Annotated in this window: 82 protein-coding genes and 3 pseudogenes (2 of these 85 cut by a window edge); 58 read left to right on the forward strand and 27 right to left on the reverse strand. The window is 44.9% G+C overall.

What is annotated here, in order from left to right:
- A protein-coding gene (locus RIG66_RS28355; protein WP_446382602.1) for an NACHT domain-containing protein crosses the window boundary here: on the forward strand, window positions 1-255 show its end. Its footprint begins 2,634 nt before the window's first position; the window shows 255 of its 2,889 coding nt (coding positions 2,635-2,889); the start codon falls outside the window, past its left edge; the stop codon is at window positions 253-255.
- A gap of 64 nt (window positions 256-319) precedes the next feature.
- Here RIG66_RS28355 and RIG66_RS28360 read toward each other — a convergent pair whose 3' ends face one another.
- Window positions 320-2,761 carry an NACHT domain-containing protein gene (locus RIG66_RS28360; RefSeq protein WP_446382604.1) on the reverse strand — a complete coding sequence of 814 codons (2,442 nt, stop codon included), beginning with the start codon at window positions 2,759-2,761 and terminating at the stop codon, window positions 320-322.
- A 114-nt stretch (window positions 2,762-2,875) separates the two neighbouring features.
- Here RIG66_RS28360 and RIG66_RS28365 point away from each other — a divergent pair, with 114 nt between their 5' ends.
- Complete coding sequence (locus RIG66_RS28365) at window positions 2,876-3,277, forward strand: hypothetical protein (RefSeq protein ID WP_446382606.1); 402 nt, start codon at window positions 2,876-2,878, stop codon at window positions 3,275-3,277.
- Window positions 3,267-3,701, forward strand: a complete 435-nt coding sequence (locus tag RIG66_RS28370) for an HNH endonuclease (protein WP_446382608.1) — start codon at window positions 3,267-3,269, stop codon at window positions 3,699-3,701. The genes RIG66_RS28365 and RIG66_RS28370 overlap by 11 nt, the downstream gene beginning before the upstream one ends.
- A 33-nt stretch (window positions 3,702-3,734) precedes the next feature.
- On the opposite strand, the gene RIG66_RS28375 is transcribed toward RIG66_RS28370, so the two are convergent.
- The 5 genes from RIG66_RS28375 to RIG66_RS28395 form a co-directional block, all read right to left on the reverse strand.
- A complete protein-coding gene (locus tag RIG66_RS28375; RefSeq protein WP_446382610.1) occupies window positions 3,735-5,951 on the reverse strand; it encodes a tetratricopeptide repeat protein in 2,217 nt (738 codons plus the stop codon).
- A 173-nt stretch (window positions 5,952-6,124) separates the two neighbouring features.
- Window positions 6,125-6,466 carry a DUF5615 family PIN-like protein gene (locus RIG66_RS28380; protein WP_446382612.1) on the reverse strand — a complete coding sequence of 114 codons (342 nt, stop codon included), beginning with the start codon at window positions 6,464-6,466 and terminating at the stop codon, window positions 6,125-6,127.
- A 3-nt stretch (window positions 6,467-6,469) separates the two neighbouring features.
- A complete protein-coding gene (locus RIG66_RS28385) occupies window positions 6,470-6,796 on the reverse strand; it encodes a DUF433 domain-containing protein (protein WP_446382765.1) in 327 nt (108 codons plus the stop codon).
- Window positions 6,797-7,038: 242 nt separating this feature from the next.
- Window positions 7,039-7,230, reverse strand: coding sequence for a hypothetical protein (locus RIG66_RS28390; protein ID WP_446382614.1), 192 nt, complete (start codon window positions 7,228-7,230; stop codon window positions 7,039-7,041).
- Window positions 7,231-7,275: 45 nt separating this feature from the next.
- Entirely contained in the window at window positions 7,276-8,217 is a 942-nt protein-coding gene (locus RIG66_RS28395) for a GUN4 domain-containing protein (protein WP_446382616.1), read from the reverse strand.
- Window positions 8,218-8,353: 136 nt separating this feature from the next.
- Here RIG66_RS28395 and RIG66_RS28400 point away from each other — a divergent pair.
- Window positions 8,354-8,524 (forward strand): annotated as a pseudogene (locus tag RIG66_RS28400) (hypothetical protein); the annotation flags it as partial.
- Between the two features lie 68 nt (window positions 8,525-8,592).
- Entirely contained in the window at window positions 8,593-9,438 is an 846-nt protein-coding gene (locus RIG66_RS28405) for a hypothetical protein (RefSeq protein ID WP_446382618.1), read from the forward strand.
- Here RIG66_RS28405 and RIG66_RS28410 read toward each other — a convergent pair.
- Window positions 9,435-10,124, reverse strand: a complete 690-nt coding sequence (locus tag RIG66_RS28410) for a WD40 repeat domain-containing protein (protein ID WP_446382620.1) — start codon at window positions 10,122-10,124, stop codon at window positions 9,435-9,437. The genes RIG66_RS28405 and RIG66_RS28410 overlap by 4 nt on opposite strands.
- 318 nt (window positions 10,125-10,442) lie before the next feature.
- Here RIG66_RS28410 and RIG66_RS28415 point away from each other — a divergent pair, with 318 nt between their 5' ends.
- Window positions 10,443-11,576, forward strand: coding sequence for an ISAs1 family transposase (locus RIG66_RS28415; RefSeq protein ID WP_446382622.1), 1,134 nt, complete (start codon window positions 10,443-10,445; stop codon window positions 11,574-11,576).
- Window positions 11,577-11,912: 336 nt separating this feature from the next.
- Here the strand turns inward: RIG66_RS28415 and RIG66_RS28420 are convergent, their stop codons facing one another.
- Window positions 11,913-13,355, reverse strand: coding sequence for a CHAT domain-containing protein (locus RIG66_RS28420; protein WP_446382624.1), 1,443 nt, complete (start codon window positions 13,353-13,355; stop codon window positions 11,913-11,915).
- A gap of 43 nt (window positions 13,356-13,398) precedes the next feature.
- Entirely contained in the window at window positions 13,399-14,319 is a 921-nt protein-coding gene (locus tag RIG66_RS28425) for a hypothetical protein (RefSeq protein WP_446382626.1), read from the reverse strand.
- Window positions 14,320-14,348: 29 nt separating this feature from the next.
- Here RIG66_RS28425 and RIG66_RS28430 point away from each other — a divergent pair, with 29 nt between their 5' ends.
- The 26 genes from RIG66_RS28430 to RIG66_RS28555 all read left to right on the forward strand — a co-directional run bounded on the left by RIG66_RS28430 (window position 14,349) and on the right by RIG66_RS28555 (window position 43,274).
- Window positions 14,349-14,528, forward strand: a complete 180-nt coding sequence (locus tag RIG66_RS28430; protein ID WP_446382628.1) for a hypothetical protein — start codon at window positions 14,349-14,351, stop codon at window positions 14,526-14,528.
- Window positions 14,529-14,643: 115 nt separating this feature from the next.
- Window positions 14,644-15,405, forward strand: coding sequence for a hypothetical protein (locus RIG66_RS28435; RefSeq protein ID WP_446382630.1), 762 nt, complete (start codon window positions 14,644-14,646; stop codon window positions 15,403-15,405).
- Between the two features lie 75 nt (window positions 15,406-15,480).
- Window positions 15,481-16,188: a hypothetical protein gene (locus RIG66_RS28440; RefSeq protein ID WP_446382632.1), complete on the forward strand. Its 708-nt coding sequence runs from the start codon at window positions 15,481-15,483 to the stop codon at window positions 16,186-16,188.
- A gap of 53 nt (window positions 16,189-16,241) precedes the next feature.
- Window positions 16,242-17,330, forward strand: coding sequence for a hypothetical protein (locus tag RIG66_RS28445; protein ID WP_446382634.1), 1,089 nt, complete (start codon window positions 16,242-16,244; stop codon window positions 17,328-17,330).
- Window positions 17,331-17,415: 85 nt separating this feature from the next.
- Window positions 17,416-17,931, forward strand: a complete 516-nt coding sequence (locus RIG66_RS28450) for a crossover junction endodeoxyribonuclease RuvC (RefSeq protein ID WP_446382636.1) — start codon at window positions 17,416-17,418, stop codon at window positions 17,929-17,931.
- A 352-nt stretch (window positions 17,932-18,283) separates the two neighbouring features.
- A complete protein-coding gene (locus tag RIG66_RS28455) occupies window positions 18,284-19,474 on the forward strand; it encodes a hypothetical protein (RefSeq protein ID WP_446382638.1) in 1,191 nt (396 codons plus the stop codon).
- Window positions 19,475-19,619: 145 nt separating this feature from the next.
- The gene (locus RIG66_RS28460) at window positions 19,620-20,705 is read left to right on the forward strand and encodes a hypothetical protein (protein WP_446382640.1); all 1,086 of its coding nucleotides are present in this window, start codon (window positions 19,620-19,622) and stop codon (window positions 20,703-20,705) included.
- Between the two features lie 64 nt (window positions 20,706-20,769).
- Window positions 20,770-21,291 carry a hypothetical protein gene (locus RIG66_RS28465; protein WP_446382642.1) on the forward strand — a complete coding sequence of 174 codons (522 nt, stop codon included), beginning with the start codon at window positions 20,770-20,772 and terminating at the stop codon, window positions 21,289-21,291.
- 73 nt (window positions 21,292-21,364) lie between these two features.
- Window positions 21,365-21,568, forward strand: coding sequence for a DUF2997 domain-containing protein (locus RIG66_RS28470; protein ID WP_446382644.1), 204 nt, complete (start codon window positions 21,365-21,367; stop codon window positions 21,566-21,568).
- Between the two features lie 2 nt (window positions 21,569-21,570).
- A complete protein-coding gene (locus RIG66_RS28475; RefSeq protein ID WP_446382646.1) occupies window positions 21,571-23,247 on the forward strand; it encodes an AAA family ATPase in 1,677 nt (558 codons plus the stop codon).
- A gap of 47 nt (window positions 23,248-23,294) precedes the next feature.
- Entirely contained in the window at window positions 23,295-24,182 is an 888-nt protein-coding gene (locus tag RIG66_RS28480) for a WGR domain-containing protein (RefSeq protein ID WP_446382648.1), read from the forward strand.
- 128 nt (window positions 24,183-24,310) lie between these two features.
- Window positions 24,311-24,880, forward strand: a complete 570-nt coding sequence (locus RIG66_RS28485) for a hypothetical protein (protein ID WP_446382650.1) — start codon at window positions 24,311-24,313, stop codon at window positions 24,878-24,880.
- Window positions 24,881-24,883: 3 nt separating this feature from the next.
- Entirely contained in the window at window positions 24,884-25,768 is an 885-nt protein-coding gene (locus tag RIG66_RS28490; protein ID WP_446382652.1) for a DUF6884 domain-containing protein, read from the forward strand.
- A gap of 48 nt (window positions 25,769-25,816) precedes the next feature.
- The gene (locus RIG66_RS28495; protein ID WP_446382654.1) at window positions 25,817-26,203 is read left to right on the forward strand and encodes a hypothetical protein; all 387 of its coding nucleotides are present in this window, start codon (window positions 25,817-25,819) and stop codon (window positions 26,201-26,203) included.
- 11 nt (window positions 26,204-26,214) lie between these two features.
- Window positions 26,215-26,697, forward strand: a complete 483-nt coding sequence (locus tag RIG66_RS28500) for a hypothetical protein (RefSeq protein WP_446382656.1) — start codon at window positions 26,215-26,217, stop codon at window positions 26,695-26,697.
- A gap of 13 nt (window positions 26,698-26,710) precedes the next feature.
- Window positions 26,711-27,145 (forward strand): hypothetical protein, encoded by a 435-nt coding sequence (locus RIG66_RS28505; RefSeq protein WP_446382658.1) that lies wholly within the window; start codon window positions 26,711-26,713, stop codon window positions 27,143-27,145.
- A 9-nt stretch (window positions 27,146-27,154) separates the two neighbouring features.
- Window positions 27,155-27,919: a hypothetical protein gene (locus tag RIG66_RS28510; RefSeq protein ID WP_446382660.1), complete on the forward strand. Its 765-nt coding sequence runs from the start codon at window positions 27,155-27,157 to the stop codon at window positions 27,917-27,919.
- Window positions 27,916-28,665 carry a hypothetical protein gene (locus RIG66_RS28515; RefSeq protein ID WP_446382662.1) on the forward strand — a complete coding sequence of 250 codons (750 nt, stop codon included), beginning with the start codon at window positions 27,916-27,918 and terminating at the stop codon, window positions 28,663-28,665. The genes RIG66_RS28510 and RIG66_RS28515 overlap by 4 nt, the downstream gene beginning before the upstream one ends.
- Window positions 28,662-29,270 carry a Mov34/MPN/PAD-1 family protein gene (locus tag RIG66_RS28520; protein ID WP_446382663.1) on the forward strand — a complete coding sequence of 203 codons (609 nt, stop codon included), beginning with the start codon at window positions 28,662-28,664 and terminating at the stop codon, window positions 29,268-29,270. Before RIG66_RS28515 ends, RIG66_RS28520 begins: the two co-directional genes overlap by 4 nt.
- On the forward strand, window positions 29,270-30,112 hold the full coding sequence (locus RIG66_RS28525) for a ThiF family adenylyltransferase (protein ID WP_446382665.1): 843 nt from the start codon (window positions 29,270-29,272) through the stop codon (window positions 30,110-30,112). The genes RIG66_RS28520 and RIG66_RS28525 overlap by 1 nt, the downstream gene beginning before the upstream one ends.
- A gap of 33 nt (window positions 30,113-30,145) precedes the next feature.
- Window positions 30,146-30,436 carry a hypothetical protein gene (locus tag RIG66_RS28530; RefSeq protein WP_446382666.1) on the forward strand — a complete coding sequence of 97 codons (291 nt, stop codon included), beginning with the start codon at window positions 30,146-30,148 and terminating at the stop codon, window positions 30,434-30,436.
- A gap of 399 nt (window positions 30,437-30,835) precedes the next feature.
- Window positions 30,836-32,278: a lipase/acyltransferase domain-containing protein gene (locus RIG66_RS28535; protein ID WP_446382667.1), complete on the forward strand. Its 1,443-nt coding sequence runs from the start codon at window positions 30,836-30,838 to the stop codon at window positions 32,276-32,278.
- Window positions 32,279-32,304: 26 nt separating this feature from the next.
- On the forward strand, window positions 32,305-33,198 hold the full coding sequence (locus tag RIG66_RS28540) for a hypothetical protein (RefSeq protein ID WP_446382668.1): 894 nt from the start codon (window positions 32,305-32,307) through the stop codon (window positions 33,196-33,198).
- A gap of 132 nt (window positions 33,199-33,330) precedes the next feature.
- Window positions 33,331-37,428 (forward strand): hypothetical protein, encoded by a 4,098-nt coding sequence (locus tag RIG66_RS28545; protein ID WP_446382669.1) that lies wholly within the window; start codon window positions 33,331-33,333, stop codon window positions 37,426-37,428.
- A 152-nt stretch (window positions 37,429-37,580) separates the two neighbouring features.
- Window positions 37,581-42,983, forward strand: a complete 5,403-nt coding sequence (locus RIG66_RS28550) for a helicase-related protein (protein WP_446382670.1) — start codon at window positions 37,581-37,583, stop codon at window positions 42,981-42,983.
- Between the two features lie 135 nt (window positions 42,984-43,118).
- Window positions 43,119-43,274, forward strand: a complete 156-nt coding sequence (locus RIG66_RS28555; RefSeq protein ID WP_446382671.1) for a hypothetical protein — start codon at window positions 43,119-43,121, stop codon at window positions 43,272-43,274.
- A gap of 182 nt (window positions 43,275-43,456) precedes the next feature.
- Here the strand turns inward: RIG66_RS28555 and RIG66_RS28560 are convergent, their stop codons facing one another.
- Entirely contained in the window at window positions 43,457-44,239 is a 783-nt protein-coding gene (locus RIG66_RS28560; RefSeq protein WP_446382672.1) for a response regulator transcription factor, read from the reverse strand.
- Between the two features lie 296 nt (window positions 44,240-44,535).
- Here RIG66_RS28560 and RIG66_RS28565 point away from each other — a divergent pair, with 296 nt between their 5' ends.
- From RIG66_RS28565 to RIG66_RS28600, 8 genes are all read left to right on the forward strand, one after another.
- The gene (locus RIG66_RS28565) at window positions 44,536-45,069 is read left to right on the forward strand and encodes a hypothetical protein (RefSeq protein WP_446382673.1); all 534 of its coding nucleotides are present in this window, start codon (window positions 44,536-44,538) and stop codon (window positions 45,067-45,069) included.
- A gap of 50 nt (window positions 45,070-45,119) precedes the next feature.
- Entirely contained in the window at window positions 45,120-45,425 is a 306-nt protein-coding gene (locus RIG66_RS28570) for a helix-turn-helix domain-containing protein (protein WP_446382675.1), read from the forward strand.
- 301 nt (window positions 45,426-45,726) lie between these two features.
- The gene (locus RIG66_RS28575; protein ID WP_446382677.1) at window positions 45,727-46,203 is read left to right on the forward strand and encodes a hypothetical protein; all 477 of its coding nucleotides are present in this window, start codon (window positions 45,727-45,729) and stop codon (window positions 46,201-46,203) included.
- 168 nt (window positions 46,204-46,371) lie between these two features.
- Window positions 46,372-54,138, forward strand: a complete 7,767-nt coding sequence (locus tag RIG66_RS28580; RefSeq protein ID WP_446382679.1) for a SpvB/TcaC N-terminal domain-containing protein — start codon at window positions 46,372-46,374, stop codon at window positions 54,136-54,138.
- A 41-nt stretch (window positions 54,139-54,179) separates the two neighbouring features.
- Window positions 54,180-54,560 carry a peptidoglycan-binding domain-containing protein gene (locus RIG66_RS28585; protein ID WP_446382681.1) on the forward strand — a complete coding sequence of 127 codons (381 nt, stop codon included), beginning with the start codon at window positions 54,180-54,182 and terminating at the stop codon, window positions 54,558-54,560.
- A 220-nt stretch (window positions 54,561-54,780) separates the two neighbouring features.
- Window positions 54,781-55,197 (forward strand): element excision factor XisH family protein, encoded by a 417-nt coding sequence (locus RIG66_RS28590; RefSeq protein ID WP_446382683.1) that lies wholly within the window; start codon window positions 54,781-54,783, stop codon window positions 55,195-55,197.
- Window positions 55,185-55,517 (forward strand): element excision factor XisI family protein, encoded by a 333-nt coding sequence (locus RIG66_RS28595; protein WP_446382685.1) that lies wholly within the window; start codon window positions 55,185-55,187, stop codon window positions 55,515-55,517. The genes RIG66_RS28590 and RIG66_RS28595 overlap by 13 nt, the downstream gene beginning before the upstream one ends.
- Before the next feature lie 147 nt (window positions 55,518-55,664).
- Window positions 55,665-65,597 carry a Tc toxin subunit A-related protein gene (locus RIG66_RS28600; RefSeq protein ID WP_446382687.1) on the forward strand — a complete coding sequence of 3,311 codons (9,933 nt, stop codon included), beginning with the start codon at window positions 55,665-55,667 and terminating at the stop codon, window positions 65,595-65,597.
- Between the two features lie 149 nt (window positions 65,598-65,746).
- Here the strand turns inward: RIG66_RS28600 and RIG66_RS28605 are convergent, their stop codons facing one another.
- A complete protein-coding gene (locus RIG66_RS28605) occupies window positions 65,747-66,163 on the reverse strand; it encodes a helix-turn-helix domain-containing protein (RefSeq protein WP_446382689.1) in 417 nt (138 codons plus the stop codon).
- 443 nt (window positions 66,164-66,606) lie between these two features.
- Between RIG66_RS28605 and RIG66_RS28610 the strand changes: the two genes are divergently transcribed.
- Window positions 66,607-67,587 carry a hypothetical protein gene (locus tag RIG66_RS28610; protein WP_446382691.1) on the forward strand — a complete coding sequence of 327 codons (981 nt, stop codon included), beginning with the start codon at window positions 66,607-66,609 and terminating at the stop codon, window positions 67,585-67,587.
- 84 nt (window positions 67,588-67,671) lie between these two features.
- Here the strand turns inward: RIG66_RS28610 and RIG66_RS28615 are convergent, their stop codons facing one another.
- Entirely contained in the window at window positions 67,672-68,049 is a 378-nt protein-coding gene (locus tag RIG66_RS28615; RefSeq protein WP_446382693.1) for a helix-turn-helix domain-containing protein, read from the reverse strand.
- Between the two features lie 336 nt (window positions 68,050-68,385).
- Between RIG66_RS28615 and RIG66_RS28620 the strand changes: the two genes are divergently transcribed.
- Window positions 68,386-69,207 carry a ParB/RepB/Spo0J family partition protein gene (locus RIG66_RS28620; RefSeq protein WP_446382695.1) on the forward strand — a complete coding sequence of 274 codons (822 nt, stop codon included), beginning with the start codon at window positions 68,386-68,388 and terminating at the stop codon, window positions 69,205-69,207.
- 171 nt (window positions 69,208-69,378) lie between these two features.
- The gene (locus RIG66_RS28625) at window positions 69,379-70,911 is read left to right on the forward strand and encodes a helix-turn-helix domain-containing protein (RefSeq protein ID WP_446382697.1); all 1,533 of its coding nucleotides are present in this window, start codon (window positions 69,379-69,381) and stop codon (window positions 70,909-70,911) included.
- A gap of 104 nt (window positions 70,912-71,015) precedes the next feature.
- Here RIG66_RS28625 and RIG66_RS28630 read toward each other — a convergent pair whose 3' ends face one another.
- On the reverse strand, window positions 71,016-71,516 hold the full coding sequence (locus RIG66_RS28630; RefSeq protein WP_446382699.1) for a hypothetical protein: 501 nt from the start codon (window positions 71,514-71,516) through the stop codon (window positions 71,016-71,018).
- A gap of 172 nt (window positions 71,517-71,688) precedes the next feature.
- Here RIG66_RS28630 and RIG66_RS28635 point away from each other — a divergent pair, with 172 nt between their 5' ends.
- The 4 genes from RIG66_RS28635 (at window position 71,689) to RIG66_RS28650 (ending at window position 78,583) form a co-directional block, all read left to right on the forward strand.
- Window positions 71,689-75,546, forward strand: a complete 3,858-nt coding sequence (locus RIG66_RS28635) for a WD40 domain-containing protein (protein WP_446382701.1) — start codon at window positions 71,689-71,691, stop codon at window positions 75,544-75,546.
- A 27-nt stretch (window positions 75,547-75,573) separates the two neighbouring features.
- Window positions 75,574-76,572: a phosphotransferase gene (locus RIG66_RS28640; protein ID WP_446382767.1), complete on the forward strand. Its 999-nt coding sequence runs from the start codon at window positions 75,574-75,576 to the stop codon at window positions 76,570-76,572.
- A 211-nt stretch (window positions 76,573-76,783) separates the two neighbouring features.
- Window positions 76,784-77,623 carry a phytanoyl-CoA dioxygenase family protein gene (locus tag RIG66_RS28645; RefSeq protein ID WP_446382703.1) on the forward strand — a complete coding sequence of 280 codons (840 nt, stop codon included), beginning with the start codon at window positions 76,784-76,786 and terminating at the stop codon, window positions 77,621-77,623.
- Window positions 77,624-77,689: 66 nt separating this feature from the next.
- Window positions 77,690-78,583, forward strand: a complete 894-nt coding sequence (locus RIG66_RS28650; RefSeq protein ID WP_446382705.1) for a phytanoyl-CoA dioxygenase family protein — start codon at window positions 77,690-77,692, stop codon at window positions 78,581-78,583.
- Between the two features lie 20 nt (window positions 78,584-78,603).
- On the opposite strand, the gene RIG66_RS28655 is transcribed toward RIG66_RS28650, so the two are convergent.
- Entirely contained in the window at window positions 78,604-79,866 is a 1,263-nt protein-coding gene (locus tag RIG66_RS28655) for a phthiocerol/phthiodiolone dimycocerosyl transferase family protein (protein WP_446382707.1), read from the reverse strand.
- Between the two features lie 414 nt (window positions 79,867-80,280).
- Here RIG66_RS28655 and RIG66_RS28660 point away from each other — a divergent pair, with 414 nt between their 5' ends.
- Window positions 80,281-83,778 (forward strand): hypothetical protein, encoded by a 3,498-nt coding sequence (locus RIG66_RS28660; protein WP_446382709.1) that lies wholly within the window; start codon window positions 80,281-80,283, stop codon window positions 83,776-83,778.
- Between the two features lie 411 nt (window positions 83,779-84,189).
- Complete coding sequence (locus RIG66_RS28665; protein WP_446382711.1) at window positions 84,190-84,777, forward strand: response regulator; 588 nt, start codon at window positions 84,190-84,192, stop codon at window positions 84,775-84,777.
- Window positions 84,778-85,134: 357 nt separating this feature from the next.
- Here the strand turns inward: RIG66_RS28665 and RIG66_RS28670 are convergent, their stop codons facing one another.
- The 4 genes from RIG66_RS28670 to RIG66_RS28685 form a co-directional block, all read right to left on the reverse strand.
- Window positions 85,135-85,434: a hypothetical protein gene (locus tag RIG66_RS28670; protein WP_446382713.1), complete on the reverse strand. Its 300-nt coding sequence runs from the start codon at window positions 85,432-85,434 to the stop codon at window positions 85,135-85,137.
- 137 nt (window positions 85,435-85,571) lie between these two features.
- A complete protein-coding gene (locus RIG66_RS28675; RefSeq protein ID WP_446382715.1) occupies window positions 85,572-87,773 on the reverse strand; it encodes an AAA family ATPase in 2,202 nt (733 codons plus the stop codon).
- A gap of 123 nt (window positions 87,774-87,896) precedes the next feature.
- On the reverse strand, window positions 87,897-89,033 hold the full coding sequence (locus RIG66_RS28680; protein WP_446382717.1) for a ParB/RepB/Spo0J family partition protein: 1,137 nt from the start codon (window positions 89,031-89,033) through the stop codon (window positions 87,897-87,899).
- Window positions 89,034-89,050: 17 nt separating this feature from the next.
- On the reverse strand, window positions 89,051-89,833 hold the full coding sequence (locus RIG66_RS28685; protein ID WP_446382719.1) for a ParA family protein: 783 nt from the start codon (window positions 89,831-89,833) through the stop codon (window positions 89,051-89,053).
- Between the two features lie 656 nt (window positions 89,834-90,489).
- Here RIG66_RS28685 and RIG66_RS28690 point away from each other — a divergent pair.
- From RIG66_RS28690 to RIG66_RS28705, 4 genes are all read left to right on the forward strand, one after another.
- Window positions 90,490-90,639: a hypothetical protein gene (locus RIG66_RS28690; protein ID WP_446382720.1), complete on the forward strand. Its 150-nt coding sequence runs from the start codon at window positions 90,490-90,492 to the stop codon at window positions 90,637-90,639.
- Between the two features lie 31 nt (window positions 90,640-90,670).
- Entirely contained in the window at window positions 90,671-92,146 is a 1,476-nt protein-coding gene (locus RIG66_RS28695; RefSeq protein ID WP_446382722.1) for a carotenoid oxygenase family protein, read from the forward strand.
- A gap of 16 nt (window positions 92,147-92,162) precedes the next feature.
- Entirely contained in the window at window positions 92,163-93,464 is a 1,302-nt protein-coding gene (locus RIG66_RS28700) for a plasmid pRiA4b ORF-3 family protein (protein WP_446382724.1), read from the forward strand.
- A 74-nt stretch (window positions 93,465-93,538) separates the two neighbouring features.
- Window positions 93,539-94,360 carry a DUF928 domain-containing protein gene (locus RIG66_RS28705; protein WP_446382726.1) on the forward strand — a complete coding sequence of 274 codons (822 nt, stop codon included), beginning with the start codon at window positions 93,539-93,541 and terminating at the stop codon, window positions 94,358-94,360.
- Window positions 94,361-94,655: 295 nt separating this feature from the next.
- On the opposite strand, the pseudogene RIG66_RS28710 reads toward RIG66_RS28705, so the two are convergent.
- The 5 genes and pseudogenes from RIG66_RS28710 to RIG66_RS28730 form a co-directional block, all read right to left on the reverse strand.
- Window positions 94,656-95,707: pseudogene (locus RIG66_RS28710) on the reverse strand (class I SAM-dependent methyltransferase).
- A gap of 18 nt (window positions 95,708-95,725) precedes the next feature.
- Complete coding sequence (locus tag RIG66_RS28715) at window positions 95,726-96,193, reverse strand: HNH endonuclease (protein ID WP_446382728.1); 468 nt, start codon at window positions 96,191-96,193, stop codon at window positions 95,726-95,728.
- Window positions 96,194-96,715: 522 nt separating this feature from the next.
- On the reverse strand, window positions 96,716-97,243 hold the full coding sequence (locus RIG66_RS28720; RefSeq protein WP_446382730.1) for a cyclic GMP-AMP synthase DncV-like nucleotidyltransferase: 528 nt from the start codon (window positions 97,241-97,243) through the stop codon (window positions 96,716-96,718).
- Between the two features lie 238 nt (window positions 97,244-97,481).
- Entirely contained in the window at window positions 97,482-99,710 is a 2,229-nt protein-coding gene (recD2, locus tag RIG66_RS28725) for an SF1B family DNA helicase RecD2 (protein WP_446382732.1), read from the reverse strand.
- A 238-nt stretch (window positions 99,711-99,948) separates the two neighbouring features.
- Window positions 99,949-100,892 (reverse strand): annotated as a pseudogene (locus RIG66_RS28730) (FAD-dependent oxidoreductase).
- A 444-nt stretch (window positions 100,893-101,336) separates the two neighbouring features.
- Here RIG66_RS28730 and RIG66_RS28735 point away from each other — a divergent pair.
- Complete coding sequence (locus tag RIG66_RS28735) at window positions 101,337-101,693, forward strand: alpha/beta fold hydrolase (protein WP_446382733.1); 357 nt, start codon at window positions 101,337-101,339, stop codon at window positions 101,691-101,693.
- Window positions 101,638-102,276 (forward strand): alpha/beta fold hydrolase, encoded by a 639-nt coding sequence (locus RIG66_RS28740; RefSeq protein WP_446382735.1) that lies wholly within the window; start codon window positions 101,638-101,640, stop codon window positions 102,274-102,276. Before RIG66_RS28735 ends, RIG66_RS28740 begins: the two co-directional genes overlap by 56 nt.
- Window positions 102,277-102,509: 233 nt before the next feature.
- On the opposite strand, the gene RIG66_RS28745 is transcribed toward RIG66_RS28740, so the two are convergent.
- Both RIG66_RS28745 and RIG66_RS28750 read right to left on the reverse strand, forming a co-directional pair.
- Entirely contained in the window at window positions 102,510-103,064 is a 555-nt protein-coding gene (locus RIG66_RS28745) for a hypothetical protein (protein WP_446382737.1), read from the reverse strand.
- A 342-nt stretch (window positions 103,065-103,406) separates the two neighbouring features.
- Window positions 103,407-103,745 (reverse strand): hypothetical protein, encoded by a 339-nt coding sequence (locus RIG66_RS28750; RefSeq protein ID WP_446382739.1) that lies wholly within the window; start codon window positions 103,743-103,745, stop codon window positions 103,407-103,409.
- 15 nt (window positions 103,746-103,760) lie between these two features.
- On the opposite strand from RIG66_RS28750, the gene RIG66_RS28755 reads away from it, so the two are divergent.
- The 3 genes from RIG66_RS28755 (at window position 103,761) to RIG66_RS28765 (ending at window position 110,431) form a co-directional block, all read left to right on the forward strand.
- Window positions 103,761-108,638, forward strand: coding sequence for an RNase H family protein (locus RIG66_RS28755; protein WP_446382741.1), 4,878 nt, complete (start codon window positions 103,761-103,763; stop codon window positions 108,636-108,638).
- 257 nt (window positions 108,639-108,895) lie between these two features.
- Window positions 108,896-109,891 (forward strand): hypothetical protein, encoded by a 996-nt coding sequence (locus tag RIG66_RS28760; RefSeq protein WP_446382743.1) that lies wholly within the window; start codon window positions 108,896-108,898, stop codon window positions 109,889-109,891.
- A 99-nt stretch (window positions 109,892-109,990) separates the two neighbouring features.
- Window positions 109,991-110,431, forward strand: a complete 441-nt coding sequence (locus tag RIG66_RS28765) for a DUF4326 domain-containing protein (protein WP_446382745.1) — start codon at window positions 109,991-109,993, stop codon at window positions 110,429-110,431.
- Between the two features lie 44 nt (window positions 110,432-110,475).
- On the opposite strand, the gene RIG66_RS28770 is transcribed toward RIG66_RS28765, so the two are convergent.
- On the reverse strand, window positions 110,476-113,199 hold the full coding sequence (locus tag RIG66_RS28770; RefSeq protein ID WP_446382747.1) for a GUN4 domain-containing protein: 2,724 nt from the start codon (window positions 113,197-113,199) through the stop codon (window positions 110,476-110,478).
- 266 nt (window positions 113,200-113,465) lie between these two features.
- Window positions 113,466-115,343 carry the 3' portion of a CHASE2 domain-containing protein gene (locus RIG66_RS28775; RefSeq protein WP_446382749.1) on the reverse strand. The gene runs 354 nt beyond the window's last position, so the window shows 1,878 of its 2,232 coding nt (coding positions 355-2,232); the start codon falls outside the window, past its right edge; the stop codon is at window positions 113,466-113,468.

Raw genomic sequence — 115,343 nt, forward strand, 5'->3', positions numbered from 1 at the left:
CAAAAAGTTATTCACTACTTAATTGAAGTTGCAAATCAAGGAGAGAATTTAGAACGTTTTTGGGCTGTTAGAGCTTTAAGACAAAGCCTGCGAGGAGTTCTACTTACTACAATAGTACAAGGATTGAAAAGATATCTTCAAAATCCACTCGAAGAAAACATTTCCTCTCAATTCCCGCTTATTTGCTATGAAGTAATTTGGCTCTCCTCTAAAAAAATACCATACCCAAACTTCTATAAGGCTTGGCATACTTAAGTTAAGCACAGTTATGGATACTCTCAGTATTTTGAGTGTGTTCTGTCTACTCTACTTTTTCACGTTAGTACTTTTTGATTTCAGTGATAGGCAGTAAAAATGTGTTTTCTATGTGTTGTCTTACATCACTACTTACTTTACAACTATTATTTAAACAGTCTGCCAGTAATTTATTGGCAACATAATATTGATGAATCAATTCCTGCTGTTTATCGCTGAAATCCCAAATATGACCAATATTTCGATATTTAATTAATATATTTTTTAGTTGTTTTATCCATTGTTTTCTGTTCTTTTCAAACCAGAGTTCAAACTGTTCAACACAATATTCATAATTATTGTTCAAGAATTTTGGATTTCTGTGGCTAGGTAGTTTAACCCTAAGCTGTTGCAATTCCTGCAATAAGACTGAATCAAAATCATCAATATCAAAGCTTTCTATGAATTCAATAACTTCTTTGAATGCATAGGGACCACTACTAAGAGTAGAGCCAATTAAAATAGCCACGTTATCCTCTAAATCAGCGTCAAAAGCCAACGTAAGATCAAACCACAGGTCTTGAGTCATAAAATCATAATCTAATCCATGAGTAAAACAGATAAAATCTATGATAAAATCCAGGACAAAAAGAAGGAGCTTATCATGTGCAGGCTCAAGAGCAATGTCGATAGATAATATATGGAGAAGATTAAGACTGTATCTTTTATCCCAAGTTATGTCAGTAGATATTTCATTATTAAAAACAGATATGATATCCATGTAAAAGCATCTGAGAGATGATTGTTTATATCCACCGCTGCTCAATTGAGATTTGATTTTGATCCAATCAAGGCAATCTTGTATCTCTTCTTCAAGTGCCACACTTCCATCAATATTAATCTTCATTAACTGTATTATTTCACTGGCATCAGCAGCCATCTCTGTTGACATTAAAAAAACTTCCCGCCAACGTTGAAGAGTAACGTGTTTAACTAAACTTGCCCAAGCAGTTCTATCGACAAACCACTTCGCAACTAAATACTCTTGAAACGTCAGGTGTGAAAACGACCAAACCTTCTGACTTCGCTCAATCAACAACCCATGCTGAGATTCGATCGCCCTCAACACCACTCGACTATCCCGCTTCCCAATCCCCAAAAACTCTGCAATATACCCTTCAATCTCAGCCTGCTCAAACAACACATACTGCTCTTGCTCAAACTTCTTCACCGCCAGATAGCTCAATAGCTCCAGCTTCCGCTCCACTGACAAATCCCGATAAATCTCATCCCGCTCAATCTCCCGCGACTTGTCCCACTGCTCTAGCAGTAACTCCAACCCCTCTTCATAGAGTTTGGAACGCTTCGAGTAAAACTTCCCCGTCTGGTGAAACACAGCACAAGTCAAACTCAGCAAAATCGGCGTAATTGCTAACTCCCGAATCGACTTATTCTCCTCCAAAAAGAGCAGTCCCAGAAACTCCCGCGCCTTCGCCAGTCCCCCTGAGTCATCCCCCATCACCGTCTTAAACCAATGCTGGGCAAACGCCCGCACCTGGGCTTCATTAAAATCCGCCACCTCCACATAATCAAACCGCTCAAACCGCGACTCCTGGCTCTGCGTTCGACACGTCACAATTACCTGCACCTGCGGATAAGCACGAGCAAACCGCTTGATTTGCTTGGTGATGTTCTTCCCATCCTCCCCCGTCACCTCATCCAACCCATCCAGCAGCACCAGCACCCGACCTCGATCGAACACCAACTGAGTTTCTGCATCCAATAACCGCCAGCACTGCTCTAGATAACGCTCCAGCGAATAGGCAACTTCACGCCCATCCTCGACAAACTCTCGCAGTTTAATCAACACTGGAATCCGGTGCGCTTGTAAGTTTCCTGCATTGCACTCGGTCACCACTCGCTGCAAATACGTAGTCTTCCCCGAACCCGGTTTACCCACTACCATCAGGTTCGTATTCTTCGCCAGCACCTCCAACCCAGACACCCGTTGCCGCTCTTTGCCCAAGCCAATGCGATCTAAACTGCGATAGCCGGGATTCTGGCTGAAATCCTGCCACAAGTCATCCAGTTCCGACCGACGACTGCTGCTCAACTCCTCCAAAATATTGACATCCACAAACAACTCACCCAACGGCACCCAACGATCCACGCCCCAAAGCGGCATCGTGCCATGCAAAGATTGGATGTCATCGTGGAGGCGCGATCGCGCCTGCTGCACCAGTTCATCAACTGACGCTAATTGAGGTGTAGGAGTTTGAGTCGTGGATTGAAGCTTTTGCACAACCTCAATCAGGGCTTGAATCGCTTCATCATTCCAAGTCACGTAAGTGCGATCGCCGATGTGAATATCCTGTCCTTGAGCAATGTTAACGTTATACTTACCCAGTTGCCGTAAATCTTGGTTGCGATCGCTCAGGGCAACTCGAAGCGCTTCAACATCAGTCGCTGTCTGCGTTCCCGATGCAATCCGCTCAATAATGGTGTTTAACTCATCAGAACTCATCATTACTCAATGTCTGGCAAGGGCGATTCACACTCTAGACAGCTTGTTCCAATGTAACTTCCGTTAGCTGAAACCACACTGCTAAACTATGAATTAACCATTACTTAGGTATGGGCAATGCCTCCTGCTACTGATATTCGCCAAAAAGCGATCGCACTCATCGGGCAACTACCTCAAGACAAATTGATGGCTGTTGTGCAACTATTGGAATTTTTAGCCGAACCGCCTCAGCCGAGTACAGTTAGCGCCCAGGAAGCACAGTTGCTTGAGGCGATCGAGAGCCATCTGCCTGAAGACGAGCAGGTACACCTAGATACGTTACGCGATCGCTGTGAATGGGATGAACTGAGCGAAGCTGAGCATCAGGAACTGATTGGTTACGAAGATTTGCTAGAGCAACAGAGAGTAGAGCGCTTAGAAGCTCTGATTGAGCTAGCAAAGATCAGGAACATTGACCTGATGCGCTTAAACCAGCAAGTTCAGTCGAAGTCCCACTCCCAGCCTTCCCATGCCGTCTGAATATGAACGAGTCCCTACAGCCCTGAGACAGGAAATTGCTCAACGGGCAAAGAATCGATGCGAATACTGCCGTTGCCCGGATGCGTTCTCTCCTGACAGCTTTACAGTCGATCACATTAAGCCTCGACAACTGGGCGGAGCAACCATTGCTGAAAATCTCGCCTGGGCGTGTTTCGGCTGTAACGGTCGTAAATACACCCGGACTGTTTACCCCGATCCACAGACTGGACAGGAGATTGCCCTGTTCAATCCTCGCCAGCAGAATTGGACAGAGCATTTTGATTGGAGTGAGGATTTGACTCAACTGATTGGTAGAACCCCTTGTGGTCGTGCAACCATCGAAGCGCTTGCACTCAACCGTCTAGGAGTGGTGAATCTTCGACGCCTGCTTGTCTTAGCCGGACTGCATCCACCTGATGAGTAATCGAAGGTTGCAATAAATCTTGGTTGCGATCGCTCAGGGCAAAGGGTGCCTTACACATTCTAAGTTTTCTCGGACTTTGAGTGTATCCGGATGCTTTTCCCCTAAGTAATGGACATAAATTTCTAACGCTTCCATATAAAGAACCTCAGCTTCTTCGTGACGCCTCCGATTTTTATAAAAATTTGCTAGCTTGCAAAGAATACGTCCAATACGAGGGTGCTTTTCCCCTCTTAATTTCTTCATCAAAGATAAAGATTCCAGATACAGCCTTTTTGCTTCTTGGTATAGCCCTTGTGTTTCATAAAAAAGTGCTTGATTACTGAGAACAGTCGCCATATGCGGATGCACTTGCTTTTCCAAGGACTTGTAAATTGATATAGCCTCATGATAAAGAAGCTCAGCCTCTGTATACCGAGTTTGCTCATAGTAAAGACAGGCTAGATGGTCAAGGCACTGTGCTACGTGGATATGCTTTTTGCCTAACAACTTTTTTCTAATCGCCACAACCTTTAGCAGCAATTGTTCTGCTTCTGAATAGCGACCTTGCTTACGATATATTGCAGCCAGATTGTTAAGGCTTTGTGCCACACTAGTATGTTCCTGCCCAAGCAGGCTTACTCTGATGTCTAATGCTCTCAAATACAGAGGTTCAGCTTCTGAGTAGCAACCTTGAGTTTTGTAGATGTATGCTAAGTCGTTGAGGCTGGTTGCAGTAGCCAGATGTTGATTACCAAATCGATCTTTGGTAGCTTCCAATCCTCTTAAATACCAGTGTTCAGCCTGGGTGTAATATCCTTGACCTTCATAAAACCTTCCTAAGCGCAGAAAGGGTAATGAAAAAGTTGCATCGGTGAGGTAATCAGTTAAACTCTCAGCAACTTCCAATAAGTGAGGAATGGCAGGTGTAAGTTCAGCCATCAATTCCTGTGTAGGTTCATAAGGAATCCGTTTGGCTATTCCAAGCATTACCTCACAATACCCTTGCTTCAGTTCATCAGCTTGATTCAGCTGCTCTAGCTTCTTTTGGAAGAAGTCGCGAATCAGGGGATGCAGGCGGCAGGTTCCGGGGTTGGTTTGTTGCAGCAGGTGCAGATTGATTAGCTCATTGTCTCGTACTTCTTCCAAGTCTTCAGGGTCTCGGTCAGCCAAGCACTGCTCCACCAGCGACCAGGGAATTGGGGCAGCAGCAAACAGACTGAGCAGACATCCTAGCAATTTGGCACTTTCCGATAAAGTTTCCCAACTCAACTCAAACGCAGCCGCCACCCCCGATCGCGCTGTCATATCATCCTCCGTTTGACACAATGCCCGCGCCGCTAATCGCTTGTCGTGCAACCGTTGCTGCATCGCTGCCAACGACAGGTCGGGTTTGCGAGCGAGATACCGTCCCACCAATTCCAGTCCTAGTGGCAAGTAGCCCAACTGAGCGCAAAGTTGCTGGGCGCAGTCTAGTTCAGGGTGAATCCGATCACCCCCCATCAGTGACTCCAACAGTGCTAGTGCCGCTGATTCATCCAGCACCTCTAGTTCCAACTGGTTGACGGACGCACCTAACCGCAGACGGGTGGTAATTAGCACCTTAAAGCGAGGGGCAGTCGAGGGCGGTAAGTAAGGTTTAATCGCGGCGTAGTCGGTTACATCATCAAACACTAGCAGCACTTCCCCAGATTGCCAGTGTCGCCAGCAAAACTTTACCTGCTCTAATAATTCCAAGTTTTCGGATGGATTGAGGTCAAGGAGCGATCGCCCAAACTGTACAATCTGAGTCCCCACATCCACACCTCTTGCCGAGAGCCAGCAAATCCCTGCCGGGTAAGTCGGCTGGTATTTCAGTGCATATTGCAACGCCAGTTCCGTTTTGCCGACACCACCCATCCCCGCGATCGCAGAAACAGCAACGCGATGACCCTGTTGCAACATCTGATGGAGTTTCGACATGACCGCATCCCGACCAACAAACTCCACTACACCACTGTAGGGCAGGTTTGCAGGAATTCCAGTTGGTTTTGGGTGTTGCTTTTGAACAACCTCAATCAGGGCTTGAATCGCTTCATCATTCCAAGTCACGTAAGTGCGATCGCCTATATGAATATCCTGTCCCTGCCCAAGATTGACGGCATACTTACCCGTTTGAGTCACAATCTGACCGTCACTGCTGAGCCATTGCCGCAGAACTGCAATATCAGCCTCACTCTGCTGATGGTTGGCAATGCGATCAAGGATAGCCTCCAGTTCTTCAGGATTGGTCATGTCAATTGTGGATACGGTATTAACGGTTCATTGGTAGCCACCCTCAAAAGATAAGCTAGACGCGCTACTACAGATAATTAGGACGACCTACTTACCTTAACTTTTGCACCTGGCGGTTAAAACTGCTGCGACAAAAACCAAACCTGCCTGCACAAGTTTTTAGAGTTCTTGCTTCAACTGGCAGGACGCACGACACGAATCAACTTCCCTGGTAAAGGTTCCTCTCGTGTAACCGCTTCGTCGATCCGAACGGCGAACTGTTCCCAATTGCGATTGTTGGTACAAACAATAATGCCAAAATGATTAGGATTGAGACGATGCAGACGGATGAAATCATCTCGGTTGATGGTGAGAACTGCCCGCTCTTGAGTGATGGCAAACGCAAGTACGGCTTCATCGGGAATTCCTTGACCTGCATTACCTGCTTCCTGAGCGGTCAAAACGTCATGCTCCAAATTGCGTAATAACTCCACCACAGGGTAAGGAAACTGCTCATCGGCATAAAAACGTGCCATTGACTATGCCGCCTCATTGCGTTGGATGGCACGTTCAATTTCATCAGGGTAAGCTTGTGCATATGCCCATGCATTAGCTAAATCGGCGGCAGACAGGGTTGGATAGCTCGTTAGGAGGTCAGCATCGCTATATCCAAGGCGACGAGCTTCCACGAGAACCCAAATCGGAATTCGAGTCTTGGTGATGCGAGCCTCTCCACCACAAACACCAGGAGTTTTCTCGATTCCTTGCCAAGTATTACCCAAGCTCTGAGCTAGTAGCTGAATTGCCTTTACCTTTTCAGATGGACTGAGGGCTAACAGATGTTGTTCTAGCTCTTGGAGAGTCATGGCAACGGCTTCCTTGCTGTTGTAGCGCTTCCTATTGTGAATTCTATCAAGGGTGATCGCTCTATCATTCATTTGAACATCAATTCTGTTCGCTCAATCGTTCACGTTGGCGTTTTTCGATTTTGGCGATGGGCAACAAAAATGTCTCTTCCATCTCCTGTTTTACTTCATCACTGCCTGTGTCATCCGTGCCTGACGTATCTCTGGTGCCGGGTAGAAAATTGGTGTGGTTATGATAGGGGCTATAGGAATGTTGAGCGATCGCCTACATGAATATCCTGTCCCTGCCCAAGATTAACGGCATACTTACCCGTTTGAGTCACAATCTGACCGTCACTACTGAGCCACTGTCGCAGAACTGCAATATCAGCCTCACTCTGCTGATGGTTGGCGATGCGATCAAGGATTACCTTTAGCTCATCAGGAACATTCATTGTGAATAGTTTTCTACCTCCAAATTGTCCAATCTATTTGAAAGCTCACAGGTTCGGACAAGCAACCAGTAGCGAAAAGAGCTTACGAACCTTGGACTCCTCTAGCCTCTGTCCTTCCCACCAAGGCTCATCATGAGAGAGTTCATACTCCAAATTTCTCTTGAACTCCTCCTTATCAATCCTGTCACCAATAAAAAATCCACCAACTGCCATAAAGTCTGCAAGAAGCTGCTTCTGCCAATCGTGTCGTGCGACTGTTTTCGTGACGGCTCGTAGACCGTATACAAAAGCATCTAAAGCCGCATTGTCCATTGTGATGACTTGCATGATTCCCCAAGGAAGATGACCATCTGGTGCATTGGCAGGAATATAAATAACTTGGCTAGCGGAAATCCAAGAATCCTGGATACGCCAGCCTACGCGATCGCCAAATGCTTGCGGCTCTTTTTCACATTCGTCGCAGATTCGCTTCTGCACGCTGAAACCAAAACGTTGATTGCTGTACTGCACCCACAGGCGATCGACAATACGCAGAACTTGGTAGGGAAAGTTTTGGATTTGCTCATCAGCAAGCCAGCCTTCGTTTTCTCGACTGACTGCTTTCAGGATAACAGTTCTAGTCGCCTCATTCGCCTCTCGCCATCTGCCTGCTGCCAGCAAGTTTTTCAAGCGAATGTAGTCTTCCTGCGGCAGTTCTTTAGGCAGGAGAGGAATAGAATCAGATTGCTCTTGGATGACTTCAACTAATTTCTGAATCGCCTTGTCATTCCACTCGTAGTAGATGCGATCGCCAATCTGAATATCTTGTCCCTGCCCAATATTGACGTTATACTTACCCAGTTGTACGGCAATCTGGCGTTGTCGTAGCCCCTCAGAAGCAGCATCGTCCGCACTCAACAGCTGGTGCAGAGCCGTCATGTCTGCCTCGGTTTGCTCACCGTTTTTAATCCGGTCAAGGATGGTACTCAAGTCATTGGGGAGGGGCATACTCTACCCTAGTTTTGATTCAGCAGGCGGCAGTTCCATTTGACCCCATTGTATCCGGCTTACCATTTCTCCCGTTTAGAGGGTTGAATGGGCATACTGGAATTAAGCAGAGCGCCCCTCAGTTAATCTCCACTAGATGCCTAACCCTGATGAGTTGATAGCGATTCTCGATCGCATTCTCAATGGCAGCCGAGATGAGTCAGAAGTTGCCCAACTGCGGCTCACCACCAACCCGCTGACGAGTGGCGAGGGGATTAGCTATCGAACTGAGCAGGTGTATGTGCCACTGGGATTGGTGGAGCGCAAGCTCTCTCAAAAAAACCTCATAAGATTTTAGTACTTATAATTGTTATTTTCTTACAAATTTATTACATTATGGATGAACAGCGTCGTAAAGACTATTTAGACTTAATTAGTATGTTATTAGCTTCTGATCATGAAGAAGAAAAAAAAGTCTTAGAAGATCATCAAAGTTTAATTGATGAGAATTTGATTCAAGGATTACTTGAAGTATCTTCTTTGTTAGAAGGTAATTTAGGAACTGAAACTATTTCCGAACGCTCGGTTCGTATAACTCAGGAAATTGCCTTAAAGCTTAATCTACCAGAGTATTTACAAGGACAATCGCCAAGACCTAAAACCTTTACAGAATACTTAATATATGAAGATTTGCTAACCGAATTGTTGCAAATCACAAGGAATAGCCGTGAACTTGGAGAATCTTTACAAAAAACTCTGTACCCACTTTTGCTAGAAAATATAGATAAACTTAATGACAATTTTGCTTATGTTTTAAAGATATGGGTTGAAAATAAGTTGCAAATAGCAAAAGAGCAAATAGAAGCTTATCGAATAGCATCAGATGTTAATAAATTTTGTGGTATTGTAAGAGATTTTTTTGATATTACTACAAACAATACATACAAACTTTATTTACCAGATATTGCTATTAAAGGATATCAGGTATTAGAAACATTTTTCTATAGGAATAAGTTTGTTAGAGAACAGGCATTAGTTCTTGCAAATCTTGGTTGTGCTTACCGAGAAAGGCTTCGAGGCGACTCTTTCAAAAATTTAGACGCTGCTATTGCTAGTTTTGAAAATTCGTTAAAATTAGCAACATCAATTAACAACTCTAATATTATAAATAGTGTCAATAATATTCTAAGTGATGCTTATGCAGAAAGATTAAGAAGAATCCAAGATGAAACAGAAGGCTAAATACAGCGTTTACTAGAGTTCAACGAAAAGAAATGTAAATAACCTTTTCCGTCTCCTGCAATCACTGTTGATCCGTCTCGTGTCACTACACATTTAGTAAATGGATAGTCACCAATAAATTGACTTATGAGGTTCTGATTATCAATGTTCCAAATTTTTAAGCTTCTATCACGTGAAACTGAGATAAAATTTTCCCCATCAGGGAATACTTTTAAATCACTCACATAATCATCATGCGCTTTGAAGCTGGACAATTCTTTACCTGTTTCTACATCCCAAATTATAATAGTTTTATCTTCTGAACCAGAGATAATATACTTTCCATTCGGTGTTACCGCAACAGCAACAACCTCTTCAGTATGACCATATAGTTGTTTTAGCAAACGACCATTAGATAAATCCCAAACAATGAGTGTTTCATCTTTTGAAACAGAAACCACTTTTTTACTATCAGGAGTTACTGCTGCATTGTGAACATAATTTTCATGTCCTTCAAGAGTTAGCAATTTGCGTTGGCTTCTTAAATCCCAGACTTGTAGTGTTCGATCATTTGATACAGAAATAACTCTTGTCCCATCAGGAGTTACAACGACTTCCCCTACACAAGCATTATGTCCCTCAAAAGTTTTATCTGGATCAAACATACTTCCGAATCCAGTTCCCACATCTGCCAGACTCCAAAGCATAATATAGCCTAACTCACCTGATCCAGAAATTACCCACCGACCATCGGGAGTGACTGAAGCACCATTAGCAATCCCCCATAAATTTCTGCCTTCATCAATTAGTTGACCTGTATTTAAGTCCCAAACCTTTACAGTTCCATCTGCCGAAGTAGCAGGGTAAACGCATCTTAACTGTTTGGGGATTGAGGTAAAATGGAGGGCTTACCGTTTAGCCAAAAATAGCTCGGTTCCCAGCCATGTTTCCCTGTTCCCCGCTCCGAGGTAGGATAGGAGTACTTCAATAACTTCCGATATCAGCAGTAACTGGGTGGCTAAAGGATGACACTGACTCTAGAATCGAGTTTGATTCAACACTTTGTTGCCTTGGAAGATCCGAGAGTCGAGCGCAGCAAGCAGCATTTACTCATTGATATCATAGTGATTGCTATCCTAGCTGTGATTAGTGGTGCAGATGGGTGGGTAGCAATAGAAACCTACGGACAGTCAAAACAAGAATGGTTAAGCACATTCTTGAGGCTTCCTAATGGCATTCCCAGCCATGATACTTTTGCGCGAGTATTTGCCCGGATTAACCCAGAAGAGTTTGAAGAATGCTTCCGCAATTGGATAGAAGCGATTACAGCAACAGTAGGAACACAAGTGATTTCCATCGATGGCAAAACCCTACGAGGTTCCTATGATCGGGAAGCCAAACAAAGTGCGCTCTCCCTAGTGAGTGCATGGGCTAGCAATCATCGGTTAGTACTCGGACAAATCAAAGTCAATAGTAAGTCCAATGAGATTACGGCGATTCCTCAACTGTTAAAGATGCTTCATATCAGTGGTAGCATCATCAGTATTGATGCTATGGGCTGTCAAAAAGAGATTGCCACCCTCATTCGTCAACAAGGAGCCGATTATGTACTAGCCCTCAAAGGTAATCAAGGTTCCCTCTACACTCAAGTCGAGCAATTCTTTAAGCAGGTTCAACAAACAGATTTTGCTGGAATAGAACATAGCCATCACTACACCAGCGAGAGCGGACACGGACGAATTGAGATTCGCCACTATTACAGCATACCGATATCGGCGTTGGCAAGGAAGCCGACTCAGGAGCAGTGGGCAGGGTTGAGCAGTATTGGGATGGTGATCTGTGAGCGACGGCTGTGGAACAAAACGAGCCGGGAAGTGCGCTATTACATCAGTAGCCTACCTGCCAATGCCCAAGTTTTAGCCCAGGCGGTGCGTAGTCATTGGGGAATTGAGAATTCCCTCCATTGGACTATGGATGTCACTTTTTCTGAAGATGCTAGTCGCATTCGTACTGGTAATAGCTGCCAAAACTTTGCCCTATTGCGACGAATCGCTTTGAATCAGCTCCAACGAGAAACCAGCATCAACAGCAGTATCCGCATGAAGCGCTACCGAGCTGCTATGGATAATCATTATGCAGCTAAAGTCCTGTTAGCTTAGCCAACTCGGTTTAGTAGTACTCTTGTGTGAGATAGGTAAGGGATTGTATTTTACTAACCTTGGCAATTTTCTCCCCATCTCTAAAACGATTTTAGACCCTCATTTATCACTTCCTATATTATAGCACAGATGAGTTTTATTGGGGTGAAGTTGAAGTTCCTTCAGGCGTGACACAATTGAGAACCCTACTCCGACAGAGAAGATTTTTCTGTCTCTAGCTATTATCGAGCTAGACTAGCTCATGATTTTGGTTAAGTTATTCAGACAAATATGGCTATTTGTGATTCGATAGATTCGATATTCCTAACTTTGTTAACTCACATTATTAAGGTTTTGTCAAGCTTTTTTAGATGCGTTTACCCTGCTGAAGTTACTGGCTTGCTCGAAGTTTAAGTTCTTATCTCCAGACTGCTGCACGTTCTGGATAATCCGAGTACCATCTTTAGCGGTAGGCTGTTGGCTAGGCTTGCTGGGTACAGCATCGGCTTTCCGCTCAATTTCAACATCGTGATACTGATGCACAGTGCTGCCAGAACCAGCATTGGTGTTGAATCTGCCTCGCTGATTCACATCCTGATGCTGGTCTACAATCTGAATATTATAAACATTGTCCTTGGCGATAGGTTGGTCATTTGACTTCCCGGATTCAGCTTCTGCTTCTTGACGCTTGAATAGATAGCCATCTTGCACACGCATAAAGATGATGGGGGTGGCAAAATCGCGGTTTCGATACTGCGTATTAAGGGCGATCGCACGGCGACCATTTTGGGCTGCAATATCGACCGGGTCATCTTGAGCTAACCGTTCATAGAAGCGATAAGCAAAGCGACTTGCTGTGACGTTAGTAACTTCGTACTGCATCGCTACAACTACTGGGATATTCTGCTGCACAATTTTAGAGGCAACGCCAACAAAAGCCTGCGAAGCAGACAGCATTCCCCCCTCACAGGCTTGCAACATCACAACTCCAGGATGATGTCGGTTAAATAACCCACTGAAGAAACTGGCATCAACCCATAAGGCTTCGTCGAACATATCATCTACTAGAGCAATTTGCCCCACTTCCTCCCCTGCCTCATTCTTGAGGCGACCATGTCCAATGAAGTGAAAAATGTGGGGTTGTTGCTCTAGCATCGAATCAATTGCTTCGGGAGTGGCTGGATTCACAATTGGCAGCAGCTCAACACGATCTGATTGGCTATTTGCTAGTTTTTCTAACGCTGCTTGTACTTTTTCATAGACAACTGCTCCCAAATCAGAAGAGCCTGTGGGTACAGCGATCGCCAAGGCAATCTTCAGCTTTTCACCTTGGTTTAACTGAATCGGTGGGGCTGCGTGCCATTGGGCACGGCGGCGGGCGAAGATGAGGTTAGGGTCGGTGTCCATCCAGATTTCACCTAAGTTGGCTTTCCCAGGTAAGCAGGTGAACTCCCAAGGCAATGCCGCCACATCAGGCATACCGCGCTCATCGATATCTAGCTCAACCCGCAGCAGTTGCTTTTCCTTCTGCACAACCTGGTAGAAGTTGACAAAATCCTGACGCAGCACATCATCAAATAGAACATCAAATAAAGCTTCTCCAATTGTGCGTGCCTTGCTGGAGTCCTTCAGCTCATTGTTGCGAGCCACTTGGAGCAATGGTGTAATTTCTCCCAACTTCTTATAGCTAAATACCCCAGACGGTTCGCCTAGAGATTGATGTTGAGCATTCCACTTTTCCACCTGCACCCGCTCGTAGTTAGCAACGCGAATGCGATAGGTATAGTAAGTTTTAGCCATAGGTTGTCGCCTCTCCAATTCAGTTCACTGACAAATAAGCTGCCTATGCATGACTAGCTGCTTTGGGTAGAGTCAGCGTCCACTCCTCAGCATCACCACGAGCAAATCGGCTTGCTTCTTGATTCTTTTGGCGTAGTAGCTGCTTTAATTGATCTGACAACTCACCGAAGACATCCCGTATATCAGCCGTGAGCCAATTGATATCTGGTTCAGCCCATGCTGTACCCCGTAAACTAATCGATTCAGTTCCTTTCGGGACTTTGAAAACAAGCGCAAATTTCGCTGTCCCAACTTTCTGTAACTCACTCGCCTGAATTCGCCAGTAGCAGTTAGAATTCCCTTCTCCATTCGTCAGGATTTCCGGATGACCCAGTTCATATCGATAGGCTGGAATAGCGAGGAATGCCTTTAAATCATCCTTGTTACCCACATTCGCCTTTAACTCACCGGGAAGCAATTGCAAAAGTTCAGCCAACTGAGAGCTATCCACACCGACATTCCAATCAAAGTTACCATTCAACCCCACCTCCATCCCCACACCAAAACTCATGACGTTCCGCCACTGCTGTGTCGGAAATAGGCTTTGAATGATTGGCTCACCGCTCCCTTTCGGACTAAAATCAAGCTCACAAGTCAATCGCCAGAATTTAGCAGCTCGTTCGGGACGCAAATCGACGGTGTGTGTCATGTAATAGAAGTCAAACTGCTCCCGCATCTGCTGCTTGTAAATTTCGTTCAGGTCAGTCCCGCTTTTTTCAAATGTGTCTTCTGTAAGCTGAATTAACTTATCTCTAGGATTGCCAAAACTAACCTTTGATTGGCGCAGACTGTCAACGGCTTCTGCCCCCACGCCCAGTTTTGTTCCACCAGCTAAAGTTCCTTCCCACCTTTGAACCTCTTGAAACAGGTCAGATAATAGAGCGTCTGCCTCTTGTAGGTTAGGAGGGGATAGCTCATCACTCATCTCCAGCATCTCCTTGGGATTTCAAACTGATGCGTCAGTTGTTGAGTATGGGCGATGCTGACCAAGAGAGGCTACGACAACACCAGATTGCCCGACAACTAAACAAGTATAACCTCAACATTAGGCAGGGTCAAGATATTCAGATTGGCAATCACTTCTACGTAGAGTGGAATGACGAGGCAATTCCAGCATTACAAAAATCAACCTAATTCTATCCCTCTTCGTGCAAAAGCGAATCTTCAACGAGAACATTTTTTATCTTCTCCCTTCGGAAAAAAGTGCGACTGCCCCAAAACAACGCAAAAAATTGACTCTTGAATTCTCATGGAAATTATCACCTCTAGCTCTGGAAATTACAGCGCCCTTTTGGGTACTATTAGCCAAGACTACTACCTCCGTTGCGATGGTGGTGCTTTTGTAGACACGCTATTCGGAGCGGATTTAACTGAAGTTTACCAAGATGGTTCATTTCAAGCCGCAATCGTGGCTCATAAAGTCGAACTCGTGATCATTTATCCAATGCGACAAGGCTACAAAGCTCGGCGTCATTTAACCTTGGGCGAATTTTATTGTAATGAACTGTTTCAGGAAATTTGGTTCATCCCGTTAAAAAGCTGGATATATGACAATAAAACCAAGCAAGAAAATCCCGGTAAAATGCGACCGCAAATCGTGTCCCACTTTTTAATGCGGGGTCATTCAATGGATGAGTTTTCCATTCTCATCCGCCCAATTGAACAGGAAGCCTTCTTAGACTGGGAAGGGAATAAGGCTCAACTCTCTACAAAATATGCCAGTGCTAAGGATTATATCAAAACCCAGATTAGCCAAACCATCGTCTCCCAAATTTATACCACAGAAATTGTCAAGTGTGATAAGGGCATTAAACCCTATTTTCATTTAACGTGGAACGTCCGTAAACCCGAAACGGAACTCGAACAGGATGCTATTGAAGTAGCTCAAATTATCGGACAAAAGCACACTGACTTACTCATCCATGAGGTCACAGAAAAAGCGGCGGAGAAAGCTTTAATGGCTCTAGCGGGAAGTCCCTCCAACCAACCGGCTTTACCGCAAACGGCTTGAAGCCGACTTCTGGGCAGAAGGTTAGTCGATCAAGTTACCTCCTGCCCTATTGTCTCATACAAAGGAATACAAAAAATGCGAGACGTTGATGGAATACTCTACCCCAGCGTTACAGAAATTATTGATACAGCCTTTCCAACTAACTGGGAAAAAAAACAGAAACAATACGACTTAATCCATGGGGAAGGTGCTTGGTCTCAACGACGCCAACAACGGGCTTCTGAAGGAACGACACTACACGCAGCGGCTCAAGTCTTTCTCCAGGGAAATGCTTTTCCTGAAATTAATGATGAAATCAGGGAGTATTGGGAAGCTCTCTCTCCCTACTTGAAAACTCTACCACCGTACCACATTATTGCCCTCGAAGAAACCATTGCTCACCGTCCACTTTTTTTTGCAGGTACACCAGATGCTGTCATTGAATTAGAGACGGGAGAGCGCTGGCTTTTGGAATTTAAAACCTTCGATGGCTACCCGATTGGCAACCGAGGTTATCAAGGTGTCTGGCCCCTGTGGAAACGGAAAATGAAAGGGGTAAATTGTCCGTCTCTACCAACCTGGGAATGGACAACTCCTATTTTTCGCCGCGCCCTTCTTCAAACATGGCTGTATAAGTTGGTACTTGATATCAACTATCCCAACTCTCAAGTGCAAAAAATATCAATTTTGGTGGCTACCCGTTCACAAGGACTTCAAGAGATTACCTTTCCGTTTCACCTCTGGCAAGACTGTCACACGGAGGCTTTGGCTATCATCAAAACTTTTCATCATCGCCAAACTTAATAGGTTGGCGATGACGGCAATTAAAGCCCTTCATGAATAAAGCGACGCCTAAGATGACTTTTCCTCAACCTGACCGCTATCAAGTGTTAAAATACTTAGAGTTTCTCTCTTATCAACCAACCGATAAACTAAACCTCACCTGCTTGTTTCATTCCCAGGATTCTCGCAAACGTTTAGACAAAGGTTGTAAACTGAATCGATTAAGCTGGGCGGCTATCGAAACTTATCAATCTTATGGTCGCGGAGTCTATCTGGTTGTTAATGGTGGTGGATATAAGAATAAGGTTATCTCACAGGGTCGCGCTGTATTCTATGAACACGACTGCCTAGATAAATTAAAGCAGGTGAATTTGTGGCAGCAACTAGAACTTCCTGCACCAACATTTCAGGTGGATACAGGAGGTCGGTCAATTCACTCCTATTGGGTGTTTGATGAACCAATTGGAATTGAGCAATGGTGTCATCTTCAGCGTGATTTGCTAGAATACGCAGATGCTGACCGCAGCCTCAAAAATCCCGCCCGTCTCATGCGGTTAGCTGGCACTTGGCATATCTTACCCAAGGCTTGGGGAAATTCGGATTGGCTATGCAATTTGTCGCAAATTATTACAGAAACGGGAAGGGTTTATGGTTACGAAAGGCTACGAAATGCTGTACCTCAATTTCAATCCTGTACGAACTCATCTCCTCTTGTGGTTTTACCTAAAACTTCACCACTTCCTAAACCTATAGAGTTTCCTAACCCTTTAACTATCCAACATTTCAATCAAATTCCGCTTCCTATTCCCCTAGCAATACCTCTATACTACTGCTGCCGAATAAAAGTGCGATCGCTCCTTGATTCTGGTGTCGCAAAAGGCTCTGGACGCAACAATGCAGCAATAGCTATTGGACTGGAACTGCTCACCGTAGAACGCTATGTGCAGTTAATGGGTCAGCCTTTTTCGGACAGTGCTAGGCAATTGTTCAGTGGTTTCTGTACGCGCTCATTCATGACACCGGAAGAAGATGCTGATCGCTGGAACTGGTGCTATGCTCAAAATACTTCGATTACAAAATCGCTGCAAAAGCATATCCGATATTGCATCCGCACTTGGTACTGGCAAGTTGTTAAAAATCAAAAGCGACACGAGGTTAATTAATTATTAATTTTTTACCTTTATAGCCGTTCTAAAATAGTAGTAGTATCGTTCTTATGTCACCCTAGGAGAAGTATAATAAGCAAAAATGGCTGACATCGCAACTCCTATGAATGCAGAAGATACCTGGCTTGGTATTGACCCTGGACTAGCTACCGTCGGCTGGTCAATTTTAACAACAGACAGTAACGGGACGGTCTGTCTGATTGACTACGGAACGATTGAAACAAAAAAAACCTTATCAACTCCGGAACGCTTAGCCGAATTGGAGCAGGATTTGGTCACGTTGATGGAAGAGTTTGAACCCACTAAGGCGGCATTAGAAATGCCCTTTTTTTCCCGACAAATCAAGGCAGCCGGGGGAGTTTTACAGGCGGTTGGGATTATCAATTTAGTTTGCTATCGGGAAGCTGAGATTATTCCGGTTTTGCTGCATCAATCGAGTTGGAAAGCCCATCTGGGCGATGGGAGAGCGTCTAAAGATGAAGTCGCTGAAATCTTGAGTGCGCTGTTTGATTTAGAGAATCTTCCCGTTGATGATTCAGTGGATGCGATTGGGATTGGTTATGCTGGCTTATGTGGGTTGACTAACAATATTTCTTAGCCTTTTCATCTTTAATATCCGTCGTGGTGCTACCTTTATCACTCAACTGCGTATCCAATTGTTGTCTGGTTAAGCTGGGTTATTCTTTCCCTTAACCTGGGTGAGTGGCAGAAAACCGTTGCATTTTTACTCTATTTGTGGTCAATTTGGAATAGTCTCACGCGCCTGTGAATCTACTGACCGTTCAATATTCTCTGTCGCGTTCCTTCGCAACTCTGGCGGAGGACAGGGTGGGGCTTCCGGCGTATCATATTTACCAGACTGTCCCAGTTTCTGACAGCTTGTGGAACTGAGATGAACTGCCTAGCTCAAACATCAACTGATGACCGACCCCAAGAATAACGACGTCGTTATGGGTGGGCAAACACCCAATCCTATCGGCTCCTTAGTTTTAGGAGGAATTGACGGAGTTCAACAACAACTTGCCAGTTCTAGTGAGGAAACCCGATGTGCTGCTCTTTTCAAAGCATTGCAATACCCAGACCAAGGGAAAACCCTTGTCATCAAAGCATTGCACGATTCGGCGTGGCAGGTACGGTGGACAGCGTATCGCTTGCTGATGCGCCTGGAGGAAGTCGATGGCATTAGCAAAGCGGATGCAAACGAAGCCAAATATCGCCAGCACTACCCAGATTTTAGGCGTTCTGAATCAACTGAAGTACATTCACTTGCCAAAAATCACCTGAAGTCGTATCTGGAGGAAGAACTGGGGCAGTACAGCGGTGCTATTGTCGGTACTGATTTCCCCGTGAGTGTAGCGCCTAACCACGATAGGATTGCCGATGTTGTTGCTATATTCCCAACCGGGTATATGGTTGCGTTAATGGTAGCAACGGAACCCATGAAACCCCAAGAATTAAACTATCAATCAACGGCATTGTTTAATGCTGGAGTTGATGTCATCTGGTGGTTAGGCGAAAAAGCGGATACCTTGAGGAATAGGCAATGGTCATTCCAATACTGTGATTGGACTTATATTTTGAATCTCTCAACCTGTCCGATTACTGACAACAGAGAACAATCTGAGGTAGAGTTTAAGGAATTAAGTCAATATAGTTTTAATCATTTAACTGACAAGGTTAAAAGGATTAATTGGCTCCTCCAGTATATGGATTTTGGGAGTTATCCGGAGGAGTTGATGGTAGAAAAAGAATCCTTACAAAATTTATTACAAAGTGGTCAAAGCACCAATGGGCTGGGTCACTCAATTTTTATCCGAGCCATTCGGCAAACTTTCCACACTTGGAGACGGCTGAACAATGCCCAGTTAAAACGAGGGTTGCTGATTCAGAATAAAGGGATAAGAAGTTTTGGCGGCGTGCTGGGTTCGCTCAACAGTCATAACCATCATACCAGAGTAACAGCGATCGCTAAGATGAATGATGGATATTGGCAAGTCACAGACGACGAGCAACTGATGAATTCTTATTTGGGGTTCCCGCGCAAGTTATTCCCTCCAAGTGGTGTTCAAGCCATGAAACACAGAGCGCATACTATTGCCAAAATTAAAGCAGCTTCCCAAGGTTTGATGGCTAAGGATTGATTGTTGGTTAGTCTATTTTTACAAATTATTACGTCTGTTTACGTTTATCTTTTTAGCCTTCGCTTCACTCAATCAGATGCTTTTTACTTACCCAATGCTATCGCGACTGCTCAAAAAAGCGCGAAACAATTTGTAATAACTGACTATGACCCCAGCAACCGTCGAACAAGCCACTTTCCTACAAAACGCCACCATCCAACAACACAACTTATCTGCCCTCAATAAAACCCGCATCCGCTTCAAAATTGGACTGAAAAACACCACCCGCAAAACTGCACCCAAGTGGCAGCAAATTCTCAAAGCTAATACTGCCAAAACAGACGGCGAAGAACATACATCCTCTGACTTAGAAAAAGTCACCCGTTCCGAAGTCGGACTGCGGGGAATCTCCTGCTTCAAAGCCCTTGATGAAGCCACAACCCAACTGCGACGTGAAATCGATTCAATTAAAGATTGGATGACCCTTGATGATGGCGATTATATCTGCACCATAGAACTAGCACCCTTAGTCTGGCAACGGCTGATAGAAATTCGGGACGTTATTGCCCCCTCTCTGCGCCAAGAACTCAAACAAAAATATGCATCGGGACGAGCAGAATTTGAAAACCGTATTGAAGAATTCCTCAGCGCCCAAGCGTGGAACCTCACAGATGATGAGCGGGAAGTAGCCCGCACTGAATTAATCACTAAGTTCCCCAAGTTTGAAGAGTTAGAAGATTACCTACAAGTCGTCATTGGTCGCCCAGTTATTATCCCGGCTTTATCCGAACAACTCAACCAAGAACAAGCCGATTGTTTAAACCGAATTACCCAATTTATTGCCGAATATGACTCTAATCTCCAAGCCAGTCTCCAAAAAGCTGCCATTGCTGGCGGTCAGCAACTCGCTGTTCAACTGCTCGAAGATTTGAGCCAATGGGAACCGGGTAAAAAGCCGGCTCGATTCCGCAAACGAATTGAAAAACATCTGCAAAAGATTCAGGTTCTCATTGGCAATGCTAGCCCGAATAGTTCTTCGACCTTAGCACAACTCATGGAGCGCATCCAAAATGTCTTAGAAACTGCCTCTGTCGATGCTAAAAAGCTCGATAACAATGGCAAAGGAGCGCTCCAAGAAAAAATGGATCAAATCTACCAGCGACTGCTGGGAGAACAGCGAAAACTCATAGAACTGGCGCAAGAGGAAGGACTTGATCGCTCTGAATGGGTAATTTTCAACGGTAATTCGTGATTGGTTACCCATGAGCGTTTTTTCTGTTTTTTTCAGAGTAGCCCACTTTTTGCTAACAAAAATTATGTCCCATTTTTCATCAATTACCACAAAACTCACTGACCCGGAAGCTCTCACCCAAGGTCTAACGAACCTGCTTGCTGCTAAGGGAATCAACGCTCAAATTGAAGTTCATGATTCTCCCGTCAAGTTAATTAGCGACTATTCCCGCCGCGATATCGCCTATGGACAAATCGTCATTCGGCGCACCTATTTGAATACTCCGTCTCACTCGGCTTTGTTAGATGTAGGTTTCCTTTGGGATGAAAAAGAAGGAGGGTTTCAACTCCAAGCTGACCCTTGGGATTTTAATCAGAATGCTTTAGGGAAAGCTTTTACTAAAGACGTGAAGGGTGGCTATAGTTCTCCAGTCAATACCTTTGTTGATGAAGTGCAACTTGCCCACGATCGCGCTTACATCAATATCCATTATCCTCCAGAACTTTGGAACTACACGGAAACCGCTCTAGAAGACGGCTCAACCCGGATTACGCTTAGCCAAAAACCCAGTCTAACTGAATCCGTTGAAGCTACGGCTACTTGGTAATTCACAGCCTGTCCAATCGCCCCTGAAGGAGGTGCTTCGTTGCATCTCCTTTGCTTTTTTTATTAAGGAACAAATGATGAACTCCCCAACTCAAATTCAAATCACTCTCAAAGCCGGACAACCTCTGAAAGTGGAAGTTCTTAATGCCCAAGGTTCGACCTGCACAAAACTCACACAGGCTTTGGATAAATTAGGAACCGCCTCCACAACCCTTAAACCGGAATACTACCAAGACCCCTCTGTCACCCTCACCGACGGCATCAATATTGAAGAATAACCATGGCACTAGACACTCAAGAAATCCGGCGACTGTTCAATGCCGGAATTGCCACCGTTGCGATTAATAGTCCCACCAGTTGCGAATTAGCGGTCACGGATAAAATTGCCAGTGACATTGCTGATTTGGCAGGAAATAGACCCTTTGAGTTCTATATCTGGGATTTAGCAAAAGGACTCCAGAAAGTCGAACCAACAACCAGAAGCGGTCAAATTACAAGCTTCAAAAAGTCTCCGGCGGCTAACTATAAAACACAAGGACATCCTGTTGAAGCATTACTCAAACATATCGAAGCCGAATGCCAGTCTTCCTCCCCCAACCGGACTCTGTTTCTGATTAAAGACTTGTACCCCTTTGTCGGTGGGATTAATCCCAATCCCGTTCTCGTGCGACTGGCGATCGATTCTTGGACGGCTGCCAAGCGATCGCCTAACCGAATTATCATCCTACATGACAACCTCATCACCCCAAGAGCCTTTGAAGATTTAGTGGTTGACTTGGAAAATCCCCTTCCCTCTGAGGTAGAAACGGAAACCATTCTGTCCTACCGAATTCAAGCACTGCAAAAAAGTGCCAGAGGGCAAAGCGTGGAGTTTCCGGTTGAACTGGACCCCAAAAACCATAAGCGATTGGTTCGCGCCCTCCTGGGAATGACACAAGAGGCGGCTGATGATATTATTCAGTACTGCGCCGTCACCCATGGTCGCTTGGATGAAACCACTATTGAGGTGGTCAACCAACTCAAAACCCGGAAATATGCAATCCGGGGAATTGAATACGCCCCGGCGCCGGATGTGGAAGTTCAGGGATTGCCCTTCCTCAAAGAATGGGCGACAACCATCACGCCCTTGCTAGAACCCGAAGCCCAAGAACTTTATAACATCCCATTCCCTAAAGGAGCATTAATTGTCGGCGTTGGGGGTACAGGTAAGAGCCTTTCGGTGAAGTGTTTTGCCAAAGAATGGGGATTGCCTGTGATTGTACTGGATACAGGCAAGCTGATGACCAAGGATTTGGGTGGATCTGAATCCAATCTCAGAGACGCGATCGCGGCGGCTGAGAGTATGGCACCGTGCATTTTATTTATTGACGAGATGGATAAGATGTTTCCGGGTAGTAGTGGGAATGAAACTGATGGCGGTACGAGTCAGCGGATGTTCGGCTATTTCCTAAAATGGTTCCAAGAACGAAGTGCATCGGTCTTTGTTGCCGCAACAGCCAACCGCCCCTGGGGATTTAAGCCCGAACTGCTGAGGCGCTTCTCCCGCGTCTGGTATGTTCCTCTACCCAATACTGAAGCCAGAGAACAAATCTGGAGAGTCCAACTCCAGTACTACAAACTTTCTCTGAGTCAAGCGGATATTTCTCGATTAGCGATCGCCTCAGCAGGATTCACGGGTGCTGAGATTCGGAATATCACTGAATCCTGTGCCAGTATCGCTTACGCCCAGCAGCGTCCTACTCAGGTAACTACGGAGGAACTGCTCCGCCAAGGGAGCATCAAACCCCCACAGTTTACTAACTCTCAAGAACTCGAAGCTTTAGAAGAGTGGGTGCGTTCTGGACAAGCTCATTGGGCGGCACCTGACCCGCGAACGAGTACCCATCCAGAAGTTACAGATCGTCAGGTTTCTTGGGAGCGAAATATCATTTTCCCCGATTCATCTGACTTTAATTAATCCGGTTCATGGTTCATGGTTCATGGTTGATTAAAAAGCCATGAACTATGAACTCTGAATCATCAACATTAGACTTCACCGCCCTAGCGTTCAATTTAACTAATATTAAACGCATCCTCATGATTGACAAAAGCCTCGCCATTACTCACAAATCCTTAATCAAAGTAGATCCCCAGACCAATGCCAACAAATTTTGGCAAGCTTGGCTAATGCCCGATGGCAATTTGTACGTCGAGTACGGACGAGTTAATTATTCAGCCAGAAGCCATGTTTACCTGTGTAACTCTATAACGGTTGCTGAGCAAAAACTCGCCTCTCTCCTTACTAATAAGCTCAGCAACGGCTATCAAGAAGCTATCGTTGAATTCAATAGTTTTCAACAATTAGACTGGAGTTATTTTGGAGCTAATGCTGAAAATTTCAAAGAAAAATTGGCTCAAATTACTTCATTAGCAAATAAAATTGCTGACCATACCTCCCTTAAGTTTGATGCCATCAAAGGTGTATTTATATCACAACTCGGTATCATTTCTCCTCAGACTATACGCCAAGCAATCCCAGCACTCCAACAAGTCTCGCTTCACCTAGCTAATCCCCAATCTCGTCAATTTAATCATGCCGTTGCCGACTACCTCACACTTATTCCTCTAACCGTAGGGATGAAGCTAGATGCACGTTCCCTACTGGGAAATCCCGAAAAGATTGCAACTCAACGAAGAGTTTTATCCCAACTGGAAAAGGCACTTGATTTAATCAGCCAACTCCGTCAAGAAATGCTAAACGAAGCGGTTAAATCACCTAAGAACTCTACAGAGCTTGACCGAGCTTGGTGGATCTCTTGGGGAGTCTTTCTCGTTGACCCTCCTACAAAGCCTTCTCAAACAGCAGAAGATTTCCGCTCTACACACATCTGTTGGACAAATAAAGGCTGCTAGCATTTTTTCTAGATAGACCACAACTGAACGGCATCAGTCCACTCATCAGGAGGTAACCCTTCCTGAACAGGGTTGAAAGAGTGGATTACTCCCTTAAAAAATTGACCTTATTCGACTTGCACTCAATCATGAAAATTGCCAGATATCGCCTCAACCGAAAATCTGGACTCATCTACCGAACCCTAAACAACTCTTCCTATTTAGAAAAAATAGGAAACACACTCACTGGTATCATCCTCCACGCCACTCCTATCACCTTTGGCGAACCTTTTCCCCATATGCCGCCCCAAGAGTGGATTGGACTATGCTTTATCGATTTCCAATATAATTGGGCTTACGCCCTGTTAAATAGCGGCAAATCTAATGCTTTAGCTCCTTTTTTAAGGTACAGAAATTCGGTCAAAAATCTAGCCAATGTCGTTACAAAAATTACTTTGTCTCCACAAAGGTCAAAGAATGGTTCTCTGTGGTATAGTTACGCCTTTGCCGCCCAACCTTTATCCGACCAACGAGTAACAGAAATTCTCCTCAACCTTCCGGCTCTTCCCCTGATTGACCCAGAGGTAAATCTAGACTTTCCTAAACCATCTGAGCCAATTCTCGATTCCCTGGAACCCGATGAGCGAACGAAATTTATCATCTGGAACGAAACCCTCTCTACCACCAAGCGTCTACCTAGCGATGACACCTCTTTTTGAACAATGAATACGCCTCGTTTTTTTGCGGCATTTGGCAAGGGGGACTTCATCAAATACCAAGGCAAACGTTTGGGGTTTTGGGACGTAATCGGATCTGGGATTACCCCCTACGGCTATATATATTCCTTAGCTTATCAGCACGCCGTATTTCCCGATCCTACTATTCCTTTATTCGGCGATTGTGGTGCGTGGACTTATCGAAAGCAAGATACTCCAACCCTTTTCCAAGACATTGTTGATGCACAATGGGCGATTCGCTCTTACCAAAAACGTTTACACCCCAACCAGGAAACCTATGTCACTGCACCCGACCATATTTTATTCGCCAATCTCAGCCGCTGCCAACGCGAAGCCAGAAGGGAATTTAATTGGATTAACGCTCGTAACTTCTTAGAACTTGCCAAAACCCAGTTGCCTCATACAACCCCTGTTGCTGTTGCTCATGGATTATCGGTTTGTGAACGAATTCGTGCGGCTTTAGACTTAATTAAGTTAGGCTACAAGCTAATCGGATTGGGGGGACTCGCTACTATTGGCAACGTCTCCCACGCCCTAACTATTATTCAAACCGTTGCTAACCAACTCCACGGTGTTGTACATCCACAGCAAATTCTTGAACCCTACGAGTGCAATCCCTACAAACTAACCCCTTTTCAACGACACGCTTGGTGCAACAAGCTGATCAATCAACTGAGAGCGATCGCACCCTTGGGCGCTGAGTTTGTCATTTTAGGGGGACGCCAATATTACGCAGGAATTATTGAACCGTTAGAAGCTGCCCAACTCTACACCGTTACTACCCCACTCGCTGGTCTCGCCATTGGCAGGAAAATGCACTGGCTTAAGGTTAACACACCTTCATTTCGGCAGCTTTCCTTAGGAATTTAGATTGACCAATCTAAACCCTCGATATCTGATAAGTAAGGAGAACGGATAATGGTTAATCCAGCTATCAATTCAAACGGGAACACGGTTAAACCGATTGCCCCCCAACGGAATCTTTGTGAAAGGAAAATTGGCATAGAAATAGACGTTTTTCCCCACGCGGATTGGTCAAACTTTAAAAATCCCAAATTTAATTACTTGCAAAACGTTATTAAACGTAACGAATCTAGCGGAAACCGTCAAGACTGCCCACGATATCGCATTGTCGCCGCTCAGATAGTTCCCCCCTTCGATTTTGATGAACCCCCAACCTGGCTCTACGGACTCAAGCCGATTAATTATAAAGGCAAACTCTCTGTTAGAGAGATTGATTGGTACGGTGAAGATGAAATCTGCGCCTCATCTGAAGAGAGTTTACTTGGCGATATTGAGTTTTAGGATTTTCAGTTATGTCAAAACCAGCCCATCCCAGAAAATCTCTCTCCTCTAATAACTCTCCTGCGGATAAGAATAGCAATCCAGACTCTCATTCCCTGGAGGAAAACACCACGGCGGACGAAAGTTACAACTTTCAGAAAGCCCGAATTATTATTCATTTAGAGATTCTCTCCAGCGCTGAAGATAACCAAAACCGAACCGTATCAATTGGAGTGGGAATCAAGAACGATCCGCCACTTTTAGCGACAACGACACTTTCTTCCCTCAACCTACCTCCAGTTATTCAACAGATGCTGGAGGAGTTAGAGTCCCAAATGCCAGAAAGGGCAGCTGCAGCAACTGAAAGAAAGATGTGGCGGCAAAAACAGGAAGACGCACAACGACAAATAACGGTTAAACCGACTCCAAAACCCTGCAAGTTACCCCCAGCTCAACCTATTCATTTTCCGGATTCCCAATCCCTTGAAGCCCAACACCAATTAACGCTTTTCTAACCTCATTTTAATCATGCCCAAAATTCTCATAGAAGGTCAGGAAATTCTCCTGACTCCCGAACAAGCAGCCACAGACCAAACCATCACCGATACCCTACTTCCCTTCTATCCCGATATTGCCAATGCTGACTTTAAACGCACAGAAAACGAGGGCGAAACCCTAATTGAAATTGTCAAACGACCTGGGACAAAAGGCAATACCCAGACTCCCTGGCAAATTTGGCAGAATGCTCCTGAATATATTAATCCAGTGATTCTATTGGCGGTACAACTTAAAGCACTAGAGATTCAAGGCGGATTAACCCTTGAAACGCTGATTCCGCTTCAGTCAACACTCCAGGATGTCACTCACGTCGGCGAGAAAGCCTCTACGGAAACGAGGCGGGCTACCTCTGCTCTCAAATCGGCTTCACCCATTCCTGCTCAAACTCCACTGCTTGGCTTTTGATTGGCATCAATGACTCCGATTTTTACCTACGCTGAAGCCTTAGACTTCCTGAGTTCATTCTCTATACCCCTCTCGTTTGCAGAGGGGATAGATTATTTACAAAGGCTTTCGCAACAAGTTATTCTATTGTCGCTGTATCGGGAGTATTTTCCGGCTGAGTGGACTCAATCAACAGCAAGTATTAAACCAGATTATGAGGGTTGGGAATGCTCTCACAGTCCCAAAGAAATGGAATTCCTTCGCCTAGTTGAAGAACGACTCTTTCCCATCGGACTTGAGTGGGAATGGGGTGAGGCGCTGGAGGAGCGAATGTCGTATATTACGGTTTATCCCCACGATTTGGATTGGTATCAACGGGGAATTGATGAGTTTGATGAATTTCACCAGTTCCTTATTTACCTTTTGGGTCAGGAATTTTCAGTTTCGTTATGGCAAGAGCGGTTGGGGATAACCCTAGATTTTGTCCTTCCCGTCGAACAACTGGATTTTGATCGGTTGGAAATTCTCTGTCAATATGCTCCTAAACCCTTAGGCTATTTGTACGACGCCCTGAGTATTGTAGACCATTCGACCAATTGTATTTGGATTGATTCGTGTTGGGAATGTATGGAATATTTTGCCTGGTCAAGGCAAAATTTAGATGGTTTGACCGAACAGTGGAAACTGGCGTTGCAGTTATGGGATAAGGAAAGCCAACTTAGACGCTGGATTGCGGCAGATAAGACCCGATATTTGCCGCTCATTGACCTCTGGAATCAAGCTAAAATATCATGACACTACTCCCGCCCCTTCCCTCGATTGACCCTTCGATTATTGCCAATTCTCTGATTCACAAGGAAATCAACCATCAATCTCTCTGTCAATTGCTGATTTTAGATGGGCAATATATCGTTCGCTACCAAGAGGGAGAAGCAACCATCACCAAACTCATTTCCCCGGAAGCTGTTCGATTTGCTTTCACTCATCTATCGGTGGATTCAGGATTTCTCCCCCCTGGTGTTGTCCGCTGGGGGAGTGGTTCTGAGGGGGATTGGCTGGTTAAGTTTATCCCTCCTAACCGTTACCTAATCTGCTGCATTCTGGCTGACAAACCTCTCAGACTGGATATTCCGTTACCCGGTTTAATTTTCATGGGGAAGGGAAGTCGTTATTATCTTTGGGCGGTGAAGTCTCGCCACTTCGACAGTCTCGCCGAAGTTTTCCATGTTCCTTTACCGAATGTTTCCCCTTCAGGGGCGATTTGCTTTGGTTCTAACTCTGTTCCCAATGCTGCTTCAGCTACCCTTGACCACGTTTGGCAGCTTTTTCTTTCTAGTCCCTTTAATGGCGATAGTGTCAGTGGGAAATCAAAAGCTTACCCCGATGACGTGCGATCGCACCTTATTACTCTACAGGATGCTGGGAAGAAACGCTACCCACTGCGCGACTTGATCCCATATCGTTCTTATCGGTCTGCTCTAGAATGCGGAACTCCTCAGACTGGCACGGTCGAGGAAGTCATCAACCGAATCCTTTTATGAATAATACCATACCATCTTTGGTGCAATATCTGACTGCCCAATCGGACACATTACCGCCTATCCAGGCTCAGATGGTTGAGTACGTGATAGCTGGTAATGGCGTCTTTAAACGAGGTAAGCGAGTTGGTTTAGAGGTAATGATTCCCATGGCTCAATGTCCAATTGGGGGACTTGCGCCGATTCAACCCTACTTGCATCTAGATTATCCCAAAGTACCTGAACAATTGTTCACAGAAATGCTTGTGCGCTCTCAAGAAGCCTATCCGAATGAAATTCTGTTTTATCTGCACGGGTTGAATGGGCAATGGCAACTGGATATCCCGGCTCAAACGGCTACTCCGACCTCGGTTCAACCTGTCCTCGGAGCATCTTACCACAATACCTTGATTGAGGTTCACTCTCACCCGACTCTAAGTGCTGATTTCTCCTCTACAGACGACGCTGATGAGACGGGATTCCGGATTTTTGGAGTCTTGGGGACTCTCTTTTCCCAGCCGACGTTTCGGCTGCGAGTTGGGTTATATGGTGATTTTTGGCATATTCCAGCTCATTGGATATTTCAAATGCCTCAGCTAATTTTGGATAGAACGACTCAGAAACAATAATGATAGATTCAGAATACAGCCAAGCCCTACCTGTCATGGTAGGAGATTATCGGTATGTACAATTTATCCTCGTCGGATGTGGCGGAACGGGCGGGTTTCTCTCTCCCAGTCTCGCTCGTTTAATTCTCGCCCTTAACCAAGGGGGAAAGAGGGCTTTTGCTACTTTTGTTGACGCGGATAATGTTGAGTCTAAAAATATACCCCGGCAAAACTTTGTCCAAGCTGAGATGGGATTCAATAAAGCTCAAGTGTTGGCTCGGCGGTACAGTCTGGCTTATGGACTGGAAATTCGGGCAATTGCTTCTTCGTTTGAAGCGGAAATGGTTAAGCCAGAATGGGGGAAACTGACTGTTGTTATTGGAGCTGTGGACAATGCGGCGGCACGAACGGAAATTGCCAAAACTTTGGAGATTAATCATAACTATCAAGTTCCTAATATTTGGTGGCTGGATTGCGGTAATCAGGGTAATGGGATACCAGCGGGTCAAGTGCTATTGGGTTCTACCCATTCTCTGACGCTTCAAAATACTTTTAATCACCCCGATACACCAAATTTTTGCGTCAACCTACCGTCTCCTAGTGTAGTAGCGCCGACATTATTAACGCCTGAAAAAGAAGCTCTGCAATCAAGTCGTTTATCTTGTGCGGAGATGGCTAGGTTAAATCAACAAGCTCTGTTCATTAATCAACGAGTTGCCGCTGAAGCGATAGAAATGTTGGCACAACTAACTCTTACCAGAGGACTGAAGCGTTTTGCTACCTATTTTCATGGGGGAGTTGGTAGCAGCCGTTCTGTGTACAGTTCACCTAATACGCTGGTCAATTTTTTTCAGGAAAGTTAACACCAACGGCGATATGTTTTATTCATTTGCATCATGAGAGCAATTTCAGCATCTGCTTGGTCAGTTATTCCCACCCAACCCCGATTGGAACTTCTGCACAACTGTCTGTCTCAACAGGAATGTATAACCGTAAAAACTCAAATTGTTACGGCTATTCTTTATCCCTTGTTTCCATCTCCACCCCCTCAAGTCGGGGACTTTCAAGTTGGGGCAATTGTTCAACGCGATCACAGGCTTTTACAAAACTCAATACAGCGCCGTTTACTTTTGTCCGACTACTTACCAACGGATTTTGACCACACCCCTTACCTGCCGTTAGATTGATGGATGCGTCTATTGCTAGTAGTGTGTAAAGAAAAATTACTGCTCAGTGACACCGGGATTCTACTAATGCTAGATTGATGCAAGACTTTACAGTCTTTGATTAATCGCGATTTCTCCCTGTATCAGGACAGATAAAAACTGTGAAAACTGATAGGGGAGTGGATTGCTCATTATTTAATTTAATTTTTCCGGATAACTATAGACAATCAATCAAAACTTGTTATTAGCTAACTTTCTGAAAGGAAATAATTTTTGGTAGATGCTTTTGTTGAAGCATTGGAGGTAACTCTCTTACGAGAGTTCCTCTGTATTTATAGCGGCGAAGCGATCGCTAGTCAACTATCATCTCACGCAGAAATTATTTAGGCTCTTCGAGCGAACTAGAAGGAGTTATAGACAGTGCCAAAAACTAAAATGCGCGATATTGTAGTCATTCTGCCAGGAATTACAGGGAGCGTTCTCCAAAAGGATGGTAAGGATATCTGGGCAGTATCGGGACAGGCAGCATGGCAAGTGTTGAGGAGTTTTGGAGACTCCCTTTATCAGCTCAAGCTCGACAGGGATGATCCAGAAGCCGATGATGCACCCGATGGCATTAAGGCAGTTCGCTTGGTCGATGATGCTCATCTAGTTCCAGGACTTGTCAAGATTGATGGCTACACTGCAACTGCCCGAGTAATCACTGACAACTTCGAGGTTGTTCCTGGTAATATTCGTGAAAATAAGCCAGCAAATTTCTTCAAGTTTCCCTATGACTGGCGACGTGATAACCGTGCCAATGCCAAGGTACTCAAGAAATACCTCGACCAACGATTGAAGCAATGGCGAGAATTCACTGGCATTAAGGATGCAAAAGTAATTTTATTGGCACATAGTATGGGGGGGCTTGTTTCTCGTTATTACTTAGAGGTACTGGAGGGATGGCGAGATTGTAAAGCTTTATTCACCTTCGGCACCCCTTATCGTGGTTCAGTCAATGGGGTGAACTTTCTAGCGAACGGATACAAAAAGCAATTTCTTGATTTGGCGGAAGTGTTACGGTCACTTCCTTCTGTCTATCAACTGATGCCTATTTATAAGATGCTCAAGATTGGTGACAAATATCATCGGATTGCTGAAGCTCCTTTTGACTTACCCAACATAGTCAGAGAGAAAGCTAAGGATGCGCTGAAGTTTCATCGTGAAATTGAAGATGCTATAAATAGTCATTTGCAAGATGCAGAGTACCGAAAATCATACAAGACGATTCCTATGGTTGGCATTCAGCAAACAACATTGCAATCTGCCAGTTTTATCGATGGTCAGATTAAAGTTAGCTCAGACCTCCCAGAATGGATAGATCCCTTACTAAGCGACGGCGATGGAACCGTTCCATATTTGTCAGCAGTCCCACTTGAACTCTCGAACGATCTCAGGGAAACCTATTTTGCTGAGCGGCATGGGTCTATCCAGAATCACACCAGAGTTTTGCAGGAACTGCGTGATCGAATTAAGGGAATGCAAATTCAGTGGCAAAATATTCGTGGGCCAGAAACTACTCCAGAAGCAACAGGGCAATCTGCTATAAGTCTTAGTTTGGATGATCTCTATTTAGCAGATGAGCCTGTCGAAATACACGCTAAATTAATTAACTTTCAAAACTCTGGAGGAGTAAAAGCCCAAATCACACCTGTTTCTGGTTCAGGAGCAGCAACTACCTACACTTTCCATGAACAAGAGAAGGATTGGGTTCTGACTATTGGCGATTTGGAGCCAGGACTTTATCGTGTGAGTGTGCAGACTGAGAATGCTGGAGCTGGGATACCTAGTGCTGTTCATGATTTGTTTGAAGTAGTTGAGTAGCTTAAATCAGATGGAGAAGAATGTATATGGAATGGAAATGGTCAAAAGCAAATGAAAAAGATCTAGCAAGATTTGTTACTGAAGATTCAGTAAAGTTGCTAGACAAACTGCCTGTTGACGATCGCTTGAAGCTTTTACAAGAGTGGGATGGTCGTCGAGCTTTAGTTAAAGCAATCTATGAGACCCTAGTTAGTAGAGGTATTACATATGCTCTAGAGAAGTATCACCCGGAAGATGAGATTCAGCAAATACGGACACCGTCGGAGATTCTCTCTAATCCAGGTGAAGGAACTTGTCTCGATTTAGCAATTCTTTTTTGTGGGTTATGCTTTGGCTATGACTTGCTGCCATTGTTAGTTGTGATTGAAGGACATGCTTTGGCAGCAGTCTCGCTCAACGAGCAACGCAAGGGTTGGAACAGTTTTGCAAGAGAGAGAGGACTTTTCAATAAACCTGAACTTTTTCAAGGTGAAGAGTCTTTAGTAGAGCTGAAAAAGCTAATCGAGGACGATGCTTATATTGCAGTTGAGTGTACAGGTTTTGCACACACTCAGAGTTTTGGTAATTCGCAAGAACCGGAAGCAATTGGACGTAATTCTAGTGGGTTCTTATCCTTTGATAAGGCACTTAGTGCAGGAAAGAAACAACTCAGTAATCCCAACAGAGCATTCAAATTTGCAATTGATATCGCCACTGCTAAATATTTCTGGAAAATGGAGTCTTTGCAAATTCCGAATCTTAACGCTGCTGAAGTAAATCCCAAAGCTCTATTCAATGTAGATGTTGAAGAACAGCAAGGTGGTGAGATTACAGGAGTAAAAGCAGACAGAATTAAAAGCCGAAGAGATATTGAGTCAAATGTAAAACTTGGAAAGGGAAATCAGACAGTTATCAGAGGTGGAGATTTTGGTGAACTTTAGTTGAATAAAATCGTTATTTTTATCATTTATTTGTGTCAAGCAGCAGAATTGTAAACCTTGAAACCAGGGCGGATTTTGCGATCACATTCTACTAACTCAATCAGCTTTAACTTTTTGCCTTAGGAATGGACTATGCCAGTAGCTAGTAGCAGAGTAAGACTCGATTTCACAGACTACGTAAATGACCGCATCCAAAACTTCACAGGTCGGCAGTGGGTATTTGAGAAGATCCATGACTGGCTCTCTGACCCCAATAGCTCACGTTACTTTCTGCTGACTGGGGAACCGGGGAGTGGTAAGACTGCAATTGCTGGTCAAGTATACCAACGCAGAGTGAATCAACAAGCAATCTCTAAAAATTCGATTGCCAATTTTCCGAATGCTGCTCATTTCTGCTCTGCTTCCCGAAGTACCTGGGTTGACCCGAAGAATTTTTCCGAGTCAATTGCTTTACAACTATCTCAAATCTCTGAGTACGCTGAGGTATTGCTGAATATTGGGGAAAAAGAGGTCAATATTCGGGTTGAGCAAAACCTGGGCACAGTCAAGGACAGCACCGTTCAAGGGGTAGTCGTCAACAACCTCGATGTATCAGGTCTCAGGAGTGGTCAGGAAGCATTCAATCGAGTGTTGCTAGACCCACTGAACACTATCTACGGCAATGGTTTTGACAAGCCCATTACCATTCTGGTGGACAGTTTGGATGAGGCATTAACGTTTGAAGGAGAGAAAACCATTGTTGATTTGCTCTCAGCAGTACAAGACTTACCCCAACAGGTGCGTTTCTTGCTGACTTCTCGTCCCAAGATAGAAGCTTTAGAACCTCTGCAAGATCGTGCAGTGGTGTATTCCCTGACGATGGGTGAAGGATTAGAGCATAGCCAGGAGGATGTCAATCAGTATGTCTGGCAAGCCTTGAAGCAGCAACCGGGACTTGTAGCACAACTCGCACCCGATTTGCCTCAAGGCAGCTTTGTCACTACAGTTAGTGCGAAGAGTGATGGCAACTTCCTCTACGTTACCTATCTGCTGAAAATGCTCGCCCAAGGGCACTTAGAAATAACTAAGACCACGTTGGAGCAGTTGCCAAACGGTTTAGATGGTATCTATCGGGAATTTCTGTATCGTCTGGTTGGCAAAGACAAGAAAACTTGGCGGAGGCAATATGCTCCTATCTTGGGAACATTAGCGATCGCTCAAGAGGCGTTGACAAGAGAACAATTGGCTAGATTTACAGAGATGAGCAAGTCTGAAGTTGCAGGAGTGCTGGAAGAACTCCAACAGTTTTTAGACGTAGATGAATCCTTGCCTGCAAGCCAACGTACCTACGCCATCTATCACAGTTCTTTGGCAAACTTTTTGCAGGATGAAGATCGAGCGGAGAGCTACTGGTGTGATGCACAAGAACAGCATCAAAGGATAGTAGATTACTACCGAGCAGGAGTAAAATCATGGTTAGACATAGATTGGACAAGCATTCAAGATGACTATGCTTTTTGTTACCTCCCATATCACCTGAGACAAGCCGGACAGCATCAAGATCTATGTAATTTATTAACTAGTTCTGCAAATTGGATGCACGCTAAGTTCATTCATTATGGCAGTGATGAAGGATATGCCACTGATTTAGAACTCGCCTTGAATGCTTTCAATAACCCAAGACTACCTGAACAAGTAAAACAACTAGTCCAGTTTCACACAGCACGGCAGGTTATTTATCACCGAGCAAGTCGCTATAACGATACAGATCTAAAGACTCTTGTCTGGTTAGGTGGTGAAGCGAAAGCTATACAACATGCTCGCCTACGTCCCAATCCTGCACAAAGGTTTGAGAGTTTTTGGGTAATCTACAACACACAACAAGCTAAAGGTCAGCCTCCCAATTCTACGCTACTGAGGGAGATGTGGGAACAAGCTCAATCGATTGTATTTCAACAGAGTCGGGTAGAAGCATTGGTTAAAATAGGTACTGCTTTAGCTCGAATAGGACATCGGACGGAATTCACTGCAATAATGACTGAAACTACACAGGCTCTAAAACTAGAGGCTAACCAGCTCGAAGCTGCCATCAAATCTATCTACATTGCGAAGGGGCGTGGATATGAACAGTTGAAAGCATTATTGGAATTCGCTACTATTTTGGTTAAGCTCAGACTGTTTAATGAAGCTGAGAAAGTTATTCAGACTATCACAGCTCATCATGAGCGAGCAAATGCATTCAGTTGGTTAGCCATCGCTCTAGCTCAAGCAGGACAGTTCGCTAAAGCTGAGCAGATGGCACAATCTATTGAACGGGATCGGGAACGAACACAAGTATTAAAGCATTTAACTATTTCCCTAGCTCAAGCAGGGCAGTTCGCTAAAGCTGAGCAGATTGCCAGAACGATTCAAGAAGACCAAACTAAAGCAGAAGCATTCAGCCAATTAGTCATCACCCTAGCTCAAGCAGGGCAGTTCGCTAAAGCTGAGCAGATTGCCAAAACGATCCAGGAAGACCAAACTAAAGCAAAAGCATTCAGTCAGTTAGCCATTGCTCTAGCTCAAGCAGGAAAGTTCGCTAAAGCTAAGAAACTTATCCAAAAGATTCATTCCACTGAAACTAAAGTTGAAGCCTTAAGTCAACTAGCAATTGCCTTAATCAAAAAAGAACAAATATCAGCAGCAGTAAAAGCCTTTACCGAAGCAAGAGAAATTGCTCAAACCATTGAAGACTACAGGACGAAAATTGAGGCATTGATTAAATTAGCAACTGCTATAGCTCATGTGGAGCAGAAGCCTGAAGCAGTAGAAGTCTTTGCTGAAGCAAGAGACACTGCTCAAATTATTGAAGACTTTAAAGAACGAGATAAAGTACTATGTCAACTGGCTATCGCCTTGGTTGAAGTACAATATTTCACCGAAGCTGAGCAAGTAGCTCAAACTGTTGAAGATTATCGACACAGAGCAGAGACATTAAGGCAATTAGCAGTTGCTCTAGTTCAAGCAGGAAAGCAAACTAATGCTTTGACAACCTTTACTGAAGCAGGAGAAATAGATCAAGCTATTGAGATTTGTGCAAGTCAAACTAAAGCATTGAGACAGTTAGCGCTTGCCTTAGCTCAGGCTGGACAATTCAGCCAAGCTGAACAAGTAGCTCAGGCAATTCAAGGTAGTGAGAGTCGGGCACTGGCATTCAAGGATTTGGCAGTTACTCTGATTCAACTGGGACATCAGGCTGAAGCCATGACCTTCTTCAAAAAAGCAGAAGAAGTTGCCCATACGATCAGCAAACCTGACTCAATTTTAAGTAAAATTGCGCTTGCTCTGGCTTATGCAGGACAATTCACCGAAGCTGAGCAAGTAGCTTTAGCCATCAAGAACCCTACAAATCGTGCACTAGCATTAAATGATTTAGCAATTGCTCTGAACCAGGCAGGACAACAACTCGAAGCTGTAGTACTTTTCTTAAAAGCTGGAGAGATTGCTCGAAATAGTAAATCTAATGCTGCCCTGAGAGAATTAGCCAGCAGTCTCGCTGAGGTAGGGCAATTCATTGAAGCTGAACAAGCAGCTCTAGCTATTAGTTTTCTTGAAAGTCGCTCTGAAGCATTGAGGGAATTAGTCATTGCCCTAGTTCAATCAGAACAATTCACTGAAGCCGAACGAATGGCTCGATCTATTGAATCTATTAATAGTCGAAGATGGGCACTGAAGGAGCTGATAAATGGGTTAGTTCACGCGGGGCAGTTTACTCAAGCTAAACAACTAGCTCACTCTATTGAACTTGGTAGAAGTCGAGCGTTAGCCCTGAAATGGCTTGCTAGTGCTTTAGCTAAAGCAGGACAATTTATAGATGCTGAGCAAATCGCTCAATCTATTGATGATAGTAAGATTCAATCTGAGACAGTTACAGATTTAATTCAGCTTAGACAGGCAGTTAAAGTTGAAGGAGACTTAACTGAAAGTAGCAACGTTGCTCAGAACATTAAGTTGGAAGTAAAACAATCAAATGTGCTGAAGCATTCACCTGTTACGGCAACTCAAGTCATCAATTTTGAAGAAGCTCTTGTAGCTGTTGGCTTGCTAGAGTTGAACGAATTTTTGTCTGTCTTATCAGAATGGGCACCGACTTTTGAAAAACTTGAATTAAAGCTGTCAGTAACAGTTTTATCGGAGGCAGTGCGGATTGCAGGATGGGTGCATCCAGATTGGCGAAAGATATCAGGGCTTTTGAATACCCAAGCTGGTTGAAGAGCTTTACTGGTCATATAGTAATCCTAGATGATTTTGGAGAAAGAATCGGCGTCAATCCCTGGCGCTGTCTAGAGTGCTTCTCTATTCTCATTTAGGATTGCTATAGACCGCGACTGCTCAAACAAGGGCGAAACGTTCTGCTCAAGACAATGAACTCGCCCTACAACTTCCACAACCTTCCCCAAACCAAAGGCATAAAAACCCAACTCCAAAAGAACATCCGCGCTGTCAAACTCCTCCAACAACTCCAACGAGAAAACCGAAAACCCACCGAAGACGAACGCCACCAACTCGCCACCTTCGTCGGATGGGGAACCGTCGCTAGTGCTATCAACCGGGATACCCTGGAACTGCTACCCGATAATGACCTCAATACCGACAACGCCTTCCAAACGCCTCAAAACATTATAGAAGCCATCTGGAGTGTTCTTGAAAACCTGGGCTTCAAATCAGGACGCATCCTGGAACCCGCCAGTAACATTGGTTCATTCCCAGGACTTCAACCCTCAGACTATCGCCACCAATCTGAGTGGGTCCTCATTGAAATCGACCCTATTGCCAGCGCGATCGCTCGTCACCTCCACCCCGATGCTATAGTATATGGCAGTAGCACCAGCACCAAAATCGGCTTTCAACACGTCGAACTCCCTGCCAACAGCTTCGACCTGATTATCTCCAACTTTCCCTTCGGAACTACCGCCCCCTTTGACCCCAAATACAACCCAGTTGTCAGCAACCTGCACAACTACTTCTGGGCAAAAAGCTGGGACGCATTGCGAAACGGTGGCATTATTGCCGCGATAACCTCCACCGGAACCCTGGACTCAACCCCAGAATTCTGCCACTATTTAGCATCCCTTGGAGCAAAATTAATCGGAGCCGTGCGCTTACCCAACAATGCCTTCAAAAGCGCCAACACCTCAGTCACCGCTGACCTGATTATCCTGCAAAAGAGTGACCCCCCTCAAGAAAGTACCCAATGGGGAGAAACCGTTGATAGTCCCCTTACCAACTCTACAGGGAAGCCAATCCCCATCAACCGCTACTTCCAAGACCATCCCGAAAGGGTACTGGGAACCCTGACCCATTGTAAACTCTATGGTAGCGATCGCGTCGCCGTCGCCCCCGACTCTCGCCCCCTCAAATCAGCCATCATTGATGCCTTCCGTTCCTGTCCAAGCACCTATCAACCCGCACCAGCATCCACCCAAACCCTACAATCACTACTCCCACCCCTGGAGTGCATAGGAGAAGACCCCTATCGCTACCTCTTTGTTGAAGGAAACGTCCACCAATACATCCCCAACCAAGGCTTAGTCAGAGTAACCCAACACGAACATCATATTGCCGACGCACTCCGACTTAAACATACCCTAGACCGCCTCATTCAAGCTGAAATCAACAATAGCCCAGACATGGAAACCCTGAGGCAACAGCTCAACCTGCACCATGATGAATTTATCATTAAATACGGACGCCTGCTCAATCGAAAAGACCATCCCAACACCCTCGAAGTCATCGCCGACGACTCGGAACTCGTGGCAATGTGTTATGCCCTTGAAGCAGAAATCCCGGTCACGGTAAACTCTAACACCGGGAAAATTGAAGCCGTCCGCTACAAAAACGCCGACATCTTCCACGAACGGGTTTCTGGCTGCTTACGCAAACAACAGCGTCAACTCTCTTCTCCACTAGATGCCGTCTGGGAATGTCTGGAACGCAAAGGTTATCTAGACATCCAATACATTAGCATCTTGGTCAACCAAACCCCAGCAGAAACAATTACCGCCCTGAAAAACGTTTCCACCCCCCAAGGGAAACAATCCCTCATCTTCTACAACCCATCCACGAACCAATGGGTACTACGGGATGCTTACCTATCCGGAAACACCCGCACCAAGCTACAAACCCTTCGTACCCTGAAACATACCGACCCAGACACCTACCAACAATTCCAACTCCACGATAACGAAGCGGAACTCACCCGCCAAGACGCCAACGGACAGTACCTTCACCTTTCTCCCTACCTCCTCCCCCCAGCTTCAACGGAAATCCGAGCCGAAATCGCCCACCGTCTCAAGGTTCAATCCGATATCGACAGCCACTTGGATGCTAATGTATCGATTGACACGGGATTAGGAGCGTCCTGGATTGAACCCCAAGCCATCCAAGAATTCATTGCTCACCTTTTAAACATTCACCCCACTGAGATACAATGCCATCACATTCCCCCATTAGCGCTGTGGTCACTGCGCGGGTCTTCCACCTGCCTGGAAGCCGCCACCGCCTCAGAATGGGCTTCAATGGGGTGTCACGGTGAGGGACGTCGCAGTGTTCTGTGGCTAATCGAACAATCCCTCAACAAACGACTGATTAACGTTCAAGTCAAAGACTCAACTAAACAGATTGACCCAGAAAAATCACGCCAAGCCACTGACGCCGCGATTGCCGCTGCCCAACGCCTGGAAACCTATTTTACCACCTGGCTCTGGAGCGACTTAGAACGAGCTTATCATCTCACGGTTAAATATAACCAACTCTACCCACTCCCTAAAAAGCGCCATTGGGATGGCTCCTACTTAAGTCTGCCCGATAGCAACAGCTCTATCACACTCAAACCCCATCAAAACGCCGCTATTGCACGAGCCATTCAATCCAAACGCCTCTTTTGTCTCCACGAATGCGGCACTGGTAAGACGTTTACGATGTGCGCCGCCGCTTATGAAGCCCAGCGATTAGGATTAGCGTCCAAACCCATTCTCGTCGTTCAAAATTCCACCCTCTCTCAAGTGGTTTCGGCGTTCAAAACTCTCTATCCTAACGCCAAATTACTCATCGCTGATGAGTTCAACTGGCAGGAAAAGAACAAGCTAATTGCAAAAATCCAAACGGGACGCTATCACGCTATCATCCTCACCCACTCCCAATTCTTTGCCATTCCCATCAGTGCCACTACAAAAATTAACTACATCCGGGAACAGCTAGATATCTTACAGCGCTACATCGCTGATGTCAAAAATGAAGACCCTTCACTCTATCTCGAACTCCAGCGACAAACTGACTCTTTAACCGAACAACTGGAGGAACTAGAACTCTTCGACCAGCTTCGCTCCCAGGAATCAAACGTGTTGGCATGGCAGCAGCGTGTTAAAAGTCTAATGGAGAAAGGAATTCTTTCAATTAGCCAAAATGGAACGCTTAATTATATCAAAAAGCGTCAATCTTCAACTCAAAAAACCCTCGATAAAAAGCGCGATTCCCTAGAGCGCTCCGTTGAAAAAGCCACCCATTACTACTCACGTAACATTATTAACATTAACTGGGAAGACTTAGGCTGCGATTGGATCTGGCTTGATGAAATCCATTGCGCCAAAAATATCCAATTTGCCAGCAAAGCTGCCCGCAGTATTGCTGGTATTACCAACACCGACACCCAAAGAAGTCTCAATACACTCCTCAAATACAATACCCTGTTTGAACAGGGTGGATTCATTGGCGGTGGTACAGGAAGCTGGCCCTCCAATAGCATCAGCGAAATGTATAATCTGATGCGCCTATTCGCTCCCGATAGTTTACACGATACCGATTGCTCTCATTTCGATGCTTGGATCAGTCAATATGGTTTAGTGACAACAGCGCTAGAATTCACCAGTACCGGAGGAATTAAACCCAAAACCCGAATTACTGGGTTCAAGAACCTCTGGGAAATGATGAGCGACATCAGCCGCTTTACCAGCTTTGCTACAGCAGAAACAGCGGGAATCATTCGTCCTGAACTGCGCCGCTATACTATTACAATACCGATGAATTCGACTCAAGTGGCACTCACAGAAAGGATTAAACATTGGTTCCAACTCTGGTTGAACAAAACTCCAGTCTCTTATATCAGAGACGGCAAGGTGATCGAACATAATCCCTTGACCCTAACCAGTTTGGGAAGTTTAGGATCAATTGACCTCCGACTGGTTGAACCCGACGCTCCCGCCGCAACTGATACCAAACTCAACCGATTGATTCATAATGTCTGGTGGATTTGGAGAACAACGACTTCGGTGAAGGGAACTCAGATTATATTTTGCGACGCTGGCGTTCCCAAAGGTAAGGGAATTTTTGATTGTTTTAACCTGATTCGTGACCATTTAGTTGCCCTAGGAATTCCTCAAAGAGAAGTGGCAATTATTCATAAATACAAGAGTGCTTCCCAGCGCTTTGATTTGTTCCAACAGGTGAATACTGGAGCCGTTAGAGTCGTTATGGTGACTACAGAAATGGGGGGGACAGGTGCAGATATGCCCGTCCGTTGCATCGCCATGCACCATGCTGATACACCTTGGACTCCTGCCAGTTTAATCCAGCGTCGCAGCCGGGGACATCGACAAGGTAACCTTTGGCCCATCTGCTATGAATTCTTTTACGGCACCTCGGGTACAGGCAACTCCCCAGGCTTTGATGCATTTAAGCTGAACCGCGTTCGGATTAAGGCAGAAATGGCATACCAATTCCTTTCTGGTGAAATGCTTACTCGTCACTGTGAGGATATTGGCGATGATGCGGCTCACTACCTATTGGCATCTGCTCTTCTATCAGGTAATGGTAAGGCGTTGGAACATGCTAAAGTTTGCGATCGCATCCGCCATTTGGAAGCCGACTTATCCAGCTTGCACACTAAGTTAGCCAATGATTTGTTAACTCTGAAGTCCCTTCCCGATGAAGTGGAACGGTTGAACGCTCTTATCCAAGCGGCTACTGTTGACCAAAACATAGCCCAAAACAGCTTGCAGACAACCTACACGATTAAAAACCAAAAGTATTCTGCCCAAGAAGCGGGGGCGGTGCTGATGCAAGCTATCTACGATATCATCTACACTCAACCCTACCAACCCCAGGACATTGGCACAATCGGCTCTTTTTCCCTCTGCGCCCACGCCAAAGGCAATGAAGTGATTGTACAGCTTGGCGGTTCCACTGATCAAGGCTACCGAGCCTACTATGACTTGGTAGAGAAATGGAATACAGGCAAAGGGTTACTTACGGCTACTCAAAAAACCTTAAAGGCGATCGCCCAGGGAGACTACCTTCAACAGATTGTTGCCCAGTTCAAGAAGCTTCAAAACGGGCAACAGGAACTCCCCCAGCGAGTTAGAAACCTCACCGAGTTAGTCGAAGACATCCAACACCAACTCGCACCCCTCAAAACCCAACAAGCAACCCTCAAAACCGAATTGCTTTCCCACCAACACGATGGCACACAAGCTCAACTACCAACTACGCGAACCATCAACCCACCAACCCGCGCCCCCTATCATGGAGCCAACTCTAAGGTGGTTGAGTATATTCGCACTCTAGAAGAACCTAGCACTACTGATACTAACTCTCAGGAAGTAACTTGGATTGATGCCATCAGCGAAGCTGTTCCAATAGTACAACTCAAACTGCAACAACTCCAACCGAAATTGAACTCCACCCCCAGTCCAAACCCCATCAATTTCCAAGCACTTATCCCACTCCAACCCCTTCAACCAACAGAGTGCAACCAACTCCCCTTATTTTGAGCGGCTATAACCCAGCGAAAAAAGGTGAAACCGTTTAAGTCTCGTCAGTGATAACGGGGTAGTTAATTACGCTTTAAAACCGCATCAGTTTAGCGCGACTGCGCTTGTGAAGGTGAGAAATCATCAAAATTCATCATGCTGAAAATACTAGCTCAACTCAACCCTATGCAAATCCTAGCCATTGCCGAATACTTCAAAAACATCAAGACCATTCCTTCCCCCTTAGAAGAGTGGAAAAAATGTCACTGGCTTGGAGCAACTAATGGTTCAAAAGGCTACCGCGACTGGTAGAAATACGTATCGTTCTTATCTCCCTTATCGACTCCTATCAGCCGTCACTGGATAAGCTGTCATGCATTTAAATTGGGTATTAGTAGCGAGCAAGATGCTCGCAATACAATGCTTTCGCCATTATTGACATTAAGGTTTAAATGCCGAACAGCTTATCAACAGGCTTCATCGGTTTCCCCAGACTAAACTAACCTTAATTGACTAGAAAAAGAAACAACATCCGATGAAGTCCTCTCAACATCCACAAACCGATAGCCGAGCAATTCCACCGTTTCTACAAACGGGGAGCTATATTCGGGAAAAATATGATTCAACCGTTTACGCAGCCTGGACACTGCAGCATCTACAGTTCGGATCGCCACATCAGTCTCTTGTCCCCAAACCGCTGTCAAAATTTTGTCCCGACTTTGAACTAAGCCAGCATTCCGCGCTAGAAAGACAAACAGCCCGCGCTCACTCGTCGAAAACTCATAAGTGACTTCCACCTGCTGCGCCGACTTCTTCCGCAGAAAAATCCGGACATCCGACAGATTTATTCCGTCAAAACAGAAGTCGAAATGGGCGGTAGAAAACGACAAATCATGTTTTTTCAATCGCTCATGGCGACGAAACAGAGCGCGAATCTGAACCAATAGCTCATCGGGGTCAAAGGGTTTGGTCATGTACAGATCAGCTCCCGTTGATAAACTAGCAATCTTATCAACTTTCCCGGTTTTAACGGTTAAACAGAGAATATACGGCTCTTTCTCAAGGGAAGCACAACGAATTTTACAACAAACCTCTAAACCGCTCATTCCTGGAAGATTTAAATCCAAAATGACTAAATCGGGATAAGAGTTATGCACGGCTTCCAGTCCAGTTATTCCATCATGGGCTACCTGACAAGCATAACCATCTTGGGTCAGAAGAAAATCAAGTAACTCGCTGGTGCAACAGTCATCTTCAATAATCAAGATCTTTTTCATAAACTCATGAAAAATCCGAAAGGAAGTTAAACAAGGTCGCTAAACCCCCAGGAGCAGCCGAAATCCTGAAACCTGACAGGGGGTAAAAAGATAAAATACCACGAAAAACATCGTGCTGACACTGTACGACTCGCGAAAGTCATCTGAGCTGACTATTTTGCCCACTCATCACACGGCGGCTAAAAGGACTGTCGTTGACCTCAATATCCCCCTGAAATGCCGCGTCAGGAACAAGCGGTGAAGTCAACACCCAAATGTTCCTGTATCCGGAATTGACTTAAACAGGAGCTATATTCATGATTAAATCTATTAGTTATCAAGAGGGCTATCAGCAAGCCTTACATGATTTTGGCATATCAGACTTACTGGGGAAATTAAGCACTTTTTTGGAAAAAATTAACGAGACTCAGTGGCAACAAATTCAGGAAGATGAACCGGATTCAATCGCCGCTTTGTTGATTGGACAGTTAACCTCTAGTCTCCAAGATAGCGTAATCTCCGCCTATCTGAATGCAATTCGGCAAGGAGATAGTCGGGGAATTTCTGATTTACCTTTAGTTGACAGAACCTTTCGGATAGCAAGCCCGAATCTCACCAATTTTAATATCCCCCAGTTTGAATACGGTGAGTCTCTTCGCTGGAAGCCATTGGAAGGGTTAGCGGAAACAGACTTTGGTGTGGTCATTGGTCGTTTTATAAAGCCCGCACCTCACCAGGGTTTTCAGTGGAATTGGAAATATCTAATTCTCCTGGATAAAGACTCAATTAGTTCAGCCATCGTTACTGCTGATACGGCTTGGGAAGAAGATCTAGAGCGTCGCTTGGTGTAACCCCAGTTCGCGTATCTTCTGCTTTTTGACTTTTGACCTTTTGACGTATTATGACCCGAAACCGTCCTTTAACTCAACGAGAGCGAGATCTGATTCAACTCTACAGCAATTGCCAACTCGGAATGACACCTCAGCGGTTTTATGCCAAATGGCCCGTGACTCAAGAGATACTCGCTGCTATATGCGATCGCTCAATTTCTACTGTTCAGTGTTGGTTTAGTCGAGGTCGCAGCTATCGCCGTCCTCAACCTGCTGATTTGCGCCATCTTGCCCTAATGGATTTCGTCTTGGAGCATTTTGAGGAGATTCCCACCGAACTGATCAATTTACTCTGTTTTCCCAATCAGGAGCCATGAAAGGCTTTATGCACAAATTGAAGGAAATTTCCACCTCGATCCAAGGTGTTTTTTTATTGCCATTCTTAATACGTTGAAAAAAGACCATCAACCAGAAGCAACGGAGTTCGTTGCTTGTGTGTGAACGCCTGAGTCGAGTTCAAAGATGCCTATGAAACATTGAGTGTGTGATTTAAATATCTAATCTATAGGATCACCAGCATCGGGCGATCGCGTTTATGGGATTTCAGGAATAGTGCTAGCGATCGCCTTGGGGATCACGAACAGTAACCCACTTACTCATTTACTTTTTTTACTGACTATGAAGCATCGAGACTGGCTTCGCCTTCGGGAGGAAGGCGAGAACCTTTGTGCTGTTCTCCGGCAGCAAGGCTATCAATGCCTTAAACAAAACCGCCGCCTATCTTGGCAAGTCATCAAAGAAGGCAAACCTTACATTTTGACTTGGTTACCGGCACCCGTGGAAGATTGGACTATCCTTCCTAATGATACTAGCCCAGCATGGCAACGGCTGGTATCGATTGTGCAAAATGGTTTGACATTGAGGAAGGGAGAAACAACATCCCAACGAACTCAACCTCTACTAAACTTGACTCGTCCTTGGGCAATTGTTCGACTCCTACCCAATTGTCAAAGGTGTACCATAGCTCGGTTCTTTAATCGTCAAGATGCCCAGGATCACGTCAGAGCTTTGAATCGGTTTATCCCCAATTCTTGTTTTGAAGTTGTCTTCGAGGCTCCGGAGATTGAGGAGAGGGATGAACCGGATGAAGCATGATAGCTGATCGCTGGCTCTGAACTGGGGACTACCTTTTGAGGTAGGAATACATTTTGCAACTGGCTAGATGACGTAAAATCTAGCCTATTGTATATTTATGTAAAAAATTACCCGATTAGTCAACCGATAGACTATGATGCGGAAAATTAATTAACAGAGGGTTCGTCAATGCGCGATCGCCCTAATCAATCAGCTCCAGATGGAGAATCCGAAGCCGAAAACAATTATTTCTCTCCACCGACCCCTGTATCCTTACCCAAGGGTGGAGGCGCAATCCAAGGAATGGGGGAAAAGTTTACAGCTAACCCCGTGACGGGAACGGGTTCTACGAGTGTCCCTATTGCTACCAGCCCGGGTCGGTCTGGATTTAGTCCCCAACTTGTCCTCTCCTATGATTCCGGCGCGAGTAATGGTGTTTTCGGTTTCGGCTGGAATTTATCTATTCCCTCAATTACGCGCAAAACCGATAAGGGCTTACCTCGCTACCAGGATGCAGAAGAATCCGATGTGTTTATTTTATCGGGCGCTGAAGACCTCGTTCCAGTTTTGAATGGGGTGGGTGCGATCGCGGATATAGTACGCGATGGATACTCGATTCGCCCATACCGTCCTCGCGTAGAAGGCTTGTTTGCCCAGATTGAACGCTGGACGTCGCTGGAGTCGGGGGAAACTCACTGGCGCTCCGTTTCTAAGGATAATATTACCACTCTCTACGGCACAACCCCTGACAGCCGCATCGCTGATCCAGCGGACCCAAGGCGCATCTTTAGCTGGCTGATTGGCGAAAGCTACGATGACAAAGGGAATGCTATCCGCTATGGCTACAAACCGGAAGACTCCCAGGGAATTGACACCTCTCAAGCCCATGAACGCAACCGCACGGCAGAAAGCCGAGGGGTCAACCGTTACCTGAAATGCATTCAATATGGGAATCTTACGCCTCGACAACCGGATGAGGATTTGAGTTTACGCCGCGATTGGCTGTTTGAAGTGGTCTTTGATTACGGAGACCATGATCCGGTAACTCCGACTCCTGATGACTCCGGAGTTTGGTCGGTGCGGCATGATCCATTTTCCTCCTATCGGGCGGGTTTTGAACGTCGTACCTACCGCCGTTGTCAACGAGTGCTGGTGTTCCACCATTTCCCGGATGAAGCGGAGGTGGGGGACAATTGCTGGGTGCGATCAACGGATTTTACCTATTCTGATGAGGAAAATCCCACGGATACGAGTAATCTGATCTATTCATTCCTCGTTTCAGTCACGCAAACAGGCTACAAGCGGAATCCTGAAGGCGGCTATCGGTCAAAATCCTTGCCACCCCTAGAGTTTACTTACAGTAAACCTCAGATCGATGAAACCGTGCGGGAGGTCGATCCGGTGAGTCTGGAGAATTTGCCGATTGGACTGAATGGGACGGGATATCAGTGGGTGGATCTAGATGGGGAAGGCGTATCGGGGATTTTGACTGAGCAAGGAGAGGGTTGGTTTTATAAGCGTAACTTGAGTCCGATTAATTCAGTTCAGGACAATGGCGGCGATCGCGTGGAGGCTCGTTTTGCGGCGGTTGAACGGGTGAGGAGTAAGCCAGCTGCGGGTTTAGCCAGTGGGTCTCAGTTCCTGGATCTGGCAGGTGATGGACAACTGGATTTAGTCGCCTTCGACAGTGCAACGCCGGGATTTTATCAGCGGACTCCGGCGGAAGATTGGCAAGCTTTTATTCCCTTCAAATCTTTGCCTGTACTGGATTGGAACAATCCTAACCTGAAGTTTATTGACCTGAATGGGGATGGACATAGCGATATTCTGATTACAGAAGAGGAGTGTTGGATTTGGCATCCGTCTCTGGCAGAAGCAGGGTTTGGTACCGCTGAGCGATCGCGTCAGCCTTGGGATGAGGAACAAGGACCCCGTGTGGTATTTGCCGATAGCACTCAGTCTATCTATTTGGCGGATATGTCTGGGGATGGATTGACTGATATTGTCCGAATTCGCAATGGTGAGGTCTGTTACTGGTCTAATCTGGGATACGGGCGGTTTGGGGCGAAGGTGACGATGGATAATGCCCCTTGGTTTGATGCGCCGGATATTTTTAATCAGCGTCGGATCGTGTTGGGAGATATTGATGGTTCGGGGACGACGGATATTTTGTATCTGAGTGCAGCCGGGGTGCAGGTTTATTTCAATCAGTCAGGTAATAGTTGGTCGGCAGAGCGGGTTTTGACCAGCTTTCCGATGATGGATAGTGTGGCATCAGTTACGGCAATTGACCTGTTAGGAAATAGTACGGCTTGTTTGGTCTGGTCTTCTCCTTTACCAGGAAATATGGGGCGGGTCATGCGCTACATTGATTTGATGGGGGGGCAAAAGCCTCATTTGTTGATTAAAACCGTGAACAATTTGGGGGCGGAAACTATTGTCCAGTATGCGCCTTCGACTAAGTTTTATCTGCAAGATAAGTTGGCAGGGAAACCCTGGATTACTAAGTTACCGTTTCCGGTTCAGGTGGTAGAAAAGGTTACAGTTTTTGATCAATGGCGACAGACTCGTTTTACCTCTACCTATAGTTATCATCATGGGTATTTTGATGGCGAAGAACGAGAATTTCGGGGCTTTGGGCGGGTGGAACAAACCGATGTGGAAGATTTTGGTACGTTTACAGCGGGAAATACGGCGAGTCCCTACGTCAGCGATGACCAGAGGCTGTATCAACCGCCCGTTAAAACGATTACCTGGTTTCATACCGGGGCATTCTTAGAACGGGAACGCATCCTCTCTCAGTTTGCAGATGAGTATTTCCCGCGCTGGTTTGAGGCACTTAATCCGGATGAAACCAATGTTCTGGGGGATTTTCAGGAGCACAGCTTACCGGAACCTGACCTGAGTGGCGCAGGATTGAGTACTCAGGAGTGGCGGGAAGCATTGAGAGCTTGTAAGGGCATGATGCTGCGCCAGGAGGTGTATGAGTTAGATGTAGACGCTCTCGAAGCTGGGGAAGAACGCCGGGTTAAGCTATTTTCGACTGCGTTTCACAACTGCCATATTCGGCGACTTCAGGCTCAGGGTGATAATCGCCATGCTGTTTTTTGGGTGACTGAAAGTGAGGCGATTACCTATCACTACGAACTGGATTTACAAGCGGGTTCTCTCCAGCCTGACCCCCGTATTGCTCACACGCTGAATTTACGAATTGATGATTATGGGAATGTGCTCGAATCGGTAGCTGTGGCTTATCCTCGCCGGGGACAGGAGGAGGATGAAACTCTGCCAGAGGGGGCAGAAGCACTGATTAACCAGGTTCAGCAGGAACGCCATCTGGTTTATACGGAAAATCACTTGACTAATGATGTTATTACTGATAACCACTATCGCCTGCGCCTACCCTGCGAGGTTAAAACCTATGAACTGACCGGAATTGAACCCGCCGCCGGATTTTACTATACTCTGGCAGAACTGCGGCAGGTTGATATTGCCAATGGGGTTTCAGACATTCCCTACCATGTGACACCGAATCGCACAACTCCCCAGAAGCGATTAGTGGAGTGGGTGCGGATGCTGTATTTCAGTGATGATTTGCAAACCGTTTTACCCTGGGGAGAACTGAGTTACTTGGGTTTACCCTATGAAAATTATACGTTGGCGCTGACGGATGAATTACTGGATGCGGTCTTTGAGTCAGAACACCTGACACCGGAAGTACGGGACAATTTGGATAATCCTGATTTGAGTGGCTATCTGAGTGGAGTAACTTTGGCAGAACGGTTTCCAAATCTGGATACCGAGGGGCAGTATTGGATACGTTCTGGTATTGCTGGGTTTGCCCCTGATGCGGCTGCTCATTTCTACTTACCGGAACGTTACACCAGTCCTTTTGGGAAAACTACGACACTGGTTTACGATTCACGGGATCTCTACGTCGAGTCTAGCACTGACCCGATTGGTAATCAGACTCAAGTGACTCAGTTTGACTTTCGGGTACTGGCTCCCTCGGAACTACAAGACATTAACGGCAATCTCTCACGAATGTACTTTGATGGGTTAGGTTTGCCAACGGCAATGGCGGTTATGGGGAAAGGCGAGGAAGGAGATAGTCTGAGTTCGTTTAATGATACGTTGGCGAATCCTACTTCCACAGCACTTAATGACTTTTTTGTCAAGAATACTTATGACGAAAGTCAAGCCCGAACCTGGTTGGAGAGGGGGACAGCCCGATATATCTATTATTTTGGGGAACAAGACCATGAGGATGGTACAAGGACGTGGGGGGAGCATCCAGCTTGTGCCTGTAGTATTATGCGCGAACGCTATGGAGATGAAAACAGTCCGCTGCAGGTGGCGTTTGAGTATTCTGATGGGATGGGAACGGTGTTGGTGCAGAAAGTGCAGGCGGAACCTGAAACTGAGGGGAGTCCGTTACGCTGGATTGCTACGGGGAAAACCATTCTCAATAATAAGGGGAATCCGGTTAAACAGTATGAACCCTATTTCAGTTACAACGAATTGGGAGAACCGGATCATCGGTTTGCAGAACCCCAGGAAGTGGGGGTGACACCGATTCTTTACTATGATGCGGTGGGACGGCAAGTTCGCACGGAGATGCCCGATGGAACCTACAGTCGGGTGGAGTTTTCTCCCTGGTTCATGGCAACTTATGATGGGAATGACACAGTACTGGAACCCGATAATGCCTGGTATACTCGCTATTCTAGTGGTACAACCGCCGAACAACGGGCGGCTCGGCTGGCTGAGGTTCATGCTAATACACCAGCGGTGACGCATCTGGATAGTTTGGGGCGAGAGGTGGTGGCAATTGCCCACAATAAGTGGCAGCAAGAGGATGTTATTACTGAAGAAAAATATCTCACCTACACCAAACTCGACATAGAAGGCAAACCCCTGTGGATTCAGGATGCGCGAGGGAATCGGGTGATGGAGTATATCAATTCCCCAGGTGCAGAAACGGAGTTTGTTCCCTGCTATGACATTGCCGGAAATCTACTCTTTCAGCACAGTATGGATGGGGGGGATAGGTGGATGCTGATGGACAGTACCGGACAGCCGTTTTATGCCTGGGATGAGAATGAACGGGTCAGAGAAGGGGGGTCTACGGTGTTGGAACGTCGCCGTTTTCATACCCTGTATGATGCCCTGCGTCGTCCTGTAGAACAGCAGTTACAAATTGATGGTGACTCTTCTCAGGTAATTGAACGGTTTATCTATGGGGAAGGACAACCGGAGGAGTTGAATCGTAATCTGCGGGGACAGGTTTACCAGCATTATGATTCTAGTGGGTTGGTTACGAGTCAGCGGTTTGATTTTAAAGGGAATGTACTGGAGGTTACGCGCCAACTGGTTAGGGATTATAAGGCGCTGGTGATTGATTGGACTGAGGGGTCTTCCACGAATAGTTTGGAATCTCAGGTGTTTACGATTAGAACAGAATATGATGCCCTGAACCGTCCTGTGTTGTTAACCAGTCCCGACCAGAGTGTGACTCGTCCGGTGTACAATGAGGCGAATCTACTGGAGCAACTGTATGTGCGGGTACGGGGGGCGGCAGCCGAAACGGTTTTTGTGCAGAATATTGACTATGATGCCAAGGGTCAGCGGATATTAATTGAGTATGGGAATGGGGTACGGACAACTTATGCTTATGACCCGGACACTTTTCGGTTAGTGCGGTTGTTGACGACTCGTATATCAGATAATGCTCGTCTCCAGGATTTGCGCTATATCTATGACCCGGTGGGAAATATTACTGAGATTCGGGATGAGGCTCAACAGACGATTTTCTTCAATAATGATGTGGTGTTACCGCATACGCGCTATGAGTATGATGCCCTCTCTCGTCTCATACGGGCGGAGGGACGGGAACACGCGGGACAACAGGCAAATCATCAACGGGATCATGAGGATGTTCCGGTGATGCCTTTGCCTCATCCCAATGATAGTCAGGCGATGCGGAACTACACGGAACGCTATGAATATGACGGGGTGGGGAATATTCTGGCGATGATTCATGGTGCAACGAATGGTAATTGGACGCGCCGTTACCAATATGATGCAGGTAGTAATCGGTTGTTAGCGACGAGCCGACCGGGTGACGGGGAGGGTGAGTTTTCAGCGGCTTATACTTATGATACCCACGGCAATATGATCACGATGCCCCATTTGCCGTTGATGCAGTGGGATTATCAGGATAGGCTCAAGGCGACTAGCCGCCAGGTGGTTAATGAGGGGACACCGGAAACGAGTTATTACGTTTATGACGGTAGTGGTGAGCGGGTGCGGAAGGTAACGGAACGGCAAGCCGCAGTGGGGGGAATGGCAACTCGTAAGAATGAGCGAATTTATTTGGGTGGGTTTGAGATTTATCGGGAGTATGGTGGTGATGGCGAAACGGTGATGTTGGAGCGGGAAACGCTTCATGTGATGGATGACCAGCAGCGAATTGCTTTGGTGGAGACGAAGATAGTTGACACTGAAAATAGTAGTGAAACTCCTTTATTCGCTCCAATTATTCGTTATCAACTGGGTAATCATTTGGGTTCGGTTAGTTTAGAAGTGGATGCAGTAGGTGCGGTGATTTCTTATGAGGAATATCATCCCTATGGGACGAGTGCTTATCGCTCTGGACGTTCCGCAGCAGAGGTGGGTTTGAAGCGGTATCGGTATACGGGAATGGAGCGAGATGAAGAGACTGGCTTGGGACACCATGGAGCAAGGTACTATGCTGCTTGGTTAGGTCGATGGACAACAGTAGATCCAATAGGCGTAGCGGATCATGTCAATAGATATTTGTATGTTGCTAACAATCCTATTCGCTTAGTAGATAGCACAGGACAGATGAAGGAAGATCCAGCTGAATATGGACTTCTGAGCGATCAGGAGCTAGCTTCTCAGGAAATTAGCGGTCTGGTTCAAGATTTAGCAGGTTCAGATGGAGATAGAAGTCGCCAGATTATGGAAGCTGTGATGATTTTGCGTGAAGAAGCAGGATTTTCGCCAGAAGGGCCTGAGTCTGCGGAATCAAAAGCTGGAAAAGAAAAGTTGAGAGAAAGACAGCGTAGAAACGAGAAGGATAAAGAAACCATTTCTAAGATAGGAGAGAGAAGGGATCAGCTAGCAGCCTCTGCAGCTAAAGGCACTGCAGTGATTTATCTTTCGGGTTTCGCAACAGGGGGACTAGCTGTAGCAGGTGCTGCTTATGGACTTGGCGCAGTCGGTATTGGCGTTGTATCGGGTTTTGGGGGAGGAACCGTATCTGGAGGAGGAATGGAGCTGTTACGACAGTCTGAATCTTCAGAAGATACAGATTTGACGGAAGTCGCTACTGAAGGTGTTAAAGAAGGATACAAAGGAGCTGCACTAGGTGGGCTGTTGGCTGGTGGTGGAAACCTAGTCTCCCGTGCATTAGGCCTTAGTCGTAGTGGACTGCCATATGTTGGCACAACTCGACAAATTGAAAAAAAATTTCTTCAAACTGTAGCCAAAGAAGAATTAGCGACCGTAAGTACACACGTGTCGAAGAGAAAGCTTCAGCCCGCTTTTGCAGCAGCAGTTGACAGAGAAACTCTGCAAATAACAACGGGCTTAAATAGTAAGCAAGCAGCTGCAAAGCTTCATCCTGAGATTGCTAAACGGGTAGAGGTAGCGACTGAGTTTAACACTGCATCAGCAAATCCAGGTAGATTTAACACCCCGGGGAATCATGCCGAGGTGAGAGCATTAAATGACGGGCTGCTAGCGAGGCCAGAAGCAGTAATAAAAGATTTTGGGATTTATGTCGTAAAGACTACAAACAATGCATTGGGAAAGTCTTTTATTCAATGCCCTCATTGCACAGCAATTACCAGGGGTGCAACACCGCACAGTGGAACATCTTCATTCAGAAGGATATTTCAGCATTTCTTTGGTAGAACACCTGCACGATAAAACACCATTGAACTGACAAGCCAGTATTAAGGAGGGATATTATGAATCTTGACGGACGAAACCTATCTTCTGAAATGCGCGGTAACGATGTTCGCCGCTTGCAAACGGAACTGAATCAACTTGGTTTTAACCTTGGGGTTAATGGCTTCTTTGATTCCATGACCTTTCTTGCTGTTCAAGAATTTCAAAGAAAACATCGATTACCTGTAAATGGGATTGTCGATGAAAAAACCGCTCGACGAATTAATGCTGAAGTTGATGCTCTAGATGAATCTCCCTTGATTGTCAAAGGGCATATTTACCAAGCCGATGGCGACCCGGCTGCTGATGTTTTAATCTCTGCCTTTGATGTCGATTTACGCAGCGAGCAACTGTTAGGAGAAACCCAAACCGATCGCAAAGGTTTTTACCAAATTCAATAATAAGTGCGATCGCAGATATTGTAGGTTGGGTTAGCGATAGCGTAACCCAACACCCAAACCTCCCCCTATCTCACCTTATGGGATCGATGGGAACAAAGCCAAACCCAGATTAATGTTATTTATCAAAAACCAGATTTATCAAAAACAAGGAGAAAAATTATGAAAATTGACATTGACAGGAAAATTACCATTTCTGTTCATTTTTACAAGAGAGAAGTCTATGCCTAAAAAAGACATCTATCACGATACAGTGAAGACAGCTCTACTTAAAGATGGGTGGACAATCACCCATGATCCATTGAAGTTGGAAATCGGCAAGAAAGAACTCTTTGTTGATCTGGGTGCAGAACATCTGATTGGTGCAGCTAGGGCAGAACAAAAAATTGCTGTCGAAATAAAAAGCTTTATCGGTCGATCTGATGTTGATGATCTCGAAAAGGCTCTAGGACAGTACACACTGTACTACGACATCCTAGAAGACCTTGAACCAGATAGAGAGCTATATCTTGCTATCAAAGAGCTGGTATTCTCAAATCTGTTTGAAGAACCGATTGGGCAAGTACTGCTACGTAAGAAGAGGCTGAAACTCATTGTCTTTAACCCTACTCAGGAGGTCATATCAAAATGGATTCCCTAGAACAACAAGCCATAATTCAAAAAGTTCTCACAGATTATGCCGCAATTCCCTATGCCAATCTGCAACTAAAAACCCAAACCATCTTTGACCTTAAGAATAATCACTACTTACTGGTTAACGTTGGTTGGCAAGGACAACAGTACATATATAACTGCATTGTTCATATCGATATCATTGATGATAAAGTTTGGATTCAGCGAGATAACACAGAAGCTGGAATTGCTCTGGATTTAGAAGAAGCTGGTATCCTACCTGAGCAAATTGTTCTTGGTTTTCGAGAACCTGAATTACGCCAACATACAGGCTATGCGGTTGCTTAAATAGCTTCAGTGTGAGAAAAAAATATGACTTAAAAAGAAGAAATCATCAACATCGCCAACCCAATCTAAAAAACTAAAGATGGAATAAAACCTGATTATATCAATTAGCTTTATTACAGAACCAATCAACCTTAAAAGGAACTTCCCATGCCATCCCTACTAATCATTCGCTTACACCCAGAACAACCCATCCCCGGCGATGAATTTACCAATTTCCTGAACGGTTTATCCATTGCCGCCCACGAAATATCCTTCAACGATCCAGAAGGCAGTGAATCCGCCTTTGGCACTGCCACTTACATCGCACCAACCCTGCCCCCTTTTCCTTCCCCACCTGACCCCGATCCCAATAGCCGAATTACTCAGCACTTCAGTATCATACCGATTGAACCCGGCGTGTTTGTAAGAACCTTTGCCGCAGTTGCCACTGCCGTCATTGAAATCCCTGACCCCCCTGCTGGAGGAGAATACCGTACCGCTGATGTCCGTTTAGTTATCACCCGTAACGGTAACGAGATAGCCCACAACCAAATCTACTACAATGTACCCGTCTCAAATGCCCCTCTTCCTGGAAATCCTAATGACTTCCAGAATCTTCAACCCGTTAGCTTACACCTAGCCTTAACCTCTTCTGCACAGAGTAGCCCAACCGTTATTTTACCCCAAAATGGTGCTGCACCTAACTTTGCAGCGCTACAGACAGCCGTAGAGGAGGTGCTAAACGCTGAACCAGGAAACCTAGCCAACATTGCCACCCTAACCCTAGATCAATGCCGCCACATTGCTTACGAAATCATTTGGGATCGCCAAGCTTATCCCCTTCCAACTCCCCAACGCTCATTAGAACAAATTTACACCGGTCCCCAAGCAGCCGACAGCGACGATGAACGCGATCGCCAACGCTTTGAAGGCGAATTAATCACTTACTACACAACCCACAATGCAGATGCCGATCGCCTAACCAACTTTGTCTTTTCCCTCTCAGCCGCCATCTGGTGTGAAGAACAAACTCAGCAAGCCACTCAAGCTGGTTTCTACTTCCCCGTCTTTCCCAACTCACCCGGGCAAGACATCAAAGTCATTCTCAAAGGTTCTGGAAATGCTACATTAAATCCCGCCTTTGCCGTTCCCGCAGACTACTTCTACGCCCTAACAGCCATTTTACCGCCCCAAGTCAAACGAGAGCAACGCTTCAAAATGGCAACCCTTGATGCTGAAGCCCAAGCGATCGCCAATTTTGAGCAGGCAATTGACGAGCATATTTTCACAGAACCTCCGGGGGTCAATCCCTACCAAGCTGCACGACGCTTGCGGGCGTTAGGTTCAGCAGAAGAAATTGGTACAGCAGAATGTGAAGTCAATCCAGGAACATCGGTACAGGGGTTAGTCAGTCATTGGTTAGCCTTCCCTGACGAAGATATCAACGGGTTTTGGGGAACATTATCTCCCACAGACACAACCGGACACCTAGACTTAGTGCTTTGTGGAATTACCAAAGCCCATGCACCTCTCATCGCCGCGATCGAAGGCGCTAGTTTTGGTGTTAACCATATCAATCATCTAGCCGCTAAAACCACGAGTGAATGGCAAGATTTATTTAACTCCAACCCAACCCTGCTTCCAGACTTTACCAAACCAGGCACAACCGAAGAACGAATCCAAGCCTTCATTCGCCACCTGCGTAAGTTTTTTGATGTTGCCAATGTATTTGATCCTCCTCCTACCCCAACCAGCGAAGCCGTTCCTCTGTTGAATCGTTCCCCAGGTAATCCAGTCGATCAACTATTAACTAATTATCCCGGTGGATTCTCATTCAGTAGCTGGGATGAAACCCTCCTCACCACAACCCTAAACGGTATTTTCCCCGGCAATCCAAACGCACAAGAACAATTTATCGAGTGGTTAACCTGCATTCAAGGGATGATCAACCTGACTAATGGCATTACCCCTATTGAAATGCAATTTTCCGTTATGGAAGCACTTTGGGCGCGGGGTTTTACCAGTCGGGATGTAATTGGCACGTTTTCTAACTCAACCGACTTTCAAGAAGCCCTAACGGGTTCAATTGCCTATGATTATGCCACTCTGATCTGGAAGAATGTTAATCCACCCCCATCCGATTCGCCACCTAGATCAAACGGATTCCAACCCGTTAACCCGGACGGTTCTCTAATCAACTGTATTCCACCTGCCCATTTATCACCCTTGGGACCCGTGGCATACTTATCCGAATTATTGAATGTCTCTGAAAACTCGACCTGTGACGATCCATTTCCTGTTCAAGTCCAGCAAACACTAGCACCCCTTCTCAACAGTCGTCGGGGAGCGCTGGGGGATTTATTCGCTACCCAAAGCAATTTAGAAGTCCCCATTCCCTTAATCGACATAGTAAATGAATCCCTGGAACAGATGGTAGCTAATGACGTAACATCGGGTATAGTTTACAACACTGCCATTGATCAAGTCGGAGGACACCAGCTAACCTCTAATGATTCGCCCAGCATTGATGTTTATCAACACGACCCAGAAACCCTACTCGAAGTCCTACCAGAACACTCTACCCCAGCAACTCCCACAGTACAACAAACCGCTTACAACCCACTCAAAAGCGACTTTTCCACCTGCCATCTGCCCTATTCCCAGCCTTTAGATGTCGCACGTACCTATTTAAACCAACTTGGCACCAGTCGCTTTGCCACAATGCGCCATTTCCGCCAAGATATTACAGAATTTGTTCTAGATCCGACAAACGAACCCGCCGCATTTCAACAGCACCTCTGGCGCTATCCAGTACGCATTGAAACCGCTATTGAATACCTGAAAATTACACCGGAAGAATACACGAACCTGTTTCAACCTGAGGGGATTTCTGCACATCTCTTGTATGGTTTTGAGTTTCCGCAATTAGACAATCAACAATTCTGGATAGAAACCGTGACCCAGGTTTCTGAATTTCTAAAGCGTACCTGCCTAACTTACTGCGAGTTTATCGATTTGTGGAAGTCCGAATTTGTCGAATTTGGGTTACAAAACAATCGAGAAGAAGGATTTCCTGATTGCGAACCCTGTTGTTTAGACAAGTACATCATTGATTTTGGCAACCCAGACATCGAAGACATTGCTCTCAAACGGCTGGCAATTTTTATCCGTCTGTGGCACAAATTACAGGCTGTTCCCAACGCTCACTATACCTTTACCGAACTGCGCGATATCTGTGACGTGCTTGGCTTGTTTGATGGAACCGATGTCAACCCCGATTTTATCCGGCAACTCGTCGCTTTTCAACTGTTGCGCGACGACTTCCAACTGTCGCTCGTCGATGGCACACCAACACTCCCCAACGCAACTGGAGCAAACCGACTCCACCTATTAGCCTTTTGGGTTCCCGGAGCAGCCAAGCGGAACTGGGCAGTCGAACACTTACTTTACCAAATTCAGCAGTACGCGATCAACGTCTATGACTGCGGTTGTCGAGAACCCGAATTTATTAAATTACTCGAAAATAACCTCGATGCAATTTCAGCCCTAGCTGGTTTCAATCCCAGCAATCCCCCGGATACTTGGCACGCCCAACCCACCCATACACTGCGTTTAGCGGAAATCTTAGCCAAAATTTACGCCTCCGAATTTGGAGTTGGCGAACTTCTCTTCCTCTTTACCAGCGAAAACCATTTACAGGGGGATGATCCCTTTCCACTCCAAACAGAGAACGAAGCCAAAGATTTCCCCCTAAGCTTGCCCGACGATGAAGAGCAGAACTCCCTCTGGGCGCTGCGCCGAAAACTCATGGCGGTTGAAATCAGCAGCGAAGCTGCCCAGCAGTGGACTTGGACACAGATGGAAACGGTTTTGCGAAACGAATTTGGCTTTTCGCCAGCCCCCGGTAACAATCCCTGGCTTTCACTGGGGCAACATTTCTTCCCAACTGTGTTAACTGATAGCGGTATCCCGGTCAGCCTCGCCCAACGGCAGTACCGCGTTTCATTGGGTTCGACTGCTGAACTGATGTGGAATACACCGCCAGACGGTCCGTTCCGCTACGATGGGACAGCACAGGAGTTGTGGACTCAAATACCACTGACTGATGAGGCAGTATTAGCGAAACTCAGTCGCATTCGCCAACTGTCTCCAACCGAGCAAAATGCTGTACGAGATCTCTACTTTCTACCGCGTGTCGATCTAGTTCATTTTGCTTTAATCTTTAACAACTTTGGGGAAGCCGAAGAACAACTGATTCAAGAACCCGATGAAAACAAGCGCTGGGCATGGTTTCAGTCGGAGTTTGCCCGATTTTATCAGCGCTGTCAGATCATGGCTGAACATTTAGCCCAACATACCGCCGATATCACCAGTAGTCCCAATCCAGAAGGGATAGAGTTAGCTAAACTGCTCCTGAAAAACCTCTGGGCAGACGAAAACAGAGCCACTAGCCCTTGGGAAAATGATAACGGTCAATCCCCTTCTGTTACCTGGCAACCCCAACCCAATGGTGGAGCCTTTGCTGCATTATTGGGACTAACGGGAACAGGACTATTAGCCGAATACTTCGGTGCAAATACAAACCTCCGCTGGCGCGAAGTTCGTGGTGGCATAGATGCCTTTGGATCTGAAGAAAATGCTAATAATGCTCCCATTCCAACCATTCTCCCTCAAATGAGCTTCACCTTCTCACCAGAACAATTACGGTTTGCTGCGGTGCGTAATGGTTTTGCCATGGCTAATACAGATGGAGCGATGTTAGGTGGAGCAGAGCCATTCACCCTGCATTGGCATGGACTTTTGCTGATTGAAAACGCAGGTGAATACGAATTTAGTGCTGGTGCGCCAACAGGATCAGGAGAGCTGCCTGATTTTGAAAACATTGCGCGATCGCACCGTTGGCGCATCACCTTGAAACGCGGTCAAAAAACCTGGATCTTGCTCGCCCATGACTGGCCCCATGAAGAAGCGCCTGCGGCTTGCTCAACACCCATTACCCTGAAAAAAGGATTCTACGAGTTAGAAATTGAGCTGGAGCGCAAGCCTTTAGTGTTTGATGGCCCAGAGGATGTTTGTCCGCAGCACACGGGTTTCCAACTGAAATACGGTGGATCGGATGCAGGTGAGGCTTGGTTAGCCATCCCCCATGACAAACTGTTTCTGGCTCAGAAAAACACAACGTTGCGAATTGAAACTATTGAGACAGTCCAACAGAACTTTTTGGCAGTCCATTACATCAGCACAGTGCGTGACATACGGCGCACATATCAGCGTGTGTTCAAAGCCATGTTGTTGGTCAATCGCCTTAACCTCTCAGCTCACCGAATTTCCGACAACGGGCAGTCAGAGTTAGGCTATCTACTCGCCCACCCAGATAACTTTGCCGGACAAGCCTACTATCGCAGCGGCGTCGCCTTTGTCACCCACACCGCTAACTTTGACCCCAATTTCTTACCTGTTTTAGATAACTATTATCCACCGTCAGTCACCCCAGATCAAAGAGTCGCTCCCACACTCCAGCGTCAGCAAGCCCTGTTTGACTGGTGGGAACGCCTGTTTGACTACACGGTGATGCGTCGTGAAACCCAACGCTCTCCCGAACAACCCGTTTGGTTGCTGTTCCACGAATCCGCAGAACTCCATCCCGACAATCCCGCTGATTTAGTTCGCCACCTGGGGATTGATCTACGGCATAATACCTTAGTTCTACAATACTATCTGGACTATCTCGTTACATCTGTCGATTTAGAAGACGATCGCTGGGCAGTGCGGGTTTGGCAATCAGAAAAATGGGTTCGGGGATTATTGAAGCGATTTTACCCCCAGGACATTCGCGAAGCTCGACCTGACCTCTGGGCATCGGATGACCCATCAATGCCAGAAACGGCTTTTGGTACAACGGAATCTGGGAATGCTAACCTAACCCAATTTTATCGTAACGGTTGTATTGAAAACGGCGAACCGCGTCGCTATGAAGAAATCAAACGCCTCAATGATGCTCTTCGCCAACGCGGACGGGCAGCACTCGTTGCTTATCTAACGCATCAGAACCGCGTTCCCCTTCCCTGGGGCGGTTTTGCCACAGAAGCCAAACAGTTGAGCGAATTGCTGTTGCTGGATGTGGAAGTAGGAATTTGTCAAAAAGCCAGCCGTATTGAAGAAGCCGTCAGTGCAATTCACCTGTTTGTTCAACGTACACGGCTGGGATTGGAGCCGGGATTTATCGCGTCATCAGATTTCGTTCTAGCTTGGGAGCGCCACTTTGCCAGCTTCCGGGTTTGGCAAGCCTGCAAACGGCGGCTCATTTATCGAGAAAACTGGGTGGAATGGGACGAATTACAAGCGGCGCAACAAACAGAAGCATTCCAATTCTTAGAATCTGAACTGCGTCGTGCTGACCTAACCCTGCCAATTCCTGGAGGACTGACGTATTGGAACAGTTCGCGTCCACCCACTCACCCAGGAATAACTCCCCTTCAGCACCGTGAACCTGCAACTCAGCAATTTCTCAACCCGATACCAGAGGGACTAGGCTTAATGGGGACACCTGATCGCCACGCCCGCCCAACTTGGTTGGCACCTGTGCGCGTTGAAAGCCAAGGCAACCCTGCACAAGATGCCGGAGAAGACCGAGAAGGCCAAGAGAATGAAAATAGTTCTGACCCTATCGTCTCGTCAGCTTTCAATCCCCAACAACATGTTACAGAAGCGAACCTACCCATGTGGCTACAAGCCGCCATCCGGTTAGGCACAAAATTTATCAGAGTAGCGGCAGCAGACATCCCACCAGCAACTACAACCTTTGAACCCCAATGTAGAGTTTCCCAATCATCAGCTTGCTGTAGCATCTGTGGGAAAGTACATCCAGCCCTGATGGACGAGTATTACTTCTGGATTGAAGAAACCCGATATTACGCAGCTCAAGAATATGACGCAGAAGAAGGTGCTGCAGAAGAAGGTGCTATAGAGCAAATCGCTGAATGGGGGACTACTGCTGAGAATCGGCGACAAGGAATTGAAGCTGATCCGCAGACCGACTGGCATCGTCCAGAGCAACTACCGGGTCTATTACACTGGAATTCCCAGCGAATGGTGCATCTGCGTTGGTGTCGCGTTCATAATGGTGAGTTTCAGCAACCTCGACAATCTTACGAAGGGGTAAGGCTTCAGCAAGAAACAAGCCCAGAATTGGTCTTCTCCGGACGTAGTGGCGACTCGCTCTATTTTGAAATCACAGGCGGTCAAGCCCCGATAGGAATTCCAGCACCATCTCAACCCGATCAAGCTCCAGCCCCCGGTTTCCGTTACGATCTTGCCTTAGATGAAGCAACTGTCGTGCCGCAAGTGGTCACTCCTCCTGCGCCAGAACTTATCGGTGGATTAGCGGCATTTCCCTTCTTCGCTTGGTTTGATCCAGGTCAACCTTTGTTCCCCCCCTCACTATTCAGCCCAGCCGTTGCAGTCGCCCGTCATCTACGGGTACACTGCCGCTTTGAGGCAGCTTTAAAATGGTACAAACTGGTTTATAACCCGTTACTCAATGACAATACCTGGCATATTTGCCCACCTGATGATCGGGGATACAAAGAACCTGGAACCGAAGACTGTTGCTGTCCCAGTGATCCAGTTTCTGATGCTGAGGTGAAAGAGCGAGCTATTCTGCTGCAATACCTAGATACCCTGCTGCAATGGGGCGATGCGTTAATGCGGAAAAATACCCCAGAAGCGTTTCAGCAAGCCCGCCTGATTTTCGATACCGCCGCGAAAATTTTGGGAGCCACACCCACAACTGTATTGTTGAACGGCAATACACAAGGTACATTCCCTGTTTTCCGCTTTCAATCAGCTTGTGCGCCGATCAATCCGCGACTGATGTGTCTCTATGCAAACGTTAGCGATCGCCTTACTTTAATTCATACTTGCTTGAACGCAAAGCGACTCAAGAATGGTCGCCCAAACCTCGATATGCCCTATTTTGGCAATAGTGATATTCGAGACTGCTGGAAAACCAGCCGCGAAATTTGTACTGACGAAAGTGAATGGTGCTTACCACAAAGTCCCTACCGCTTTATGGTCTTGATTCAGAAAGCACAGGAAATGGCAGGTGATGTGCGTGCTTTTGGTAGTGCGCTGCTGGCTGCCTATGAAAAAGGGGATGCAGAGTACCTATCAACCATGCGAACTATGCATGAACGGCAGTTGCTTAATCTAACTCTAGAAATACGGCAGCATCAATGGCGAGAAGCAGATTGGCAAATACAAGCTTTACGAAAGACCAAGGAAATCGCTCAGACACGCTTGCAATACTACAAAAATCTGATTGCCGTTGGGCTGATTAGTGGAGAAGCACAATATGAACCACGCACGATTAGCTCAACCACGACTCGGGCTGCTGGTAATGTTGCTGTAGCACTAGGGCAGACTTTGAATCTTATTCCTGACCCGTATGTGGGATTTCCCTGCAATCAGATCAAATTGCCGCCTGGTGAAAAATTAAGCGCCATTGTTTCAGCATTTGGCACTATAGCAAATACAGTTGCCGACATTCTAAATACGATTGCATCATTAGGACTTACAAAAGCTGGATGGGAGCGCCGCGAACAAGAATGGAAACATCAGGTAGACGTACTGACAATTGAAATTGAGCAAATCGAACGACAAATTCTTGCTGCTGAGCGTCGCCGTGACATTGCACTACGTGAATTGAATAATCACCAGCAGCAAATCGAAAATACTGCCGAAGTACACGACTTCCTACGTGACAAATTTACTAACCATGCCCTCTACCTATGGATGCAACAGGAAACCGCAGCAATGCACCATCAAATGTACGAATTGGCATTGCACTGCGCCCGACAAGCTCAACGCGCCTTTAACTTTGAGCGAGGACACACTGCCCGACAGTTCATTCCAACAGAAATGTGGGACAATCTCCACGCAGGACTTCTATCGGGCGAGCGATTGCAATTAGCCCTACGTCACCTAGAAAAGGCGTACTACGATGAAAATGTCCGTGAGTATGAACTAACCAAGCACATTTCTTTGCGCCTGCACTTTTCAATGGCTTTTCTGCAACTGCGAACCACTGGTTATTGTGAGATTGAAATACCTGAATGGATGTTCGATCTCGACTATCCAGGTCATTATATGCGGCGTATCAAGAACGTAACGATGACGATTCCGTGTGTGGTAGGTCCGTACACCGGAGTACATTGCCGCCTGACCCTGTTGAGCAGCAAAACCCGTGTGGAGTCAAAACTGATCGCTCCACCCCATACCTGTTGTCATGACGAGCGTTGGAAAAATGGGTATCAAGCGATGCCCGACGATCCTCGGATTGTTTCGATGTATGGGGCGACTGAAGCGATCGCAACTTCTAGCGGACAGAATGACTCCGGGATGTTTGAACTAAACTTCCGCGATGAACGTTATTTGCCATTTGAGTTCTCTGGTGCAGTGAGCCGATGGCGGATAGAACTGCCTTTAGAGAACAATCATTTTGATATGGAGACACTGAGCGATATCGTTTTGCATCTCAACTTCACAGCTCGCGACGGTGGAGAAAAGCTGCGCCAAGTGGCTAACGAATGTGCCCAGCAAAATCTACCCGATGCCGGCGTGCGTTTCTTCGATGTCAAGCGTGAGTTTCCAGAAGCTTGGCATTCATTGGTTGGCAATGGGTCTAATGTTCCAGGCGACAGGCAATTGGGGATTCGGCTGAGTCGAAATTTGTTCCCGTATTTGACCGGAAACAAAAGGATTGGTATCCAACGACTAGAAATCTTTTTTGAAGCGCCTGGAGCCAATCCGAGTACACACCACATTGTTGAGTTTTGGGCTGGACAACGTATGAGTCGAATCAGGGAGGAAAAATGCAACTGCAATGTACATAGCATTGTCTGTGTGGCTGATGCTAAGTGGCCAGCACTTTTTCACGGTGTATTGGAAATTGACCTTGAAATCTTCAGTCAGTCCGGATATCAAGACTTAGGGATATTCAGATTTCCAGAGAATATTGGCGCGATCGCAAATACTTATTTGTTCTTTGGGTACAACCTACATTCCGCAGATCCTAACTCAGCTCCCTGGACTTTAGACTAAATTTTTGAGTTTTCAAGAAGAGCGTTATTCAATACGTGCCAAATAGAACGGTTGGGGTGACAACGACCCAGTCTTACTCGACTGGGTTTGTTTTTTTTGTCACAAGCGGGTACACTCTAAAACCCAGTCACCTCAAAACTTCACTCGACTCAAACTCGATTGGCTAAAAACGCCACAGTAGAAGAAATCACATCAGCAATATCGGCTGGATCAAGTGCGTAAATTTTGTCTAAAACTTCTGCCTTAATCCTCTCATTGCTAGACATATTGTCATCTTTTACATCCACAACTCCTTTGTTCTCTAACCCATAACGGTAGACTGACAGGGAAATTTCCCCGTCTAAATAAAGTTGCAGGGTTCTGGGGGTACCACCGCTCACCTTTGCCAATTGCCGGAAATTCCTGGAATCCGGCTCAGGTTTAGTTTTCCCCTTCAACCACCGATATACCGTGGAGAAATCTACACCAATAGCATTAGCCAAGCTGCTTTGAGTCCAACCCTCTTCTAGCAGCTGTTCAATCAACTGATTCAGCCGCTGTTGAGGAACCTGGAGGTGAGAAGACACGAATGCAGTCACTATCTGTTTAATTAATTGGCTCTGTTTATTAATTAATTATACTCTTTACACTCATTGCCCTACTCCCCACCAAAAGTCGGGACTAGGACTGTACACTCGCTCACGGTTTCAACGTTACCCGTCGATCCCCTGTGTCTTATTAAACGGTAAAACTCTTACATTGACAAGGTTTGCTGGGATTTCTCTCCCCAGTCCCATCCCCCTGCCTGTAGCCCTCTTGTATGCAAGACTATTTCTTGGCTGATACAAAAATAGATCCAATAAAGGACTAAAATTAGGCAATAATAGATATTGCATAATGCAATAATAGATATTGCACGGTGCAAATTCAGGCAACAGCCGTCAAAATGTCCAGCAATCATTAGCAGACACGCATTTGGCGGCGCACAGGGCAACTCAGGACGTTCAACCTTGCAAAAGGAGAAGATTAAATGCAATCTCCTAAGATTATCGGTCATAGCGATCAAGCCAATACCCAAACCTTAGCGGATACAGAACACGAACTAACCAATGCTGAGATAGTAGAATTCAGAAGTCTGGAAGCTACCGTAGAACAGGGTTTAAGAGCGTTTTGGCAAATCGGACAAGCCTTACGGCAGATTCGGGACAAGCGCTTATACCGACAAGACTACAGGACTTTTGAGGATTATTGCCTTGCCCGTTGGGAAATATCTCGCCGCTCAGCTTATCAGTTGATTGAAGCGGCTTCGGTGGTGGAAAATGTGCGCCATGGCGCACAAATTATCCCCGCCAATGAGCGCCAAGCTCGTCCTCTCACTGCCTTAAAACCTGAACAGCAACAGGCAGCATGGGCTAAGGCGGTATCTACGGCTCCTAGGGGTAAAGTGACGGCTACTCACGTCGCCCAAGTCGCTCAGGAGTACCGACAGCAGAGTGCGCGTACTGCCGCTAACCCACCGCATTCATCCGGAAACCACTCCAGAACCGATGGAAGTTCGCCTCCTGAGGCACAAACAAATTACAAGAGCTGCTGGAATTGCTCTCATTGCAGTTTAGAGCTGCTCGATGACCCCCAAACGTTTTATTGCAACCAGTTCGGGGTGTTGAATTTTATAGAAAAGGACGGAAACCAACGGGGAGCTGAATGCGAATTGTGGGCGGCTCGATGGGCAAAATCCGATGAGACCAAAAGGACTCGGATACTGAAAAGGGAAACCTTCACTCTAACCCTACAGCTTCCAGCCCACTTGCAACCACTCCTTCGAGATACGGCTAAAGCTGAGGGATTAGTTGCCGTAGATTGGGCTGTCCAGGTTCTAGAAGCCGCCATTTCTGCGAATCGTTCTGTCCCCAGTGAAGCCATCCTGGACGTTTCAGAGGCTGCCCGAAATGAAGGGAATGCAGATTCTGAGCCAACTCAAGGGCGTTCTGAGGGAACGGCTGCCGCTTGATTTGGTAAATAGCGATCGCGTTGTGTCTTCTCCAGCAGCATCCCTGAGTCTGCCACTTCATAATTTGACTGATCGGCTGAGTTCTTAAACCTGGTTTCCTTTAATTGTCATCGTTTCTACAGCCACAGCTGCTACCTGAGCAGCCGCCTCGAACGAAAGACCTCGTACTTCTGATATAAGCTGTTGAACGCTACTACTGCTCTTAGGTAACGATTCGCCTTCCAAATAGGCTTGCAGTTCATTGAGTGTCCAGCCTTTAAGAGCCGCAATTTTGGTCAGCACTCGTAAGCGGGGTTCACCTCTTCCCTGCTCCCACTGGCGGACATTGGTATGAGTTGTCCCAATTAAATCGGCAAACTCTCTGAACGAGCGACCTGCTCTCAGCTCAATCAACAAAGCTGCTAGTCTGCCCTCGAACATGTTTTGACTCACTTGATTAACGGGTTTGTGTGCAACTTCCACCGCCGCCAACTTTCAACCAATCCAACTGCTAACAAAAACAAGCTACCACCAATTAACAACAGCTGAGGACTTGGCAAACGTGCCAATCACGACTAATCTGGAAACATTACTCCCATAATTGGAAGCATTCCTTCCAAATGAGTCCACAGCGTTTTGATGGCTACACCTACCTAATTGTAGGCATCAAAGCCGACTCCCGCAAGTTAGTGTTAGGGATTCTCCCATCACATACCAACTGCCACTAGGCTCCAAGGCAGAGGGTGAAAACGTTCCTTGGAGCTGCCTGCCCTAAAGCCTTATGCCTTTTTGGTCATTGCCTGCGTATAGGTAACAATAATGGATAACTCTCTGACTTCACCAACTAAGGTGGCTCTGGAAAACCCACCCGCTGTATTTTCCCAAGTCGATCCTCGGCTTCTGAAACCCCATCCCTACAACTCCTCTATTTATGGCGAAGAGGATGTGACTGAATTAATTGAACTCATTCGGCAGTCTGGGTGGGTCAAGCCATTGGTTATTACTCCCAACTCCCTGATAATCTCAGGACACCGTCGTGCCAAAGCCGTACTCAAACTGGGGTGGTCAACCGTTTCCGTAGAGGTAAGGACATTTGCTACAAAGGAAGCCGAACTAGAAGCCCTATTACTCGAAAACGCCTCCCGCACCAAAACCACAGAACAAAAAGTTCGAGAAGCCGAAGCTTGGAAACGTGTCGAACAAGCCAAAGCCAGAAAGCGCATGAGCGAGGCGGGACAAAAATCTGCCCCCGGTAAACCCGCCGAGAAAGGTGTGGAAAATTTTCCACACCTTTGCCCAAAAGGGAAAACCCGCGATCGCCTTGCTAAACTCGTGGGATTAGGTTCGGGTCGTACCTACTCCAAAGCCGCCAAAGTCGTTGATGTCATTGATCATGAAACCCGTTTGGGCAATCTAGAAACCGCTCAGAGTCTGCGCCAAACTTTAAACTCAAAAAGTATAGACGCCGCTTGGAATCTCCTCAAACATCCTCCAAAAAGAGCGACAACTACAAAAAACAGCAATGACAACAGACTCAATCAGACCGCCTCTACCTTGAACGGCAATGGGAATGTTCTCAAGCGTAACTGCTGGAGTTGTCAACATCGCGGGGAATTCATCGAAAATAACAGCTTCTACTGAACAACCAACAATGGCTCAACTTAACTCAAACCAATCACGGCAGGGGCAATGGGCAACTGTCGGGTTAAGTCTTGTCAATGGTAGTCCATCAATTCCCTACCCATTCACACTGCTCCACATCTCGCTCAAGGCTCGGTTAACCAAACAACGGTTTGAAAGAGGACAAAATTAATGTCAACAGGACATAATAACAGTAGAGGAGCGACAAAATCTCAACCCGGTGCATTACAGCTAGAAATTTCCGGATTAGAGATACCCCTAGCCCAAGACAACCATAAGCGGCTGCGGAAACCGACAGACCAACCTCAGACCGAACCACCACTTTTTACACACAGGGCAATCGAGATGATGGCAACTGGAGCACCAGTGATTAGTGCCACCCAAGCATTTCTCAAAACTCCGGAGTGGCATGAATACAGCCCTGGTCACCTTTATTTCCAACGACAGTTTGGCAAGGGACGTTACATCGAATTTTTCATCCTGAACCAACAAAAACATCAACCGGGATTCATCACTAGCTTTGCCGAACCAGAAATTTTAGAGCAATACGGCGTCCATGCTGCACGGTTACATGCCATATTCGCCACTTATGCTGCCCAGCAGCAAGAGCCTTGGAAAGATTCATTTACACTCTTGGGGAGTGACTTGATCAAGATGTTGCGCCTGCATCGGGGAAATAAGCTTAAAAAATCCCAGAAGCTCAAAGCTGTTACCGACCTAGCCTGTATTTTAGGTACCCTTGGTGTAAAAATCCAATGGCAGGAAGGCAACCTTAATCTGACGATTATCGAACGCTCCCCTTTCTGGATAGTCAGCGTCAAAGAATACTATCAAAACACCATATTCGGGAATCCAGAGGAACTGTTTGAAGCCGCCATCTGCGTCCAAGCTGGACCTTGGACCCGCAACTTCCTGAATAAAGAAGGGCAACGGGAGAGTAAAGCGCTCTACCAATATGGATTCATCGATAAAGCTGTCTTTAACCTTGACCCTAATCGGCAAAAGTTAGCCGCTGCCCTAGCGCTTTACCTGATCCAAAACCGCCGCGCTCACCCAAGTGGTAAGTACAGCATTCGGTCATTGCTATCAGCGGTGATGTCTGCTCAAGAGATAGAGGCTATTGGTAGGGACAGGCGCAAACGTTCACGCTTCGTTAAACAAGTCTATCGCCTTCTGGAGTCTCTCACAGAAATTCAGTTTAGAATTCAGTTTGACCCCTCATTTCCGGAAGCATTACGACCAAGCTGGGCTAGTTTACCCGATGAAAATGATGTACAGATAGATCCAGTAGCAACCGCTCCTAAAAACAACCGGATGCCCGATGGGTTCTTCACAGACTGGCTCAACTGTGTGATCACGATTACTGTCCCAACCCGAATTGAGGCGGCACTTAAACAGTTGAAACATCAGAGAACAAGGACAGCTAAACAGGCTTCTGATAAGCGTAAGTCTATAAACGTTCAAAAACCTAATCAGACCAATACTCCTCCACCTGAACAGTCACATTTTGAACCCTGCACCCATTCAACCAACCTAACAGGGGCACAACTCAAACAAGCTCGCCAATCCAAACACTGGACACAGGCTCATTTGGCGTCCCTAATCGGGAAAAGTACCAGTTGGGTAAAACTGGTTGAAAGCGAACGGCGAAGAATTAAAGAGGATGACCAAGTAGCGCTGCAAAAAATCCTCAATCTGCAATGAACCAGGAGATTGCTGAAATATTTTACGCGCTGTAATAGATGGGATGGGAGAGAGCGATCGCACTCCTTGCCAATCACAGGGGAGAGAGCGATCGCCTATTTTGTCTACTTAGACCAGTTCAAGCAGTACATATCACCATCGATTTCTAGAAGCATAGCTTCTTGACGCAGGGCATCTCGCATTTGGCAAACAAAATCAAACACTTTGAAAAAGTGCTGGCACAAAGCTGGCTCATCCATGTGCGATTTAACCCAGACATTTTGCTCAGTTACTAAACCCACCGTATCACTGACGTAAGTTCCGATTTCTGACCAGATCCGAGTACCACCAAAGGACTCAGACATTAGTTGAGCAGCTTCATGAAGGTAAACAGAAGTATCAGCTATGACGTTCACATCAACAGTTCCTGGTACAAGGATAGCGAGGCTATGCCGCCATCTCTGAACTTCTCCAGGGAAGTCTGATAAAACCTGCTGAATCTGTCCAGCATGGTTCAGGGTTTTGGAATTCGCCGCATCTATTTGTATCGTTTGATACATTTTGCAGCCTTGGATTAAGTCCTGGAAGTCTGGACTTTGAGAGAGAATGTCTTTTATACTCATCATGGCTGTTAGCCTCAATTTCAACTGAATCAAGACTAAATTTGGGGTAATTAAATGGTCAAAACTACCCCAAAGAGTCTGAAAGCCAGTTATAATAAGGGTTAAAGTATTAAGGTAGGCTCATGAGTATTGGAGTTCCCCCAATAAATTTTGAATAGGCGGCTAGGAGGTAATTATGTCAGGTCTTAGCACTGGACCTAGCGTGCAAAAGTGGGTCAGTCAACTTTTTGAAGCTATACTGAGCTTTGCTGCGGATGAGCTACCCAACTACCAGAACATACCTATTGAGTGCAACCATCCAGATAGCACAACGTTAATTCTGAAAACAGAACTACGGCATCTAGTCACCTTAGCTAATTGCCAAAATATTAAAACCTCTAAAGGAAAGAAACTTTCTTCAGGAAATATTAGAGATGCATTGAAAAGTTGCCTAGAAGATTTTTTACACATTCTTGAATATAAATCTGAAGGACGTAGACCAGAATCAAAACTAACTCTTACATTTACGTTGTGGGATGAATGGGATACCGATTTAGAAAAAAGCTTAGAAAAATTTAATGACTGTTGGACAAGAAATAATAAACAAAAGGAGAAACGGAAAAAGTTTCAAAAAACTAGAACCCCAATTTTAGATGGTTCGACAGCTAATCAGCCTCATTATTGCCGTCAAGATTGGGGTACAATACCAACTTTTGCAGATGAACCTTTCTTTGGACGGCAGGAAAAGTTAGAAAAACTGAAAAACTGGATTATTAAGGATCGTTGTCGATTAATTGCCATTGTTGGTGTGGGTGGAATGGGCAAAACTCACCTTTCAGTAAAGTTTGGCAAAGGAGGAATCGGCAAAACTGCTTTAGCAGAAAAAATAGCTGTAAATATTCAGGATGAATTTGATTACATTATTGGTCGTAGACTTTTAAATTCTCTTCCTTTTGAAGAGACTATGGCAGATTTGATAAGATTTTTGTCAGACAATAAAGAAATTGATTTACCTAGAACTGTAGACGAAAAGATATCAAGGCTTTTGAATTACTTGAATCAATCTCGTTGTTTAATAATATTAGACAATTTCGACACTATTTTAGAGGGAAAAAATGGTACTAAACGGTATCGAAAAGGGTACGAACCCTATGGTCAGCTCTTAGAGCTAATAGGAAGATCTGAACATAAAAGCTGCTTGCTATTAACCAGTCGAGAGAAACCATTAATTAGCAAGGCAGAAAGTCTAGAAAAAATTGCTGGTAAAACTAGACCTGTTCGTTTTTTTGAATTAGAAGGATTAGATACTTTATCTGCTAGACAACTTTTTGAATCCCTTGGCGATTTCAAAGGTTCTGACCAAGATTGGCGAAAATTAATTAAATTTTACGAAGGCAATCCTTCAGCTTTAGATCTAGTTGCCAGAGAAATATCTGAAGCACATTCATCAAATATATCTGAATTCTTGAAAAAAGGAATAAAGATAAGTAAAGGTGTTGAACAGCTATTTGATCAACAATTTCAAAAATTGTCTAACCCTGAAAAATCTATTATGTATTGGCTAGCAATTAATAGACAGCCAGTATCAATTGAAGAATTTAAAGAAGATATATTATCTCCAGAAGATAAAAGAAGAGTAACAGAAAATATACAATTTATTAAAAGAAGTTTTCGCATAACCAATACTGAAGATGGAAAATTTGCACTACAGCCTTTGTTCATGGAGTACATGGCTGAGAAATTAATTCCAACTATAATTTCTGAAATTAAAACCAAAAGTTTTTCAGTTTTTAACAGTCACGCATTGATAAAAGCCAACTCAAAAGAATATGTTATGGCAGAACAAAAACGTATAATTTTTGAACGAATATTGGCAGAAATAAAATACTATTTTGGCAATCTCAATAATTTAACCCTACAACTCAAAGAGATTCTTTCAGAAATTCGCAATAATTCACAACAAGGATATGCTGCTGGAAATATCATTAATCTCTTATGCGAATCAGGAGCAGATTTAACAGGTTATAATTTTTCAGGTCTAACTGTTTGGCAAGCCTATTTACAGGAAAAGCCTTTACATCAGGTTAACTTTTCTCAATGCGACCTGGCTAAGTCCGCTTTCCGAGAAGACTTTGGGACAATTAGATGTGTAGCACTTAACCCAACTGGGAAATTAGCAGCAGCAGGAACAACCAACGGTGAAGTTATTCTTTGGGAAATAGAGGATGAAACTCGTATTTATACATTCACAGGTCATTCGGATTGGGTGTGGACGATCACATTCAGTCCGGATGGTAATATTCTAGCGAGTGGTAGTGGTGACGAAAAAGTTTATTTATGGGACGTTAAAAGTAGAAAACACCTGCATACTTTAACCGAAAATGGAAGAGTTAGATCTGTTGCCTTTAGTCATGATAGCCAAATTATTGCCAGCGGGGGTGAAGACAATAAGGTAAAATTGTGGGATGTTAATTCAGGGAAATTAATTAAACAGCTTGAAGGACATGATGGATGGACTAATACAGTTGCTTTTAGCGCTGATGATAAACTCATTGCTAGTGGAAGCGAAAATAGTAAAAAACTAATAATTTGGCGTGTTTCTAATGGTGAAATTTTTAAAATTATTGATTATCCCGGTGGAATTTTATCTCTTGGCTTTAGTCCTAACGGGAATTCACTCGCTATTGCAGGTCAGCCCAATACGGGTTACTCTAACGAAATATGGCTAATGGATACCTCTAGCTGGAATTGCGCTTTTAAATTACGTGGACATAAGGGATGGGTAGGAACAGTCAGTTTTAATCATAAAGGTAATCTCCTGGCTACTGGTGGAGAAGACAAAACTATTCGCTTGTGGGATAGTGAGACAGGTAAATTAAAATGGGCTTTAACAGGTCATAAAGCTTCAATTCGAGGGTTAGCATTTCCAATAGAGAATAGTCAAACTCTTTTTAGTGGTGGGGAAGACCAAAGCGTAAGGCTTTGGGATATTATTTCAGGCAAATGTAACAGGATCATTCAAGGTTATACAAATCCAGTTTGGTCTATTACCTTCAGCACCAAGGGATCATTACTGGTTAGCGGAGGGGAAGATCGCGTAGTTAGACTATGGGATGTTTCAACAGAAGATAAAAGTTACAGAGAGCTAACACGCCATCAACATCTAGTCAGAACATTAGCGTTTAATACACAAGGTACTCTTTTAGCTAGTGGTAGTTATGATGGTACTGTAGTAATATGGGATACTACTTCATGGAAAATTGTTAAAACTCTAAAAGAGGACAAAAGTTTAGAAAACGAAAATTCAGGTCGTGTTATTTCAGTTGCTTTTAGCCAAGATAGTAAAAAGCTAGCTGTCAGCTATTACTATGGTAAAAAAGTTAGCTTGTGGGACATTGAAAAATGGGAATTGATTGATACAATCTCTGACTTTAAAGAGCGAGTTAGAGACGTAGCTTTTTGCCCAAATAAAGATATTTTAGCAATAAGTAACGACAGTACTAAAGAACCAATGATAAAACTATGGGATATTAAGAAACGTCAAGATATTCGTTGCTTGAGAGGTCATACTGGTCCAGTTTGGTCGTTATCTTTTAGTCCTGATGGAAAAATACTGGCTAGTGGGAGTGCTGACAAAACAATACGTTTGTGGAATTGGAAAACAGGGGAGTCTATAGAGTTAAAGGGACATGAGGCTAGAATCAGATCAATTGCTGTTAATGCAGATGGTAAGATGATAGTCAGTGGCAGCGATGATAATACATTGAGAATATGGAATATTGCTATCTTAAAAGGTAGTATCTCAGGAAAATGTATTAAGACATTTGAGGGGCATCAGAGCTGGATTTGGTGTGTTTCTTTTAGTTTAGATGGTAATACTGTAGCTAGTGCCAGTGATGATGGTACAGTAAGACTTTGGTCTATTAAGGATAATAAGTGTATTAGAACCCTAAGACCTGATAGATTTTATGAAGGTATGAATATCACAGGTGTTGTTGGTTTAACAGAAGCACAGAAAAGTATGCTCATAAATATGGGTGCTGTTGAAGATTAAAAAATTGAAGATTAAAAAATATTGACAATGATTTCAATTCATGATCAACAAATTAATGATTATATCTATCGTTTTCCTGAACGATTTGAAATTGACCCTATTAAAAATATTAAAGTAGAAACCCTTCCTCAAGGAGTTTGGAATTTTAATTATCTTGTTACTGTCAACCATCAAGAAAAACTTGTTTTTAAGTTGTATCCAGATAGTAAAGAATCCATGATAGGGAATTCTGGATTGATGGAATTTTTGTGTTTGCAAGCTTTTATTTTTATGCAGATAGCTCCCATACCATTATTTTTCGATGATAGTTGTATTCATTTTCAATATCCTTGTTTAGTTTATAAATATGTAATCGGTGAGACATTAAATATCAATGAAGAAACATTAATTAAAACTGCTAGACTATTTGCTAAACTTCACTCTTTTAATCCTAGTAGCTTAAAAAGTATAAAAAAAAGAAATGATTTTAAGGATGAATTAATCAACAAGATAGAAAAAATGCTTCATTATTATGGAGGATTAAAAAATACAAATATTAATGAATTTAAGGTGTTTTCTAATTTTATCAATCAAGTTAAATATAAATTAAAAAATGCACCTAATTATAATTATAAAGAATCATTACTTCATGCAGATCCAGTCCCTGGTAATTTTATTATGAATCAAGAAAAAGTAGTGTTAATTGATTGGCAAACTCCAATGTTAAGCGATCCAGCTTTTGATATTTGTCTTTTTCTTTCAGAACCTTTTCAATTGTGGGATTTAGATTCGCAGATAACAAAAGTTCAAAAGCAGATTTTTTTAAATGAGTATATACAAATAACCCAAGATAGAGAAATTGAAAAAAGAATGAATCAAAAAAAACCACTATATTTATTAGAATTCGGGTTACACTGTTTAATTAGATACTCAGACTATCTTGAAAACAAGGTTAATCAAGAAATCGCAGAAGGAAGAAAATTAAATTTTGAGAAATATAACACATCTAAAAATATTGTTGTTGACATACTCCAAAACATATTATAGTATATAACTATTATAAATTTCGTGCTACATGATGTAATGCGGTATAGTTAATTACGTAATTTGGGTCACTTAGCGATGGTAAAAGCCAAAAAATTAGGTATAAATACTTAATTAAATCGCCAAGCGATCCAGGATTAGCAGACTACTTTGCATACTACAAATTGCAGTGCGAAATGTAGGTTACCATCTAAATAGTAGTTAAAACAACTTTATGATTATTTCAGAAAAAAAAATACAAAGTTATAAGAAAAATGGCTTTCTAGTCATAGATGATTTCCTCTCAGCTAATGAAATAGCTATCTTAAAAAACGAATCAAAAAGGTTATTGAATCAAAATATTTTTAATAAAATCTTAGAAAAAAATGGAGATGTCCGTATCTTTTTTTCTCCTCATACTGATAGTGAAATATTTGCTAAACTGGCTCAACTTCCACGACTTGTAGAACCAGCCAAACAACTCTTAGGAAGTGATATATATATTCATCAATCAAAAATTCATCCTAAAGTTGCATTACATGGAGAGCAATGGGAATGGCATCAGGACTTTTGGTATTGGCATAAAGAAGATGGCTTACCTACTCCTCGAATACTAAGCGTTGTCATTTTTTTAGATGATGTTAATGATTTTAATAGTCCAATATTAGTGATTCCTGGTTCACATAAGCAAGTTATTCAGTTAGGAATTAATCACAAATCTCTAAGAAGCAATAAAGTTGAACAGTTTTGGTTGGATTCAGTTTTAAATGCAGATAAATACAAAATGGACAAAAATACTCTTGCTAAAATAGCTGAAGAAAAAGGCATTGTTGCTATTAAGGGTTCAGCTGGCTTCGCTATGTTCTTTGATGCTTGTATTATTCATTGCTCTGGAGCAAATATGTCTCCTTGGGATCGATACAGTGTTTTTGTTACCTATAACAGCATAGAAAACACACTTATAGAAATTGACAACCCCCGCCCAGAATTTTTAGCTCAAAGGGATTTCACACCAGTTAAAACTTTATCAGATAACGCATTACTTGAGATGTCAAGTTTTATAAATTATGATTAAGGAAATGAAGTTGTTATTCATGTTTAAATCAAACTCTATTTTGTAAGCCATTAATTTAAAATAAATATGCTGTACAATAATCAAATTTTAGAAACATATAATAAAGATGGTTTCTACATCTTTAAAAATGTTATTGATGCCCAACTAATTGAAGAAGCAAGACAGCACGTTGATTGGTTAATTAAAAATTATCCTCAGTTGCGTCCTGAGCATTTACATCATCCACTAATGCGTGATGATGCGTTTTGGGTTCGTTTAGTCACAGATGAGCGATTGCTAGATATTGCTGAATTAATTTTAGGCTCTAATATTGCTTGCTTTACAGCACATTATATTTGTAAACCAGCATACTACGGTCATGCTGTTCTATGGCATCAAGATGGGGCTTATTGGAAATTAGAACCTATGGAAGCTGTAACACTGTGGTTGGCTATTGATCCTAGTACACCTGAATCTGGTTGCTTGAAAATGATACCTGGTAGTCATCAACTTCCATTACAAGATTTAGAGTTGAACACCAGCGAACCTAATTTGCTATTTTCGACTTTAAACTCTAGTTATATAGAAGCAGAAAAAGCCGTGGACGTTGTTTTACAACCTGGTGATGTTTCTATTCATCATCCTCACATTATTCATGCTTCTGAAAAGAACACATCATCTAATCAACGATGTGGTTTGGATATGGGGTTTATCCAAACATCTACAGCAATTTCTAATGAGGGACTTTACTTAGACCCAATTTTAGTCCGAGGACACATTGTAGAAGGGATTAATCAATATAGAAGCTGGCCTTTGTATAAAGCAGGAAAAACGATAAAGTTCAAAGGTTGGGAGAAATGGAATGACAAAGCTAGTTTAAGAAATGATAATGATTTATTTAATTTAACGTCAAGCGAAGATCCCTTCAATATAACAATGCGAATGATTGAACGTTTAAAACAAGGAACAACTAAAAAATAAATCTCAGTTTTATCAATTATTTAGATGTAATCAACTAAGTAAGATACCATCTTTTCGATTAACATATCTATTGTATTTTTACTTATTGCTGGTTGAGAATATATAAAATTCAACATCATTTTTTCTTCAAAAGTTGAAACTGCAACAGCAAAAACACTTCCCATTGCAGTTAGAGATAAAGCATAGCTAATTTCTTCTAACTTAAAGAGTCCATAATCTGATGGTATTCTCACACGACCAATATTAGTAATAAAAACAGAAAAAGGAATTTTCTCTGGATTATTCAGTAAAAATTCAGTACCTTTTTTGTATGACAAAACTACGTTATATAGTTCGGAAGTTTCTAACTTTTCTTTGATTTGCTGAGTAACTTCTCTGGCTAACTCCCAAAATGGTTTATCTTCTCTAATCTCATGGAATGTGGTTAAAGCTGATACTACCATTGCTATAGTCTCATCGCTAACAGGTGGGTTTAGCCTTCTTCGTAAATCAACAGATGAGCGACAGTTCAAGTACAAATCTCTATCTTCACCCTTAATTGTCTCTGCAACTGTCAACAGCATAGCTGCACACAAAGCACCATGAACGGTTGTATTTTGTTTCTTACAGGAACTTATAATCCTGTTGGTAAACTCAGGTTCTAATTTTCTATTAACTATCCCACAACTGCGTAGTTCATTAGGTAGATATTTTTCAAATTCTAAAGTTTCTGGTTTTTTATTTAACTGCTTATCCTGGAAACTTAATTCAAATATTTGGGGAATTAAATCTTCTAAAGATGGTAAAACAGGCAACTTTGAAACACTATCAATTTGGTTATTAGATAAAATATTATAACATAAATTTAATATTTCAGAATGTAAATGTACTCCTGAAATAGCATCTATTACAGCATGATGACAAGTTGTAATAAAATAATTAAAGTTACTCCTATTATTAATTTTAATTAACACTGCCCTCAACAAAACCTTATCGCTACTGATTTGATTGTTCAATTCATTTTTGGCAATAAATTCCCAATGTTTAGGATCAGAGCTAAAAATTACCCGCAAAGGAATTTGTTGTGTTCCTTCAGTTTCAAAGTGTAAATTATCTAATAAACCAATAATACGGCAATTAAGACGAGGATGACGAATTTGTACTAAATCTAGAGACTGTCTAACAACATCTTCACTGAGACTACCTTTAATTTTGCTTATTATTACTACATTTAATGAGTTAGCAAGGCGATTGAACATTTCCATCCCTTGCTCCATAGCAATGAGTTTTCTATTTTCGGTCATACCCACCTCCAACTATTTCCCGTCCTTAAAGCAACGCATCTTTAACGATTCTACCCCGATTGTGCAACAGCCTGAGACAGATGGTCTTCTGGATTACAAGCTTGTAACCATTACTGTATAAAGGTTTCAGGCATTTTTAGTGGCTGAATATCTTCCACTGAGTGCGACACTACATTCCACTAAGTACGACACTACGTTCCACTAAGTGCGACGCTTTTTTTTTGAAACCTTGCCATATCAAGCATTTCAGACAAGGTTACAAGCCTGATCATACTGATCAGTTTTGATCCACCGAAGGTTACAACAGAGCAAAAAACCAAGTTGCTACTCTAAGTCAATCAACAAAAACCATATCCCGTCCTACTTTGCCAGGGTGATGGGTATGGGTAACTGACAAAAGAAGAGTATGAGATAATGGCTTCTACATGGCGTTACCTGAAAAGAAACTGCCCAGTCTGTAACGGTTCCCGCTCCGACTGTCGGGAAAACCTGCAAAACAATTTAATTCACTGCCGCCACGATGTAATCACTGCACCCGGTTACAAATGTGTCGGCGAGGACATATTGGGTTTTTTCCTGTGGGCTGTTGATGATGGAAAAGAACGTAACTCTGATGAGTGGGAACAATTACGCCAACAAAGAGCAGCACAACGAGGGAAACGACTTCAAGAAGAAGCGGCTCGATGCGATCGCTTACTCCCAATCGAACAACGCGATCGCGCTATCCGCAAACTGTCCCAACAAGTCGGACTCTCCCGCGCTCACCGCCAACATTTACAACAACAGCGGGGTCTATCTGACACAGAAATTGACCACGCCTGCTACTTCACCATCGCTCCCTATCAAGACGTTATCTACATTAACCCCCAATTAGCCGGTATAGACCTGTGGGGTCACCAACTCACTATCTCCAAACCGGGAATAGGTTGCCCAATTTTTGACGTATTTGAGCGCATTATCGGCTTTCAAATTCGCTTCGACAACGCCACCGAACATAAATACAAGTGGCCCACCAGCCGTTCGAGATTCCGTCCCAATGGACCCACCGCTCACCTACCCAATGGTGAACTCCCCATCGCCGTCTGGCGTCCCCTAGGTGACATCCAGCGCTCCAGCATCGGCATAACTGAAGGTGTTAACCCCAAACCTTACATCGTAGCCACCCGCTTAGGTCAACCTTGCCTCGGTGCGGCTGGGGGTAACTTTGCGTCATCACCCCAACAATTTAAAGAATCCCTCGATATCTTATCTACTCAACTCAATACCAAAACCATTGATTTCTACCCCGACGCCGGGGCGATTCACAATTCCCACGTCCTGCGACACTATCGAACCACCTTTAAACTCGTGCAACAATGGGGTTATCAGCTACGAGTCGCTTGGTGGGGTCAAACAACCAAAGAAGAACATTTAGACATTGACGATCTGCTCATCGCTGGACGCTCTGATGAAATTCAATATATCACCGTCGCCCAATTCGAGCTACTCATCCGCCAACCCCACATCAAACTCCATGGATTTAAAGACTTACTCGGATGGTTCCCCAAACTGAAAAACCGTCTGGCTCAACTCAGCCAACGACGCTCCCGTTACGGGTTTGCCCCTGTTGAAACCATTGAAACTGAACCAACACCAGCCACCCCAACAGGAACTATCACCTACCAAGACGGTCAACGATTGGATGCTTGGAGTCGTACCCTAAACCAAAGAGTCCGGTTTATCTGTGATTCATCGGCTACTGGGACAGGTAAAAGCTATGATTGCGGACTCACTAACAACCCATTGTTTGACTCTGGGCGCATCCTATTCTTAAGCTCAGAACACCGCAATCCCACCGTCCCTACTCTCAAAACTTGGACTGACCTAGAAGCGCGTCATAATGGCTTAACCATAGACTCCTTTGGACGCAAGCGTCGTGCTAAATCTGACGAATTACCCCGCATTCCTGCCATACCCCGCATTCGGAGCAACTGCTCCCGCAACCTAACGATTAATGCTCTACGCTCCTTAAACATTGATGATGCGGATACCGTAATCTGTCAAACCTGTCCTCATCTACAAGCTTGTCAGGGAGGTTATGAGTTCGGCTTTTTACATCAGCGTCGAGTAGCTCTCAAATCCAATCGATTCCGCGCCCATCCAGAAAGTTTACCTGACCCGGCTGAGTATGACTATACCAAGGTGGTGTTACTGTGGGATGAATGGTCAACTTTACTGCGAACAACGCGAACTCTGGAAGTCACTCAGAAAGACATAGACCAACTCATTGTTCATTTAGTGACGAAAAAAGATGGTGTCTATTCTGTACTAGAGGATCTCTTGCAGGCTTTAAGAGCGCTGCTGACGGGTGAAATTGCTGCACCATCTCGCTACGGGTGGAATCATGCTGGTGTTTTAGAGTTGCTGCCTCAGTTACCCCAAGACCTTGACTATAACACCATCTCCCAAGCAATCAAACCCGATTTAAGAAAGTTATACCCCAAGGCAAAACATGGATCTGGTGTTGCCAAGTTACCTGCTTCTGTCCGCCATAATTGTAACAACTCTGATGCCACAGTTGCCCAAACTATCAGGGAACAATTTCTCCTACAGTGGCTAGTTCCTTTTCTGACGGTGTTAAATGGAGCAGCCGGACATCTGCGAATTGCTTATGGGGTACTTTCTATCACGTTACCCGATGACCGATTGGTCAGGATTGCTAAAGCTGCCAAAGGGAATATCTTTTTAGATGCTACGGGTGATTTAACGGAGTTAGCCCAGTTACTGGGGGTATCACCTACTGAGATTATTTCGTTAAGGCAGGGTGTAACCCCGCGTAGTAACTTGGAGGTAATTCAGGTAGCGACATTGGGACGTTTGGGAAATAACGATCGCTCTAACTGCTTACAGCAGCGTATTGATGCCATCATTAAGACCATACAGGAAAAAGACCCGACAGCTAAAGTCATTGACTTTAAGGCGTTTGCCCCAGACGGTGCTTTAAGATGGTGGGTCGAATCTCGCGGTGTCAATGATTTAGAATCGACTCAAACACTGATTCTGGTTGGTACTCCCTGTCGGAGTCTGAGTCATCTGGAGGCTGAGTTTACACTCAGGTATGGACGAACGCCTCAACCGGGTACGGTTAAGGTTAAGTATCCGATTCGAGTAGGGAGGGGTAATGAGTTACTTTCATCTTTAGCGCTGAGCGAAGTCGAAGCGCTAAGTGACGCCCAGAGTGGGTCAATTTCCTCGTCTGAACGTCCACCTAATCCGTTACCCCCAACAGAACCACCCTACTTGGAGATGAATGTTTCGGCTGACCCAGAGTTTAGAGCCTTTGTGCGGCGTTGTATACTCGCTGATATTCATCAAGCCATTGGACGACTGCGGGCGCACAGACGACCTCACCAGAAGCTGCGAGTCTATTTTCTGGGAGATTATCCTTTGGATATTCCGGTAACCCTTACTTTAGCATCCAGTATTACCCCAGACGCTGCCAGTAAAACTGAACGGGTTGAGATGGCGATTAAAGCGGCTGTGGAACAGCTTAAACAGACAGGAGAGAAAATTACCCAACGTGCGATCGCGGCAATCACGGGCTATTCTCAGCAGCATATCAGCCGCTTCCGCGATTTACTCAAAATGCTAATTGGTTCTTCTAATAGTAAAATGAGTAAAACTCAGCCTGCACCGGAGCAAGAAGAGGAGCTTCGATGGTTGGCTACTGTGTATCTACCGTTAGTCACCTCTGATTCGCCTGACGAAATATTGGAAACAATGGCAACTACGTGGTCGGTTTACAGTCACAGCGATTTCCAATGGCTGTGGGACGCGATACCTGGTTTAACTCAAATTACCATCCTGGCTAAGTTGATGTTAACGTTACCTGAGCGTCAGTTAAGGGAGTTGGCTCAAATTACTGGGGGGTGAGGGCTATCAAGGATGAACCTGACGCTTTTTGGTGGGGAGAGTTTGTGCGCCATTGGCGCACATTTCCAGGGGTTTCTGCTGGAAGACCCAGGCGCGATCGCTAGACCAGCGCGGCGGAAGTAACTCTCCAGTTAAAAAACGTGTAAAGTCTTATTGTATAAGTCTTCTTCCCTTCTGCCTCCTGCCTCCTGCCTTCTTGCACTAGGGAGTAATCAGAAACCGCCAATTTCTGTCGGTGAGCGCATTTCAGCCACAGCTAAGATAGAGTGCAATCGCAAACCGAGTAACCCTAAATCCCAAATCCCTGTCTGGGAGAGTGTTTTTGCCATTTCTAAGGTAGAGTGTGAACGTTTGACGGTATCCTAAAGAATAAGTACCTGGACATAAATTTTGTGATAAATAAACACAACGATGGTCAAACGAGTTCTGATTGTGGAGGATGATGAAGACCTCCGAGATATCATTCAACTCCAGTACGAGAACGATAAACGATATCTCTTTTATTTTGCTAGTAATGGTAAAGAAGGGTTACAACTTTTATCCACGTATACAGAATGGGAAGAAACCTCAGCAGGACGTTGTTTTCTAGGGTGTAAGATTGACTTAGTGGTGACAGATTTACGGATGCCCTCCAGGTATCGCCATAGTGCGGCTCAGGAAATAAAAGTGGAAAATCAGATTTATGATGGGATAGATTTATTGCGGCAAATTAATAACCTGAAATATCCTGTAGGTAAAATTGTGATTTCAGCGTATGGTAGTGATAAAGTGCTGCAAGAAATCATGGCAGAAGGGGCATTTCGATTTCTGCCCAAACCCTTTACCCTAGAGCAGCTAGAACAAGCCTTTAATGATTATTTTAAACACAAGTCCCATCTGTCTCGGAAAACACCAGGGGGATTCATTGAGCCACGGGGGAATTATTATCTCCAACGTTGGCGGGATGAGAATGGGAAAGCTCGTTCTTTAAGTATTCCCCGGTATAATGTCAAAGTGTGAGAAGTAGAGTTCTAGGGAAAAAAAGAGTGATCGCAATCTGTAATCCCGGAGGAACAGGCTGCCCGTATAACAATACCTCATTTGGCAATTCCAATGTCTGCCGTAAGACGAATTCTACCCAAGCTCGATGAATGGCTTTGTCAGGACGTACTCCATAGTGAGAATCCTGCAATTCTTCGCTAACCGCAATACCTTCAACTGTTCCGGTTCATGAGCATTCAGCCCAGAAGGAAACGCCTTGACCAATATAGGTAGGTTCAAAAACGAACCCGATGCTTCAACGAGAGAGAGCCATTCAGCGTGGTGACGAGCGATACACATTGGAGTTAGCAATTAAGATTTTACGAAGAAATAACCTTATTTTTTCGTAAAAAGGGGATAATTTAAAATTCGTACTGACCAGTCATCAAACTGCTGCCATAGCGACTCATCATCATCCAAAAACGTCATTACAAACTGCTGCGGGTTTTGCTTAAGCTGTTCTACCATTTGTTGCGGTGTTATAACCTCATAATCGCTCAGACTACCACAGCAAAAACAATCACCCGGTTCAGGAATTTCAAAAGCTTCTTCTGGGAGTTCTCCCCATTCAACGTCTACGTCTGAGTAAAACTCCTGTCCGCTACTATAGGGAACCAATACAATCAATCCATTCATTTCATTCTTATCTCCTTAACCAATTGACCTTGTTCGGGTGATACCATAACGCCTGCTGTTTTCTGTTAAACTCTAGAGCGATCGCGCGAATTCCTCTGTAGGAGTAGAGAATTGCCTAAACTGCTCTCTTTTTTTTACTACTGCTTTGACCAAAACGAAGCCTGCACAAAAACAATGACACTCTCCCAATCCACGGTTTGATAGAGTAGAGAGCGGATGAATAGCTCTTTGATAACACGAATTTCTTGCTTGGTAAGGTTCTTTGCCAAATGCGCGGCATAAGAGGGTCGATTGGTTGCAGAAGTCGTCGTAAACCAGCGATCAATTAAAGCGGGTGTAATCTGCATTTGGGTAAATGTCCGATTCTCATCCACGTCAACCCCTAACCCTACCGACTCCAAAGCCTGTCTTAAATCCCATGCGTCCCAATTCACCATGGGATCTAACTTGTCCCTGTAAATCGCCTCTTCTGCTGCCACTAAGCGTTGGTACAAATCAGTATTCAGCTTCGACGAGTCGAGCAAACGATAAAGTCGTTGCGTATAGCGTGGTATCGTTTCAGCTAGTACCAAAACTCCCGACGGTTGCAGCAATTGAACTAATCGTTGAGCTGCTGCTGATTTATCCGGTTCATGAATGAACGCATTGCGCCCGATCATACAGTCAAATCGGATATCTGAAATTTGGGTAGCTAAAACATCTGGTAACTGGGTTAAAGTAGCCGTTAGCACCACAGGACGTTGGAGTTCCGGAAGCGTTGCCACCTGTTCTTGTAAAGCAAGAGCCTCAGCCGATGTTCTCCTACAGGCATAAACTCCCCCTTCTGGTACTTGACGCAACGCTTCAAAGGTCAGTAAACCGCTTCCAGCATTCAAGTCCAAAACAACATGGTGACGCTGAAGTTGAGCCAGAGTGAAAATACGATCGCGTATTTTCTCCAATTGTTCACCCCCCTGACTCAACGTGCGCTGCAACCAACGGTCAATTGTGCGGTGAGTTGGTCCAGTTGTTAGCACTTCAATCGGTGAGACAAAAACGCCCTCTGCCACGGCTTCCAGTTGCGCTTCCCTCCTCCGTTGCACCTGCATCTTAATTTCCCCTTCAAACCCTTGGGTTGAGGGTTGATAAAACACTTGTCCCTGTAGATTCCTCGGTAAGTACTGTTGAGCCACCCAATGGTCGCGGTAGGCATGAGGATAAAGGTAACCCGCTCCATGTCCCAATCCTTTCTTGTCGCGGTTGGCATCCTTAAGGTGATTTGGTATCTCCGCCTCCCGTTCCTTTTCAACCATCGCTAGGGCATCAAAAAAACCCATGACGCTGTTAGACTTGGGAGCATTGGCAAGGTAAAGTGCAGCTTGAGCCAAATGATAGCGTCCTTCCGGCATCCCTACCCACTCAAAGGCATTGGCACAGGCATTAACCACCACCACAGCATTAGGGTCAGCGAGTCCCACATCTTCACTGGCTAAGATTAACATTCGCCGGAAGATGAAGCGGGGGTCTTCTCCAGCATAAATCATCTTAGCTAGCCAGTATAAAGCGGCATCAGGGTCGGAACCGCGCAAACTTTTGATCAAGGCACTGATAGTATCGAAGTGGGCGTCTCCTTCTTTGTCATAGAGTACTGCCCTCTGCTGAATAGATTCCTCCGCCACAGCCAGTGTAATGTGAATGACACCATCGGCATCAGGAAGTGTGGTCTCCACTGCCAGTTCCAAGGCATTGAGCAATGAACGAGCATCACCATTGGCAACATTAACGAAATGGGCGATCGCATCCGGCTCGACTCTGACAGATAGCTTGCCATAACCGCGTTCTGTTTCCGTTAGTGCCTGCTCAAGGACGCGGCGTAAGTCAGCTTCATTGAGGGGTTTAAGCTGAAAAATGCGAGAACGGCTGACAAGAGCTTTGTTGACTTCAAAGTAAGGATTTTCTGTGGTTGCGCCAATCAAGATAACTGTTCCATTTTCCACCCAAGGTAGTAAAGCATCTTGTTGTGATTTATTGAAGCGGTGAACCTCGTCCACAAATAGGATAGTACGTTGATTGTGTTCCTTTTTGCGGGATTGAGCCGTAGAAATTGCCTCGCGAATGTCTTTGACCCCACAAAGGACAGCATTAATCGCAATGAAGTGAGCGCGGGTAGTATTGGCAATAAGAAGAGCCAGGGTTGTTTTTCCTGTCCCCGGTGGACCAAAAAAGATGAGGGAGGAAAACTGGTCAGCTTGAATGGCACGGCGCAGCAGGCGTCCCGGTCCGATGATGTGGTCTTGACCAATAAATTCATCAAGGGTGCGGGGACGCATTAAGGCGGCGAGGGGTGCCTCTTTTTCCATGTAGTTAGCCCTCCTTATCAAACCAGTTGGTCTTCACCTGCATCCTTATGGGTATTTGCCAGTATAAAGCAACCGTTACATAAGACTTACCCAAACTTACCCACTTGCGGACACTTTAATAAATTATTTAACCTTGACAATCTCTTCTATTTCTGCCAATTTTTGTTTCAGGATTTCCTGCAATTGAGTGAGTTGATCTATCTCAGCAGCAGCCAGGGTTTCGCTGGAAAGCTTTTGCAAATTCCCGGTCACTTTAGCAACTTGCTTGATGTTTCGGGACAACTTGACATCCTCTTTCGCCTGAGATGCGATAGTTTCGTTGACTAATTTTCGGGTTTTCGTGGCAGACAATTTCTCCGCAATAACCCTCTGGGTTACCTGAACTCGAATAGCAAGCGCTTCGCCCTCCGTTTTCCCTAAGTTTTTCCCATTAAGTTTAGCCAGCGCCATTCCATGCACTCCTTTAAGTCCCGATTCCCGAATTGCCGTTTTCAGGTCAGGTGCTAAACCTAACATCGGGAAAATATTGGCATCAACTGAGGCGGGATTGAGCTGTAAATCCAGCAGGAGTCCTAACACCGCCTGTTCTCGCTCCTCTAAACCCAAGTCCGCTAGACCCTGCTGTTGGACATCCTCCGTAGCTGTCATCAGTTCAACAACTTGACTCATGCGTTTTTGGGCATTTAATCGTCGCACGGCTGTATTGAGAATCCGGGGAATGTCTGCCGCCTCTATATCTGTATTATCCGCTAACTCTCGTACAATTGCCTCAGCTTTATCCAGGGGATTGAGGTCTTCTCGATGTAACGATGTTAGTAGTGCTTTCCGGTGCAAGGCAACGGGTTCGGAAATAATCACGGCATGGAGATTTTGCCAACCCAAAGCTCTAGCGCTGCGCCAGCGCCGTTCCCCATCAAAGATGACTAAATCACCTCGCCGCATTAAAATAATTGGTTCAAGTTGTCCATCCTTCTCCAAAGAGCGGGACATGGACTCGACACTCTCACTTAAAAAGGTTTGTCGGGGTTGCTCTGGGTTTGGTTGAATTTGTTCAATGGGAATGGACAAAATGCCTGCGGTTGATTCCAATTGCTCTCGCAGGGCAGCGAGTTGAGTTTCTAATTCGTTTGAACCCGCCGCTCGGAGTTCTTCAATTTCTATCTTGAGACGCTGAATTTCTTCCTCAGCTTCTGATAGCTGTTGAGACTGCTTGGCGGCTGAAAAATAACTGGTTAAGTCAGGTGCTTTACGGTTACTCATGATAATTCATTCACCATTCAAATTATTGATGCTAAAGAGGAAGCGATTTCTTTAAAATCAGCCAACGCTGAATGGGAAGGGCGGTGAAGATGTAAGGGTAATCCTTGTCCGCTAGCATTGGCAAATTCAGTACTATTGCGAATAGCTGGAAAGGTGCGGATACCCATCTGTTCTAACTGAAGTGGCAATGACTGATTAAGCTGTCGGTGAACGGCTCTTTTGCGGTCATATTGGCAGGGTACAAATCCTAAAATCTCTGGTTGGGGTTTGAGGCGCAGGTGTCGGCAGTGATAGTAATACCACTCCAGTAAACGAGCCGCTCCTTGAACGGATTTGGGTTCGAGTTGCACGGGAACTACGATATGGGTGCAGGCAGCTAATGCCATCAAGGGTAGAGGACCCAGGGTGGCTGGACAGTCAAAAATAATTAGATCGTGTTCGAGGGGTTGGTCGGTTAAGCTGTCATCTAATAGGTAGGCTCCCCGTTTATGTAAGACAAGTTCATCTGCGGTTTGGGTCAGTATCATTCCTCCTTGGCAGATGGCAACGTTGTCGATGTGATTCGTCCAGCACGGAATTAGAGGCCAAGAGCCATCAAAATTATCGTTCAGTACAGCCGCTAGTGTTTGTTCGGGTTCAGGTGGTGTTAACCCACAAAAGAGGGTCAGTGATCCTTGGGGATCGAGATCCATGAGCGCTACTTTGAATCTGCGCTTTGCCAGTTCATAAGCCAGATGAACTGAAAGTGTGGTTTTTCCACTGCCACCAGCATTGCTGATTACCGCCAGTCGAATTTGCATATCTAGGCAAGTTGAGTGCTATTGGAGCATCATATATCGATATATGATCTGGGGGAAGTAGGCACGACGAAAATTTAATCAGGAGCGCGATCGTACATAAGTAGGGGCTGCTGAATAAGTGGTGTGGTGAGGGGGAGCGGGGGAAGCCGGGGAAGCTGGGGGAGCAAGGGTACATTTTCAGTGATAGTGGTACAAGGGTTTTGATGAGTTTTATTCTCTTTCCTGGAAGATGAGCCAATGTCAATGCTACTCAAAGTATTGATGGCTAATGGTTTTTGGGTTGTGCAGCAAACCCTAAGTAAGGCGACTAAAAAAATCGCGGGAAGTCGCTTGGTGAGGAAATTTCGGGTTTTTGTTTGGGGGATTAATCCAGTTGTCCTCTTGAGCGGAGGAATTTATCGGGGTTGTAATGTTTATACGAAGGTGCGATTGTGGTCAATCGCAAATTTGTGCGCCATGGCGCACAAATTTCCCCCGCTAACCTGGCGAAAAGATAGGGTTCTGAACTGTTGCGGGGAAAATTGTAGAAAATGGTAGATATAGCAATCCTATTTTTGACGGTATTCCCGCGCGATCGCATGCCGATTCGTGTCGTGTCGAGACCTTAATTGATAACGGGTTGCTCTGTTCGACGACCCCTGGGAACGCTTGGTTTGATGGGATTAGATGGGTCAACCTGGGAAAGTGCGATCGCTTCCCTGGAGTTGTCCCCTCATCCCAATTCAGATAACCTTCTACCCATGTCTCATATTTGTCAGCAAGCAGTATTCGGATGGGTTGAGTTGACCATGCCAATGGCACTATAATCCCGATAACGCTACTTACCCGTCTTTGTGTATGAGTACTCAAGTAACCCGCAACCAGCCTCTACAGTCGGAAATCATTAAAGCATGGCAGAAAGGTTATGAGTCTCAGCCCCATGAATATAGCTACTGGATTAATGATATTGAAGGACAAGTTCCTCCTGAACTTAAAGGAACCTTTTTTCGTAATGGTCCAGGACTATTCGAGATTAACGGGCAGCCCATTGCTCATCCCTTTGACGGAGACGGTATGATTTGTGCCTTTTCCTTCAAAGAGGGAAACGTACACTTCAAAAACAAATTTGTCCGCACAGAAGGATATGTCAAAGAACAAGATGCTGGCAAGATTCTCTACAGAGGTTTTGGTACACAGAAACCTGGTGGTTGGCTAAAAAATATCTTTGATTTAAGGTTTAAAAATGTAGCCAATACCAGTGTTGTCTATTGGCATAATAAAATTTTGGCACTGTGGGAAGGCGGCAATCCCCATCATCTAGACCCAGCGACTCTAGATACGAAAGGACTCGATACCTTAAACGGTATTTTGAAACCCAATCAACCGTTTTCCGCTCATCCAAAAATTTTCTATGACCCAGAAACCCAACAAAAAATTCTCATTAATTTTGGCGTTGTCACCAACTTATCAAGTCAGCTACATATCTGGGAAATCGACCAATCAGAGAAACTCTTAGCCACCCATCAGCATCAGCTTTCCGGCTTCCCTCTGCTGCATGATATGTTGATTACTCCTCATTATTATATTTTCTTCCATGTTCCCTTTAAAATTCAGCCCTTGCCATTCCTGTTCGGACAGAAAAGTATTGCTGAATGCTTAAAATTTGACAATCAATCCCCAACTAAGCTGATCGTGATTTCTCGTCAATCTCCCCATGAAATGAAAATCCTTGAAACCGATCCTTTCTTTGTTTTTCACCATGTAAATGCTTGGGAAAAAGAGGGAAAACTTTATTTGGACTCTATTTGTTATGATTCCTTCTTTGAAACCGATTCAAGTATAAATTTTCGAGAAGACGATCTAGACCTTTCCCATCTCCCTAAAGGGCAATTATTGCGCTTTGAGATTGACATAGTTCAAGAACAGGTCAGTTACAAAACCTTAGAAACAACTCCCTTAGAAATGCCCATCATTCATCCTGAAAAACAGGGGTATGAATATCGTTATGTGTATCTCAATTGTGCTGATGAATCTATAGGCAGCATCTTACAACAGGGCATCCGTAAAATTGATATGCATACCGGAGACAAACAAGATTTTTCTGTTGCCCCTTATAGTTTTGTTACAGAACCGATGTTTATTCCCTCACCCAATGCCTCCACGGAGGATGATGGTTGGCTTTTGACATTGGTCTATAATGCGGCTGAACATTGCTCAGAATTATTGGTTCTGGATGCCCGTGATCTGACAAAAGACCCCATGGCAAAGTTAAAGCTGAGTCACCCTATTCCCCATGGTTTCCACGGACATTGGACAAATCAGCTTTTTATCTAAGTTTCATAACCAGACTATGGAAGACCTACTCTCACAGTTATACGCCCAGGTACTCGACCCATCCATTACTCCCCTCAGTGAGGAACACCAACAGCGACTTCAGCAATGTTCTATTGATGAAAATAGTCCTGGCACCATTCTGCGTGACTTTCAAACTCTGCTAGACTTCCTGCACCCCAATGGAACTCAAGTCAGTGGCAGAAATAACGTCTTTCCCCTTAAATTGCTACCTGAAATTAACTCCCGTCTGAGTCATCCCATCCAAACTAATCTCAAACGCCCTCAACAAAAGTCATACCCCTACATCAATGGACTCTATTTATTATTACGCGCCTCTGGGCTATCTCAAGTTAAACGCAAGGGAAAAAAACAAATCCTGGTTTTAGACGAAACTGTACTCCAATCCTGGACAAACCTTAACCCTACCGAACGCTATTTCACTCTCCTGGAAGCTTGGATGATTTTTGGGAATGAAGAAATTTTAGGAGAACGCTATGATTTAATGGGAAACCTGTTCAAATGCGTCCAATTTTGGTCAAGACTTCCTGAAAACGGCTTCAGCATTGCCAAATATAGCGACCAAAAGGAATTCTCCTATTCGCCAGGACTTTACAACATCGCCCTTCTGGATTTATTTGGCTTCCTCTCGGTGGAATCGGGACAACCCGAAGCGGGACAAGGATGGCGGATTACTCATTTACATCCCTTGCCCTTTGGTGATGCTATGGTGCGGTTTTTGTTTACCCTTTGTGGTAAAAAAGATTTTACTTGGGAGTCTCAGGGTAAGGTCAATGTCACCTTCGGAGAGTTACAACCCCATTTTCAACCCTTCTTTCCGGAATGGAAAAATAATTTAGTTCTGACAAATAACGAGTTCACGGATGGGATTTATGTTTTTAAAGTGTCCCTGGAAAAGGCTTGGCGGCGCATTGCCATTCCCGCCAATTTTGAATTAGAGGGGTTAAGCGATAGTATCCTGGATGCCTTTGACTTTGATCATGACCATTTGCATCAATTTATTTACAAAGACCGCTTGGGTCGTAGGGGACAGATAAGTCATCCCTACTGCGACGAATTGCCTTCAACAGCAGAGGTTTGTGTGGGTGAATTGCCACTACAACCGGGGGACAGGATGATATTTCTCTTTGATTTTGGTGATCATTGGGAGTTTGATATGCAACTCGAAGAAATTCAGCCGCCTAATGCCAAAATCAAAATGCCCCAGATTCTAAAACGGTATGGTGAAGCGCCTTCACAGTATTGGGATGAAGAGGAAGATTGGGAGGAAGACGAGGATTGGGATGGAGATGATGAATAGGAAGGTTCAATCAAAAAACACTCAGTACAGGCAGATGGCAAAAGGTTTCAAGGAAAAAGCACCAAAATAGTACCATGAAAAAGCTATTGTTCGGTCTGAAAACGTTTTCCCTGATGGTATTCTGGGGATTGGTGATGAGTGCCAGCACTAGGGCGAGCGCTGGTTTTAAGCCGAGTTCATCTAATCAGGAAAATCGGACGTTTTCAGAAACCTTAGTCGCAGGTCATAAGGGTCTACAATTCAAACGGTGGAGAAGCCAGGAAACTCGACGCTTTTCAGGAGGAATGGCAAGGTGTGCTGGTAAAGCTCAAGTTAATTTAACACCTTTATTACCACAGTTACCGACACCTGATAAAATTCCGGTTGAGTTGACGGTAGAGGCAAATCCAACATTTTTAGTTTATGTGGGTGAGAGTAAGTTTCCCGTAAAGGAAGCTCAGTTTACACTGCTTAATGGAAAAGGTGATAGAGTCATTTATGAAAAAGCTATCTCCCTGCAAGACAAAGTTCCGGGATTTGTTCGTATTAGTCTACCCGAAACCACTCAAATTGATTCAGAGCAGGATTTGTTAGAGGTTGATAAAACCTACAATTGGTATTTTACCATACCCTATGATCCGAATGATGGGAGTTTAGATCCTACTATACAAGGAGTGGTGAAGCGAATTGCCAAAGAAGAGTCTCTGGTGCAAGAATTAGCCAAAACGCCAGAGATGAACCACCCGAAAGTGTATGCAGATTATGGAATTTGGACAGAAACAGTGAGTTCGCTGGCGCAATTACGGGAGCGTTATCCAGATAATCCTCAACTTGAAGCGGATTGGATAGATCTGTTGGAATCTGTGGGTTTGGATAATCGGGTTCCCGAATATAGTGTTAATCGTTCTGAGTCTTAGACTAACAAGATGATGTAGATTGAAGGTTCATGGAACAAGCGTGTAACCCGGGGCAAATTAGTATGTATAATGTCACGTTTGTCAACCTGGAGCGTGGGTTATAGCAAAAGGCAGAGGGCAGAAGGCAGTGGTTCGGCAGGACTTCGGCGTGAGCGCGGCAACTGAGCCTGTCGAAGTTCAGTCGAACGCTCACCAACCGGGCAGAAGGGAAGAGATTGACTGGTCAAGGTTTGGCGCATTTTGCTGTGTCCTAATCGCCTTGGCGACTGCTATACATTAGGCAATACTCGACCAGTTAAGGCTTCTTGAGGACAAACCGCATTAGCATTAGATCCCGGTCATTAAACAAACGCCAAGCTTCGGCTAAGTAGCACTGATATTTATTATAATTCTGAACTCCGACCAATTCAATGGCTGCTGTTTGATTAGCCACTAAACGATTGAACCAGGCTTCTAGAGTAGGTCGATAATCATGAATTGAATGATGGATGACTTTGAGATTAGCTTGTTCAAAGATATCTAGATGTTTTTTAAAGCGGGTGAGTTCCGAGCCAGGAAAGATGTTTAAGGCGACAGCGATAAGTCGTGTAGGAATAACGTCTTCCATCTGGCAGAAAAACTGATGAACAAGTTTGCCGTTGGGTTTCAATGCCTTTGATAAGTTTTGGCAAAGGGGAAGAAGTTCGTTTTCGCGGACGTGTTCAATGCTACCTATGGAAAAAATTGTATCAAAGGCATTGGCGTCATAGTCCAGGGTAATAAAGTCTTTTAATTCGACATTGAAGCCATACTGTTCATCAATAAAGTTTTTCTGGGCTTGGGATAGGGTATATCCATAGAGGTGATCAGCATGGCTAGTTTGTTTATGAATTTTCTTGAGCATCGCGCCCCAGCCACAACCTAATTCCAATATTTTTCTCCCGGTTGGGGATTGATTAAGTTGAGCAAATAGTTGGCTTTATTTTCCTGAGCATCTTCTAGAGTATCGGTGGCATTGATAAAATCGCCAGCGCTATAAAACATATAGGTATTGTCGAGAAAGAGTTGATAAAATTGATTGGAGATATCATAATGTTCAGAGATGCCTACTTGGTGTTCTTTGAAGGAAAAGGATTGCCTGTAGTAAACATCGCGAAATAGTCGCCGTAAAAAGGAAGGGGGATAGTTAGCATAAAACCATTCAACGAAGGGATGCTGGGGCTTGGTAAAATAATCCCAGGTTTCTTGAGGGTCGAGGGCTTGAGTGCTTCTTGAACGGTATAAAAATCGGGCATAGGTTGCTCCGAAAAGTAGAGTTTCGGGGAGCAACAAAAGAAATCGTTTAAGTTGGGATAGCGTTGTGGTCATAAATTGGAAGCGTTGGAATTATACAGTATTCTTTGCACAGCAAGGTACAAGTATTAAACTAGGCATAGATACACTTATAGGAACAGTCCGAGAGCCAATATTTACAGAGAAAAGTAATACTGTAGATTTATGTATATCCTCTGGATAACTCGTTTGTATCTCTATCCTATCTTCGTGTTCTTGCTTCCAAGTACGCAATAACTCAATTGGATACCTCTCTGGATGATTATCTATTTCTTTATGGCATTGCTGGCACAAAAGCATCAGGTTATGAAAGTCTACTTGCAATTCTTCTGATTGCTCTGTTCCTCGTGGACCATCTTTACTTGAGCCAATAATATGTGCAACTTCTGCAAAATTGCCTTCACTTAAAGTTAAACCGTTATACCAAACAGGTTTATTGCATCCTTTAAATTCGCAACGCCCTGCGGATTTTACCCAGAGTTTTAATTTTGTTGATTCGGGTATGCTTTTTCTTTTTACCATAACTTATAATATCGGAAATAGTTTTAATTTTAGCGATTTAGGTATAATTTTTATTGTTGCTATAACTTACAAGATTGGAAAGTTATGACCAAACACTTTTTGCAGTTTGACACATGCACTCAAGGGATCGAGTTCATTTACTGCACTAAACCATGCACTAGACAAAGTATCTCGCAAAACTAGCAATTTTTCTTTTAGTGACAACATTTGATTATTAGTCATTTTTTCAAAAAGATCATTATAAGGTTGGACTGGAAGTTTTACGCTTATTTGATTGTTCCAAGTGAACATACCAATCATCCCAGTGACAACATTGTGCAATGCCTTCAAATCATTATATTGATAATTATAGGAACTGTAAACATAATCTTTTTGTGGCGTGAAAAGATCGTAGCAACAAGCGGTTAAAGCTATTCCCGTTGGTCGTCCTGTTACCGTTGAAGAAAAGTTATAGCTTTTCCATCGTTTTAAATACCTTACAATCCGACGAAACTGCTCCCTGTCAGAACGGTCAGTAATCTTTTATTTAAGGAGTTCTTTAAGCTTAAATGGTTCAGATAATTCCCAAATCTTTTTATCTTCAGATGAACCTATAAAGCCTTTTGCAATATGGTTTACTTCATTGCCCCAATAATTATCAGTGGAATAAATAGCCAAGTCAACATGAAACCATTTGGCCGCATTTTTATGATATTGAACTCTTACACAAGGTCTTTTTATCTCAACTGTTCTTGCTGCTACTGTATTTAGGGCATGATAAACCCACTCTTTAACCTGAACCGGTCTATGACTATTTTTTGAAAAATTAAAAACGATACCTACATCAATATCATAATCTTCACCTAAAATAGGTTGTACGCCTGTTGCCAGGTCATAACTTCCCTGATTAAAATAAGAAAAACTAGGTGTATATGGATAAAATACTCTTTTCAATCCGTCTCTTAAATCACCAACAACTAAATCTCTTTTGTCACGCAATGGTTGACTCCCATCAAAATCAATTCTGATAGCATCATGAAATTTTATAAACTGCGACTGAATCTTTTCCATTATTGAATTTTGATTTTTTAGAAAAATTTTATCTCAATTTCCAAAATTATAGCATACGAAAATATTACTTGTCTGATGTAACCAGTTGCATCTAAATGTAAAACAGCGGTAATTTTTAGTTGGCTGGTAAATTTTGGTTTTGGGTTAGACTAACGCCATCTGTGGCATTAGCCTAAAGTTCAATAGATACTGGCAAGGATGTCTGAACAGTAAAAAAGCTCCTATTCTAGAGGTAAGTCTACTGACTATTCACGATTCTCTGTCGCAATTGAGTATAACGCTGCTGCTGATTCGTTTGATTTAAGGCAATAGCAATGGCTTTCTTTGACCCGATGACAATGGCGAGTTTCTGGGCGCGAGTGAGTCCGGTGTAGAGGAGGTTGCGTGATAGCATTAGGTAATGTTGGGTATATAAGGGGAGAATCACCACCGGATATTCGGAACCCTGGCTTTTGTGAATCGTTACCGCCCAGGCTAAGGTAATCTCATTCAGGTCAGCGTAATCATAGGTAACCATTCGCCCTTGATACTGTACCTTCACCTCCTGTTCGGTGGTATCAATCGCCGCGATGACACCCAAATCCCCATTAAAAACATCTCGCTGGTAATCGTTGGTCTGTTGAATCACGCGATCGCCTACTCTTAAAGTTATGCCACCGCGACCTATCTCCACTTTATCGGGACTGGGGGGATTAATTAACTGTTGCAGTACCTGATTAAAATTCCGAGTTCCTACAGCGCCTCGTGTCATTGGACAAAGTACCTGCACATCCGAGGCGGGATTAAACCCCAGATTGGGGATTAAATCAGAAATCAACTCACAAACCACCTGCACCCCATGTTCCGGTTCAAATCCGCCCCCATGCCAAAGACAATCAGAACGGGGAGTATCTGAGATTGGCTCTATACTAGGATACTGCCCTCGGTTAATGTGGTGAGCAGCGGTGACAATGGCACTCTGTTGGGCTTGGCGGAACACTTGGGTTAAGCGTACCACCGGGACTTGACCAGAATGGATTAAATCGGAGAGGACGTTTCCTGGACCCACTGACGGAAGTTGGTCAATATCTCCCACCAGCAGCAATTGAGCCTCCTGGGGGACAGCTTTAAGCAGGGAATACGCCAAGAATAAATCCAGCATACTCGCCTCATCGACTACAATCGCCTGATAGGGTAAAGGATTATCGGCGTCATAGTGGAAACTCATTGTCTTGGGGTCAAACGATAGCAGCCGATGAATCGTCTTGGCTTCTAACCCCGTCATTTCCGTTAACCGTTGCGCCGCGCGTCCCGTGGGTGCGGCTAATCCCAGGGATTTACCCATGGCTTTCCACAGGGAGACAATGGTATGGGTGGTGAAGGTTTTGCCACAGCCGGGTCCTCCGGTGAGAATCATTAACGGCGCGGAGGCGGCGATTTCCACAGCTTGCTGCTGCTGGGGGGAGAGTTGAATCGAACGGCTGGCGGTAAACCGAGAAATCCAGTTGCGGACACGGGGTAAATCCACGGGGTTCTGATGGCGTAGATGCTGTGCCAGTCTTTGTCCTAGATTCTGTTCGGTGTAGTAAAATGTGGGTTTATAACACAGGGGTGGTGCATCGGGCTGAGTCTCGATCACTAGGTCTTGTTGTTCACTGGTGTGAGTGATGATTCGGGCGATCGCATCTTCGTCTGGGGTATGAGAGTCGGTTATCAGTAGGGAATGGGTGCGTTTAATCAGTTCCGGTTGGGGTAAATAGCAATGTCCATCTTCAGCGGCTTCTGTTAAACTATGAACCAATCCGGCGCTGTAGCGAAATTCGGAATCGGCGGGAACGCCTAAGTTTCGGGCAATTTTATCGGCGCTGAGGAAGCCAATCCCATAGATGTCGGCGGCGAGTTGATAGGGGTTTTCAGTAACAGTTGCGATCGCACGTTCCCCATATTGCTTATAAATCTTCACCGCGTAGGTAGTGGAAACCCCATGTCCTTGTAAGAATACCATCACCTCTTTAATCGCTTTCTGGGTTTCCCACGCCTGTTGGATCATGCGGATGCGCTTTTTAGCAATCCCTTTTACCTCGACGAGTCGTTCGATGTGATTTTCGATGACATCTAGGGTATCGAGTCCAAAATGGGCGACAATCCGTTTAGCGGTAACGGGTCCAACGCCTTTGATGAGTCCACTTCCTAGATATTTTTCAATTCCCGTTAAGGTGGCGGGTTTGGTTTCTTTGTATTGGGTAACTTGAAACTGAGTACCATACTGAGGATGATCCCGCCAAAATCCGGTGAGTTGCAGGGTTTGTCCAGGTTGAATATTGGCGAAACTGCCAACAATGGTGGTTAGTTCTTTGACTTTGGGGCGTTGTAAACGGGCGACAGTATAGCCGGATTCAGCGGAATGATAGGTTAATCGTTCCACCACGCCTGTTAGGGTTTCGTAGTGGGGAGTTGCTTTGATTGGTGGAGAGGATGAGGTGGACAAAAAGGGTTATCGTAGCCGTTAATAGAGTTTATCCTCATCTTAGCGAGATGATAGCAAGGCAAATGGGGGTAAGTGTATGTGCCTAAATTTAAGTGCGATTGTTATCATGAGCTAATGAATCTATGAAAAAATCCCCCATCAAATGAGGTTGTTAGCGTCCAAACTGTAGAAAATAACCGCTGCACTACCCCAACAGAAGGGTAGCGATCGCACTCTTCATCGCCACCCGATTATTCAATCAAATCGCTCTTACCCCAAATACAATCACTAACCATCCAGCCATTAAGATTAATCCCAATCCCGACAAAATTTTTGTGGTTCGGTTGGCTTTGAGTAATATGTCTTGATAGGAACGTTGATGATCCTGAATCATTAGAAAAGCGGGTTGACTAATAATAGGAGAGAAAATCCGACTGAGTATCAGTCGCCCAAAGAAGTTTAAACTCCAGAAAAACCGACGCAGGGGTGCTTGATTATACTGCCAGGGAAAGGCAAATCGGACAAGCTGAACCACAGCCTTGACATCCGGACATCGCTGTGATTCATATTCAGGTAAGGCTTGGCAGAGATTGTTCTCATATTTAGCCAGTATTTCATTCAGAATATACACGTCCTCTAAGGCTGAATTTACCCCTTGTCCAATGTCAGGCGGAAAGCAATGAACAGCATCGCCTAAGAGTACGATAAAAGCAGCCGACTGATTTTGACTGTCTTGATTATTTAACTCAGAATACAATCCCGCACAATATTGAGGCGTGGGAAAAGCACCGCCTTCACTTAAAGCAAATCGCTTGGCTTCTTCCGGAGAGACAATTTGCCGTATGGGTAGTTGAGGAAAGGCTTGCTCTAAAAAACAGGTTTTCGATTAGGATTTACAATCGGCAATTTTGAAGTTTTGCGGCTACCATTCGGTTTAATCCGCGTCAGGTAAAAGTCTGTACTGGGAACGCTGATATTTGCTAGTTCCTCGGTGAGTCCCAGAAAATCCGTTAATTTTTGCCCCCGACCATCAATGAGATAATTGAAGGCTTTATCGGGTTCATAGTAATCAGCCGCCGCCCGTTTTTCTAGGACTGTAATAGTTGTCCATCCGCGTTTGGCAAGCATTAAGGCAGTGGCAAGTCCGGCGGGACCTCCACCAACAATTAATACATCTCGCTGACGATCGTCGCTCATTTGCATAGCTAGGGGACTGGGGAGTATCCTATTTGGGGATAAGGTTTTTTAGGGCGATGACTACCTCCCCTAAACCATGACTATCCTAGAGTTTGAATTATTATAACTTGTGCGTGCGATCGCTCTTTCTGACTCATCACCTTTCCGATACCATCGGATTTGTCAGGATAGGGCTGAAGGTGATGACGCCAACCCTCTTAAATTAGGGTTTTTCATTCTCAACAAGTTCAACTGTTGAATAGAAACAGCCGATCATTCTGGTCGTCACGGCGCTTGCCCCGTACCTTGACGCTAAATTTAGAGGTTGGGCTTAGCCCCGGCAGTCGCCTGCGTACAAACTGTAAGGCATTCATGGGGGTGGCTTGCGCTATCATGGGATGGCTCCCCTCGTTAGTCATCTGGTTAAGCTGGGACTCGCATAAGCCCGCTCCAAATATCAGGTTAGAGCGAATGAAAGCTGATTTTCTACCGCCCTCAGTTGTTGACATTCAAGACAAAGATGCGATCGCTCTTATTCAACAGCTTCAACGTCGGGTAATTCAGGTTCCCTTTGAGCTAGGCACAACCCCGATCGCAACTGCCTACGTTCACCATTCTCCCGCTCAATCAGCTTCCCAACCTACCGCCGCACCGATTCTGTTGTTACCCGGATTTGATAGTTCCCTGCTGGAGTTCCGGCGTTTGCTCCCTTTATTAACAACCCAGCACGAGACTTGGACGGTGGATCTGTTTGGCTCTGGATTTACAGAGTATGTTCCCACCCTTCCCGTCAATCCTCAAACCATTCATTCGGCAACACCTTTTTAGCGTTATAGAAACCTGGATTGGGCAACCTGTAGTGCTGGTTGGGGCATCGTTAGGAGGTGCAGTGGCGATCGACTTTGCCTTAAATTATCCTAACTGGGTGCGATCTGCGCTTCGCAGCAGCGCTTCGCTATCGCTGGTTCTAATTAACTCGGTTGGCTTTTCTGGCAGTTTTCCAGTTGGACAGTTTCTGCCGCATCCCCTGATTGAATTAGGGGCGAATTGGCTGCACTTCCGCAAACAGGCTGCCCTCACTGCTGCTTTAGCGTTGCCAATGATTGACCCAATGCTACTCGATGCGCTGCGCTGTTCTTTGCTACATCAGGAGATGCCAGGATGGAAAGGAGCGATCGCGTCCTTCACCCAAAGTGGAGGTTACGCTAATTTGCGATCTCGTATCGCTCAGGTAAACCATCCTACCCTGATTTTGTGGGGAGAAGCTGATGATGTATTGGGGATGGACGATGCAACCAAGTTTGAACAGTCAATTTCAGGCAGTCAACTGATTTGGATTCTCCAAGCTAGTCATGTACCTCACTTCGATCGACCTCAATCTGTTGCCGCACATCTGCTGACATTTGCCTGACGCATCGGACATTAATCGCCTATTTGTTTGTGTTATGTATGAGTGAGAGAAAGCCTACTTATCCGGTTAGCTGGAATATTGCGTGCAAACTTGACATGCTTCCAATCGCCACTTTGTGCGCCATGGCGCACAAATTTTCCCCGCCAACCAGCGCCAAATTCTCCCTTGATGATTCGGTGAAATAACCTTCCAGGGATGCCAATTTGTATGTATACTGAACCAACCTTCTAGTATTAACTACCACATTTTGCCCTTAGGGGATCGGCTAACGTTGTAGGAAAACACCAATTATACGACGCTACGCCATTGTTGATATCTTCAATCAATTTAGCTGTTTGCTCTTCCTTGCTACTCCACCCCTTCTCCTGATAAAGCTTTCTAGCTGTCTCCAAGTTCCTTATTCCTTGTTGCTTCAAGTTTTCTGCCTCTGTCTTACTTTCGTACCGAGTTGCTTGGCTTTGTTTTAAATTACGCCGTGCCATTCTTATATAAACGTCAACGTTCTTGGGATCTACCTGTAAGATTTCTTGATAAATAAGGTCTAACTTTTCATCGTTGTCAGGACGAGTTGAATGACTGAGTAGCTTTTCTTCCTTAAATAAAGCAACGAGAGCCTGACTCTTGTCTCTTGTGTTTTGACTCGACAGTTGGTTGATATTTTTATAGAGATTATCTTCTCTGTTCCTCAACCTTGTGCCAGAATAGACACCAACGATAATCCCTAAAACCAATAAACCAGACAAAAACTTTCCCGACAATAGGCTGGCTATTATCTGGAGTAAGTCCATATCATTTTTATTCCTAAACATCGTGAATTAAAGGTTTCACTAAATTTGGTTATGCCACTTTATCTCCCTCAAATCAGCTCCAATTCAACCCCCATACGAGTTAGTCCCAAAGATAGAGAGATAAAAGTTATCTCCAACCCATAACCCAAATTAGCTTCCTTCAACTTCCATGCCTAAATCAGTCCCTTGATATCTATCAAAAGATAGAAAACAAAAATTTCAATAACTTTGCCGAAGACTACACTGAAGATGCTGATAGACTCGATAACCTCCATGCATACATTCCAGACCACCAAGCGGCATCTATTCAAGATACCGCCTCAAGATAAAATAGCAGCCTCTCTAAAACTCTTCCCAAGACGCTATTTCCGCTTCTGAATAAAACTTCGGTTCGTATTTCATCGGCGTCTGGTATTCAATCTCATCAGCTTCAATCAAACCCTGAGACAACCCCTCTTCTAAATCTAAACCTTGCATCGGCATAGGGTTAGATAACGCCGATTGTCCGTCATCAGGAATTGGGTACGACGATGTGATTTCACCATGACGAATCCAAATTTGCTCAATTTGGTCAATCTCTTCCCTACTTAAACCATGGCGTAACATCCGTTCGCGGGTAGACAGTTTCATCTGTCCATCGGCGTAATAATCTTGTGCAATCCAACGCTCTAACTCTGACATCTTATCCAATTAAGTATGACAATTACTCTTAACCATTTTGACACAAAACTCCAAATTGACACCGGGGTTAAAGAAGAACTCAAAAACTCCCTGGCTGAATATTTATTTGCCGATACAAAATTTGCCATCGGACATATCTACGAACAGAGTACAACTCCTGAGGACTTACAACGCCTAGAGGGGATGAGTCCTCAATTTTCCAACCGACTCAAAGTTTACTTTGCTTCAGATGAAGTGAGGGAAAAAGTTTATCCCAAAATGAGCGACGGCGCGGCTTACGGCTCTCTCATTTTCACCCCTTGCCAAGATTTTAAAGAACTACAAAATATTCGCATCCTTGTCATCGATGACGAAACCGGTGAAAACGGAGATATTATCCCGCTTTCCCAGGGCAAAAAACTGGTTGGTGACTGCTACGGGCGGATAAGAACAGACCTCGCTCAAGAACTAACAGGAAACACTACGACTCCGTTCCAATTCCGCCTGGGTATCAAGCCTCAAGAGAATAACAACGTTCATCGCATTGCTAAAGGAACCCTAGCCCCCAGTCGCCAACTAGAAACCCTGGGTCAGCCTAAAATAACCCAGTTATCTGGAGGACAAACTCAGGTTAAAATAGGTTACGACCTCGTCCTGGCGACTAGCTCTTTCAAAGGTCGCAAAGACGCTACTCAAATCCAACCAGGAGAGTATACTTTAACCGTTGGCATTGGCGTCAAGACTCTAGCCAGATACGGCAAACACAGCCTTGGCACTCAGGTTTTAGTCAACTATCCTCAAGCTGTTGAAACCGATATCATTCCCCGGCTGAATCAGAAAGCTGAACAGCTTGTCGCCATCCAATCTGACCCCAGAAAAATCGCTCAGTACTTCCTGCAAAAACACGCCAAACGATTGCAGCTAATCTCTGCCAATCAAGATAAACAAACACCAAACCCCCAACCCATAGACCTGAAAAACTTCGATGATGTTTTCCAGCTTATAGAAAACATCGACCAGGAAGAAAACCTCGACTCCGAAACCGAATCCCATCAAAACCAATCATCGAGCCAATCCTTTTACTCCATCTTAAAGAACTGCGTAGACTATCATCCCCAACTACTGGAACATCCCAATATTGTTAGTAAACTCAGAACACTCATCCGTAACGAATGGATGGACATTGCCACTGGACGGGCTATAGAATTCCAGTCAGGATTAGCTCAACCCAGTCTCGACCTAAAAAAAGATGAAGTCTGTGTTCCTTATATTGCACAAGGAGAAAAACTCATTGTCACTCGCTCTCCCCTAGTCAACTCCAATGGTGTAATTATCCTCACCAATCGGCATTTGAAAGAATTTCAACAGGAACAAGGTACCGTTCACATTCACCCCGAAACCGCTGCTACTTACCTACAAGCCGACTTTGATGGAGACTGTCTCGCCTACTCCCTTGCCCAAGAATACCCCACATTAGCGGCTGAAGTAGAACAAAAGCAGCATCCTCTTAACCGACACGCCAATGTTATCAAAGCAGAAAAACAAGAATACATCGCCTCCACATTTGCCGAAATCGCCCTAGCCGCTAGTTCTAACCAAATTGGTATCATCGCCAACGATATCCAAAAAGCCGTCACTCTCGAATGCGAAACCCAATCCCTTCCCCCAGCCGAAAAACGCGGCTATCTGCAAAATCTCGCCCATCAATTCCGCCAAATCCTGGCTAACGGTGAAACTATTCACCACCTTGACATTCCAGATGCCAAAAAACCCCCCTGTTTATCACTCCACGAAAAGCTTAACACCCTTGCCACCTATACTCCTCAATTTGACTCCGATGAAATTGAAAACCGACTCCAGATTGCCAAACGACTATTCTTTGAAACCGTTGACGTTCTCTCCAACGAACTGCAAACGGCTGTCGATGGTGCCAAAAGTGCCGCTCGCCCCAATCAAGATATCCTTACCTTTACCCGCACCATTCTCAATGTCCGAGATGTGGAGTGGATTCGAGATAAAAAATCCCTGGAAGCTTTCGACAGTCGCCCGATGAAAAGTGGGAACTATTCTCCCATCGACAGAATGATTCAACTTACCAATCAATTTTGGAGTTCACATCAACTTGAATCCCTTCCCACCCATCAATTTGCCAACTTTTTTGACCCAAATTACACCCAACACCAGGAATGCCTTGCCCAGGAAATCGTCAGCACCTACAATTCGTTCTATGCCCGTGCCGTAGCCCTAAAGAACCAAGCTCAAAATGAACCGGGTCCTCAACTAATTGCCACCTCAGCCACATCTGGCAAGTCAATTACCCTCACGAATCTTATCCAATACAATCATCCCAACGTTTGGACTAGCAAATCCCTCACCATTCGCCTGACTGACAACCCCCACAGAACCTCGAAAACGCCGCACCCACTCATGGCTGAAGCCCAAGTTTTCGATAGCCAAGGTCATCCTACTTCTGCTTGGTTACCCCTGGGTACGGTTAGCTTCAATTGTGTCAATGAACAGGGGTTGCGAGATGGGATGATTCTCAAAGGCGCTAAAATTCAACTCCAACAGGGGATCACCCCAGAACAAATCGCCGCCAAGTTCAAAGAAGCGATAACTTACGCCGACAGGATACGAACCAACCACGCCCACGAACAAGACCAACTCCAAGCCGCCATCTGGCATAGTACTCACTCTAGCGACCAAAAAGGGTATGAACAGTATAGTAGGGCTAGTGCCGCGTTTAACATTTTCCCAGAACTTGTCGCCGATCGCGCCCGGGAGTTTCAATTTAGCACTCTCACCCTATCCGGCATACACCACCCCACCAATGAATGGGGTCAGTCATTAAATCATCAAGACATCGAATTTTCCGTTGAACTGGAAACGAGGAACCACCATCCCAACTGGGGGAAGCGGATACTTGTCGTCGATGGTAAGCAAGTGAGTCCTTTTTCGGAAAAGGATTATCAACTTCCGATTGGTACGATGGGCAAAGGAACTCTAATTCCTGCTGAAAGTGCCACCCTCGTTGCTACGACGTCCCCAGGAAACCGGATTAAAATCGGTCAGCTTAGACAGCATGATTTTGCCGGACATGACTTTTCTGGGCAAGCTGTTACTCTGACGATTGACTTCAAAACCACGACGACAAAAAGCGGTAGGACATCCTCGGTTCCTGTCGCTAAAATTGGCGACAAAATTTTAGGAGTTATCGATACTAAGGATAGAAACAAACTGTTGGCTGGGGGACGACTTAAAAGAGGCGCTAGCTTCACCGCTACCTTACACAATAACCCAGCGACGACCGCCGAGCTGAAAATCCAAGGCGACAGCCTAAAATACCCCGAAATCTGGGTCAACAAAAACGTGCTTATGCAACCGAACCCCTTGAAAAATCTACAACCTATTAACTCAGCCGTCGCCACTCATCAGCAAAAAGATATCGCCATGGCAGATGTGGCAACTCAGTTTATCGGCAAAAGTGCTGCACCTGCTGCAACTCCCTCTAGCACCCGCAATTATGCCCACGCTTGGGGTGAGCGTGCCAATACGGGGGAATACTCACCGGAGGATATTATCATGGTTAGTGGCTCCGGTCCGTGGCGGGGGGTTACGACTGAGCAAATCCAGCACAGGTTCGATTCTCACTACAAACCCTTTTTGGATAAAGCGATCAAGGCAGGTAGCGCTTTTGTGGTTGGTAATGCCAAAGGTACAGATAAATTGGTACAGGAGTATTTAAAACAGCAGGGATATAAACTAGAATCCACCAAAGACAATTATATTCAAGCGGTTAAGAAACCAGATATGAGCCTCGACAACCCATCACCCCAGAAAAAAGTTGTCATGTACTGCGATGGTTCTAGCTTGGGTAATCCTGGACAGGGAGGTTGGGGGGTAGTGCTATCCTACACCAACCCTCAAACGGGTCAAACGACGACTCGAGAACTATCAGGCGCTGATTCTGAACAGACGACTAACAGCCGTATGGAAATCCTTGCGGCAATTAAGGGGTTGGAAGCGATTCAAGATACCTGTGAGGTGGAAATCCACACGGATTCTAACTATTTAATTGGGGTGATGCAAGGCAACAAACGCAAAGCGAACCAAGATTTACTGACGCGCCTTGATGAACTCAGTCAAAACCATCAGATTTCCTGGCATCATGTTAAGGGACACTCGGGCAATGCTTTAAATGAACGGTGTGACCAGTTGGCGAAACAAGCGGCTAAAGCGGCTCAACGGTTACCGGAAACCCCACCAACTCCCCAGGTAACTCCTGAAGATGCTTCTGTTTCGGTACCCCAGGAGGTGGAACAACTCCAAGAAACTGTCGCTGCGCTTAAAACTCAAGTTGATCTGCAAAATCGGCAAATTGCCCTGCTGCACCAAACTATCCAAGAGTTACGGGAAACGATCAATGAGCGAACGCTACTCTCCCATGGGTTAGATCCCTCTAATCGTGACAATTTCATGCAGCAGATTGAGACACTCTCGGTGGCGATCGCAGATCAACTCAAGCGCCAAGGGTATCGATTTGACCCAGAAGCACAGATGGGACAGGCTAGGAAACAGAAGCTGGAACGGGTTTCCCCGGATAGCCACGGTACTGAAACAACCTACCAACGTCCTGACTGGGAAAAACAGATGGTTAAAGCGGCTTTTTCTCACCTCAATCCTATCTCCCCCGATAGTCAGGGTCGGAGAATCAGTCAGTTTGGCTGTGACTACATTGCGATCTACACTGATACTGAGTGGGAAAAGTCCCTGAAGATTCTGGATGCTAGTGGCGATCGCGGATTACTTTATAAAGCCTATCAGGGTAAACCGCCATCCGTTGACAAGTTTTCGTCAGCCGAAAAGCAAGGGTTCCACCCGATGACTCAGAAAAGGGTTTTGCCTGAGTTATAAGTTTGGTAAATTATTGGACGGCAATTAATAACAAAAAATTAATAATTGGGAACTGTAACAGGTTATTAATTGATCCCTTTCCCTTTTTCTCAAATCCCCCTCTGAGCCTGTACGCCAAAATCTCTTGATATCAATGACAAAGGAATTATCCCCAGGTAGGGTATCGTGAAACGCCATACTCTGTCCCGAATAATCACCGTTGATGAGGAAAAATCTTAATGATTGATTCACAAGTGTGACAACGATGTGACAAATCTGTGACTAGACAGAAAACCACTGTCAATTCCTGTAACCTGGCGTTTGTAACGTTAGTTGTATACCTTGATGTCAATGGCAAACGTAATCCCATGAAACGGTTCATAAAAACGCGCTCTAAGAGGTTTTCGTCAACACCTGTAAATCCGCAACTTCCCCCAGTCAAACTTAAAACCTTTATATCGGGACATGAAAGTTTTACAGCTTACCAACTTGCTGATAACCAAGTTCTCTTGTCGTTAAATCAAATCGTTCCTTATCCCGGTAGAGAATGCCAAAAAGAGGCACTTGCATTTATCAATTCCAATCACCTTGAAAAAACCCTGGTAACGCTTCCGAATAAGCGTCAATCAACGCTTTATCCCCTACCCACAGTAACCGCCTTCTGGAGTCATCTCAATTCAGTGGGGCAACTGCCAGAACGAGAGAAAAAGCTACTGGCGCTCTTTTTAGCTGAACAACCGATTCAAGTTCTCAATCCTAAGGAGAGAACCCCAATTCTACCGCCTAAAAAACAACTGAGTTTTGTTCATCCCCAACAACTGGCTAAATCCTTTAAAATACACCTCAACCAAGAAATTGAAATTACCATTCTTGCTCAAACGACTAACTACTACATCGACATTTTTGAAGGATTGACCGCCCTAGGGAGTCAACCCACTTGGTTGTTGAACCTTAGTCATTCTAGCCGCAAAAATCAAGCGCTTAAACGAAAGGGTTACAGCGGTCGGATTTATAACCTTGCCTACCAAGACAGTGACGGAATTTTTGAGGTTTCCGCTCTGAAATTTTCCGACTGGTTAGTGGTGTGGGAATATTTTGGAACCAAGGGAAACACTAAAGCTATCGCTATTTTGAGAAGCTTTGCCCACATCAGTTTGCATCAACGAATAAAAGATTCTTGTTTAGTGATGGCGGAATCAAATGCTACTTCTGTTGGACAGAAAGTCCTTCACCTTTCCCCTAACTCCAATACTGATAATCAGTTGGCTCAATAATAATTTGTTTTTCCAGTAGAGATGTAGCAGGTTATGTCTCTACTAGGATGAGTTTAGCTATCGCTTTTTGATGATGAACAGTTAGCTAACTCACTAATCATGAGCTTTGATCAACACCTTAAAGTTGCCGCCTTGAGTAAAACCTTAAGTCCAGAACTCGGATGGGAAGATATTCGGGTAGATAGAGCCAGTTTCTTGGGAAATCCCTTTGAAATTACTGCTACAATGGACAGAGACGCGGTAGTTGAAGCGTTCAGACAGTGGTTGTGGGAAATGATTAAACTGAATCAACACAATCCCAACAGCAAGGTTTCACTCCAGACGTGGACTCAACAAGGATACACCGTAGCCAAACGGTTCAAACATCCAACGGCTAGCCAAGTTGTTAATGAACTAAAACAGCTTTTGCAGAAGTTGAAAGCTGGTAAGAAAATCAGACTTTTGTGTTGGTGTACCCCGCGCTTGTGTCATGCTGATATTATTGTCAGATGCTTGATTAAAGTTGAACATGATGCTAGGTTACAAGGGTTACTGACCTGAATATTAGGACGTTGTTCATCTCCCCTGAGGATCAGACTTGATGATTAAATGCGCCAGAAAAGCGTGACTAAAATTGCCCAACCTGCGAAAAGTGACGTTTGATTCGGGTTAGAATTCCCCATGTCTAGCCAACCACCACAGGGGAGATGTCCCGGAGGTGCATCCAGACTGAAGGTGAGTTCTGCTGGAGTTCGCCATTCGTCTTTTTTAGGAACATACCAGCCAACGCGATCGCTAAATTGTTTGTAGGTATTATAGTTATAGTCTCTGGGTTTACCGCCGACTTGGGTACAGATGTCCCGTTGCACCCGAAAGCCGAACTGTCCTGCACTGTAATGATACCAAAGTTGGTCTATTTGATTCAGGTCAGTTGGCGGGAATTTTTTGATATCATTGTCATTGAGCCATCCTCGTTTTTCTTGTCCAGCAATTTGGCGCATGATTTGGGCAGTTTCTGTGTTGGCGGCTTGCCATTGTCCGCAGGCGAGGAGATAGGCGAGTTGACGATAGGGAAGGGGTAATTGATATCGAACTAGGCGAATTCCTGATTCCCTTAACCCATCATCGGGAATCGGATAGTGGTTGAATTCCGTTGGCGTGGGTAGACGATAGTGGCTAATGGTTCCATTGGGGAGAGTTTCACTATTATGCCAATTTAGCCATGCACAAAATCGATTTTTCTGGGTGATAGTTAGTCCCTGAATCGGTGTTTGAGCTTCTTTGGGGGTAAATTGGTGGGTTGATTCCTGGCTGGGTTGATCAGGTTCATTTGCCTTTTCTAGGGTGTTAAGAAACAGGTGGTATTCTGCATACGTCACATAGCTGGTATCAATTTCCAAAGTTTGATCAATTCGCAGGAAATTACCTAGTCGCCGTGCTAATTTGACCTCAGCGGCTAATTGCGCGATCGCGGAATCAGGAGACGCTAAACCCGCTTCTAGTCGCTGTTTCAACTCTTCCCGCACCTCTGGGTCAACCCTTAACCCCTCTTCGGCACAATCTAGGGCTAATTTTAAGGATACCACAGTGGGCTGGTCTAAGGCGGCATGAATTAAGGGTGTAGCGTTACTTTGGGTAGCATAAAGGCGTAGGGTTTCCGCCCACCAATCGTGATGAATGTTTTGAATTAATAGAGAGTCTTGGTGGGAGTCTTTGATTTGGACGGCGGCTAGATATTCTTGAAAGCTTTTGTGGGAAAATTCGTAGAGTCCGGGTTCCCGTTCAATAATTAAACCACTCACATTTTCAATGGTCTCTAAAAACGCGGCTGGGGTTAACTGGGTTCCGGCGACTTTGGCTAATTCAGCTTGAATAATCTGACTTGCCTGTTCTAAGCTAAACTCACGAGTATTCTGTTCCATTAACCCCAGCGCCAGCACTTGCAGCACCGTCTTTTTCTGGTGGGCGGTTAGGGGTTCGATAATCCCCTTATATTCGCTACGTTTCCCTAACAAAACATCACAAATTTCATCATAAAGTTCCACCCGTCGCCCCGGTAACGCCCCGCGATAACAGTGAACGGTAGCAATCATGGTTAAGAGTAATGGATTCAGCGCCATCGCGGCTAAGGGGGGACTGGTTTGGATGCGTTGAATTAAGTCGTAAGCCTGACGATTTGCCACCTCCCGCACTCCGGGATCATCTTTTCCTAAACGACTCATAATTTCCCGTTGCACATACCAGTTTTGGATAAACTGTTGCATTTGCTGGAGGTTAAAGGGTTGAACTTCTAGAATCGCTTTCACACTAGGAATCGGCGCACTTTGATACCCAAAGGGGCGTGAGGTGAGGATGAATCGGGTATTGGGATAGTCTTGGATTTGTTGATTCACCCAACGACTAATCGTCTGACGTTTAGATTCATCCGCCACTTCATCCAATCCATCGAACATCACCAAACAATCCCGATGACGCAATTTCCCTGCAAACCATTGAGGCGGTGGACTCAATTTGCGGATGGATTCCTGTTGTTCAATCAGTTCTGCTAAAGTAAGGTCAGAGGATGCGATCGCGTCTGCCATTTCCCGAAGATAAACCAGAATTGGCATCAGTTTGGGGGCTTGTTTGTGGGAGTGGCGGTGGCGGTTTTTGGCGTAGGTGAGGGTTAAATGTTCTAGAAGTGTGGTTTTCCCAGAACCGGGCGCGGCGATAATCGCGAGACTACGATACGTCGGCTGAGTACAACTGGCGACTAAAATATCCCAAATACTCAACTCTTGAGAACCACCATCCCGGCGCATCATTTCCCCAGAAATTCGTTCTGCACTCTCTGGGGCGATTCTCAGGGGGACAAAGACTTGTTCTAAATCCAGAGTAAAGGGTCCCTTGGTTTTCAAGCCTTGGGTGCGATAGTCTCGACAAGCATAAATCAAACTCTGATAATATTTCCCTTGAAACTGAGATGTCAATCGCCACCATTGACGGATAATAAAGGTTTCCAGTTGATTAACAATCCAGTCTGAAAAAGGATCAACCAGTTGTTCTAATCGGGCTTCTAGTTTATCGAGAACCCGGTTAATCACTTCCGAGACGAATTTACCGCCAATCGCCAGTAGAGTGACACTAACGGTTAATAATCCCGATAAGGCGGCTTTATCCCATTGACCGAGGCGGATAAAATTAAAGGTTGTAGCCATACCAATACCCGAACTGGGAAACCCCAGATATTTCAGCAGGGTTTGAATCCGTCGTTGTCTGGCTTCCCGGCGAGAAGGAAGCGAGGGCTGGGTTTGGGGAACAGAAGACAGTAATGGTTGCTTGTTTGTCATTTGTTATTCGTCATTCGTCAAAACACTGATTTCACAGATTTATTGGAGAGATGAAGGTAGGGGAGTCAGAGTTTAGTCACACTGATGACACTGATAGGTTAGTTTTCGCATTTAGAGAGAATGATCAAGTTATTTGTCGTTCTTAACCATCCCTCAAACCCATCTCTCCCATCCCTCAACCCCTCTGCGTTCCTCTGCGTAAACCTCTGCGTTCCTCTGCGTTAAAAAAACATTATCCATTGACGCCAAACCCACACCTACTCCCATCATTCTACCCCCATCATCTGATTCCTCAGCCAACATTCCACATCCGGCGCCATCACCGTAAACTGCACCCAAACCGCCGTCTTATCCGCCACCAACGATTCACTCACTCTGGCATAAAAATCTCCCCGAATTTGATTATCACTTAACGGATTCACCAGATAAATTTGTAAACTCGTTAACGGTTCTAGGGGAAACTCACAGCGAATCGCCGCCCCATTCACCGACAATTTAAAAATCTTACCCCAAAACCGCTCTTCCCCAATATCCTTGCCAGTAATTACCGTAAACTCAATCGGGATTTCGTCCTGGAGATCAATAATCTTTTCTCTCACCTCCGGTAAAGATAAATCATACTTACCGCCAATTCCCACCACATCATAAATCGGAATCGGTTGATGAAACCCTTTCGGTTGCACCAACTTTTCCTGACGGATTTTCACCCCATCTGTCCCTGCTTCTTGCCATGTGGCTTCTGAAATCAGAATTTGATCCCCTACGGTATAAGATTCTATCCGCGACGCCAGATTAATCGGGCTACCAATTACCGTCCATTTCGTCCGTTTATGTGAGCCAATATTCCCAACAACTACCTCCCCGGTATTAATCCCAATCCCCATTGTAATTTTAGGTAACCCTAACTCTTTTAACTCCTGATTAACCCTAGACATAGCTAACTGCATTGCCACTGCACAGGCGACAGCCCGTTGAGCATCATCTGCCTGTTGGGTGGGCGCACCAAAGAAGACTAAAATGGCATCGCCGATAAAGTCGTTGATTGTACCTTTATACTGACTAATAATATCCGTCATTGCCGATAAATAGATATTTAACAGTGATGCCACTTGTTCGGGCGGTAAGCGTTCCGATATATTAGAGAAGCCGCGCAAATCTGACATGAGAATCGTCACATTCTGCCGTTGCATCTCCAAACTTAATGCATCGGGGTTTTCTAATACATTTGCCACCACTTCATCAGTAAGATAGCGACTGAAACAATAACGAATCGTTGTTGCTTGATGAGCCAGATAACTGGTAATCGCGATCGCAGAACCCACCAGGGCTAAACTAGGCGGAAATAGGGGAATCCACCACCCTTGCAGAAACGCCAGATAACAAATTCCGACTAAACTTACGCCCGCCAACAGGGTGAAAAGAAGCGGCGGAAAGGAAAATTTAGCCACGCCCCCAGCATATCGCCATCGCCAACGAATGGTTGCACCAATGCCTGACCATAGAAGTATCCATCCCCATTCTAGAGGTTCCGACCAGGTTTTAATTAGCGGACGTTCTCCGAAGGCGGCGCTGATAATTTGGCTGGTGAGTTGAGCATGAATTAAAACGCCATAAGTGGTTTTGGGATTGCCCACGAGGATACTACTATAAGGAGTCAGGAATTCATCTTTTTTACTGGGAGCCGTATAGCCAATTAAGACCACGCGATCGCGCATTAAATTGGCAGGTATTTGATTGGCTAATACATCGGATAAGGAGACTGTAGTAAAGGGAGAGTTTCGATAATTCAGCATCATCTGATAGCCGCCCGCATCGGTGCGAATATAACCGCCATCATTGGCTTCCCAGGGGATAAAAACCGCTTGTCCTAATTGTAAATTGCCGGGGTTTTGGGATGAAGGTTGGGGAGTAATGTTATCAGATTTTAAATAGAGTTGGGCGAGTCCTAAGCCTAAACTAGGTAGATATTCATCGGTGTCTGATGTAATATAAAGGAAGCCGCGCCGGACTTTACCATCGGGATCTAAAACGACATCAGCCCCAGCAATTTGTTCTTGTTCTTCTAAGAGGGGTGGGGCTTGAACTGCAGAGTTGGGATCATTGGCAATGACTTTTTTGGCTCCCAGTAAGTTAGGGGTGGTTTG

Source organism: Coleofasciculus sp. E2-BRE-01 (genome assembly GCF_040221695.1).
GTDB lineage: Bacteria > Cyanobacteriota > Cyanobacteriia > Cyanobacteriales > Coleofasciculaceae > Coleofasciculus.

Excerpts from the sequence above, each read along its gene's own strand:
- RIG66_RS28720 (WP_446382730.1), bottom strand. The coding sequence starts at position 97,243 with ATGGAAAAGATTCAGTCGCAGTTTATAAAATTTCATGATGCTATCAGA.
- RIG66_RS28455 (WP_446382638.1), top strand. The coding sequence starts at position 18,284 with ATGGGTGGGCAAACACCCAATCCTATCGGCTCCTTAGTTTTAGGAGGA.
- RIG66_RS28755 (WP_446382741.1), top strand. The coding sequence starts at position 103,761 with ATGACAATTACTCTTAACCATTTTGACACAAAACTCCAAATTGACACC.
- RIG66_RS28395 (WP_446382616.1), bottom strand. The coding sequence starts at position 8,217 with ATGCCCCTCCCCAATGACTTGAGTACCATCCTTGACCGGATTAAAAAC.
- RIG66_RS28585 (WP_446382681.1), top strand. The coding sequence starts at position 54,180 with ATGAATCTTGACGGACGAAACCTATCTTCTGAAATGCGCGGTAACGAT.
- RIG66_RS28550 (WP_446382670.1), top strand. The coding sequence starts at position 37,581 with ATGAACTCGCCCTACAACTTCCACAACCTTCCCCAAACCAAAGGCATA.
- RIG66_RS28645 (WP_446382703.1), top strand. The coding sequence starts at position 76,784 with ATGATTATTTCAGAAAAAAAAATACAAAGTTATAAGAAAAATGGCTTT.
- RIG66_RS28485 (WP_446382650.1), top strand. The coding sequence starts at position 24,311 with ATGAAAATTGCCAGATATCGCCTCAACCGAAAATCTGGACTCATCTAC.
- RIG66_RS28375 (WP_446382610.1), bottom strand. The coding sequence starts at position 5,951 with ATGACCAATCCTGAAGAACTGGAGGCTATCCTTGATCGCATTGCCAAC.
- RIG66_RS28405 (WP_446382618.1), top strand. The coding sequence starts at position 8,593 with ATGGATGAACAGCGTCGTAAAGACTATTTAGACTTAATTAGTATGTTA.
- RIG66_RS28365 (WP_446382606.1), top strand. The coding sequence starts at position 2,876 with ATGCCTCCTGCTACTGATATTCGCCAAAAAGCGATCGCACTCATCGGG.
- RIG66_RS28515 (WP_446382662.1), top strand. The coding sequence starts at position 27,916 with ATGACACTACTCCCGCCCCTTCCCTCGATTGACCCTTCGATTATTGCC.
- RIG66_RS28415 (WP_446382622.1), top strand. The coding sequence starts at position 10,443 with ATGACACTGACTCTAGAATCGAGTTTGATTCAACACTTTGTTGCCTTG.
- RIG66_RS28575 (WP_446382677.1), top strand. The coding sequence starts at position 45,727 with ATGAAGCATCGAGACTGGCTTCGCCTTCGGGAGGAAGGCGAGAACCTT.
- RIG66_RS28680 (WP_446382717.1), bottom strand. The coding sequence starts at position 89,033 with ATGAGTAACCGTAAAGCACCTGACTTAACCAGTTATTTTTCAGCCGCC.
- RIG66_RS28630 (WP_446382699.1), bottom strand. The coding sequence starts at position 71,516 with ATGATGAGTATAAAAGACATTCTCTCTCAAAGTCCAGACTTCCAGGAC.
- RIG66_RS28475 (WP_446382646.1), top strand. The coding sequence starts at position 21,571 with ATGGCACTAGACACTCAAGAAATCCGGCGACTGTTCAATGCCGGAATT.
- RIG66_RS28625 (WP_446382697.1), top strand. The coding sequence starts at position 69,379 with ATGTCAACAGGACATAATAACAGTAGAGGAGCGACAAAATCTCAACCC.
- RIG66_RS28480 (WP_446382648.1), top strand. The coding sequence starts at position 23,295 with ATGAACTCTGAATCATCAACATTAGACTTCACCGCCCTAGCGTTCAAT.
- RIG66_RS28750 (WP_446382739.1), bottom strand. The coding sequence starts at position 103,745 with ATGTCAGAGTTAGAGCGTTGGATTGCACAAGATTATTACGCCGATGGA.
- RIG66_RS28650 (WP_446382705.1), top strand. The coding sequence starts at position 77,690 with ATGCTGTACAATAATCAAATTTTAGAAACATATAATAAAGATGGTTTC.
- RIG66_RS28560 (WP_446382672.1), bottom strand. The coding sequence starts at position 44,239 with ATGAAAAAGATCTTGATTATTGAAGATGACTGTTGCACCAGCGAGTTA.
- RIG66_RS28540 (WP_446382668.1), top strand. The coding sequence starts at position 32,305 with ATGGAATGGAAATGGTCAAAAGCAAATGAAAAAGATCTAGCAAGATTT.
- RIG66_RS28695 (WP_446382722.1), top strand. The coding sequence starts at position 90,671 with ATGAGTACTCAAGTAACCCGCAACCAGCCTCTACAGTCGGAAATCATT.
- RIG66_RS28765 (WP_446382745.1), top strand. The coding sequence starts at position 109,991 with ATGAGCTTTGATCAACACCTTAAAGTTGCCGCCTTGAGTAAAACCTTA.
- RIG66_RS28420 (WP_446382624.1), bottom strand. The coding sequence starts at position 13,355 with ATGGCTAAAACTTACTATACCTATCGCATTCGCGTTGCTAACTACGAG.
- RIG66_RS28595 (WP_446382685.1), top strand. The coding sequence starts at position 55,185 with ATGGATTCCCTAGAACAACAAGCCATAATTCAAAAAGTTCTCACAGAT.
- RIG66_RS28460 (WP_446382640.1), top strand. The coding sequence starts at position 19,620 with ATGACCCCAGCAACCGTCGAACAAGCCACTTTCCTACAAAACGCCACC.
- RIG66_RS28430 (WP_446382628.1), top strand. The coding sequence starts at position 14,349 with ATGCGTCAGTTGTTGAGTATGGGCGATGCTGACCAAGAGAGGCTACGA.
- RIG66_RS28505 (WP_446382658.1), top strand. The coding sequence starts at position 26,711 with ATGCCCAAAATTCTCATAGAAGGTCAGGAAATTCTCCTGACTCCCGAA.
- RIG66_RS28385 (WP_446382765.1), bottom strand. The coding sequence starts at position 6,796 with ATGACTCTCCAAGAGCTAGAACAACATCTGTTAGCCCTCAGTCCATCT.
- RIG66_RS28520 (WP_446382663.1), top strand. The coding sequence starts at position 28,662 with ATGAATAATACCATACCATCTTTGGTGCAATATCTGACTGCCCAATCG.
- RIG66_RS28525 (WP_446382665.1), top strand. The coding sequence starts at position 29,270 with ATGATAGATTCAGAATACAGCCAAGCCCTACCTGTCATGGTAGGAGAT.
- RIG66_RS28740 (WP_446382735.1), top strand. The coding sequence starts at position 101,638 with ATGTTCCCACCCTTCCCGTCAATCCTCAAACCATTCATTCGGCAACAC.
- RIG66_RS28610 (WP_446382691.1), top strand. The coding sequence starts at position 66,607 with ATGCAATCTCCTAAGATTATCGGTCATAGCGATCAAGCCAATACCCAA.
- RIG66_RS28580 (WP_446382679.1), top strand. The coding sequence starts at position 46,372 with ATGCGCGATCGCCCTAATCAATCAGCTCCAGATGGAGAATCCGAAGCC.
- RIG66_RS28495 (WP_446382654.1), top strand. The coding sequence starts at position 25,817 with ATGGTTAATCCAGCTATCAATTCAAACGGGAACACGGTTAAACCGATT.
- RIG66_RS28675 (WP_446382715.1), bottom strand. The coding sequence starts at position 87,773 with ATGGAAAAAGAGGCACCCCTCGCCGCCTTAATGCGTCCCCGCACCCTT.
- RIG66_RS28410 (WP_446382620.1), bottom strand. The coding sequence starts at position 10,124 with ATGCTTTGGAGTCTGGCAGATGTGGGAACTGGATTCGGAAGTATGTTT.
- RIG66_RS28770 (WP_446382747.1), bottom strand. The coding sequence starts at position 113,199 with ATGACAAACAAGCAACCATTACTGTCTTCTGTTCCCCAAACCCAGCCC.
- RIG66_RS28555 (WP_446382671.1), top strand. The coding sequence starts at position 43,119 with ATGCTGAAAATACTAGCTCAACTCAACCCTATGCAAATCCTAGCCATT.
- RIG66_RS28465 (WP_446382642.1), top strand. The coding sequence starts at position 20,770 with ATGTCCCATTTTTCATCAATTACCACAAAACTCACTGACCCGGAAGCT.
- RIG66_RS28640 (WP_446382767.1), top strand. The coding sequence starts at position 75,574 with ATGATTTCAATTCATGATCAACAAATTAATGATTATATCTATCGTTTT.
- RIG66_RS28700 (WP_446382724.1), top strand. The coding sequence starts at position 92,163 with ATGGAAGACCTACTCTCACAGTTATACGCCCAGGTACTCGACCCATCC.
- RIG66_RS28600 (WP_446382687.1), top strand. The coding sequence starts at position 55,665 with ATGCCATCCCTACTAATCATTCGCTTACACCCAGAACAACCCATCCCC.
- RIG66_RS28440 (WP_446382632.1), top strand. The coding sequence starts at position 15,481 with ATGCGAGACGTTGATGGAATACTCTACCCCAGCGTTACAGAAATTATT.
- RIG66_RS28620 (WP_446382695.1), top strand. The coding sequence starts at position 68,386 with ATGGATAACTCTCTGACTTCACCAACTAAGGTGGCTCTGGAAAACCCA.
- RIG66_RS28470 (WP_446382644.1), top strand. The coding sequence starts at position 21,365 with ATGATGAACTCCCCAACTCAAATTCAAATCACTCTCAAAGCCGGACAA.
- RIG66_RS28545 (WP_446382669.1), top strand. The coding sequence starts at position 33,331 with ATGCCAGTAGCTAGTAGCAGAGTAAGACTCGATTTCACAGACTACGTA.
- RIG66_RS28685 (WP_446382719.1), bottom strand. The coding sequence starts at position 89,833 with ATGCAAATTCGACTGGCGGTAATCAGCAATGCTGGTGGCAGTGGAAAA.
- RIG66_RS28735 (WP_446382733.1), top strand. The coding sequence starts at position 101,337 with ATGAAAGCTGATTTTCTACCGCCCTCAGTTGTTGACATTCAAGACAAA.
- RIG66_RS28655 (WP_446382707.1), bottom strand. The coding sequence starts at position 79,866 with ATGACCGAAAATAGAAAACTCATTGCTATGGAGCAAGGGATGGAAATG.
- RIG66_RS28635 (WP_446382701.1), top strand. The coding sequence starts at position 71,689 with ATGTCAGGTCTTAGCACTGGACCTAGCGTGCAAAAGTGGGTCAGTCAA.
- RIG66_RS28705 (WP_446382726.1), top strand. The coding sequence starts at position 93,539 with ATGAAAAAGCTATTGTTCGGTCTGAAAACGTTTTCCCTGATGGTATTC.
- RIG66_RS28360 (WP_446382604.1), bottom strand. The coding sequence starts at position 2,761 with ATGATGAGTTCTGATGAGTTAAACACCATTATTGAGCGGATTGCATCG.
- RIG66_RS28690 (WP_446382720.1), top strand. The coding sequence starts at position 90,490 with ATGGGATTAGATGGGTCAACCTGGGAAAGTGCGATCGCTTCCCTGGAG.
- RIG66_RS28590 (WP_446382683.1), top strand. The coding sequence starts at position 54,781 with ATGCCTAAAAAAGACATCTATCACGATACAGTGAAGACAGCTCTACTT.
- RIG66_RS28490 (WP_446382652.1), top strand. The coding sequence starts at position 24,884 with ATGAATACGCCTCGTTTTTTTGCGGCATTTGGCAAGGGGGACTTCATC.
- RIG66_RS28510 (WP_446382660.1), top strand. The coding sequence starts at position 27,155 with ATGACTCCGATTTTTACCTACGCTGAAGCCTTAGACTTCCTGAGTTCA.
- RIG66_RS28660 (WP_446382709.1), top strand. The coding sequence starts at position 80,281 with ATGGCTTCTACATGGCGTTACCTGAAAAGAAACTGCCCAGTCTGTAAC.
- RIG66_RS28745 (WP_446382737.1), bottom strand. The coding sequence starts at position 103,064 with ATGGACTTACTCCAGATAATAGCCAGCCTATTGTCGGGAAAGTTTTTG.
- RIG66_RS28435 (WP_446382630.1), top strand. The coding sequence starts at position 14,644 with ATGGAAATTATCACCTCTAGCTCTGGAAATTACAGCGCCCTTTTGGGT.
- RIG66_RS28715 (WP_446382728.1), bottom strand. The coding sequence starts at position 96,193 with ATGGTAAAAAGAAAAAGCATACCCGAATCAACAAAATTAAAACTCTGG.
- RIG66_RS28565 (WP_446382673.1), top strand. The coding sequence starts at position 44,536 with ATGATTAAATCTATTAGTTATCAAGAGGGCTATCAGCAAGCCTTACAT.
- RIG66_RS28500 (WP_446382656.1), top strand. The coding sequence starts at position 26,215 with ATGTCAAAACCAGCCCATCCCAGAAAATCTCTCTCCTCTAATAACTCT.
- RIG66_RS28530 (WP_446382666.1), top strand. The coding sequence starts at position 30,146 with ATGAGAGCAATTTCAGCATCTGCTTGGTCAGTTATTCCCACCCAACCC.
- RIG66_RS28380 (WP_446382612.1), bottom strand. The coding sequence starts at position 6,466 with ATGGCACGTTTTTATGCCGATGAGCAGTTTCCTTACCCTGTGGTGGAG.
- RIG66_RS28390 (WP_446382614.1), bottom strand. The coding sequence starts at position 7,230 with ATGAATGTTCCTGATGAGCTAAAGGTAATCCTTGATCGCATCGCCAAC.
- RIG66_RS28425 (WP_446382626.1), bottom strand. The coding sequence starts at position 14,319 with ATGAGTGATGAGCTATCCCCTCCTAACCTACAAGAGGCAGACGCTCTA.
- RIG66_RS28450 (WP_446382636.1), top strand. The coding sequence starts at position 17,416 with ATGGCTGACATCGCAACTCCTATGAATGCAGAAGATACCTGGCTTGGT.
- RIG66_RS28445 (WP_446382634.1), top strand. The coding sequence starts at position 16,242 with ATGACTTTTCCTCAACCTGACCGCTATCAAGTGTTAAAATACTTAGAG.
- RIG66_RS28370 (WP_446382608.1), top strand. The coding sequence starts at position 3,267 with ATGCCGTCTGAATATGAACGAGTCCCTACAGCCCTGAGACAGGAAATT.
- RIG66_RS28670 (WP_446382713.1), bottom strand. The coding sequence starts at position 85,434 with ATGAATGGATTGATTGTATTGGTTCCCTATAGTAGCGGACAGGAGTTT.
- RIG66_RS28665 (WP_446382711.1), top strand. The coding sequence starts at position 84,190 with ATGGTCAAACGAGTTCTGATTGTGGAGGATGATGAAGACCTCCGAGAT.
- RIG66_RS28570 (WP_446382675.1), top strand. The coding sequence starts at position 45,120 with ATGACCCGAAACCGTCCTTTAACTCAACGAGAGCGAGATCTGATTCAA.